The following is a 115343-nucleotide window of genomic DNA, read 5'->3' as shown; positions in this document are numbered from 1 at the left end:
AGATGAGATGGGCGAGTTTAGCCTGCTAAAACTGAACAGTCGTTGAGATTGCCCCGAATGAGTCCATATTCCTAAAACGTACACAGCTGTAATCATGAAATCAAATCGAATTTTCAATGCATTGCTTATGCTACTGGTATTCAGCCAGGCTGGTATGGTAAAGGCGCAATCGATGAATCGACTGCCGATCAAGACGGTTCAGGATCTTCACGCCTTTTTCAGCTGGACGGGAAAAAAAGCGCCTATCATCAGTGGGCACCGGGGCGGAATGGTCAAGGGGTTTCCTGAAAACTCCATCGCTACGTTCGAGAATACGCTCAAACACACACCCGCTTTTTTTGAAATTGACCCGCGCCTGACCAAAGACAGTGTCATTGTACTCCTGCATGATGCTACATTGGACCGGACGACAACGGGTAGGGGCAAACTGTCGGATTATACTTGGGAAGAAATAAAAAAGCTTCGTCTAAAAGATGCAGACGGAAACGTTACGGAACACCGGATTCCTACCCTGGCAGAAGCTATTGACTGGGCCCGCGGGAAAACCGTTTTGAATCTGGACCGAAAAGATGTACCGTTTGCCATGACGACAGCAATTCTCCGAAAACACAAAGCCGATGCGTTTATGATGCTCACTGTTCATACCCCCGAACAAGCCCGGTATTATTACGATGACAACAAAAACCGGATGTTTTCCGTGTTTATAAAAAACAAGCAGGAACTGGACGCTTACGAAAAAGCGGGTATTCCGGCTGCCAACATGATTGCTTACATCGGTCCAACGGTTAAACCGGAAAACCAGGAACTGTATCGATTGCTCAATGCAAAAGGCATCATGTGCATGATTTCAGCCGCATCATCATACGATAAATTGTCGAGTCCAGAAGAACGAGCTGCCGCGTATCGGGCCATCATAAAAGACGGAGCCAGTATTCTGGAGTCTGACCGGCCCATTGACGTAGCGGAAGCGATTAACGACTTATTACCAGGCCAATCAGTACTATCGGGTTCGCCTAAGTAAAAACGAGTTCCGCACGGTGCGATAATTTCCATTACCTACTCAAATCATAGGAAGGTTAATTGAACGGTTTTTTGAATAGGGGTGGGGCTGTATGTCATCTGCACGGCAAAGCGACTACGTCCGTTTCACCGCATTAAAGCATATGTTACGGATTAGCGTTGACAGATATAAAAGAATTGTCAACGCCACTTTAATTCGAATCGGACGTTTTTCTGACCGGTGGCAAGGTAGGAGAAGAGTGTAAATAAGTAAAATCCGTTTTAATGTCTGGCAAACTCAGGGAAGGATATACTTTTTTTGACTAAGGCCTTTTTGTAGTTTTTAATCCTTCTTAGTTGAATGGGGACGCTAAGTGAATCGGCAGACGCCGGATGCGTTTGCCGGTGGCGGCAAAAAGGGCATTACACACAGCTGCTGCAACCGGTGGTAAACCCATCTCCCCTAATCCTTTAGGCGCTCGATGACTTTCGATGAAATGCACCTCGACCAGTGGTGCTTCGTTGATGCGTAACAATCGATACTGATGAAAATTCGTCTGATCGACAACCCCGTTCGTCAACGTTATCTGACCGAATAGTGCTGTGCTTAGCCCATCCAGTATGGCCCCTGTTACCTGTTGATTCGCTCCATTCAGATTGATAAGCTGACCACAATCAACTGCGGCTGTGATTTTATGCACCACTACCTGACCTGAAGCATTTACGGATACTTCGGCTACCTCCGCTACGGGTACACCGAAGGTAACATGAGCCGCCAGCCCCTGAAAATGCCCCCCTGCCAGTGACTTTCCCCAATTGGCTTTTTCGGTGGCCAGTTGTAGGACGGCTTTCAACTGCTGCGCATCGTAATCACCCCCATGATCGCGGTACTTCATAATCGCATGCTGACCGATTAGATCTAATCGGAACCTGAGCGGGTCTTTGCCAGCAGTGAAGGCCAGTTCATCCAGCATCGATTCAATGACGAAAGCCGTAGCGTTATGGCCCGGTGCCCGCCACGCACCTACTGGTATGGGTGACACTGGATTTTGATACTCCAGCCGAAAATGGGGCGTAAAACCGGCCGGTAATTCATCCGCAAAAACCTCTGTTATATGGGAGGGACGGGTTGACTTTCGAAACGCATACCGGGAGGTGGTCGACGCTTTCATATGCCAGGCCGTTAAATTGCCTCCTGCATCAAGGCCCGCTTTGACACGAAACATACCCGCTGGACGATAAAAATCATAACGCAGATCATCTTCACGGGTCCAAACCACCTGCACCGGGGCACCAACCTGTTTTGACAGAAGCACTGCGTCGACGACATAATCCGCATTTAACCGGCGACCAAATCCCCCGCCAGACCGGCTTAGATGAACGTTGATAGCACTCATGGGTAAACCTGTCAGCCGGGCGGCAAGGTTCTGGGCATCCGTAGGCACCTGAGTAGAGCCCCAGAGGTCGCAACGGTCGGGCTGGACATGAGCTGTATAATTCTGGGGTTCCATGGTTACATGGGCCAGTAAGGGCAACTCATAGTCGGCTTCTACCTGATAAGTCGCTGCCTGAAAAGCTGCCTCTGCATCGCCATCCTGTCGAATAACGGGTAGATCAGAGCGGTCTAACAGGGTCTGAAACTGTTGCCTAAGGTTGACCGTACTAATCAATTTATTGTCTCCCTCCTTCCAGATCACCTCCAGCGCCTTACACCCTTTCATAGCTGCCCATGTCGAGTTGGCCACGACGGCCACGCCCCCCACGCCCATTCCCGAGTCAGCTTGTGAGGGTAATTGAACAACGTGTTTTACGCCAGAGATTGCTTTAGCCCGACGATCATCAACGGAAAGCAATTGAGCCCCCCAATGAGGTGGTTTGAGCAAGCAGGCAAAGAGCATGCCGGGTATCCGTACATCCAGGCCGAATAGAGGTTTGCCTCGTACAATAGAAGTCGTGTCCGTTTCCCGAACGGAAGTACCGATCAGGGTAAATTCCTCGGATGGTTTAAGGACTGGGTTCTGTGGAATAGGTAATTGTGCTGCGGCAGCCGCCAGCTGGCCATAACTAATCTGTCGACCACTGGGCCGATGATGCACCTTGCCCCTGTCGGCAAAACAATCTTTTTTGTCCACATGCCATTGCCCGGCAGCGGCTATAACGAGCATATCCCGTACGGTGGCTCCTACTAGTCTAAACTCCAGGTAACAGGAGCGGATGGCATCACTACCGCCGGTAAACTGATCGCCATACTGCCTGGCTACAGGGGACTGTTGAATGCGTACCCTATCCCATTCGATGTTTAATTCTTCGGCCATCAGCATGGGTAATGACGTTTTGATACCCTGCCCAATTTCGGGTCGGGTCGCCATTATTGTCACCTGGTTATCTGGGCTAATTTTAATAAAGCCATGGAGTTCAATCGCTTCATTCTTTGTCGGGTTGGGGTGATCAGCCTGAATACGAAAGTCAAGTACAAGCACTCCTCCCGCCTTAAGGGAGACTTGAAGAAACGAGCGTCGGTTCATGGTCTGTGGTAAATGATCCAATTTTAGATAAGCCCAAAACAAAACTTACTCAATAAGTCAATCGTGCCTGTTCATCAAGACTGTCATGTTTTCTTCATCCTGGATGAATCTAAAGTCTGTAAAGTCCTTCCAGGAAATAGGTTCAGTATTTACTGAAAGCCTATTATGTGCTTGTTCATTAAAGACACACCAGTGAGTAGGTTCGTTGCTTTCCCCATTCAGGAATTATTCTTGTAATGCATGGGAAACGGATGCCAGTTGAAGGCGGTTAAAATTTGTTCCTATGATACGGTCATTTAACTGGACGAAAGTAGGGGAGGGAGTAAGAGGTTAATGACTAGAATAGTTTAATATCTGCCCAACACAATCTGTAAAATACAGACGACAACCTGAATATTATTCCATAAACCTGAGTACGAATGAATACCTTCAGGTATACAGCAAATAAAATTTTAGTAAGCTCAAGTAAGTGAAATCACAATTCCGCTGGTTGCTCTCACAACAACTAAACGATTTAATCTGCTGGGGAAGGCTGCGGTTAGATAGATAATCATCTGTATGTTTCGGCGAAAAACACTTATCGGGCTCCTGTGTAGTTGCCTCGCTCACTCATTTTTTGAATCAAGCCCACGCCAAATCGGTTGTTATGACCTTGACAATGGGTGGTGCGCCACCGCGAACTATTCGTCGATGCCAGGCTATCAAGGATCGGCAAGCCAAATGAGAAGTAGTCCTCCCACCTGCTTAAAGCACACCATCTGATCCCGATTGAGCTACCCGTGCGTTCGATTCATCAAATATCGCTGGCGGCAAAAAGTACATTACTTATCCTGGAGCCATTTAAAAAGGCCTTTTTTGCCATTATCAAGCCTTCGGTAAGAATATCAGAACGATTTCACTGAAATACAGACCAAAAATAGGATTCAGGTTAATGCTGCTCGATCACTTAGTGAATATAAATCTGCTTTGAAAAAATATTATTATATTATATGTGGGGTAAATTAAAAAAACTTTGTCTTAGAATTAGAACATTTTAAACTATAGCTTATTCACCTAACGACCAAATGGCTCTTGAGCTGACTTTCCAATAGGACAATTCCAGCCAACTCCGGGCAGGACTACCTATTAATTAACGCTTGAGCGGATGACGCAATCGTTGGTAAGTGATATAAATAAGACCTTTATGAATGAAGCAGTTCTGGCACTGCTTCATTACTGAGTTCGCTCAGGATCAAAGACGATCACGTTATTTTGATTTGCTTTTAGATATAAAAGCTTTAGCATCCGTAACAATGGTACATGAAGAGGAAGAAAGAGAAGAGTTTTCTTTTGAAAGAGAATCAATTCGTAACTCAAAGAATCTGCCAGAAACCAGGGTTTTTTCTGATGAATATTTCATTAAAACCTGTTTTGTTAACTCGCCAAAAGAGGGATTTGAGTTACTATTTCGAAAATACTATACAAACCTATGCAACCATGCAATTCGCTATGTTTATTCGAAAGAAATTGCAGAAGATATTGTTGCAGAAGTGTTTACAAATTTCTGGAATAACAAAATACATGAAAATATTGAGTCTTCCTTTAGAGCATATTTATACATTTCGGTAAAAAACAGAGCTAATAATTATATAAAGCTTGAATTAAATCGTAATACAAACTTTGACAATTGCACTATCGATAGTCAAACTAATAATACAGTCCCTGTATTGCAACCGGATGAAATTACCCATTTTCACGAACTAAGCCAAAAGTTAGACATAGCTATCCAGCATCTTCCCCAGCAAGCGAGACGTGCCTTTCAATTAAACAGGCTGGAGGGAAAAAAATATAGTGAAGTTGCTTCTGAAATGCAATTGACGGTGAGTGCCGTTGAGCGACTTATAAGTAGAGCATTAGCGAAAATAAGGGAGGAATTAAATTCTCAGTATATATTAACTATATATTTGTTTTGCATTTTTTATTAGTGCATCAACCTGAATTTAAAAATACACTTGTCATGAAACCAATCTTAACAAAAAAAATAATATTCGATTATTTTGACGGGAAAACGACATCAATACAACGAAAATTTATTGAAGAATGGCTTAGGGATTCGGAGAATAAAGAATTATTTTTTCAATATTTAGATGAGTGGGAACATGGCCACCCTCAGTACATTTTTAACCTCGACAGTGGATTGAAAAAAGTATACCAGAATATAGCCAATCCAGTAAACGAAATCGAAGAGCTTGAATCATCAGGAAAAAATATTAGTTTCTACTCTTATTTTCAATGGGTGGCAGTTGCATCTATTGTTCTAACCTTCGTTTGGTTAGGATGGTTACGGTTAAGCAGACCATCTTTTGTTTCATATGGCCAACTTGTAAAAAATACCAAAGCACAAACAGGTGAAATTTATGAAAAAGAAAATTTTACTTCTAAGCCTATACTAATAAATCTGCCGGATAAAAGTTCTGTAATTTTACAGCCCAGAAGTAAAATCTGTTTTTCTCCCAGGCAATACAATAAAACAAAACGAGAAGTTATCTTATCGGGGGAGGCTTTTTTTGAAGTCCAGAAAAATTCTAAAAGACCATTCTTTGTATATGCTAATGAGTTAATAACTAAGGTATTAGGTACTAGTTTTTCAGTTAAAACTCAGCCCAAAACTTCTGAAATAGAAGTCATTGTCAAGACCGGGAAAGTTGCTGTCTTCTTGCAATATGATCAAGATAAAAATCAAAAATTAGAAAGTAATACCTTGAATGGGTTCGTCTTGAACCCAAATGAAAAAGTAAAAATAAATCGAAATAAATATAAAATCGATAACCCCGTTATTGTCGACCAAAAGCTGCTAGATCTTCCTATTCAACGATTTACATTTAACTTTGATGATACCCCGGCTATTGATGTACTTAAAAAATTAGAGGAAGCATATAGCATCAACATTGTTTATAATAAAGAAAAACTTGCTCATTGTAAGCTAACAGCGCACCTGTCAGATGAGCCACTTTCACAGAAGCTAGAATTAATCTGTACCGCTTTGGAAGCAAGTTATCAGGAAATTGACAATCAAATAATCTTAAAATCGAATGGTTGCAAGTGAGCAATCGAATACCGCGTTAGTTGTTCTATTTTCTTAAGCTCCTACTTTTTTTTGACCGACTTAATTTATTCCTACTCTCTAATCGAAAACTAAATAAATCCATGAAAAACCTGCTACGAATTTTTAGGGCAGAAAGTAAATTCCTGCAAATAGTATTCTTGCAGCTTGTTCTATCGGTAGTTTTTTGGGGCATATCCAGCGCTAATGGTGGATATGCTCAGGAATTACTCAATAAGCGAATTAGCCTGAAGGTCGAAAATCGATCCATCAAACAGGTTTTAAATGAGATTGAGAAATCAGCCGAGATTCGATTTATCTACAGTTCAAGCCTTATTCGATCAGAACGAAAAATAACGCTTACACTCGATAATTCAACATTAGGTGAAGTTCTCGAAAACATCCTTAAACCACTACAATTAGAGTATAAAGTATTAGGCAGACAGATCGTGTTAAATCGCGCTGAATTAAAAACAAGCTCTATTCAGAATGCAGGCCCAAGTTTGGTAATAGAAAATCCGGTCGATATGCCCATTAAAGGCACTGTGAAAGATGAAAAAGGCGAACCGATCATTGGGGCCAGTATCATTATTAAAGGCTTGAACAAAGGTACGACTACTGATGTTGACGGGAAATTTTTACTTTCTGTCCCGAACCAAAATGCTGAGCTGATTTTTAGTTTTATTGGATATGAATCGCAGAGTATTTCGGTTAGGAATAGGACAACTTTTGATGTTGTTTTAAAAACAGACTTAAAGCAATTAGACGAAATTGTCGTAGTAGGCTATGGCGAGATAAAAAAAACAGATTTAACGGGGGCTGTTGCGTCGATTCAATCAAAAGATATTACCCGAGCCAATCCAGTTGTTGCAGCTAGGGCTATTCAGGGGCAAGTAGCGGGGGCCACTGTAACCAAATCGAGTAATAAACCCGGTGCTGGCTATAGTATTACGATTCGTGGTGAAAACACGATCAATAACTCAACTGAGCCATTAATCGTCATTGATGGCTTGATTGGTGGAGACCTGAACAACCTGAACCCGAATGATATTCAATCGATGGACGTATTGAAAGATGCCTCCTCAACTGCCATTTACGGGGCACGGGGCGCCAATGGCGTAGTCATTGTCACAACGAAAAAAGGACTTTCGGGCAAGCCCAGAGTGAGCTATGATAGCTACGTTGGTCTGAAAACACCAGCACATATCCCCCGATTAATGAACGCTCAGGAGTTCTATAAGGCAACGTATACTGACCGCGTTCTGGAGGGTGCTACAGGAGCTACGTTTACAGTTGCCGAATTAGATAATATAAAAAACGGAAAATCAACCGATTGGGTAGGTTTGATTACCCACCAGGCACTTCAAATGAGTCATAATTTAAGTGTATCGGGAGGCAGCGATAAAACGACCTACCGTTTCTCGGGTGGGTATTTAAACGAAAATGGTAACGTGCTCTCTACAGGGTTTAAGCGCTACAACTTAAATGCAGGTTTAGATAGTAAGCTAGGAAATCGGTTCAAGGTAGGTTTCACCTCCTATTTGACGTACAGCAACCAGGATGTGGGCTCTCAGGAATCGTTACGGGGCGCTTACCGGGCTCGGCCAACGGGCGTAGCCTATTATAATGACATCGCCAATCCATCTGAAAACGGAGATATCAACGTTGATGGTCTTGCCTTTTGGATGGGGATAAACGATAAACAGGTACCAAATCCATTAGCCGATGTTGATCCAAACAACTCCAAGCTTCAAACGACTGTGATGACCGCTCTGGGCAATGCCTATGCCGAAGTTTCACTACTCAAAGGCTTAACCTTTCGCACATCATTATCAGCGTCCTATAGTGCGACAAAAATAGGTGATTTCAGAGGCCAATGGACAAAATCGCAGATTGGAGCCAAGCCAAGAGCCCAATATGATAATAAAACAATGGGCAATTATACGATTGATAATATACTGAACTATAATCTCGATTTAGGGAAGCATAAAATCTTAGTTACGGGCTTACAAAGTGCCTTTTATCAACGCAACGAAACCTATACGATAGCGGCTAAAGACCTGCCTTATGGGTCAGATTGGTATGCGCTGTCGACAGGAACAATTACTTCGTATGGCAGTACCCTTACCGAACGTTCGCTTCTTTCCTTTATGGGGCGGGTTAATTATGCATATAATGACAAATATTTATTGACCGTAACGGGACGTTCAGATGCGGCCTCGCAACTGGCAGAAGGTAATAAATGGGCATTTTTCCCGTCGGTAGCCCTAGCCTGGCGAATGGGCGATGAGCCATTTATCAGTAAGCTGAATGTGTTCTCCAACCTCAAAATGCGACTCAGCTATGGCCAGGTGGGTAATTCAACCGTCAACCCATACAGCACACAAGCGACATTACTCAACACAGGCTATGATTTTGATGGCACCGCTGCGTATGGATTTGCGCCTGCTACGTTGGCAAACAAAGATCTGCGCTGGGAACGAAGTAAGGAATTTAACCTGGGTATCGACTTTGGCTTCTTTAAAAACCGGATTGCAGCTTCGCTCGAATTATACAATCGGAAAACGGTTGACTTGATTCTCAACCAGAAAATTCCAACTGTAACCGGGTTTAGTCAGGTGGTAGCCAATGTGGGCACTATAGAGAATAAAGGTATTGAGCTTACCCTCAATACAGTCAACATTGCTAAAGATGATTTTAGCTGGAACACTACGTTTGCTTTCACGCTAAACAGGAACAAACTCCTGTCGTTGTATGGCGATGGTCAAACCGTTGATAAAGGAAACAAACTCTTTGTTGGCTCCCCTATCCGATCAAACTTTGATTATCAGTTTGCCGGTATCTGGCAAACTGCCGACAAAGATTTAGCCGCTAAATACAAACAGGAGCCAGGTTCAGTGCGGGTAACCGATCAGAACAACGATGGCCAGATTTCGTCGACCGATGCCATCGACGACCGGGTAGTACTTGGTACGCAACTGCCCAACTGGATTTTGGGAGTTACCAACCGCTTCAAATACAAAAACCTGGATTTCTCTTTCTTTACGTATTATCGAAATGGCGTTCAATACAACAACAGCACCCTGTCGGGAACTTTTGGTGAAATGAACAGCACGCGGTATAACAAACTGGCGTCGCTGGATTACTGGCGGAGTGATAATCCATCCAATACCTATTTTGGCGTCGTAGCGGCCAATCCTTACCGGAGCGCCATCAATTATCAGGATGCCAGCTTTCTACGAATTTCTGACATTACGCTGGGCTACACCTTACCCAGAAAAGCACTCGATGGCCTGAAAATTTCAAATGCTCGTTTTTATACGCAGATCCTGAATCCATTTGTGTTCACCAAGTTCACTGGATTTGACCCTGAATTTAATTCAGCAATCTATCAGGATGATGTCCCATCTGCCGTCTACTCGTTGGGCGTAAATGTCAGCTTCTAACCTCGAACCCACTAACAGAACCACAATGAAATCAATACGATATATACGGTTCAACATGTTCACCATCACACTGATGTGTATGGTTGTAACTGGTTGTAAAGAGGACTTTTTGGTTGAAAAACCAGTGACTACCCTCACAACCGACGTTTATTATTCAACAGAAGCTGGCTTCGAAGATTTAGTCAGATCGTGCTATCCGTTGTTGCGAAATATTCACCAGGCTCGCACCCTTGTTTTAAATGGTACGGATATTTTTTCACAGACTGGTTTTAGCGATCCAAAGTTTGCAACTCTAACGACTAGTGCTCTGGAACACTACGATGTTCGACTGAATGCTACATTAACCGATTTGCAAACCCTCTGGACGTTACTTTATGCCGAAATCGCCCGCACCAATACCGTCGTTAGTCGCGCTGATGGTATTTCAACCATGACGGCTGATGCCAAAGCCGTGCGGGTTTCGGAAGCTAAGTTTTTACGAGCGTTATCTTATTTCTATCTGGTTCAACAATGGGGTGATGTGCCCATGCCACTTACCGAAACACTCAGCCCGAGTAAAGACGCAAAGCGGGTAGCTTCAGCAGATGTATACAAACAAATCCTTACTGACTTAGTTGACGCAGAAACGAAACTCCCGGTTACGGCCGGTAATTACGGTCGGGTCACAAAGGGGGCTGCTCAGTTTTTACTTTCCCGCGTCTATCTAACGCGAGGCTGGAACTTCAACAATTCGCTGGGTGGTTCGGCTGCCGATTTTGATCTGGCTCTCCAATATGCCGATAAAATCATCGATGCTTATCCGTTGGCAACCACCTACAGCTCATTGTTTCCGACGCGTTCAGAAAATCCGCTGAAACAATACACGGGTGCTCAAAATGATAAAAACCCTGAAATCGTTTTTGCCGTACAGTATAACCCCGATGTGTTGACCAATAAAACTGACCCGGCTTTTACGCAGGATGTTGCTGGTGGCAACAATTTACATTCTGTTTTTGGAGGTAGTGGTGATAGCTATCCGGGTACAAAAGGCAGAACAACGGATTACAACCGGTATCAACCCTATCATGTGACCAATCCGGCAATGTATCGACTCTTTGACCCGGAGAATGACTCCCGCTACGATCTTAATTTTGTGGAAGTGGGTTATGCCTTATTACCTGTCGCCGGGTTTAAACCGCTGCCTGTCGTTAATCCTAACCTTAAAATTGACATAAAAGCAGGCGACACCGTTGTGTATTTCCGACCCTGGAATAAACCTGCCGTTTCATTAGCCGATCGGGGAGTTGATCTGGGTGGTAAAAAGAATTATTCAGTTGTGAATGTCGATGAATACAGCGGTGGGTACGGATTCGTGAACGGAAGTGCCGTAAACGTGAGTGGGTTTCCAGGCGACCAGCCTTTGATGTGGAAATTCTGGCAGCCGGGCATAGCCTACGGCGATGCATTTGGCACCTTCAACGAAGCCATTTTCCGGTCGGCAGAAGCGTATTTAATGGCTGCTGAAGCCATTGTAAAAGGAGCGAAAGGTGGTAAGCTAGGCGGTGCAGAGGTCTATTATAACAAAGTGCTGGACCGGGCATTGGTCAAAAAAGGAATTGATCCGCAATGCGCGAAGAGTCCGGAGAATGTTAAATCACTGGAAGCGGTGTCGTATCGTGCCACATCAGCGAATATAACGATAGACCTGATTCTAGACGAACGGGCCCGCGAATTGATGGGTGAGTATTCAAGATGGTTCGACTTGAAACGGACCGGCAAACTGGTTGAACGGGTAAAAAAATATAACCCTTGGGCTGCTAAAAGTGCCTCGATAGCAGATAAACACAATCTGCGGCCAATTCCACAAGGTGAGATCGACTTGTCGTATCCTGCCATGCCGCAGAATCCCGGTTATTAAGATTAGCTAAGAGACAATCGATAGCGCGAACGTCCGCTCGGCGGCCCGGCTCGTTCGTGCTATCGCAGACACAACCCCATATATAGAATGAAATTTACTCTCTCACTAGCCTTATTTTCACTTCTTGCAATCAATTCCTTTGCCCAGGCAAAATGGATAGACCTCTTTAATGGAACCGATCTAAAAGGCTGGGTAAAGCGCAATGGCAATGCTGACTACAAGATTGTTAATAAAGCGATTGTCGGCGTTTCGCAGATGAACACGCCCAATACATTCCTGTGTACAGAGGCAACCTACGGCGATTTCGTACTGGAGTTGGATGTTAAAGTGGATCCGGGTTTAAATTCTGGCATTCAAATCAGAAGCCTGAGTGACCCTTCAATTATGAATGGGCGTGTACACGGTTATCAGGTTGAAATCGATCCGGGCGACCGGGCCTGGAGTGGCGGCATTTTCGACGAATCCCGGACGGGCTGGCTCTATCCGTTGTCGATCAACCCTCAGGGGCAAAAAGCGTTCCAGGTTGGGCAATGGAACAAGTACCATATAGAAGCCATTGGTCCCCGACTAAGAACCTGGATCAACGGAATCCCCTGCGCGAATCTGCTTGACTCACAAACAGCCCGTGGAATAATTGCCCTACAGGTTCATCAAATCAAAAAAGAAGAACAAAAAGGACTTACCGTTCAGTGGCGAAATATCCGAATTGCAACCGAAAACCTGAAGGATGCCGTTTGGCAAGGTGGCGATGCCATTGACGAAGTAAACTACCTGCCCAATCAACTGTCAGACAACGAGAAGCGAAAAGGCTGGCGTTTGCTTTGGGATGGCAAAACATCCGCAGGCTGGCGAGTAGCCAACGGCGATGCATTTCCTAAAGAAGGTTGGTCTATTCGGGATGGCGAATTGATCGTCCTGGGGTCTAAAAAAGATAGTCTACGTAAGGGTGGAGATCTTATCTCCGATCAGGCATTTGTAAACTTTGAATTAGAACTCGATTTTAAGGTATCAACAAAGGGTAATAGTGGCGTAAAATATTTCGTGGTTGAAGACCGGACCAAAAAGCCGGGCACCGGCTTAGGCCCTGAATTCCAGATTCTGGATGATAAAGAGCACCCCGATGCCAAAGAAGGTGTAAACGGCAACCGTACAACCGGCTCGCTCTATGACCTCATTACCGCTGAAAACCTCTCGGAAGGCACGACAGCAAGACGAATGAACCCGCCGGGAAAATGGAACAAACTACGAATTAAAGTCAGTGGTGGTCATGTTGAACATTGGCTTAACAACCTCAAAGCGGTAGAATACGACCGATATTCTCAGATATTCCGTAATCTGGTAGCCAAAAGCAAATATAAAACGTATCCCAATTTTGCCCAGGCAACATCCGGACATATCCTGTTCCAGGATCATGGCGATGAAGTACATTTCAGGAGTATAAAGATTCGAGAGTTTTAGTGAGGTATTGAGTCTGTTTTTTTGCCTTTGTCATTCCGACGAAAGGAGGAATCTCAACTTACAGAATAGTCGAGCTTAACCAGGCCGCCGAAGCGCATTCCTCCTTTCATCGGAATGGGCAGAAACTGCTCTCAATCAACGCTTTTCAATAATGAATAGACGGAATTTTGTAACACTCAGCGCAACGTCTCTTTGCTTGCTTCCGGCACTGGGATTTAAGAGGTTTGCCAACCGGGTTCCCGCCAAACCCGAGTGGCTGCTTGAGTGGATAAAAATCAACGACCAGCAACTGGCCAATTATAAACCCATCAAGGTAACGGACCCGGCTAATAAGTTTGTGGGTGGCTACATGAACGATATGGATATGCCGAATCCACATTCGACGAGCGGGTTTATTATGCGGGCCAGCACGCTAGTTGCCTGCCCGGAATCCACTCACTACCAATCGAAAGAGTTACTGAAAGAAGTGGAGGCTGCGGCTCGGGCTTTGCTTAAGATGCAGCACGAAGATGGCACGATTGATTTATTGGACACCAATTTCCATTCAACGCCCGACACGGCTTTCCTGTTAGAAAATATTGTTCCGGCCTATAAGTTCCTGAAGCAGGCTACTATCAACGGTTCGGAAACAATCCTCGATTTACTAAAGGCGTTTTTGAAGAAGGCGGGCGACGCTTTGAGCGTAGGTGGAATTCATACGCCAAACCACCGCTGGGTCGTATCGGCTGCTTTAACCAAATTAAACGAGGTATTTCCCGATCCCCGGTATACCAAACGCATCGATCAATGGCTCGCCGAGCATATTGACCTGGACCCCGACGGGCAATTCAATGAAAAGAGTACTAACACGTATTCGCCCATCGTCGATCGGTCGTTGATCATCATGGCCCGAGGCCTGAAAAAGCCAGAACTGTTTGAGCCGGTTCGCAAAAACTTGATGATGACGCTTTACTACGTTCACCCGAATGGCGAGGTTGTGACGGAGGCATCGAACCGGCAGGACAAGGGTACCATAGGCAACATGGCCAACTATTATTACTGCTATCGTTTTATGGCCCTGCTCGACAAAAACGGCGAAATGGGTGCTATGTGTCGGTTAATCGAGAAGACTTGTGCTAAAGAGCAACTGGCGGGCTACCTCAATTACTTTCTGGAAGACCCAACGCTCTGGAACGAACTCCCCGCCAGCAAACCCTTACCGACCAACTACGCCAAAGCCTTTCCCTATTCAGGTGTAGTTCGTATTCGGCGCGAAAATTGGGATAGCACCCTATTGTCGAACAATGCCAGTTGGCTCACCTTTCATAAGGGGAATGCCGTTTTGCAGGGTATGCGGGTGGCGGCTTCATTCTTCGGAAAAGGGCAGTTTGATTCAGCCAAGATAGCACAGCAGGGCGATACCTGGGTTATGCAGAAATCACTCGATGGCCCTTATTATCAGCCGTTTTCCAGCGACAAGATTGACCCGAACGGTGAGTGGGACAAAATGCCAAAGGCCAATCGCAGGCAGAGCGAAGTCCAAAAGCTTGACACGACGGTGAAAATAAAGGAAACAGCGAATGGATTGCAAATTGCTATCGATATAGTGGGTACAGAAGGGGTTCCGGTAGCACTTGAACTCATTTTTAGGGCGGGCGGTACGCTGGCTGGCGTAACAAAACACGCAAAGAAAGACAATGCCTATCTCTTATCGGGCCAATCGGGCTCGTATACGGTTGGTCCTGATAGTATCAAATTCGGACCGGGGACAGTCGAACACAAAGGCGTGCAGCTACGGGGAGCCCTTCCGGCTATGGATACGCCAACCGTTTATCTAACTGGGTTTACGCCGTTTCACCATACATTTTCCCTTTCGTGATAGTAAACTCAACATGCATAAATTTTCAACGTTTTTCCTCTTCTTATTGGCTAGTATTGGCGGTAGAAACAGCCATTTATTGGCTCAAAAAAACACCAGGCAACCCGTAGATTGGGTGAACCCGCTGGTTGATGCCGCCAATTCGCGCTGGTTCTTTTTTAATTCAGCCACCCGGCCATTCGGTATGGTCAACTTAAGTCCTGATAATGCCATTGATGCAGACTGGAATGCGGGCTATCGGTATGAAAAAGACAGCATTAAATGCTTTAGTCATATTCACTGCTGGCAGTTATCAGGTATTCCGGTACTGCCCACAACCGGTGAGTTTAAGGGCCATTTAGGATCAAATCAATACGGTTCCCGCTATTCGCATGCTATGGAAGTTATAAGAGCCGGATACCATAAAGTTGTTTTAGATGCATACGGCATTACGGCCGAACTGACCTCAACCACACGCGTTGGCTTTCACAAATACACCTTCCCCAAGTCAGACCTGAGTCATATCCTTTTCGATTTTTCGACCTTTTTGGGACCTTCGGATACGCAGAAAGGTCACGTAAAAAAGGTAAGTGACCAGGAACTTGAAGGGTACGCCATTATGGCTCCAACGGTTCGTCGACCCAAAACACTGACGGTTTTCTTCGCTGCTACATTCGATAAACCGTTCGAGTCATTCAGAGGTTGGCGTAACGGGAAACTGGAAGAGATAAGCAATGAGATTGATGGCGAACGGACGGGTGTATACGTTAGCTTTAAAACTCAGGCGGGCGAAGTCCGAAAAATGAAAGTCGCCATTTCGTACGTGAGTACAGAACAGGCAAGGCTCAATCTCAATACCGAATTGCCGCACTGGGATTTTGACCACACGGTCCAGGAAAGCAGAACGGATTGGAACAACTGGCTGAGCCGAATCGAAATAGAAGGGGGCACTGAAACCGAATGCAGTCGCTTCTACACCGACTTATGGCACGCTTTGCAGGGTCGACGTATAGTGTCGGACGTTAACGGGAAGTATTCCGATATGACAGGCCCGCAACAACGCATTGGCCAGATACCGCTAGATGCACAGGGCAAGCCTAAATACACGCACCATAATTCGGATTCTTTCTGGGGTGCGCAGTGGACGATCAATACCCTTTGGCATCTGGTATACCCCGAAGTAACTGAATCCTTTGTCAATTCGATAGTGATGATGTATCAGGATGGCGGGCTTATTCCACGGGGCCCTGCGGGTGGCAACTATACCTATGTGATGACCGGGGCCGCTACAACCCCTTTCATAGTCAGTGCCTATCTAAAGGGGATTAAAGGGTTCGACATTGCCAAAGCCTATGAAGGTCTGCGCAAAAATCATTTTCCCGGTGGCATGATGAGCAAAGCGGGGTATGAACACAACACGTTCAAGGGTGGTGGCATCGAATATTATATAGAGCGAGGTTACGTGCCGCACCCGTTGAGTAAAACCCGCTATGGATTCCATCAGGACGGCTCCACCCAAACGCTGGAGTATGCCTATCAGGATTATACGCTGGCACAGATGGCTAAAAAATTAGGAAAGAATGATGACTATGCCCTGTTTATGAAACGGGCAGAAAACTATAAAAAGATCTGGAATCCCGAAATAGGCTGGATGTGGAACCGAACGCTGGACGGGAAATGGGCCGAACCCGTCGATATTTTACGGTACGATAATGGCTGGGAAGAAGGAAACGCAGCCCAGTTTACATGGTTTGTGCCGCATGATGTGCAGGGTTTAATCAAGTTGATGGGCGGTCGGGAAGCTTTTACGAATAAGCTAAACAGTTCGTTTGAGACAGCAAAAAAACATGATTTCGTTTCGGGGAAATCGCACGATAAAGAAACACTGGAGGAATTACGACGGGTGTTCCTCAATTACGGCAATCAGCCGAGTATTCAAACAGCCTTTTTGTTCAACTATTCGGGTGCGCCCTGGCTCACCCAATACTGGTCGCGGCAAGTGGTTGAGAAAGTGTACAGCGGTATATCGCCCAAATACGGCTATAGTGGAGATGAAGATCAGGGGTTGATGGGTAGCTTATCTGTCCTGATGAAAACAGGAATCTTCTCAACAAATGGCGGCACATCAGCGAAGCCCTTTTATGAAATCAGCAGTCCAATTTTCAACAAAATCACCATTCATCTCAACCCAGCCTATTACAAAGGGAAGCAGTTTGTGATCGATGCCAAAAACAACTCGACCCAGAACCTCTACATTCAATCTGCCCAATTGAACGGCAAGACCCTTAACCAACCGTGGATGACACATGAAACCGTCGTAAATGGTGGAACTCTAACCCTGCAAATGGGAGCGGAACCAAATAAATCCTGGGGAAGCCAGGCGAAAGATGCCCCCGAATCCATGTCGTCGAAGTAGCATTTGTAGCGCGGCCGGGCTGGCGCACCAGCCGAAAGTAGCGCTACTAAATAAGAAATCCTTATTTTCGTAATTCTAGCTAGATGGCAAAACTTCATTTACTATTGCTTGCATTCATAGGCACGACGGTTGCTTATGCTCAGAAAACCACCACCATCTGGCTGGACGGTCTATCCATTAAATCGTTCTCGGAAGGTATACCCGCCGTGCTGCCAAAAACAAATGCGGCTGGCGATTCGATGCGCATTAATCGCCGGTATTTCAACCACGGTGTTGGCGTGAATGCGACAAGTATACTTGCGTTTTATCTGGATGGGAAAGCCACCGAATTTTCGGCGCTGGCGGGTGTAGACGACAAAGGCAACAGGGATTTGCCTCATACGTTTTACGTCGTTGCCGACCGTAAAATTTTGTTCGACAGTGGAGAAATGCGTCTGGGTGACGCACCTAAACCTGTAAACGTGAAACTAACCGGAGTTAAGCGGCTGGGATTATTAGTGAAAGTCGATGATGATGGTCGTACCAAAGTGTATTCCAACTGGGCCAATGCACAGCTGGTCATGCTGGGCAATCATCTTCCTGAAAACATACCCAATTCAGATGAAAAATACATTCTGACACCGGCTTCTCCTAAAACACCAAGAATTAATTCGGCCACCGTTTTCGGCGCTACGCCTGCCAATCCGTTTCTGTACACCATAGCCGTAACTGGCGATCGGCCCATGCAATTTTCGGCCAGAGACCTTCCCAAAGGCCTTTCTATAGACGAAAACACGGGAATCATCACAGGCAAGGTAGCAGAGCGAGGCAGGTACAAAGCGACCGTGATAGCAAAAAATGCACTCGGTGAAGCCACCCAAAAGTTGACTATAAAGATTGGCGATACCATCGCACTCACGCCCCCAATTGGCTGGAATGGCTGGAACTCCTGGGCCAGAACTATCGACCGGGAGAAGGTAATTGCCTCGGCCGACGCGATGGTGAAAATGGGATTACGTGACCACGGCTGGACCTATATCAACATCGATGATGCCTGGCAGGGAAAGCGGGGAGGGAAATTCGGAGCGATTCTCCCAAATGAAAAATTCCCCAGGTTCAGGGAAATGGTAGAGTATGTTCACAGTTTGGGTCTGAAAGTGGGGGTATACTCCACCCCGATGATCACTAGTTACGCGGGCTACATCGGTGGGTCTTCTGATGTTGAAACGGGTCAGGTAACGGATTCAATTGTTGCTAATAAACGCGCCTTTCGCTACGTAGGAAAGTACCAGTTTGACGCCAATGACGCCCAGCAAATGGCCGATTGGGGCATCGACTACCTCAAATACGATTGGCGTATCGAAGTTCCGTCAGCTGAGCGCATGTCGGTGGCCTTAAAGAAATCGGGCCGCGATATTTTATACAGCATTTCTAATTCAGCCCCTTTTGCCAATGTGAACGACTGGGCTCGTTTGACCAATTCCTACCGCACTGGCCCTGATATTCGCGACAGTTGGAACAGCCTGTTCGTGTCGGCCTTTACACTCGATAAATGGGCACCTTATGGTGGCCCAGGTCATTGGAACGACCCCGATATGATGATTGTCGGCAACGTCACTACTGGTACACAGCTCCACCCCAGCCGACTAACGCCCGATGAACAATATAGCCACGTCAGCCTATTCAGCCTGTTAGCAGCCCCATTACTGATCGGCTGCCCCATCGAACAACTCGACGCCTTTACCCTGAATCTGCTTACCAACGACGAAGTCATTGCCATTGATCAGGACCCGCTGGGTAAATCGGCCAGGTTGGTGATTAATGAAAATGGCCTGCAGATTTGGCTCAAGCCGCTGGAAGACGGCTCGTATGCCGCTGGCCTGTTCAACGTCGGGGATTTCGGTAAAACGCCGGAATCGTATTTCAGGTGGGGCGATGAAAAAACAAAATCATTCATAGTTGACTTTGCCAAAGTAGGTCTGAAAGGTAAATACAGGCTTCGCGACGTGTGGCGACAAAAAGACCTTGGCCCCTTTACAGACTCATTTAAAACGGATATACGGCATCACGGCGTTGTACTACTGCGGATGTTTCCGGAAAAACAACCTTAAATCAGTTAGAAAAATGACGAGGAAAAGACCACTTAAACAAGCATTTGCCTTATTAGTCGTGCTTTCGATTTTTATGGTAGGTTTCAGGCTCATCCCGTTTGACGAACCCAGAATTTCACTGGGAAACTATACAATAGAAGACGGTTTTCAGTTGCGTGTGATTGCTTCCGAATCGCTCCTGAAAGCTCCCGTCAGTATGGATTTTGATGATAAAGGTCGAATGTGGGTGGTCGAAATGATTGGTTATATGCCCAACCTCGAAGGGATCGGTGAGGAAGAACCGACCGGCAAGATTTCTATTTTAGAAGATGCTGATAAAGATGGCGTGGCTGACCATGCCAAGGTATTTTTAGATAAGCTCGTTCTGCCAAGGGGGGTGGCACATGTATATGGTGGACTATTGTATATAGATGGCCCCAAACTCTGGTTTGTCGAAATAAAAAACGACAGGCCCGGTAAAAAAACGTTGGTTGACCCGGTTTATGCCGAAGGTGGAAATGTAGAGCATTCGTCCAACGGGTTGATGATGAACATTGACAATTGGATTTATAACGCCAATTATAATTTCAGGTACCAGTTGAAAAATGGCAAATGGCTGAAAGAACCTACCTCAGCACGTGGCCAATGGGGAATTACAAAAGACAATTTCGGGAGGCTTTATTACAATAATAACTCCACCAATTTACAAGGGGATTATGTGCTGCCCAACAAAATAATCAGGAACAAATATTTTAAACCGTCAATCGCTGAAAATAAACGATTAGGTGCCAATAGGGTCTATCCGATTCATCAAACATCCGTAAATCGGGGCTATCAGTCTGGCGTTCTAGATGAAAAAGGTTTTCTAAAAGACGTCACTGCCGCCTGTGGGCCATTAGTGTATAGAGGTGGTATTTTTCCGGAATCCTACAATCAAAATGCGTTTGTCTGTGTTCCCGAAGCCAATCTGATCAAGCGAAATGTTCTACATTACAAGGGCCTTCAAATAACTGCTAGCCAGGCAATCGAGGGGAAAGAATTTATAGCCTCAACAGACGAAGGTTTCCGTCCGGTAAATTTGTTTAATGGTCCCGATGGCGCCATGTATGTGGTCGATATGCACAGGGGCATTATCCAGCACAAGGCTTATATTTCCCAATACCTCACCGAACAACTAGCGGGTAAAAAACTGGATACATTACAAAATGCAGGACGCATTTTAAAAGTAACCAGCAAAACAATAAAGCCCAATCCAATACCAGACTTGTCGAAGGCTTCCAGCAGCCAATTGGTGGCCTTGCTTAGCCATTCAAATGGCTGGTTGAGAGACCGTGCCCAGCAACTGTTAATCCAGAAAAAAGACCGTTCGGTTATCCATCAATTAATCAAATTGACCAGCCTAACGAATTCATTTTCAACGGCTATTCATGCACTTTATGTGTTAGATGGCCTAAACGCCCTTTCGTTTGAAAGTCTGAGTGCTCTTGTCAACCAATCAAAAAATCCCGAAACGATTGCCCATGCTGTAGGTCTTTTAGAGCGATTTTCCGCTAGGCAACACGTTGCTAAAATGAAAGCAATAAGCACGCAGTTACTAGCTCAAAATAATGAAACAATAGATCTTTATCTGTCTATGTCGCTGAGTCCCTGGCTCAACTTATCGGAAGCTACTTTTTTGCCAGTCCTCTCAGAAATAGAAAAAAAACACGCAAGTCAGGGCATTTTTCAGGAAGCGATAACGAGCGGGCTTGGTGGTAAAGAAGAGGTGTATCTAACGTCGATGAATCCAACCGATCTGCTGAAAAAGGATTTAACAACAGCGATAACGAACCGGCAGAAAAAAGAGTTAAACCCCATTTTCGTACTAGAAAAAAATAGTGTCGATAATCGAACGAAAGGCTTAAAACTGTTCAGAAGTATTTGTGCCACTTGCCACGGTGCCGATGGTAAAGGTATTCAGGATTTGGCACCGCCACTCAAAGGCTCCGAATACATTGATGGTTCGATGAAACGACTGGCTTCCATCATTTTACATGGAGTAAGTGGTCCTATTCACGTAAATGGCAAGTTGTACCAATTAAACAACGAAATGCCAGCGCTGATCAATAACAAGGAAATTAGTGATCAGGATATTGCCGACATAATTCGATTTACTCAAAACGCATTTGCGAAAGCAGGCAAAGGCATTTCTGCTGATGATGTCAAAAAAATGAGAGATAAGAAACCTTCAGGAAGCGGCATTTTCACCGAAAAACAATTGCTTGAAAGTGATTTTGAGAAATAATAAATCATGCTATCGATCTGAGAGTCAGGTGGTTAGCCGGAGTTCTTCTATTGAAAAGTGATAACCACAATAAAATTGCAACCTTTTTAAGAGCAGTACACGACAGGCAGTAAAAACTGACTAACCCAAGATGCCCAAATTCTTTACTATTCTTGGTCTGTTTATCTCAATTGGCGTCTATGCCCAAAAGACAACCATTGTCTGGCTGGACGACCTGCCTATCCAAACTTACTCGGAAGGCATTCGACCGGTACAGGCAAAGAGCAATTATAGCCATGATACGCTAGGTATAAATGGCGTGAAGTATTCAAGAGGACTGGGTGCCCAGTCTCCTTGTGTACTGGCATTTGCCCTTGATAAACAGGCTAAACGGTTTTCGGCGTTGATTGCTGCGGATGATTTAGGCAATAAAGATATTCCGCTTACTTTCTATGTACTGGGTGATGGAATAGTGCTGTTTGAAAGCAAAGCGATGAACATTGGTGATGAGCCCATTCCGGTGGAAGTTGATCTGACAGGGATAAAGCAATTAGGGCTTTTGGTAACCGATAAGATAGGCGGCATTGCAAACAAAAAAACGTACTGTAATTGGGTGAATGCACAAGTGGAAATGATAGGAAATGCATTGCCCGAGCATGTAAAAAGATCGGACAAACAATATCTGTTAACACCTCCATCATCTCAAAAACCAAGAATCAACTCGGCGAATCTGTTTGGTGCAACCTCCGGTAACCCTTTCCTATATACCATTGCTGCAACGGGCGACCGACCCATGCAATTTTCGGCCAGCGGGCTTCCTAAAGGGCTTTCGTTGGATGAAAAAACAGGAATTATTACGGGAAAAGTAGCGCAGCGAGGTACGTATGTAGCGACGCTCAACGCAAGAAATGCTTTGGGCAAAGCCACCAAACAATTAACCATCAAGATTGGCGATACCATTGCCCTCACCCCCCCAATTGGCTGGAATGGCTGGAATGCCTGGGAAACTCAGATCGACCGAGAAAAGGTCATTGCCTCCGCCGACGCGATGGTAAAAACTGGTTTACGTGACCACGGCTGGACCTATATTAACATCGATGATGCCTGGCAAGGCGTGAGAACAGGGCCGCTAACTGCTCTTCAACCGAATGAAAAGTTTCCAAAGTTAAAGGAGATGGTGGATTACATCCACTCGCTTGGATTGAAATCGGGACTTTATTCTACGCCCTATATTTCAAGTTATGCGGGGTACGTCGGCGCCGGATCTGACTTTGAAACCGGCGGTGAAACACATGAGTCAATTATCGCCAACCGACGGGCATTCAATCATATACCCAAGTACCGTTTTGAAGCCAACGACGCCCGGCAAATGGCTGAATGGGGGATTGATTTCCTGAAATATGACTGGCGCATTGACGTCAATTCGACCGAGCGAATGTCTACTGCCCTGAAGCAATCAGGACGGGATATCGTGTTTAGTATATCCAATAATGCCCCATTTGAAAAAGTAACGGATTGGGCCCATCTATCAACTATGTATCGTACTGGCCCCGATATAAAAGATAGCTGGACAAGCCTTTTTCTGACGTCATTTTCACTTGACAGATGGAGCGAGTTTTCAGGCCCTGGTCATTGGGCCGACCCTGATATGATGATTGTAGGCAAGGTGTCTATCGGGCCTGTCCTGCACGATACCCGCCTAACTCCCGACGAACAGTACAGCCATGTCAGTTTGTTCAGCTTGTTGGCGGCTCCGCTGCTGATCGGTTGCCCCATTGAGCAATTGGACGCCTTTACCCTGAATTTGTTGGCAAACGATGAAGTCATTGAGATCAATCAAGACCCAATGGGTAAAGCCGCAAGGCTAGTCAAGGATGAAAATGGCGTCCAAATTTGGATTAAACCGTTAAAAGATAGCTCGTATGCCGTCGGCGTGTTTAACACAGCAGACTTTGGCAAAACACCCCAATCGTACTTCCATTGGGGCAACGAAACAGCGAAATCATTCACGTTTGATTTCGCTAAAGTTGGCCTGAAAGGTAATTACAGGCTGCGTGACGTATGGCGGCAGAAAGATCTGGGCACTTTTACCAAATCGTATCAAATCGACATTCGACATCATGGTGTGGTCATGTTGAAGCTGGTTTCAAGTAAGTAATATCAAAAGGTTAAGTGTCAAGGCCATGAAAAACGTACTCATCCTCATTGCCATTTATTTTCTCCATGTTGATTTCGTATGTGGGCAATCGAACACGACTAGTGATGCTATTTTTGTCAGAAAATACACCTACGAAACGTTGTCATCGTATCAGAAACAGTTGTTCGAAGACTTTCTGACGGATGAAATCCCAATAGGCAAAAAAGTTACTGATGTCTTAACCAACCACACCAGTCTGAGGAACAAAACGCGCCTGGCAGAGGCTCTTTTATTTCGCAACAAACCGGGCGATAAGGAGAATGCAGCCGAGATTCTGACCTGGGTTCTGAAAAATCAGTATCGCGACGAGAAGACGAAAATCTATGGAATCTGGAAAACGACTATCGAGGACAACAAGTTTGACCAGAACTGGCGGGAATTCATCGGCTGCGACCTAATCATCATTCATCAAAAATACCGCTCGCTTTTACCAGCCGCTATTTTGAAAGAAATTGAAATGGGGCTGATTCATGCCGCCCGTGGTGCCCTGAAACGGAATGTCGCTCCCGATTACACCAACATCTCCATTATGAGCTCATTCCTGATGCATTACGTGGGTACAGCGTTTAAGATAGAAGAGCTAAAAGCGGCAGGATTACAAAAAGCCAGTACCATTTTTAAGCTCTACCAATTACACAAAACGTTTAGTGAATACAACTCCCCAACCTATTACGGCGTCACGCTGATTGCCATTGCGTTCTGGCGGGAACTGGCATTTTCGCCCGAAATAAAGCAAATGGGGCAGACACTTGAACAGGAGTTTTGGCATGAAGCTGCGACCTTCTATAACCCCAATCTTAAAAACATGCCCGGTCCTTATTTTCGGGGCTACGGCATGGACATGCAGAAGTACTTTTCGATCATGGGTATCTGGATTGCCATTGCCGTTGATAATGCAAGGCAAGCACCAATGCCAGCGACAACAAATTGGCCGAAATATGGCGAAATGAGCAATCTTGCTCCAATTTTCAATCTTGGTCTGGCCATTCCGAAAACTGATCTGGCGAAACTTAAAGGGTTCGCTATCCCGCAATTTATCAGTCGAACGGTTCCTAACACGTACGTAGGTGACAGCCTCAAGCAGGTCACGGCCACGATTTATAAAGACTGGATGATGGGCGGCCTGTGGGGGAATCGACGAGTGTGGAATCAAATCAAAACGGGCACTATTCACTGGAAAACAGCCGATGGTCACGTATCATGGCTGCTGGTACCCGGTAATGGAAAAACAAATATCAAAGTCGGCAAAACGGCTATGAACCTTTATTTGGCAGACGCCAAAGCGACGACTATTGAACTGTTTGTATGCGCCCAAAATGCCGTAATCGACTCATTTGCAGACAAGGTTTGGACGTTGCCATCCATGACAATGAACGTCATCACTACATTGAAACGTCCATATACTGAGAAGGTCGATTCGGCACTTTTTGAGAAAGACTGGGCCGTTTCGGACTCCTGCTCCAACGTCATTAAAGTTGTTTACGAAATACCTGCTTCGTGGGACAGGGCAACGCCATTACTGGAAATCATCCCTAAACAATAAGACATGCTTTAAATCCTTCATAAAGCATGTCCTGGTGATCACGCTATTTCAATCAGTAATTCTCTTCGAAATCATGTTCAAAAGCTATCTTATCGTACTAGTTATAAGTATGGCTCATTTGGCACAAAGTCAACAGGTAACTGCTCCCCAGAACCTGCGGTGCGATTTATTGCTACATACTAATACTATGTATGCGAATGGGACAGCCATAGACAAGAGCCTCGAATCAATCCGTAACCAATCAAAAAAATATCAGTTTGCTGCGATTACCAGCAAACAACCGACGTTTAGCTGGGAGGTTGATACAACCATAAAGGTGATTTCTGCTTACCGCATTTTAGTGGCCTCATCGTCTCAATTGCTGGAGAACCAGATAGCCGATTATTGGAATTCCGGCAAAGTAAAATCAACGCAGAGCAGGGCCATCTACACAGGTAAGCCATTAGAAACCGGTAAAATCTATTACTGGAAAGTTGCGGTATGGAATGAGAAAGGCGCAATGACACCCTTTTCTCAAGCTGCCTCTTTTTATTACGGTGAACAGAATCCAGCGGAGTTTTTTGCCCACTATCCGCTTACTACTGAACTTCAGCTGCCCATTGTGGTTAAAAAGACCGGAACAGATACGTACTTTCTGGATTTCGGAAAGGATGCGCTCGCCCAGCCGCAACTTCATTTGACCAGCGAAGTCAGCGACTCTATTTGGATTGAGGTGGGTGAGGCTATTGAGAAACCCTATACGATTCATACCAATCCTGGTCGAAATATTCGCTACCGGAAACTATCGCTCTTTGTTGAAAAAGGCACTCACGATTACTCAATTCAGTGGCCCGCCGATGCCAAACGGAATAGCCGTAACCCGATTTTGATGCCTGATTATATCGGTGAAGTCTATCCATTTCGCTATATGTCCATTTCAAACGTCAAGGGGGAACTAGACCCTAAATCCATACAGCGACGAATGGTGTATTACCCATTTGATGAGCAGGCATCAAGCTTTACTTCGAGCGACACCATTCTAAATCAAGTCTGGGATTTGTGTAAGTATTCGATCAAGGCAACCAGTTTCACGGGTTATTATGTGGATGGCGACCGTGAGCGTATTCCGTATGAGGCTGATGCTCTTATCAATCAGTTGTCGCATTATGCCGTAGATGCCGAATACAGCATGGCCCGTCGCACAATGACGTATTTACTCTATCATCCAACCTGGCCAACTGAATGGAGTTTGCAAAATGTACTGATTGCCTGGAATGATTACCTATACACTGGTGATGACCGGTTGCTCATGACTTATTATTCCGAATTGCAGAAGAAAATACTCATGCCATTAGCGGGCAACAATGGCCTAATCAGCACCCAAACTAACAAACAGACCGATGCTTTTTTAACGTCGATCCACATTACCAAACCGTTTGATGGGCGTCGCGGTCTACACGATAACGTCGACTGGCCGCAGACCGGCAACTATGTTGGTTCCGAAAAAGAGTACGGCGGTGAAACTGATGGCTTCGTCTATCGACCTTACAACGCCGTGGTCAACGCCTATTATTACCGCAATATGGTGTTGATGCATCAGATTGCGCTGACCTTACATAAAACGGTCGATGCGGCCTTTTATGAACGAAATGCCAGGCGAGTTTACGACTCATTTAGAACAGCATTTCGCGACCTTAAAACCGGCCTGATACACGACGGCGACAGTACGAGCCATACGTCGCTCCACGCTAACATGTTTGCGCTGGCATTTGGGCTTGTTCCCGCTGAGGATCTAAACGTCGTGAAACAGTTTATCAAAAGTCGTGGGATGGCATGCAGCGTATACGGCTCCCAGTTTTTGCTCGATGCGCTCTATGATTCGGGCATGGGCGATTACGCACTGGAACTAATGACGGCTACTACCCAACGAAGCTGGTATAATATGATTCGGACGGGATCGACCATTACGCTGGAAGCATGGGACAAAGTGTATAAACCAAATCTCGATCTGAACCACGCCTGGGGTGCAGCCCCCGGCAATATCATCGTCAGGAAGTTGATGGGTGTTGAACCGCTTAGCCCTGGGTTTGAGCAAATCCGGATCAAGCCACAACTGGGAAAGCTGACGTTTGCGAGTTTAAAAACCCCGACAGTAAAAGGTGAGATAGCAGTAACGTATTCAATAAACGAAGGCATTTCCACACTGGACGTTGTGATTCCCGGCGGCACCACGGCTACTCTTTACATGCCCAACCCATTGGGAAAAACCAGTTTATCGGTAGATGGAACACCCATTAGGAATGAGTCCAAGCTTGGCTTTCTGCTTATACGGAATATACGTTCAGGAAAACATACTGTAGTACTAAAGTGAAAACGCAAAACACCCATAAAACTAGGACATAATAGAAGCTGAACAATATATACCCGCGCCGTTCAATTTGGAATTAGCGCCACCTATTTCGACAGTCTTATTGATGAAGTGAGGGAAACAGATGGTTAACGTAGCTTCCAACTAGCCTCACGGGAAGAATTATTGGCCAATGCCGCAGAACTTAGTAACCCTTTCTAAAAATGATCAACCATATCAAATTAGTTGCCGTCACATTTGTGGTCGCTTGTGGAATTCTTTGCTTTAGTATGGCCGCTCAAAAGCAGAATGCACCTAACATTGTCTATATCCTGGCCGATGATTTAGGCTATGGCGATGTATCGGTCTATAATCCTACAGGCCAGATTTCGACGCCCAATATTGACAAACTTGCCGCGCAGGGTATGCGTTTTACGGATGCCCACTCACCGTCGTCGGTTTGTACACCCACCCGATACTCGCTCCTGACAGGCCGTTACCCCTGGCGTAGCCGTTTACCGGTAGGGGTATTGCGTGGCTATAGCCGAACCCTCATTGAAGCCGATCGAACGACTGTTGCTTCGTTCTTAAAAAGCAGTGGCTACCAGACTGGTGTCGTTGGTAAGTGGCATTTGGGGTTAGACTGGGAGATGCAAAAGGGAAATGAAGCACTACTGGCAACAACGGATTACGGGATTAAAACCGAGATGGATACAGCGCTGATTGACTTTACGCGAAAACCCACGCAGGGACCGAATACCGTTGGATTTGACTATTCCTACATTTTGCCGGCTTCGCTGGATATGCCGCCTTACTGCTACCTTGAGAACCAGACACTAACAGAATTACCCACGTCTTATACCGACGGAAATAAGTTACAAACGGGGTATACAGGCCCTTTCTGGCGTGCCGGAAAAATGGCGCCATCCTTTGACTTTTACGGCGTCCTGCCAACCTTTATTACCAAGGCCACTAATTTCCTGAAAAAGCAAAGCAATAAGAAGCCCTTCTTTCTTTATCTGCCTTTATCGGCCCCGCATACGCCCTGGGTACCATCCCCAAATTATAAGGGTAAATCGAAAGCGGGTGAGTATGGCGATTTTGTACAACAGGTAGATGCGGCTGTTGGTGAAGTACTTCGAACCCTGGAGCAATCGGGGTTGGCCGACAATACCATTGTCCTGTTTGCAAGTGATAATGGTCCTTATTGGCGCGAAAATTTTGTCAGCCAATTCAATCATAAAGCCGCCGGAGAGTTTCGGGGTATGAAAGGCGATGCCTTTGAAGGTGGCCATCGAATACCGTTTATCGTTCGCTGGCCAGGTAAGGTAAAAGCTGGATCGGTGAGTAACGCGACCACTACCTTAGCTAACCTGACGGCTACGTGTAAAGAAATTCTTGGCAACAAAACGCCAAACCCCGAAGATAGCTACAGTATTCTGCCCGTACTGTTGGGTAGAGCCAAACAGGTTCCCGATCAACCGGCCGTCGTACATAGTTCATCCATTGGTTATTTTGCCATCCGTAAAGGCGATTGGAAGCTTATTGAAGGCCTGGGCTCGGGTGGTTTTACGGAGCCACGAGATGTTAAACCAAAGCCAGGCGAACCCGTCGGACAATTGTATAATCTGGCGACAGATCAGCTCGAAACAACCAATCAATACCAGAAAAATCCAGAGAAGGTAAAGGAGTTAACGATACTGTTAAACCAAATCAGGCAAGGTAAAACGAGGTAGTCCAGGTTATTGCGTATCCTACGAATTGCGTTTGACACAAATTAAAAAGCTGACGAAGCAAATTCAGGCCGAATCGGACGTATTTCTGAATGGTGATTGGGTAGGAGGGAAGATAACGAAACGGCAATCCTAAGTGGGTAAATGCCAAAGCCGTTGGTCAAGCGGCTGAATTTCCTGACTGACAACCTGAATCGTATCGAGTAAACGATGGGCGGGATGCAACAGCACATTATAATAGAGAGGCACTAATACGTTCGGTACCGCAATTCCAAATTGGTTAGGGCGGCTAACCAGTCGTTCAACCAGGTTTGGGTTCGCTCGTAGGTTTTGTCTTGCCAGTAATCGGGTAATCCATCCTGTTTATCACAGCGGATGTTATCGGGCACTTTTAAAGAAAACACCCAATAAGTGGGTAAGTCCTCATGCCGAGCTGCGGGAGCGTAGGCTAAGGTTTCGACCAGGCCCAATACGGGCGTTGAGGTGGCATACAACACTCCAACACCTTTCGAATTCCAGCGGCCACCAGATAACCGGCTTTCCACAGGGGCTCACAAATGCCAGCCATTGAAACGTGGATCGGTACTATTACTGAGTATTTCGGCGATTAATCATAAGGAAATAAGCTTGCTTTGCCAAAGACAACAGAACCAACGAATACCGTAATAAAGTTGGCTACTGAATCCGGGTGAGCGCGTTTCGGCCACGCTTACAGATTATCTATGTTGTTGTGGGTGATTGTATTACCGCTTTCGTCCAGGGGAATGTAGGGATTATAGGCCACTTCCAGCACATTATCTTCTACGTCAGTAAAACAAAAGAAATAACCTCCAAACGGCGTGTTTTGAGGTTTACCTAAGGTGTTAACGCCCCTTTCCATAAGCTCGTCAAATAACGCATCAACGTCTTGTATCGACCTGACATTATAGGAAAAAGTGAATGATCGGAACCCCGCTCCATCAGCCGATATACCGGCACCGCTAGCCAAACTCGTCCGATCGAAAAGACTAAACAGAAATCCGTTCATCTTGTAAAAGACAATGTCTTTATTTTCTGCTACCGATTGCCAGCCTAGTTTTTCGGAGTAAAACCGCTTCATGGCCGCTAAGTCGTCAGTACCTATCGTTATGACACTAAACCGCTGATTCATGTGGTTATTAAGTTTATGATTATCGATTAATGCGAGTAGTGCGATTGTGCCCGACATTGTACTTTATTCAGCACCAGGTTCATTTGAATACAAACTCGTTTTTTAGTTGATCATTGATGTTGGTACCCACCATGCCAAACCGCTTTCACCCGGTTTATTGAATCTGAAACACAAGCTATCAGTCAGCCCACCTGCCCAAAAAACTGGCTGAACACATCAGTTGTTTTACGAGGAGATTCTTCCGGAAAGAAATGTCCACCCTGAATGACTTGACCAGAAACATTTACCACCTTTATCCGTAACCGCTTACCCCACTATGGCCAGCCGTAAGCCAGCTGGAAAACCTCTCGCCAGTGATTGTGGTGGACCAGAAGCGATTGGGGGCAATTCGCGCTCGACCGTCGGCACGATTACCGACTGTTTTATGGATACTACCTGTTAATAAAATTACCTCAATGCTATTTAGGCGCTAATCTATTTAGTTCAGTATACAAATGATTAATTACGCCTTGAGGTAAACTACTTAGTCGAATCCCCGATCAATCAATATGTTACCTCTAATGTTAATAAAACTTCTATCTTCTCCGACTAACAGTCAACCTCTTTTCCACAGGTATGATTTCAGCAACTCCCTCCACTCAACTATCTGGCCTTTACCATCAAAAAGTAGTCATTTTTCTGCTTTTATTTACGGGTATGTTCTCTGGGTGTGTGACTACCCGGGTTGTGACTGATCCTGACTGCGGTACACCAAACAATGTTAGTTATACGCATCAAACTGCAACCTCCTATTTTTGGGGACTAAAGCAGTCGACCGATATTACTCCTCCCTGTGATCCACGTTTTAATCACCTCAATGGTGTAACGGTGTATTCGACATTTGGCCAATTCTTACTCTCGACAGTGACGCTGGGTATAGTCAATAAAAGACGTGTGGAATGGTGCTGCTCGCCTTATACTCCAGCCTTGGCTTCAATTGGTGATGAGGAGGAAGAGAAGAGGTTCACCATCGTTCCTGTTTTTTACGGCACCGATCGCAATGTAACCGGCAATGGAGCAGATCTTGGCTATGGCAATTCCAGAGCTGAGCTAACCTATGGTATATGCCAGGTATCGGTTCCCATTACCCATAAGATTGGTCAGATAGAAACCCCTGCCTGGTGGAAGCTCGAATTTAGCCCGAACCCGGATAAGCACATTGTCCTCCGGGAAACAAAATCATTATCCAATTCCAGCTTTTACCTAGGGTTGAAGGAACGGTTGAGGACATCTACTACTAAAAGTGCCTTTATTTTCGTTCATGGATATAATGTCAATTTTGAAGCCGCTGCGAAAAGAACGGCACAGATTTACTACGATCTTCACTTCGATGGCCCTCCCGTTTTTTACAGCTGGCCCTCCCAAGGTAGTGTTGCAGGCTACCCGGTAGATGAGTCAAACATTGAATGGTCTACAACAAATATTAAGAATTTTATCTCAGACTTTCTGGCAAAAACGGACGCTCAATCCATTTACCTAATCGCTCACAGCATGGGTAACCGGGCATTGACCCGTGCAGTTGCTTCACTGATGAAGGAACAGCCGGCAAGCACAAGTCGAATTAAAGAAATAATTCTAGCCGCTCCTGATATCGATGCTGATGTGTTTATCCGTGATATTGCGCCCGCATTGACTACGTATAAAAAGCCAATCACGTTGTATGTTTCATCCGTAGATGAAGCACTATTAGCTTCCAAGCAGTTTCATGGTTACCCAAGAGCTGGCAACTCCGGGGATAAATTAGTAGTGCTTCCTGGCGTGGAAACCATCGACGCAACAAGAGCTAAAACGGACTTTTTGGGCCATTCCTACTTTGATTCGATGAGCCGAGACCTTTTCGAACTGATAAAAAATGGCCTTCGTCCCGAAAAGAGAAACCTTTTCAAAATCACCAGACAGAACAAGATATACTGGGAGCTAAGAGAGTAAAGAAAAATCGTTTAAGAATGTTCAAAGGCAAATACATTTTAGTTATTTATTTAAATCAGCAATTATATAGAATAATTACCCTTTCCTTCTGTTGCCAATTCCCCAATGCAGTACTCCAGTTACATTATATTCCTATGAAAAATTATCACCATTGCTCACCAGAAAGGCGGGTTTTAGGTCTACCTGGTTACTGCATGATCTTGCCGATTCGGCGGTTCGAAAGTTAAGTAAGTCCAGTGTGCCGATTAAATTGACCATCTCAATTCCCCGCAATCGCTGTCCACGGCTGGACAGTGAGTTGTCCGTTTCTGGACAAGGATACTCGTTCTTCACCTTGTTTTAAGCCTGTAAAGGCATTTTTTACTTTTGGCATCCGATTTGATCTAAGATATTGTATCTAATTCAGTAGGCTATCCTGTCCATGAAAAAGACCGTATTGGGCGAACTCGAAGAGTTAGTATTGCTAGTGGTGGCTGCCAGTACGGAGGACGTCTATGGAGTGCCCGTCCTGGAAGAACTCCAATGGCAAACCGGCCGCAACTTCACCATCAGTGCCGTGCATACCACTCTCTATCGACTCGAAGAAAAAGGCTTTCTGGTTTCCTCGGTAGGTGGAGCTACCGCTGAGCGTGGAGGGCGCAGCAAGCGATTATTCGCCCTCACAGCGGAAGGAGGACGAGTGTTGCGGGACATTCAGCAGATGCGTACTCGACTTTGGGAAGCGATCCCGGAGGGCAAATTTCAACTGTTAGGCCTTTAAGCGTTGCTACTGCCATGATCCGTAAGTATCGTTCTTCCCCACCTGATCGTCTCTCACCGCCCCGCTGGGCGGATCAGCTATTGGAGTGGTTTGTAGCCCCTCATCTCCTGGAGTATCTACAGGGGGACTTACATGAAACCTTTCAGAAGCGAGTACGTCAGGTAAGCCTGATCCGCGCCAGACAAGAGTATGTCTGGGCCGTGTTGCACTGCCTGACGCCCTTCTTTGCTAACCAACAAACCATCGGGCCACGAAAGGCCGGGCCACGAAAGGCTGACTCCTTAGTTCCTGCTAACAACCCGTATCCTAACCCCGCATTAACCGATATGATTGGCAACTATTTCAAAATCGCCTGGCGCAACCTTTGGAAAAACAAAGGGTATTCGTCCATTACTATACTTGGCCTTGCAGCAGGCATGGCTGTGGCTATGCTGATAGGCTTGTGGATTTGGGACGAGCTTACGTATGACCATTCCCACAAAAACCACAACAGACTTGCGCAGGTAATGACCACTTTGGTAAGAAATGGCAGTGAGTTAACCACAAATCGGTTTGTGGCTTCGCCCCTTGGCAATGAGCTGCGCGCCAACTATGGCAGCGACTTTGAAAACGTGAGCATGGCATCTGTGAACCAGAGCCGTGAACTTGCCGCAGGCGAAAAAAAAATTACTGCGAAAGGCATGTGGGTGGAAGCAAATTTTCCGTCCATGCTTACACTAAAAATGCTGCAAGGAAACATCAACGGTCTGCAAGACCCGTCATCTATTTTGTTGAGCGCATCTGTCGCAAAATCTTTATTTGGCGATGCAGATCCTATAAATAAAGTGCTGCGGATTGATAATCAGGCTAGCTATAAAGTTGCCGGTGTCTATGAAGACCTGCCGCATAATACCACGCTGAATGAAGCCAAACTATTTTTATCGTGGGATAAATATGTAAAAATGGTAGGCTGGGTGAATGAATCTATGAAGCATTGGGACAATAAGTCTTTTCAGTGTTACGTGCAGTTGAACGATCATATTGATATTACTAAGGAAACAGCTAAGATAAGGCTGGCTTCAATGGCGCATTTGAATGCAGCCAGCGATGGTCAAGAAGAGCTGGTGCTGCAGCCTATGAACAACTGGCGGCTATACGGCGAATTTAAGAATGGTAAAGTAGTTGGTGGTAGAATACAATTTGTCAATCTATTTGCCATCATTGGCATTTTTGTGTTGCTGCTGGCCTGCATAAACTTCATGAACCTTTCTACTGCACGTAGTGAAAAGCGTAGTAAAGAAGTGGGCATCCGCAAAGCCGTTGGCTCGGTACGTTCCCAACTCATCAGTCAGTTTTTAAGTGAAGCTCTGTTGATTGCAGGTATTGCCTTTTTATTTTCTCTCCTGTTTGCGCAGTTATTCTTGCCGCTGTTCAATACGCTTTCAGATAAGCAAATGACATTGCCTTTCAGCCATGTTTTCTTCTGGATAGTATGCATCGGCTTTACGATACTTACAGGATTGCTTGCGGGCAGTTACCCCGCATTTTATCTGTCCCATTTTGACCCGCTAAAAGTTTTAAAAGGCACATACCGCGTTGGCAGGTTTGCATCACTGCCCCGTAAAGTATTAGTGGTCGTGCAGTTCAGCGTTTCCATTACACTCGTTATCGGCACCATCATCGTCTATAAACAAATACAATTTGCCAAGAATCGACCGGTTGGTTATAACCGCGAAAGCTTACTAGCTGTGTATATGACAACACCTGACCTTTTCGGACATTACGATGCCATGCGCAGCGATTTACTGGCCACCCATGTTGTTGAAAACATGGCAGAATCATCCAGCCCTGTAACCAGTGTGTGGTCCAATCAAATCGGCTATAGCTGGGAAGGTAAAGACCCGGCAACGCAGCCCTCATTCGGCACCATCGGTGTAACCAAGGACTATGGTAAAACCATCAACTGGCAGCTAAAAGAAGGACGTGATTTTTCAAAAGATTTTTCTGACAGCAATTCCATCATTCTTAATGAAGCCGCCGTAAAGCTAACTGGCATGAAAAATATTGTGGGCAAAATCATTCGAAAAGATGAGAAGAATTTAATCGTAGTTGGTGTTATAAAAGATATGGTGATGGAATCGCCGTATGCCCCAGTAACGCCAACCATTTTTTTAGTGAACCCAGGCTGGGTTAATGTAATATATGTAGGCATGAAAGCAGGCATACCCTTGCAGGATGCGCTGGCTAAACTAGCGAAGGTGTTTGAAAAATATAATCCAGCTGCACCTTTTGATTATACATTTATTGACGAAGAATATGCCCAGAAATTTTCTGATGAGCAGCGTATTGGTAACCTTGCTGCCTTCTTCGCAGCGTTGGCTGTCTTCATCGCCTGTCTTGGCTTGTTTGGCTTAGCTTCGTTTGTTGCCGAGCAGCGCAAAAAAGAAATCGGCTTAAGAAAAGTATTAGGTGCCTCCATTTTTAATGTCTGGAATTTGTTATCAAAAGAGTTTATGTTACTGGTTGTTTTTTCTTTCCTTGTTTCTGTTCCGCTTTCTTACTACTTCATGCACAACTGGCTACAGAATTATGAATACAGAACAACATTGTCGTGGTGGGTTTTTGCGGCAGCAGGTATGGGTGCGTTGATGATAACATTGGCAACAGTAAGCTTTCAATCGATCAAAGCAGCCATAGCAAACCCGGTAAAGAGTTTGAGAACGGAGTAAAAGAATGAATGCGGGACTAGTATAGTGAAGTTGGATACTCAAAGGCATTAAGCAAAGTTAGTGCCTTTGGCTATTTTACGGCTTGTCGTTGATTCATAATACGCCCCATTTGAAAAGCATATACATGAAAATTCCTTCGTCTCAGGTGGGAGGGTATTTTGAGACTATTAAAATCTTGTTGTCACGAACAGTCTTAGCATGTAATTAAGTTTCTGGTGACGCCGTAACTACCACAGACATTTGTCATAGCTTACGCTACCGTTTTTTTAGGCGCCCTATCGTTGACACCAGAACGTATTTACTAATCGCCACTATCATGAAACTCACTTTATATTTACTTGGACTACTGATCATTAGTTCACCAATTTATGCCCAAATCGCGCAGTTGCAGACAAAAATTGAACAAGTCATTAAAAGTAAGAAAGCAATTGTGGGCGTGGGACTCTATGAATTTGGTAGCCAACAGACAATCACCATCAACGGTGATAAGCACATGCCTATGCAGAGCGTTTATAAGTTCCATGTCGCCTTAGCCGTATTGCGAGAAGTTGATAAGGGACGACTCAAACTCAATCAGAAGATGCACGTGAAAAAGAGCGATCTGGTACCCGGTTTGCATAGTCCGATGGGGGAGGCCTATCCCAACGGCGAGGTGGATTTACCCCTGGCCGATATTATCCGGTATATGGTTGCCGATAGCGACGGTAGCGCTTGCGATTACCTTTTTCGGCTATTGGGTGGGCCCAGGCAGGTGGAGGCCTTCATCCATCAGCTTGGTATTCAGGATGTGGCCATTCGAAATACCGAGGAAATGATGCAAGCCCAGGGGAATTGGAACGTTCAGTACACGAATTGGACTACGCCAACGGCGATGCTCAGTTTGCTCAAACTAGTTTACAAGCGCAAAATTCTATCTGCCAGTAGCCACGATTTTCTATGGAAAGTGATGGTTGGAACGACAACGGGAGAGAATCGACTCAAGAAACTGCTGCCCGCCGGTACGGTGGTAGCCCACAAAACGGGTACATCAGGAACCACTAAAGCTGGACTTATGGGAGCGGTCAACGATGCGGGTTTCATCGCATTGCCGAATGGTAAGTATATGGCCATTAGTGTATTCGTTATGAACTCAACCGAGCGTATAGAGATGAATGAGCGGATCATCGCTGAAATCGCCAAAGTAGCGTATGATCATTTCGTTAGAGGTCATTGATATTGGCAGTGGTATGCCATCTTAATAACCGGCTCAAGTGGCGACGACCCTATAACAGGTTAACGAATTACCTGATAGTCCAAAATCGAAAACTTTAGGCTATACCCCCCCTATATCTTATTTGTTTCCTGAAACGCCCATTTTAGGGGCATGTGTTTGGACTCCCCTTCGTCTCTAGTGGGAACATTTTTGAGAATAAGTATTTTGTAACTACAAACCTATTTCTGAAAATAATGAAGTGTCAGGTGAAGTCGTGTCTAGCACATAAGCAAGCCATGTACTACATTCGGGAATTCATCCATTGAGAAACATATGAAAAACAGGTTTTTGATCGTAAGTGCCTTACTCATCGCCCTTGTTTTCGGCAGCATAGCCACCATCCCCCACCAACCGGCAGGAAAGAGTGGCGTTTCTGAAAAAGCAATATTGACGGGGGCCGATCAGCCTGATCAGTATGTGCCCTATTTAAAGGGCAAACGGGTCGCCATGCTCGCCAACCAAACATCAATCATCGGAAAAAAGCACCTGGTGGATAGCCTGAGGGCGCTTGGTGTCAACCTGGTGAAGATATTTGGCCCTGAGCACGGATTTCGAGGCCAGGCCAGTGCCGGCACACCGGTGGTTGATCGAACGGACAGCGCCACCGGCATACCGGTCATCTCCCTGTACGGTCGGAAAAACAAACCTTCCCAGGAAGACCTCGCCGATGTAGACATTCTGTTGTATGACCTCCAGGATGTAGGTTGCCGCTTTTATACCAATATCAATGCCCTGGTCAGGCTGATGGAAGCTTGCCAGCAAAACGGCAAGGAACTGATCATCCTCGACCGCCCCAACCCCAATGGGTACCTTATCGACGGCCCTATCCTGGATATGCAGTTCAAATCGGGCATCGGAATGTTTCCCATCCCCATGTCGCACGGGTTGACGGTAGCGGAGTTTGCACAGATGGCCAATGGAGAAGGTTGGCTGACCAATAAAGTAACCTGTAAGCTTAAAATCATTAAGGTTGCCAACTATGAACACGATCAGCCTTATACCCTGCCGGTACCACCCTCTCCGAATCTCAATACCCAGCAAAGCGTGATGCTGTATCCATCAACGTGCCTGTTTGAAGGCACGTACCTGAATCACGGTCGGGGCACCCACTTTCCCTTTACTGTGATCGGGAGCCCTGAGCTGAAGGGCATTTATTCCTTCTCCTATACGCCTGCCAGCATCAAGGGCATGGCAGAAACGCCCCTGTTTATGAATCAGGTATGCTATGGTCTGGACCTGCGTAACTATGATGTCAACCAGCTACGCAAAACCAAACAGATCAACCTCCACTGGCTGATGGAACTCTATAAGGCTCATCCCCATAAAGAGAAGTTCTTTGATTCAACGCTGAGCCCAGAAATGGGTGTGATTGAACGACTGGTGGGCCATGCCCAGTTTCGGAAGCAGATCCTGGAAGGCCGATCGGAAAAAGAGATTCGGGCGAGCTGGGAGCCTGGCCTGACCGCCTACAAGAAAATACGGAAGAAGTATCTCCTATACCGCTAACAGGGCTTATAGAATGATTAGCCAGGTAGTTTGGTGTTGCACTAAACTGGACTTGCAACAGTATAGTGGAGGATTTTATGCGGCCCGTGAGAAGGCGTAAAATAAGATTCCTACTGAGTAGGCGTGCGATAAGCCAGTGTCGAATGTTTTCGTCGATGATGATACTGTAGCAGTAGCCGCCACCCCTCAATGTACCCGAATATAGCCAACTGAGCCGCAGCTCGTGTCGCAAAATGAGCATGATTCACCAACCGCCACGGCGGACCGTTCACTTTTGAGCGTCTTAAAGAAACTCTCCGTCACAGCGTTGTCACAACAATTGCCCTTGTGGCCGCCGGGCGGCCCCCTCATGCTCTGCGCTACCGGTAAGTGCTTCAACTCATCCCCCAACTCGCAGCAAGCATACTAAATACCTCGGTACGACCGGGTCGCCGATGCGATGGAAGACCAACCGGCCATCTATCGCTCTGTTTTTGAAGGCCATCCGCCAAGCGGATACACTGATCTCCAACGCTTTCAAGCCTTCACTCATGGTCCCGCCAACCACTTTTCGATCTGCCAGATCCAGAATCACCGTCAGATATAATCACCCCTCTTTGGTGGCAATGTAACCGGGCCGCCGGGCGGTGATATCAGAAACTCATCGCTTCGGCACTCCGATTTTGACCAGGCTTGTCGGTCGTAAGCTCCCTGTTTAGCAGAGTCTTAGCCATTGGATAATCCTGAGTCGAGTCGGTCTTCTGCACCCGATACTTTTTGTAGACAATGCTACGAATACCTGTTTTTCGTATGAGTCTGGCAATACGGTTGCGCGAGGCCTTCATGCCCTGCTCGCGAAGTACGTTGGCAATCCGAGCCATCGTGGCTCGGGACTACCGTAGCGGCCTTGGCTCTGGGTATGCACACGCCGGATATGGCTCACCAACTATTGCTGGTTTCGTTGGCGAGTGCCGACTGGATGCTTACGCCAATAATAGTAGTCACTACTACGCAGGTAGGGGATTTGTTAACGATTTGTCCTGACCGCCTACAGCAATCTGTAAGCCGGGCACCGTTTCGTTGGTAGTATTCTCGGTTAATAGAGACTATTTATCCCAATGAAGAACGTCTAAAAAGGGGCTGTTTGCCCGTTACTTTTCCGAATAGCTTCTTCGGTTCTGGGAAGAAAAACTGTTCTCAAATTTTGCTCGGCTTCTGCCTGCACACTTTCGATAAACGGACGATAGTTTTTGTTATAATCCTGAAAGGCTAATTCAACGTTTCCATGGTGTTTTTGCAACGCATCGGCTAAGGCTGCCGCTCCGCTCATCGCCAGTGAGCCTCCCATACCCGCAGCCGGAGACGCACAATAGGCGGCATCGCCCACTAAGGCCACTCGGCCTTTTGTCCAGGACGGCATTTTGATTTGATAGAATTCAACGAAGTAAAAATTATCCGACTGCTGCATTTCCTCCAACAACTCAGTAGTTCGCCAGCTTTGCCCGGTAAACTGATCCAGAATCAGCTGTCTTTGCTGCTCTTTGTTGCGGTAATCATAAGGAATTTCGATGTCTGAGACAAAACTGAAAATAATATCCGTCTTATTGTTATATGCATTTAGCGTAACCGACTTGCCCGGCACTTTGTACATCTGCATTGTGCTTTGTTTGATCAGTAGTTTGGGCAAAATGGTAAGTGAGCCATAGGCATTCAAAAAATGAGCGTATTTATCTTCGTCACCAAACCAAAGCTTTCTCACACCCGAGTGGACCCCATCGCAACCCAGCACTAAATGAAAAGAGAGTTGTGGGCTATTTTTAAAATTCACGGTCACACCCTTTTCGTTCTCGAAAAGTGCTGCAATGCTGTCGTTAAACCGAAAGGTAACGTCGTTTTTCAACTTCCTGTACAGAATACCAATAAAGGCATCCCGTTCGATCTCTATTTCGTCAGAGGCTCCTTCCTCCATCTGTATCGAGCCTTCCGTACCATCGGCAGCATTTTTAAACTCTAACCGATCAACGTGTAAGCGGTGTTTTGTCAATTGGTCAAACAGGCCCATGCGTTTCACTACGTCTATCGTATCACCCTTTAATTCGACGGCTGCCCCATTGACACGGGGTTCACTGGCTAGTTCAACAACCGTTACAGTATAACCGATATTATTCATCCACCAGGCGGTGCAAAGCCCAGCTATACTTGCCCCCGAAATGAGCACTTTTTTCCCTTTTATTAACTCCATTGTGTTTGCGATTTTTTGCTGGCACAAAGGAACTTGGCCTAATTGGGGCAGGAAATAGCCAGAAACGGTAAGTATTGGACTAATCGCGGTTTTTGGCTCGAAAAGCTAAAGCCGTCATGCCCGTGGCTTTAGTAAAGAGTCGCGAAAAATACGGGTAATCGTCATACCCTAATTCAGCGGCAATTTCTTTTACCGATTGATCAGAATGATAGAGCAACCGGCTGGCCTCCAGTATAATGCGTTGCTGAATGTGAAATGAAACGGAATGGCCGGTCGTGCCTTTTACGCACTCATTCAGATAAGCGGTCGATAAGTTAAGTTTCCGGGCATATTCTGCCGGGCGTTTGATCGTTGTATAATTATGTTCCAACAGGCCCCTGAATGCTTTGGTTACCAGCTCAAACCGTGAAAATTTTTCGGGCGATTTCGTTTGGTCTAAATAGGTTGATAGAATCAAGGCAACCAGGGTGTTGCAAGCATCTTTCAGTAATGAGTGGTAAAGTCTGTTGCTTCTCCGTTCAGACAATTTCAGGCAAAGTGATGTGGTTTCGGTTATGAGGGCGAATGTTTCTGGTGCTAATTCGACCGGTTTTGTGGGAACAAGGTCTTCCAATAATTTCAGATACTCAGGGTTCAGGTTTTCATCGGTAATCGCCAAACTGACGACGGTTACTTTGTCAAATGAGGTTGTCCGGTGTACCTGATCCGGATGAATGTAGATGACCGACGAGGAATTTATCGTGTACTGTTGAAAATCAATGTCAATGTGAACGGTTCCTGTTTCGAGCAGATGAAATGTATGACTGTTGTGCCGATGCGATTGTCGATCTCCTTCAACCGTGTTTACGTTATCCTGCGGAGGTAAATGCTGGAAGGCTATTTTTTCAATGGCAATGCCTGCATCCAGATTGTCAGTCATAGTATTGACAGGTATGGATTTTATTTTTTTAGCCACTGGTTTAAGTCTCTTTATGGAGCAATTTCATAAACTTTAACTTGATTCGGATTAAAGGCCTGGCTCTTTCTGGATAAGCCATCACTTTGACTGTTTCGATTGGCTATCGTCCCTGAATAATAATACCCATTGGCCAACCCTAGCCTCGAACGGTTGAAGTCATATAGCGCTTTACACCTTCAATCTACCCTTATGAATCCATCAAATTCTATTCGCTCCGTAAGGATTTCACTGGGTTCATCTGAGCCGCTTTCAGGCTCTGAAAACTTACCGTCAACAGCACAACGACTGCTGTTGCCAGCAAAGACAGCAGAAACATGAGTGGACTCAAGCTAATCTTATACGCAAAGTTGTTCAACCAGTCCGTCATCACCCACCACCCTACCGGAGCAGCCAGCAGAAAAGCAATACCGATCAGTCGCACAAACTCCCGGCTAAACAACCACAGAATACTGCCCACACTGGCCCCCAGAACTTTGCGCACCCCGATCTCCTTCTTTCGTTGCACCACCATAAACAAAACTAATCCGTATAAGCCCATACCACCGATGAATAAGGCAATCCCGGCAAAACAATTGATCAGCCTACCCATGGTCTGCTCTTGTTGATAAGCCGTCTGAAGCTGCTGTTCTACAAACTCCGGTTCGAAAAAACTATCGGGATAGACCTGGTTGTAGACCCGTTCTAGCTGACTCAGTGCCTGCGTGTAGTTGGTCGAACTTAGTTGAATATTGGCCGAGTAGAAGCCAGTGGCTAACGTAGTCATAAACAGCGGTTTGATCCCCTGTTTGAGGTCCAACTGGTTGTAATCGGTTAACACCCCGACAATTTCCAGGGGAGCAAACCCTTGTTTGTGCAAATACTTTCCCAACACCTCCGTCGGTCGGTTGAAACCCAGCCGATGCAGGAACGTCTCATTGATGAGTGCTTCACGGGCTGTGTCGGAAGCTTGCAGGTTGCGTCCTGCTACCAATTTCAGTCCATACATGCCCACATAAGTAGTATCAATCCAGGTCTGTTGGGGCGCATACGGCTCTATCTGGGGACGAGTGTTGAAACGGACCCTGGTTTGACTGGTGGAGCCTGACTGGGGAGGTCCTCCCATGGAGTAGCTCAACTGGCCGACATCAGGCAAGGCGGTAGCCAGATTACGGAACGTGCTCATTTTACGGATGTCCTGCATCGGCGTATTGGGCAGACCTACCGTCAGGATAGCCGTCTTTCGAAAGCCCAGATCTTTGTTCTGAACGTAGCTGAGTTGATTAGCCACCACGATCAATCCGATGAGCAGTAGCTGCGAAATAGCGAATTGGGTTGTCACGAGTCCACGCCTGAGGGAAAACCCGCCTACCTGCTGGGTAGTCAGCCGTCCGGCTAAGGCAACGACGGGTCGGAACCCCGCTACCACAAGGGCTGGATATAGGCCGGCTAGCAAGATAACGGTTAACACCAGCAGGATTACCCACCCGATAACCGAAGGTGAAAAGTAAAAAGTAAACCGGAACGGGCCATGCAGATAGGTTTGAACCAACGTTTGCCCATACTGAAATACGCCAGTCGCCAGGATCAGGGCCAGGAGGACAATGAGTGTCGTTTCGCCCATGAATTGCCAGAACAGCTGGGTTTTAGTACTGCCCAATACCTTCCGAACGCCTACTTCCCTAGCCCGATTGAGCGCCTGTGCCGTAGCCAGGTTCACAAAATTGATACTAGCCGTACCAATCAGTAATAGGCCGATCAACACCAGCGACAATAACAACCCACGGCTTACCCCACCATACTCGGCCGATAAGTGCATGGTGCTGAAGGGTATGACTGGGTAGGATGTTTCTTTGATTTGTTTGGGATTGTACTTTTTGACAAAAGACAGAAGCTGCCGATTCCAGTCCCGAACGGAGAAGTGGTCATTGAATAGGGCAAAACAGTGGGTGCTCCCATTGGTGTTGTCAAAGGGTTGGTCTTCCGGACGTGTGCCGAGCTGCTCTTTAAGCGATCCCCAGGAGACCATGATCGAGTAAGCCAGATCGGTATCATCCCGGTAGTCGGCGAACACCCCTACAATGCGGGCGGGAATGTGAGCATCCAGCCGGACGATCCGGCCCACAACTCCAGTTGTTGTACCAAAGCATTTGCGAGCCATCTCAGCGCTCATCACGACCGTACCTGGTTGGCTGAGGTCATCAGGCCCCCCGGCCAGCCAGCTATAATCGAAGATGCGGAAATACGCCGGCTCAACAAATGCGCCCTTATCGTTTTTATCCTTGATTTTCTTATCGGCTTCATTCGGGACAGGTACCGCTACCAGGGGTGCGTACCACTCATCCAGCATCGCCACCTGGGCAATACCAGGATAATCGGTACGAATCGCCTGCCCCAATGGGTAGGGAATACCCTGAATATTGAAATCACCGGTAGGCGACGAAAAGCGGGAGGTAAATTGATAGATTCGGTTAAAATGTTGATGGTGATGGTCCGTTTGGTAGTGATAACGAACCAAGGCAAAAATGAGTAGTGCACAGCCCATCCCCAGGGCTAGCCCCGTTACGTTAATGAACGCGTAAGCCTGGTTCTTGCGTAGATTACGCCAGGCAATGAGAAGATAGTTTCGGATCATTGTGGGTTGAAAAGATAAGGTAGTCTTTGAATCGTGTTGCGAATGGTAGTCTATTTTGCCAGTTTTGGCTAAGGTAAAGGGACGAATTAGCCGTATAACTCCCAACCCGTACAGCCAACGGGCCCTTGATATACCTTGAGTCTTCACCCAGTAGTCGTACATCTCCAGCAAATCGCCTTGTAGTTCGTCGTCTAATCCGGGCGGGCTGAAACGGCTCAGCAACCAGGTGGCCCAGCGTGGCGGCCCCGCGCCGTTAGTTAAACCCCCCATAGCTGTAAAATTGGAGATGAAATCTGCTCCCATAATTGAGCCCGTAGGTGCCGACACTCGATCAATGCCCGTTGTCCAGCCAGGGTGACGGTAAACAGCCGTTTTGGGCGTCCGCCCCGCTCGGCGGTGGCTCCGCCCATCTGAGAAACGACAAAGCCTTTTTCTTCCAAGCGTTGTAAGGTGGTGTGTACGGAGGGAAAGCTGATGCTACGGCCCATTTGCTGGTCAATGGTTTGGGTAACCGAAGCACAGTAAGCTGACTCCTGTAGGGCAGCTACTGTGAGCAAGACGACTTCTTCCAACTCACCTAAAAATACTCGTCTCATAAGGATCTGGTTGCGGATTTTATTAATATAGACTTTGTCGTACAAATACTTGACCAAACTGCCAAATAGGGCTTATCTGACTTGATAAAGCTATTTATAGTACGCGACGGATGATTATTTGTCCATTTTTGGACACTTCCCGTTCAGAAATGGACAGTCGATAAGTGTCTTGCCAAACGCTCTATTTAAGAAATATATGCATGAACTCGCCCTCGCCCTCGTCTCAGGTAGTAGGGTCTGGTGCGATTATTCAGCTAATTGTTTGGAATGATGCGACGAAGCTACTTAAATGGGCAATGCTTTATTTACCCATTAGCCGCTTCCAATCGTATTGGCCTTTCGAGTCAAGATTACGTTTCGCCAGCTCAGCTAGCATCGCCTTTAGTTTAGCCCCAGTCAACCACTGTCCATTGACAAATACACCCGAAATTTTTCGTGTATTCGTTATGGCGTCGAGCGGATTGGCATCCAGTAAAACCAGGTCAGCCAATTTCCCCACTTCGATTGTGCCCACTTCGTTATCTATCCCCAGCCAACTAGCCGGTAAACGGGTAGCGGAAGCTAAAACTTCTTCGGGTGCCAATCCGGCCTTTTCCAGCAATTCCAACTCATCATGCAGCGAAAATCCGCCCACTACACCCGAAACGCCAGCGTCTGTACCGGCCACTATCGGCACACCGGCTTCCTTAAACGCACGCACCAGGTGAAATTGAAAGTTGATCAGTTTTTCGAAATAGGCGACTCGTTCTAGACTCGTATTCTTATTGTAATTGTTGGCTGTCAACCATTTGCTCCGTAACAGGGGATGCACATAGCGCAGAGTAGGTAACGATTTTAGTCCATCAAGAGAACGGGCTTGATCGGCAATCTGAACGATTGCCGTTAACGTCGGGCATAACCAGGTTCCGTTTTCTTTGGCCAGCTGAGCAAATCGCCTGGCTTCCTGATCCGTAAAGTCTTTGGCGTGTTTGGAAAATTCCTCAGCATGGGCAACCATGCCGAAATGGGGTACAAAAGCTTGTTCTAATTTCCCCTGAAAGGCATCCGGGATATGCCCAATCGTCTTTAATCCCAGTTTAGTGGCTTCATCGATAATGGCTATATACGTTTCGGCACTGAGTTGGGAATAGAGTTTAATAAATTCATAGCCTTCCTGTTTGGCATCACGAACGGCCTGACGGCCCTGCTCTGACGTATTGGTTAAACGTCCAGTCCCGGTACCTCCATTCAGGAGCGCTGCTAATGCCATCCGTGGGCCTAAGGCATAGCCCTTCTGAATTTCCCTTCGTTGGCAAAACGATTCCATGCTAGCATTCAGGTTAAGTAAGGTGGTTACCCCATTGGCCAGATAGGGTGTCATGATATCCTGCGTACTGAAGGTAATGCTAGCTGGCCCAGTGGGCATTCCAGGCTTGAGGGAAAAATCAGTGGGCGGATGAACGTGCATATCGATTAGTCCGGGAATAAGCCATTTGTTTTTTCCGTCAATGACGGTCGCATCGTTGGGAACGGCCCCGTTGATCGATTCAATGTGCCCATTTTTGATGACAACTGTTGCCTGATAGACCCCGTTATTAGGTGAGGTCATAGCAATGACATTCACGTCTTTAATGATGAAGGCTTTTTTTGAGCTGGTCTGAGCCTGCATCCTGGGCGAGGCTAAAACAAACAGGAGGAAGGAAATCAGTTGTTTCATAATGAGCTCCATGATTAAACAAGATCGCTGCTAGACTGAATCAGCTAAATTCAGCCCTGTCATCGATGGGGTAGACCCACTGGCTGTAAAGGTAGAGACTACTAAACACGGGAATCTTTTTAATTGGTAAACGAACGAGTACTTATGTAGAAAGTGGGAGTTACGGTACTCCTCTGATTTAGCGTCTCTCGAAACGTTCACCACAAGAAGCGGACACATATAACCTTATCCATCTCATAATTGAGCGTTTTTATAAGACGAAGACGATGTAACCAAAATTACATCGTCATGCTGAGGCATAACTAATTTCAGCTGAGATCATGACTACTCCATTCGTTAATCCTTTAAGATCCTTTTTGATTGTACTGCTGTACGAGTTCTTTAACGGAAGCCGCAGAGGGAGAAGCAAATTCATTGATCCCTTCCAGGGCTTCTGCCAACAGAATAACAGCCCTAGCCCGCATTTGGCCTTCATAAGCAGCAATAGCCGTTTGTAAATCCGTGAATTTCCTACTGGTCAGGCACTCACTTAAATCCAACGCATCCAGCATGGCCGTATTGACGCCCTCACCGGATGGGGGCATTAAATGAGCCGCATCGCCTATCAGTGTGATAATTGATTGAGTAGCCCAGGGTTGATCTAACGGAAAATAGGTTAAAGGCCGAGGCACGAAGTAGTTACAAGCTTTAAACAGAGTATAAAATACCGGATTCCAGCCTTCGTAAAAATTAACTAAATACCCATACACGTCGTCTGGGCTCGTAAAATCAATGCCACTGGTTTTAATCCAGTCTTCGGCGTATAGTGATGACGCATAAAACGTAAGTCCCCCGTCACCTCTGGGTTGTGCCGCAATCGATTTCCCGACGCCAATTGCCATCAGATTGCCTCTGTCAATTAACTCATCCATCTCAGGGCAATCCTTTTCAGGATGATCGATTTCACCCTGGATGATCGTGACACCCGAATACAGGGCTTTACTGTCGGTTACATAAGGACGGATCTTTGACCGATAGCCATCGGCCCCAATGACAAGATCGGCCACTGCGGTTGTGCCATTTTTAAATGTGAGGTGCCACTCAGTAGCCATCTCCTCCAGGCTCGTCAATTGACGATCCCAAATCACAGTACCCGGTAAAAGAACGTTTAATAGCACATTCCGAAGTGTCCCCCGGTCAATCTCTGGCCTGAAGTGTATATTATCAAAATCGGCAGCGGTACCTTGACTCGGTTCATCCACACAAATGTTGGCCTGCTGATCAAGCGTACGGTACTTATCAGCCCCTGACATATAATTGGCTTTAAAAGCATCCAGCAAACCGGCCGCTTTAATTACTTTCAAGCCTGAGTCAACGTGCAGATCAACGATAGCACCTTGTATGCGTGTTTCTTGGCTATAATCCCGTTCATATACGGTTACATCAGCCCCTTTACGTTGTAAAAGTAGGGCGAGTGTTAATCCACCGGGGCCACCACCAACAATGGCTATCCGTTTGTTTTCTAGTAAATTTAATCCTTTCTGCGTGTCCATTTGTATATCCGTTTAGTGGATACAAAGGAACAGACTTTCGTACCGGTACACCAGATCGATACAGGGTAAGTATAGGACTAATCGAGGTTTTTACTCCGAAATGTAAGGGGTGTCACGCCCGCACTTTTGCTAAAGAGCCTGACAAAATAAGAATAATCCTCATAGCCCAGATCAGCGGCTATCTCTTTTACCGATTTGTCAGAATGATGAAGCAGCCGCTTTGCCTCTAATACGATACGCTGCTGGATGTGATACGAAACCGAATGACCCGTAGTCGTTTTGACACATTCATTCAAATACGGAGTCGATATATTAAGGCGTTCAGCGTAGCTGGCCGGACTTTTGGTTGTTGTAAACTGCCGTTCCAGCTCGGATTTGAACGCTTTGGTAATCAGGTCAAATCGGGTGTAGTTGTAGGCTGGTTTTGCTTGGGCCAGATACTGCGAGGCCACTAAGGCGACTAACAAATTGCAGCTTTCTTTCAATAGCTGGTAGTAAAGTTTCTCGTGCTTTCGTTCAGAAAGTTGGATACAAAGCGAAGCGGTTTGGGAAAGAATGGCTAGCGCTTCTGTTTGCAGCGGCAAGGGATTGACGGGTGAGAGCTCTTCTAATATGTGCAGGTATTCCGGTAGGAGATTTTCGTTGGAGATAATCCAACTGCTAATCGTAGCCTTGTTAAACTCGACCACCCGATGTACTTGATTGGGATGCATGTAGAAAACCGCTGGAGCTTCTACTTGATAGAGTTGAAAGTCAATTTCGATATGTGTAACTCCTTTTTCCTGAAGGAAAAAGGAATGGCCACCGTCGCGGTGCGCTCGGGCTACTTCCTTAAAATCGGATGAATCATCAAACGATGCTTTAGCAATGATTATTCCTTCGCCAATTCCATCAGGCAACTTGATAACCGGGATATCGTTGTTTTTTTTTGACATCGTTTTGAGCCACAAAGGTAACTCTAGTCGCCTTATTGGCTCGTCTGTTCGTTTATAAGTTCATTTGACTTTGCCATCACTCCTTACGACCCGCTCGTTAAACACCCGTGGTGGCAAGGTTGGGTTGCCGCACCACCGCTGTTGCGGTACCGTTCGAATTACTTGGTACGCCATAGTTGCCAGTTAAGAAGTAATATATGCTTTCTCGTCTCACATATCTTTGGTTTCTTACCAACATTAAACCCTAAAGGGCGGCCTGGCACTTGGGTGGATGTATTAGCAAACAATTGCTACTTGGAGTTGGGCTTAAAGGCTGGCAAGCTTAGGTGTCCGGTCTGGATCTTTCGGAAAAAGGCACCTTTATATAATCGGCCCAGCGGAAGTGTTTGGTTAACTAGATGAACCTGCTCAGCGTTGTAACTGATTAGTTTATCCCACGCAATAATAAACGATTTGTGCACCCGAATGAACTTATCGCCAGGGAGTTTCTGCTCCATATACCCTAATTTTTCTGACGCTACGTACGACTTTCCGTTCGTGTGCACCTTTATGTAGTCAGCCAACCCCTCAATAAAAATGATGTCCTTAAGGAAAATTTTTGTTTGATCCCGTCCAACCTTAAAAAACATATACATCTCCTCAAAGCGGCTGGGAATTTGGGCATGTACCTCAGGAATGTTTTGATACTGCATGTACTTTGAAACGGCTCTCATGAATCGCTCCTGGGTAATCGGTTTAACTAAATAATCTAAAGCATCCAGGTCAAAGGCAGTGGCTGCGTACTCCCTGTAGGCAGTCGTTAAAATGATCTTGGGGCTGGTCTTTAACGATCGTATCAACTCAAGACCTGATAGTTTGGGCATCTGAATATCCAGGAAGGCCAGGTCAACCGGGTTGGTCTGCAGAAACGTGAACGCATCGACTGCATTGTCTAAAGAGGCTAAGACGGTAAACCCATTCAGGGTTGACAGATGCTGAATGAGTAGTGCCCTGGCTGGTGCTTCATCATCAACGATTAAGCAGTTCGTCATTTTTCTAAGTTTTAATCGTCAAACTAATCAGGTACGAATGAAGCTCGTCAATAATCGTTAGATCATGAGCATCCGGATAGAGTAATAACAATCTTTTTTTTACGTTTGACAGGCCAATCCCTCCAGTAGCGGATACAGGGATTGGACCTTGTTCGTCCTTACTGTTGGCAATCTTAACCGAAAATTTGCCCTCCAGCCTGGAGATATCAATACGAATCCAGCTAAATCCTGGCGAGCTAGCCACGCCATGTTTAAAGCTGTTCTCCACCAAAGGCAATAAGAGCAAAGGAGCGATCTGGAGATCATGGATGGAGGTATACCTATTAATCGAGACATCCAGTTTGGGGCCAAATCTGTTTTTTTGAAGTTCGATATAATGTTCGATATAAGAAATCTCAGTTGCTAAGGGCACCATCGCTTGAGTTGATGCATATAAATTATACTCCAGAAAACCCGACAGATGAGCAATCAGCGATGCCGTTTCCGGACTGCTTTTCAAGGCCGTAGCATACATATTATTTAACGTATTGAACATAAAATGTGGCTGGACCTGTGCTTTCAGAAGGTCCAGTTCTGCCGTTGTTTTCTGCTGCACCAACTGGTGTACCCGAAAGCGTTCCTCATACCAGGATCGTATAAAATAATACAAAGCATATAAGCCGGTTATCGTGTATAGGTTAACAAGCTCGACCAGCATTTTTCCAGCCGAAAGAAAAGGCATATGCTGGGCTTGCGGAAAGTACCTTGGATAAAGATGATAATAATTGATGTACCGCCTGACTAGAAGCAAAAAAAGCGAGCAGAGAATCAGATACACCCAGACTGTTACCTTGCTGGTTTCCGCCAGTCGCTTCTTGATCAAGTAATGAACGGCCAGCCAGGAAAAGAGGAAAGCGACCGGCAAGGCCATGCACGCATTGATAAAGTAGCTGTGATAATCCCCATACAGAGATGCCAGACCTAGCCACTGATAGAAGAAATACAGCATCCAGAAAACGGCATTAAACGCAACTTCTCTCGTTAGTTTCATGATCCGGCCATTCCAGGCTAAGGTAAGCGTTTTGACTGTCGGTGAGTTACTCTGGTAACCGATTTTCGATCAACAACCATTTTTTTCGGTAAACGGTGAATACCGATAAATTGGGTTGTGTACAGACAATTAGTCTGGGCTTAACTACTTGTCTCTACTTTTGAGCTTCCATCCATTAGCACCCCGAACACCATGAAACTGCTGGTACGGATTGGCCGGGCTTTCTATGCGGTCGCTCTTTTTGTGTATGGTTGTCAACAGGTTTATTTTGGGACCTTCCGAGATGTATTTTTTTCGGTCTATCAGCAGCACCTCCCTTTCCTGAATGTGTTCGCTTCCATCTTCGGACTCTATCTGATCATCACCGGCGCTTTACTAGTTGTATCCGGTGCGGGGAAAAAAGCAGCTCTACTGCTGGGTGCGATCTGGCTGTCGCTGTTCCTGGGAACCCATATGACCTACGAACTCATCTCAGAACCCAATAAATTGTATCACTTAGGCTTGTGGACGACTCCCCTGAAGGAGCTGGCCCTGGCTGGAGGGGCCTTTGTGGTGGCCTACTCGTTTGAGACGCCATTAACCGGTAAGCTGGCGGTTTTAGAAAAAATCATGCCCTATGGCAATTTGTTTTTCCTCTATACCATGACCAGTTATGGGATCTCCCACATTATTTATGCAGAGTTTCTGGTCAATACAGTGCCCAAATGGATCGCAAATCACCTTTTTTGGGTAAATCTGACGGGAATAGCCTTAACCGCTTCCGGCATAACCATTATACTGGGAATCCGGATCCGGATCATCGCGCTGTTACTCTCGCTGATGATCTTTTTGTGGTTTTGGCTGGTCCATGTCCCCAGCGCACTGTCGAACCCTGCCACAGATCGAGGAAATCTGTTGGCCAGTGCGTTTGATGCGCTGGCGTACAGCGGGGTGGCATTACTGATCGGTCTCACCATGAAGCAGCAGAAATGGGTAGAAGATATCGAATGTTGGCGATGATTCTCCAAAGCGGAACGATTAGAGAAATACCAGGAAGCATGAAAAGAAACAACGGTATTGATGTTATGCGCGGTCTGGTCATGATCATTATGGCCTTGGACCACGTTCGGGATCTGTTGCATATAACCTCGTTATCACAATCTCCCACGAACCTGACCACCACCACACCGGTGTTATTTTTTACCCGATGGGTCACATATTTATGTGCACCAACTTTTGTATTTCTTGCTGGTACATCCGCTTTTCTGTCCATGAGCGCTAAAAATGATCTGCCCGCTACCAGGCGTTTCCTGCTGTCAAGGGGCATCTGGTTGGTAGGGTTAGAGTTCAGTCTGGTCAATTTCGGTATGTGGTTCGACCCACATTTCGATGTCCTGATCGTTGAGGTGATTGCCGCTATTGGGGTTGGATTTCTGATCCTCAGCGCGTTGCTAAAATTACCTCCCCGAACAATCGGGTTTATCGGCGGTATGATCGTCGCGCTTCATGAGTTGGTCAGCTTGCTTCCTGTTCCAGACAACTTGCTGTTAAAAGTACTGCTGTCACTTTTCTCACCCATGGCTTTCCCGTATGCTACCAGGAAACTATTTTTTGTCGCCTATCCGCCTATCCCCTGGCTCGGCATTATGCTGATCGGCTATGGTGCGGGCCATTTTTTTGCGTCAACCGAAAAAAACCAACGACGGATCTTTCTGAGGATAGGATTAGTATCGCTAGGCTTATTTATTGCGTTAAGAGTAGCTAACCTATATGGTGATCCGGTTAACTGGTCTCCACAAAAGAATCTGCTTTACACGTTTCTCTCATTTATCAACGTGACCAAATATCCCCCATCGCTGCAGTTCTGTCTACTTTTTCTGGGGATCATGTTTCTGATTCTTTCGCTGGTACAAGGCCTGAAAAACAACTGGACGGATCGGGTGGGTGTATATGGAAAAACCCCACTGTTCTATTTCCTGGTGCACTGGTATTTGATCCACCCGCTTGTTTTTGTGATGGTCTTCCTGCAAGGATTCAACTGGTCTGATCTGGTATTCGGTACTAATTTCGGCCGACCAAAGACGGGCAGCGGAGTGGAGTTATGGGCTATTTATTTGATTTGGGTCTTCATCGTCATGGTGATGTACCCGCTTTGCAGATGGTATGGAATCTATAAGGAACGTCATAAAGAGCAGAAGTGGCTTCGCTATATCTGAGCAAAAACGCAATCGTTTATAAATAATCAACGTATTAACAATCCTAAACAGACCCTGATCCATTGCACCCCTTTTCTCTTATTTGATGGCAATTGTGTCCAGGCGATGACCTTTTATCAGCAGTGTCTGGGTGGGGTGGAACACCAGAATTATTCACAAAAAGGGTAATTAACTCTAACAAACTATGTCCAAACTTATTGCAGTCATGTCCATGTCGCTGGACGGCTATGTCGCCGACAAGCAGGATGGCGTAGCCGAAGTGTTTGATTGGTATACCTCGGGCGAGGTGGAAATTGCGGCTGGCGGAGCAGATGCCATGACATTTCACCTATCTCCTCCCAGTGCCCAGCATTACAAAAGTCTTGTTCATGAACTTGGCGCTGTACTAACCGGTAGACGAACCTTCGAGGTTGCCCAGGGATGGGGTGGCAATCATGGGTGGGGTCCAGCCTTCGTACTGACGCATTCGATTCCTGCTGGCTGGCCACAGCCTAACTCGAATGTACACTTCGTTACCGATGGTCTGGAATCGGCCGTCAAGCAAGCGAAAGCTGCGGCTGCTGGCAAGGCCGTTGGCGTTCATGGTGCGGATACCATTCAACAGTGCCTAAACGCGGGTTTACTGGATGAACTACAGATCGACATTGCTGCCGTTCTTCTGGGTTCTGGCATACGGCTCTTCGACCAGCTGGCTAACACCCCGTCTGTGCTTGGCAATCCAACAGTCATCGCTGGCATAGGCGTCACTCACCTGCGTTATCCTGTATTAAAGGGGAATCCAGTATAGGGGTTTCGCTTTACTACTGGCGTACTGTTTTGATCCCATAAAAGTGAGCCAGTGAAAAGTAAGGTAAAAAACATAAATTTCACTGGCTCACTTTTATGGGATCAAAACAGACGACCAGGTTACTTTAACTAAATCCAGGTTTATCTAAAGGAACTCCCCTCATTTTCCCTACTTGTTTGGAGTTGCTGGTCCATACAATTAACTCATATTGTCTTGACAAATAGAGCTTTACTTAGCATCTTAGTGGAGAACTTCAATCCGCACAAACCAGGTGAACTCTCAAAGCTTTATTCCTTCGCTGCCTTTACGGCCATATGTGGAAGAGTATACCTTCCTACAATCATCTATAAATTTTCCATTCATACAGAGCCTGCCCCCTGGAGGACGCTCCGGCATCCTATTTAACTTAGGCTCTGAATGTCAGATAGGGTTTTCCAAGTCGACACAAATAGTGCCTACTATTGCCCTTGGTGGACAATTAACTCAAACATTGCATATAACGCATCAAGCTGGCTGCCAACTCCTGTTGATCACGTTCCGTACAAACGGGCTATACCAATTATTTGGTGCACCAATGAGTGAATTTGTCAACCAATTGCTTGATGTTGAATTAATTTTCCCACCATTACTTCGTCAACAATGGCGGGAAATGCTGGATCAGCTTAGGGAAATCGATTCGATTCAGGAACGCATTCGCCTGATCGAAAAGCAATTACTGGTATATGTGAATCGGGCACCGATCATTCACAACAATTGGGTAAAGGAAGCGAGCACTTGGCTAGCCCAGCCTGGTAATGGACGCATCCAGAAACTATCGACGGAAATTCGAATTAGTCCACGGCAACTCAGTCGGGAATTCAGTCGGCAAGTAGGTATTACCCCCAAAAGTTTTGTACAGGTTATGCGATTTCGAAATATATTTAGAGCGGTCCATAGCCAGAAAACTTGCTCCTGGTCAGATTTGGTCCACCTGGGTGGCTGGTATGATCAGGCGCATTTTTGCAACGATATCTATGAGATTACGGGCTTAACTCCTTCTGCTTTTTTTGCCCAACACTCGGCAACGGCAGGTTTATTAATGAATAATCACGACATCATTAGGTAAAGAGCCGTTTATACTGCTCTGCCTAGAAAGCGATCTCATCCTGAACGGTGCGAACCTTGACCAGGACTACTTGCTCTTTGTCGAGTTCAAGTAGGTGCACTATTACCCTCTTACTATAGGTGATCATGTGCTGGCGACTTTGCTCGATCTAGTGAAGTTTGCTCATTAGCTCCTATTTCACCCACGAAGTCGTCAATATCAACACCTGTTGTTAGAATTAGCCAGGGCCTACAAAACAGAAGGGGTATCTCAACAAACGCCCCCATTTTATCTACCGACCAGTACAGACTGACTGACTGACTGGGTTACGTTGACAAGGAATAGTATTGAGCATCATTGACACTCTCCCTAAAGGAGTGTTTCCAGGTCTAGGCCCGTCACGGGCTGAATGTACGACCGATTCCTCGCTGGAATGACATGCTGACAAGGCCAGGGGCACGATCAGGCCAATGCTTGCGGGTAATTCGCCATGGTATCCAGGGCATACAACCAACCTACCGGGTCTTTATGTAGTAACGTATGGGATTCAAGTGAGCGAGCGGTCGTTAAATGGCCGATTTTTCCAATACTCGTTCGTTGGCAGTCGGTAAGTTTGTCTACTGAATCACAACAATCCACACTGATTCATCTAACGAAACTGCTTCCAGTAAAATCATCTGGATTCGGCTGTAAAATTGACGCAAGAAAGCACTGTTTCGAAAAGCAGTGACAAGAGCAACAAGTAAAAAAAAGTCATTTGGTGAGTAGTAAGCTGAAAATAGCCAAAACACGCAATCACTCACTTATTCCAAGCTTGTAGAACTAGTTTGTCTATGTCTCCGCAAACCTAGTATTTCAAAGAACCATGAAACATCTGTTCGCTCTACCACTTTTTATGCTTAGCAGCCTGGTCATGGCTCAGAATAACTATGTTGCTAAGTCAGCGAATGCCAGTTTGCTTGGAACAGACTATCAATTAGTAGCCACGGGTGCTACTATAAGTGGCCCACTAACGGCGGGAGGCAATTCCTATATAGACCCCACCTCTACCCGTACTTCGACTGAAATCAAGCGGATGGTGTATCAATACGAAACCGAAAAGAGAGAAGTCCCACTAAAACTGCTTCAGCAACAAGTAAAATTTACTCAGCAGGAAGCCGAACGCTCACCATTTCGCACCAATGTACTGCTCATTGGTGCTGCTCTATTGCTGTTGCTGGGCGGGTCTCTTAGCGCCTGGCTGTTGAATCAATCCAAACTGCATCGAGTAGGGGAAGCTCAAAAACTGCGCAAACAGATCGCTCATGATTTACACGATGACGTGGGCAGTACGTTGAGCAGTATCTCCATGCTCAGCGGCTACACCAACATCTTACTGAGCCAGAACCAGCCCGAATCCGCTCAGAAGATGGTCCAGAAGATCTATACCGATGCCCGTCAGATTCTTGAATCCATTGATGAGATCATCTGGACGATTAATCCCGATAACGATACGTTACACCGCATCGCCCTACGCTTGCAGGAGTACGCCCAGCCCTTGATGGAGTCAAAAAACATTACGTTTTCGTTTCAGATGGATGCTGGCTTGGAAGAGGCTCCAATCTCCATGGAAGTACGTCGAAATCTTTATCTAATCAGCAAAGAAGCGATTAACAACCTGATCAAATACTCCCAGGCGACACAGGCAACCATTTGTTTTGAGAAGAAAGACGGGCAGCTTCAGGTCCTAATTGAAGATAATGGTCGAGGATTTGTAGTTGATGGCCCCAGTCAGCGTAATGGGCAGGCCAACATGAGACAGCGAGCTGTGTCCCTAGGTGGAACATTAGCCATAGAGTCAATAACAGGACAAGGAACCCGTTTACAGTTGATTATGAACCCATGAAGGTATAATCGATAGCGCTGAGTATGGGATTGGCTTGTACATTAACAGACTTAATCGCCTTGTGCTAGCTGGCTATTAAAAAAAGCCTGATCGCTTATATACCCTATCTTCATATACTGAGATCGTTAAGATTTCACCTGACGCTTTGCCACCTGGATTATATCTAATTCACTCTCTCTTTAATCGCCAGCGACGGCTGCCCGGCCATTTGAGAAGCATACTTATGAAAATTCCTTCGTCTCGCTAAGTAGCGTTTTCGTGAGATAGCTGTTGACATTGACAGCCCCATCGATTCTCACCAAACCCTTTTACTGATAATATCAGAAGATAGCCTGAGCTCATGAGCTTTTCTAGCTTATCATCGTGCCGTGTAATGCAAAGTCACTACCCCCGACCCGAGCGTTTTTGATTCCAGTAATTTCAATGTACGCATTTGTGTATTGCTGTCGAAAAGACTGATACCTTCCCCGAGTATGACCGGATGCAGCGTTAATTTATAGTCATCGATCAGTCCCAGATTCATCAGACTCTTAGCCAGGCCAGGGCTGCCAAATATCACAAGATCTTTGCCTGGTTGCTGTTTAAGTTTGTTTACCTTTTCCACTACATTGCCGTTGATCAGCGTCGTATTATTCCAATCTGCACTAGGTAGTGTTGTCGAAAAAACGACTTTTGGAATCTGTTGCACCCATCGTGCATGGTCAAGAGAATGTTTATCAGCATTTGGATCGTCCAAAACGGTGGGCCAGTAACTTGCCATTAATCGATACGTATTCTTACCGTAGACAGGAGCGCCTACCGTTTTTACTAGATCTTGTGCGAATTGTTGAAGCTCCTCATTGTAGGACAAAAAACCGAGGTCGCCGTTAATGTCTCCGGCAAAACCATCCAGGGAAATATGAGCAAACAAAACTAACTTTCTCATGTAGCTTACAGTTTGTGCAAAATTAAATCAGGCCAGGTACGTTCATGAAGGCCAATCGCGACAATACGAGGGCGTTTTGCGACCATCTTCACCTGACCCAAACGAAGGTTAGACTGTTGAGTAGGAGGGAAGAGATGACATTTTTTGACCATACTCATTTAGCAAAGACCATGTACACAACTTCACAAACTTATTCAAGGTCAAAAAATACCCGTGGCTGTTGCACAACGCAACTTGTTAGTCTTGAGTCAGTTGCCTATATTTAGCTATGGTCGGCAAACGGCAACTCTCCCCGGCATCAGGTACACTTTCCCTGCTCGGTAAGGTTGTACCAACCACTAATTTTTACCGCCAGTTGAAGCAAAGTCTTGATCTGACGTTTCTCTATGAGCTGGTTGCTCCCTGTTCCGGCAAGTGCGGCCACCAGTCGATTGACCCCGTGCTGTTTTTTAAGCTGATGTTGGTCGCGCATCTGGAAAATCTTTCCTCGGATCGAGCCCTGATTCGCCATTACCAACTGCGGCCGTCGCGGTTGGGAGTTTATTGAACTACTTTGGGATGCGTCGCTCTAATGCCCGTGGTCAATCGGCGGCCCACAAACGGATGTTGCTGGCGGCTATGGCCTACACTCTAAAGAAATGGTTCGTGAAAAAAGATTGGCCCAAAGCCGTTACCCAGGTACTGGTTCTGCATCCAGAGATCCTTTTTATGTCTTTTAAGCTGGGAATATCACAGTGGGTTGTGCAACAGCCACGGACGTTTTACAATACGGTAAATTAAAGCGATTCATCCAGAAACTAATAGGGTAAAGTGCCAGATCAAGGGTGACTAGCACAAGAAGCCGGGCATTTTCTTGCTCCTCACGCGCACTCCCTCCATTAATTAAAAATAGCAAATACCCTCTATAGGGTATTGATTCTTCATTGGCCAGCTTGCCATTTTTGCCTTAACCAATCCCGGCAAATTGATCCTCAAACAAGCTGTGACACTTCTCCATTTACCTTTCCTGCTGCTGATTGCAGTGGCCACCCCTCTGGCTAGTCTGGCCCAACCGCCTATCTCACGAGGTGAACAACTCTTAGCCATCAGCTATGACGAAGCCTATCGCCGGGCTAGATCAGCTCTTCAGGCTGAAGGCTATGTCAACCTACGGGAAGGCGGAGCCCATATCATTGCCTTTAAGCAAGAGCATAGCGCTGTGATTATGTGCAATGTAGCGCCAGAAGGGAAAGTGTGGATTAACGTGGTAGTCGCTAGCTATAGTAATGATGCAGGCATACCAGGAGGTGAGCGGGTGAGATTGCTGGATCGGATGGGGCGGGCCGCTTCGGTTACATCTCAGTCAGAGGGGTGTGGTTTGGGTAGCGTATGGGCGGGCACCGAATCCGGTTACGATTTAACCTGGACCAGGCGAGGCAATAGTGCTATTTTTGATGTCAGTGGCTTTATTAATGGCAACAATTTTTCAGCGGAACAAACCATTGAAATCGTTGGAAATAAAGTCAATATCAATCGATACAAGGCAATTGATGGAAACACCTGTCGGTTTGAAGGACTTATTCAAAGCAACGGAAAGAACGTGCGGGGTACCTATACCTGTGACAAGTATAAACCAACAGGCGATTGGAAAGCTGTAATCAACTGTAACTGAGTGGCAATCGTAGTGCCTCTTCCAACGGGTCGGACATTATCGCTAGGCACAATAAGTTGTCATCTGCCCTGAAAATTTGTCAGTTGGGTGTACTTATATTAGCCAAAGTATGAAAGCTTTAGGCTTAATACGTATGTATTCTTTATCTTGACAAACCCTCCCAAATGAGACGAAGGAGCTTTTATGTGATGCATCAGTATTCGGGCGGTTTATGAATCATACATAAACCCGTAAAACACAAAAGGCACGTACTCCATGTTAATGCCTTTTGTGTTTGAACTACACTACATGGGCCTTTATTCGTTGCGTAAACTTTTCACTAGGTTGACCAACGCAGCTTTGATACTTTGGACGCTGATCGTCAGCAGGGCAATTACAACCACCAATACACCCGTTTAGGTAATCCTTTACGAAAAGGCCTGTTTTAAGAAACAGTTGGAAATTCACAAGACAGCCTTTCTTATCTAAACGATTTATGTACAATCTCACAAAATGCTCCTACCTGAGACGAATGAACATTCATGTATCTGCTTTTCAAATGAGGCATTTACTGAAACGGTGTTTAGCCTGAAGGTTCGTACGTTGACTAACATTGAAGGCAAATACACGACTCCGACTGGCTTTATTCGTGCCATAGGCAGATAGGCAAACTTCAGCCAGTAACCACTTTTGCTCTCATTTCCGCCGACTTTAAAGTTAAACCCTCCGCCCATATAGTGGGCCTTAGGACACCCTTAGGCTGGTTGTAGCTTTGAGTCATCAATCGAAACAAAAACCAAAAACAACTTTATCTCAGTCATGAAAACGGCTTACCTGGTTATCCTACTCACGGTTTCTGCTACCCTTTGCCTTTGCTCATGCAGCAAAAAGTCCGACGACGTGATGCCGGCTCAAACCACAAACACATCCCCAACTCCACCTGTAACCGCTCAGACAACACCGGCTCAATCAACTACACAAGCCCTGGGTGGGTTTCAGGTCAAAGTAGATGGGTATCTCTATACGCCTGACTTGACTTATGCGCTGACGACTTCCCCCGCCGATAATGACTACTTCGGCATCTATGGGCTCGACAGTAAAACGGGGAATTTGGTGGCGCTGCTCTTACCCAAAACGGTGGGTGAAGGAACTTTCCCCATTAACAAGGTCAATATGGGTATCATAACGGTGAACAAATATGATTACTCGACCCGCAATGATGGCACGGGCACGGTAACGATTACCAAAAAGACGGCCACCAACGTGATTGGCACGTTTAGCTTTACGGCTTATGATGCAACGGGTCTGTACAAGGGCACTTTAACGGAAGGGAGTTTCAACGTGGCCTTTAAGTAACCGACTGGTGGTCATCGGTAAGATTTTTATCCAGATTACTCCAGCGAAAGGCGGTCGAAGTGAGTCGGCTCTTTCTCTGGGGTAATTTGCTAATAGGGCAGAACTACTTTTCATTATCTTTTTGTGGATGTTATCCGTATGGCCTGGTAAGGTGCCACAGTTTGCCTGTAAAAAGGGGTGCATCTCAAAAGGACCCTACCTGTGCCGAATGAGCCTTCATGTGTCTGCTTCAATTATGGGGCGTTTCGTGAGATGAATTTGACTATTGATTTCCTAAACACTGGAGCTAAAAAAAAGCCAAATTTTGCAAACAGGACTTTTTAATGATGTATGACAATGTCAGTATAGAGGTATTTGAGATATGGATAGTGGACATAAAAACAGATATTGGCTGGAAGCCTAAAGGCAAACAGATCTTTGGCCCCAGAATAGCCCGGAAAATTATTGAGCAAGGGGGTCCAATAAGTCTTAACGTTCTCAATCAGTAAGAATTTACGTTTACAATAAAAAAACGGTGGCTCAATCAGCCACCGTTTTTTGTATAATTAGAGATGGAGCATTATAAATCCAACGACTGTTACATAACAAGTTTACCTGCTTTTGCAAAAGTCAAATCAACTATGGACGGGAATGCTGATTGTGACAGGTTTCGTTATTTGATCTTCACCACCCAGTAATCATCTTGTCCTCGGGTACGAGAAGTCTTATTGCCATCCCCACCGGAGAGCGAACTCCCTCCCAACAGAAAACCGCCATCCAAGGTAGTTATCAGAGAAAATAGAAGGTCAGAATTCTGACCACCAAAGGTTTTATCCCACACTTTGGTCCCATCCCCATCCACCTTCATCACCCAGTAGTCACTATCCCCTATATTGGGATCGGACTTACTGCCAGTTTGACCGGAGACAGAATCGCCCCCCAGCAGAAAACCGCCATCCGAGGTGGCTACTATAGAGCGTAGATAATCCTCCTTGGTGCCGCCAAAGGTTTTATCCCAGACTTTGTTGCCACTCCCATCGATCTTCACCACCCAGTAATCATAAAGTCCTAGGCTGGGAACGGACTTATTGCCACTCTGACCGGAGTTTGAATAGCCACCTAGCAGAAAACCGCCATCTGAGGTGGCCGCCATTGAGTATATTTGGTCAAGATCAGTGCCGCCAAAGGTTTTATCCCACACTTTACCACCACTCCCATTGATCTTTACCACCCAGTAATCATAACCTCCTCGGTTGGGATCGGACTTATTGCCAGTCTGACCGGAGCCAGAATAGCCACCCAGCAGAAAACCGCCGTCCGAGGTGGCTACCATAGAGCGTAGATAATCAGAACCACTACCACCAAAGGTTTTATCCCACACTTTGGTCCCATTCCCATCCACCTTCACCACCCAGGAATCAAAATTTCCTCGGTTGGGGTCGGATTTATTGCCCCCCTGATCGGAACCGGAAGCACCCCCCAGCAGAAAACCGCCATCTGAGGTGGCCACCATAGAGTATAGATAATCAGTATTACTACCACCAAAGGTTTTATCCCACACTTTGGTCCCATTCCTATCGATCTTCATCACCCAGTAGTCACTATCCCCTATATTGGGATCGGACTTACTGCCAGTTTGACCGGAGACAGAATCGCCCCCCAGCAGAAAACCGCCATCCGAGGTGGCTACTATAGAGCGTAGATAATCCTCCTTGGTGCCGCCAAAGGTTTTATCCCAGACTTTGTTGCCACTCCCATCGATCTTCACCACCCAGTAATCATAAAGTCCTCTATTGGGCTCGGATTTATCCTCTTCCTGACCGGAGAGAGAACTCCCACCTAGCAGAAAACCGCCGTCCGATGTGGCAAGCATTGAGTATAGTACTTCAGATCTATCACCGCCAAAGGCTTTATCCCACACTTTGGTAGACATACCTGCTGTCGTACCCGTTTTGATGGTTACTGACTGAGTTTTAGGCTGGCTACCACCACCGGGGCCACTCACCGTCAAGGTAACGGTGAACGTACCCCCCTGCTGATAGGTGTGTTTGGGGTTTGCTTCGGTTGAGGTAGGGGTTTTATCACCAAAGTCCCACAGATAGCTGGTGATAGTACCCGTGGCTTTTTGGGTAAAACTGACCTCGCAGGGGGCCATACACTCGCCCCCGGTAAACCCAAAATCGGCCACCGGAGCCCCCGGCTTATTGATTGCTATGGTCTTCTGGCTACTGTTGCTGCCAGCACTGTTGGTTGCTGTGAGTTTGACAGCATAGGTGCCTGCCGTCGTAAACTGCCGGGAAAAACTGGCATCGGTCGATACCTGGCTGCCGTCGATCTCCCAAACAAAGGAGGTGGCGTTCTGAGAGGTACTGGTGAAAATGGGTGTGCAGGGGGCAGTGCAGCCATCGTTGGTTACGGTAAAGGAAGCCGTAGGGGGTTGGATCGTGTCTACCGGTGATCCATTCTTGCAATACACGAGCAGCCCCATTAAGCAGACCAGTAGGGTAAATCGCTTCAGACAGTTGAGCAGGTAAACAGATTTCATCGAGTGTTTATGGGTTGATTCACCTGCATAGATACCCGTCAAAATTTATAGGTAACAGATTTACTCATTCATGTTAGTTAACGTAGGCGTTTTGACAAAAAAGCAACCCCAAAAACCAGGGTTGCTTTCCGCTTGTATCCACACCCTACGTGTATTGCTATTTGGGTTTGACAGCTCTTAAATTTATCGGCAATCGAGCCGCTACAACGAATTCTCAATAAAGGCTCCTGCGTGAGACGTAGAGAGTTTTTAGGGATCTAATACGTCAATAATCGAGCATTTTGTGCGATGGTAATCTAATCGGATGGGTTAACCAAAGAGCCAGGTGAGCCGAGCCGCCTTTTATAACAGGTGCGATTATGAGTGAGAACACCGGTGTTAAAAGTCAAGCTACATGTTGTAAAGATGATTTGTTGACGAGGTATGACGGTGTTTCTATAGAGGTATTTGAAGCATGGACTGAGGATATAAAAGCAGAACTAGGCTGGAAACCGAAAGGTAAACAAGTGTTTCCGCTATGAGTTGCCCAGCGTATCATCGAACATATCGGCCACCCCATCAGCCTAAAGCTTCTCAATCAGTAAGAATTTAGCTACTACTACAAAAAACGGTGGCTGAATAAGTCACCGTTTTTTGTAGTAGTAGGATGGAGTAATTTAAACCCAATGGCTGTTAGGTAACGAATTCCCTGCTTTTGCAAAAGCCACAGCGACTATGAACGGGAATGTTGATGGTGACAGTAGTCGTTATCTGATCCTCACCACCCACATATCATTATTGCCCCGGCTGGGATCGGACTTGTCGCCCGCCTTACCGGAGATAGTATCCCCTCCCAACAGAAAACCCCCATCCGAAGTGACGACCACAGAGCGTAGATAATCATTATTCGTGCTGCCAAAGGTTTTATCCCACACTTTACCACCATTCCCATCCACCTTCACCACCCAGTAGTCACCACCTCCTTTACTGGGCTCGGACTTATTGCCACTCTGATAGGATGTGGACATTCCCCCCAGCAGAAAACCCCCATCCGAAGTGCCCACCACAGCATATAGATATTCAGAATCACTGCCACCAAAGGTTTTATCCCACACCTTGGTCCCATTCTTATCTACTTTCACCACCCAGTAATCCAAACCTCCTCGATTGGGGTCGGACTTATTGCCATCCTGACCGGAGTTAGAATAGCCCCCCAGCAGAAAGCCGCCATCCGAGGTAGTTACCACAGAGGTTAGATGATCATAATCACGGCCGCCAAAGGTTTTATCCCAGACTTTATTACCACTCCCATCCACTTTCACCGCCCAGTAATCACGACTTCCCCTATAGAGATCGGACTTATTGCCATCCTGATCAGAGAGAGAAGAACCTCCCAGCAGAAAGCCGCCGTCTGAGGTGGCTGCCACAGAGTAGAGTTGGTCAGTATTCGTGCCGCCAAAGGTTTTATCCCACACTTTGTTGCCACTCCCATTGATCTTCACCACCCAATAATCATAATCGCCACCTCGGCTGGGATCCGACTTATTGCCAGTCTGACCGGAGCCAGAATAGCCCCCCAGTAGAAAACCGCCATCCGAGGTAGCTGCCACAGAGGTTAGATAATCACCAAAACTGCCGCCAAAGGTTTTATCCCAGACTTTGTTGCCACTCCCATCAATCTTCACCACCCAGAAATCCCCTTCTCCCCGGTTGGGATCGGACTTGTTGCCATCCTGACCGGAGTCAGAAGATCCCCCCAGCAGAAAGCCTCCATCCGAAGTGCCCACCATCGTGTAGAGTAGGTCAGAACGACTGCCACCAAAAGTTTTATCCCACACTTTGTTGCCACTCCCATCGATCTTCACCACCCAGAAATCCTCTCTTCCTCGGTTAGGATCGGACTTATTGCCATCCTGACCGGAGTTAGAATAGCCACCTAGCAGAAAACCGCCATCCGAGGTGGCTACCATAGCGTATAGATAATTAGTACTAGTACCACCAAAGGTTTTATCCCATACTTTGGTTGGTGTGGCTGAAGAGGAACCCGTAGGGGGTTGGATCGTGTCTACCGGTGATCCATTCTTGCAATACACGAGCAGCCCCATTAAGCAGACCAGTAGGGTAAATTGCTTCAGACAGTTGAGCAGGTAAACAGATTTCATCGAGTGTTTATGGGTTGATTCACCTGCATAGATACCCGTCAAAATTTATAGGTAACAGATTTACTCATTCATGTTAGTTAACGTAGGCGTTTTGACAAAAAAGCAACCCCAAAAACCAGGGTTGCTTTCCGCTTGTATCCACACCCTACGTGTATTGCTATTTGGGTTTGACAGCTCTTAAATTTATCGGCAATCGAGCCGCTACAACGAATTCTCAATAAAGGCTCCGACTTGAGACGAAGGAGTGCTCATGTGTCTGCTGCTTTAATAGGGCATTTCTTGAGACGCGCTGCTACTATAGTTGCGCATGAATGAAACAAATCCCTGGAATACTATTCCATTAGCTGACTATGAGCTACATATGCAACATAAAGATGTTGGTCAGGCTAAGTTGCTCAACGACCTGACTGGCAAATATTTACAAAATAATAAGCCAGAAAATATCTTGTTTTTGGGTATAAGTGGTGGCAATGGATTGGAGCACATCGATCCCGATTTGGTGAAAAGGGTCTGTGCCGTAGATATAAGTAGTGCCTATCTGGAGGAAACTCGGAAACGGTTTGGCAATAAAATCAAGCAGTTAGATCTTGTAAACGCAGATATTGGTTCATCAACAGTATCGTTTATTCAGGCAGATTTTGTTTGGGCAGCTTTAATTTTCGACTATGTCGATAGTAAAAGATGCTTTGAATTTATCAACGACAATACGGATCCGTTTGCCAAATTGATAATTACCATCCAGTCCAATAACGGTGTTCAGTCTGTCAGTAAAACAGGCGTTGAATCCATTAAATCGGTTGGAAGTATTTTTAAGACTATTGGACAGGAAGATTTGAAAACAGAGGCAGTCACCTTTGGATTTGACTGTGTTGGTTCAGAAGAGAATTTTTTACCCAACGGAAAATCTTTATGTACCTATGAATTTTCTAAGAGGGGCTAATACAGTTTTACTTTTTCAATCGCTTCAGGACACTATTCGATAACAGCCCGTTCTCAATTCATTTGTCCCGAAAAACGCTCCTATGTGATCCGAAGGGGCTTTCATGTATCTGCTACGTAAATGGGGCGTTATAAAAGCCGGACGAAACACACCCGCATTTTACTCTCGCTGAAATTTTGTTGCGGTGGGTTAAACCCAAATCCTTCATGGCGTAGATGATGGGTCTTAACGTGTCGGCATAGGCTTCTGCTGTATACGAAATCTTAACGGGGTAATCTCCGACCAAGGCTCGCTTGATGAGCTGTTGGAGCATGACCATTTTTTTTAAAAGCCATATGAAACATGAGACAGGTTCTCAAAACCTGTTTCGTAATAAACATCTACTGTTTCCCCTTTTTTCAGATAACTGGTAATGGACCAGTTCCAGTCTTTTTAGGGTATGTCAACTTTGGGGAGTTTACTCCATTTGTAATCAGTCTCTTTGAGCATTGGAGCTACTTCATATTTTAAATTCCATTCTTTTATGTTTTCTAAAATTGGCAAAAAAGCTAAGCCTTTTTCAGACAACTTATAGTCTACCCTTGGCGGTATTTCCTTATAGGCCAATCGTTCCAATAAGCCATCTTCTTCCAACTCTTTTAACTGTTCGGTCAGTACTTTCCTTGAAATGTGGGGTACGATGGCATCTAACTGACCAAAACGCATGGTACGGGTGCCAAGTACATTGATAATTATTGGCTTCCATTTATTACCAATAGTGCCAATAGCTCTCGTAAATGGGCAATTCGAGTTGCAAAATCTGTCGTCTTTCATCGTTAAAATTTGTAGTTACCTACTAGTAACCAGAATAAACTATTATAGTTTCAAAAATAAACTATTGATGGTTCCTTTGCGAAACAAATATAAAAGTAGCTAAAAAATGAGTAAGCTAGCAAGCAAAGTTGCCGTGATTACAGGTGGTAATAGTGGTATTGGATTGGGTATTGCCCAGGAATTTAAACATGAAGGTGCTGTAGGCGCTATTGTCGGCAGAAATCAGGAAACATTAGCGAGTGCTGCGGCTCAGCTTGGCGATAAGTTTATAGCCATAAATGCCGATGTAACCAGCCTTACCGACCTGGAAAGGGTGTTTAAAGAAACGGCTGAAAAATTTGGCAAAATAGACGTGATTGTAGCCAATGCGGGTGGTGGAACTATTGGAACTGTGGCAGATATTGGCGAAGCCGACTATGATAAAACAATGGATTTAAACCTGAAGAGTGTCTACTTCACGGTTCAAAAAGCACTGCCCTATATGAATGATGGTGGCTCGATTATTCTTATCGGGTCAAATGCCGCGCATCGGGCCTATTCGTCTTTTACGCTTTATGGTGCTGCCAAAGCGGCTGTAATCTATTTAGCAAAAGGATTTTCAAACGACCTTTTAGCTAGAAAAATTAGAGCAAATGTAATAACACCAGGTACAACAGATACACCAGCATTTGACAAGTTTGTTCCCGCAGAACAAATTCAAGCAGTAAAAAAACACTATGCAGGGGTAATGCCGGTAGGCAGAATTGGGCAACCCGCTGACATTGGTAAAACAGCGGTTTTCCTGGCCTCTGATGATTCTTCGTTTATGCTTGGTGCTGAACTCCTTGTTGATGGTGGTATGACCTATTTGGCTAAATAATTGACCCCACGCTGGCACGAGTTCAAATTCGTACCATTAAATAGTTTTCAAAATGAGTAAATCAGAAAACAAAGAAGGGAGCTACGCAATTATTGGCTTCGGCAAGATCGGCCAGGCCCTGGCCAAGGCGTTTGCCCGCAACGGCATCGAAGTATCCGTTGCAACCACACGCGAACCGGAAAGCTTTGCATCCGCTGCGGCCGCGATCGGCCCCACGATCATTCCCACAACGCTAGCGGAAGCGGTCAAGGCGGACATCGTCTTTTTGGCTGTCCGTTTCGAGTCGCACCCGGATGTTGCAAAGGCGCTGCCCACCTGGCAGGGGAAGACCATCGTCGATGTGACCAATGCCTACGGCGTGTCCCCTGAGGAGTTGGGAGGACAGCCTTCTGCCAGGGTCGTCGCGCAGGCCTTCACGGGTGGAAAACTGGTTAAGGGCTTCAACCATTTGGGCGCAGCCGTCCTTGCACAAGATCCTGCCGTACATGGTGGCAGAAGAGTCGTGTTCCTGGCGAGCGACGATGACGACGCAGCAGCGGAGATTGGTACGCTTGCGGAAAATCTCGGTTTTTCACCAATCAAACTTGGCGGGCTTTCGGAAGGCGGACTGCTTGTGCAGGCGCGCGGAAATAGCTGGGGTCAACTGATCTTTAAGGACTTGGTCAAGTTCGACTGATGAATCGTTATCGCAAAATTCAATGCGATCCTGCCTCGTGGACAAAGGGAACCACAGTTTGATTGAAGCGGGTAAACTGAGTTTGCCGCTCAACCATTAATTAATAAACGTAATGAGTAAATTAAAAAACAAAGTAGCGGTAGTCACCGGTGCTTCAAAAGGTATAGGTGCATCTATCGCAAAATACTTTGCTGAGGAAGGCGCAAAGGTAGTTGTGAATTATGCCTCAAGTAAAGAAAGTGCAGATAGCGTGGTAAAGGAGATCACGGACAAGGGAGGAATAGCCATTGCGGTACAGGGCGATATATCGAAAGAAGCCGATGTAATCAGGCTGTTTGACGAAACAAAGAAGGCGTTCGGAACGTTGGATATTTTAGTAAACAACGCGGCCTTTCAAGGATACACACCGATTGAACAGGTATCAGCAGAATCTTTTCATCAGCATTTCAACGTCAATGTTTTGGGGGCTATACTGGCTATCCAGGCATCGTTGAAACTGTTTAGCGATACGGGTGGCAATATCATCAATATCAGTTCGGGTGCCAGCAAAATGCCTCTACCGGCAGCTTCTTTGTACTCTGCCACTAAAGCGGCATTAGATGCCATAACGATTTCGTTGTCGAAAGAACTGGGTGCAAAAAACATTCGTATCAATTCTATTTTGCCGGGTGCTACGGAAACCGAAGGTGCCACTAGTGCTGGCGTCACTACTGGCAGTGAGTATGAAACCATGTTTATAGCCAATACACCGCTTGGTCGTAGAGGTCAGCCCGAAGATATTGCGAAAGCTGCTGTATTTCTTGCTTCCGATGATGCAGCCTGGATTACGGGCGAGCAAATTTCCGTTTCGGGTGGTATGTATGGTTTTTAAATCCATCAACCCAAAAAATGAAAGACAATGGGTCGGAATTATTGGTTGACAGTGGTTCTACCAACTGCGCACTAAAATAAATCAGCAATTACCCCTACTTAGCCAAAAAGCCACAGATACACAAGTTATCCGTGGCTTTTTTCTTTTCGGACAACACGTTTAACTGACAAACAAAACGGACCACAAAAGCCCGTGATGGTAACGTCGGTTTTGCGTTATGGCAGCTGAAGCGTATACTACTAACTGAACCGTGGTGGCGACGGTCAGCCGCTGCTGGCCACTTGACAATCATTAAAAAATAATCGTCACTCAAAACGCTCCCACCTGAGATGAGTAAGAATTACTTATTGATAAATAGGGTGTTTTGCCGCTACGTCTGATGATATTTCTAAGGCGGTGAATTTCGTTGATTGGCATGCAAAAGAGGGGGTAGGTCGTCTTTGTTGCGGCTGCGTTTGTGGCCTGGAACTGCTTCAACCAGCTAGCATCGTAACTAGTGTTGCTGAGGTTGATTATTGACAGTCGACCGGATTCACTACTGACATACTGCTGTCACTCCCCTGCCTTTTCTTTGTGTGGTCAATCAATCGACAACTTCAACCAATAGAAGGTCATGGAAAACACAGCGCAGCTTAGCCAAACGATGGATCAGATCGTCCTCTCACCCGAGCAACTTCTTGCCCATTGGCAGGGACACCGGGGACTCACCCGCCGGTTGATCGAAGCCTACCCCGACGAACACTTCTTTTCGTATACCCTGGGCGGCATGCGACCTTGCTCGGCGCTGATTGATGAAGTACTGCAAATGGCCGACCAGAGTATGGAGGGTGTTGTTTCGGGCCAGTGGCCTTCATTTGGCGAGGGTTCGGAGACACCCCCCAAAGCAACGACGAAGCAGGAGGTACTGGCGCAGTGGGATCGGGTGACCGAGACGATTAATGCCCATTGGCCACAGATTCCACCCGCTCGCTTCCAGGAAGTCGACAAGGCGTTTGGTCTGTATGAAGGACCTATCTACTGGTTTCTTTTCTACCTGATCGATAATGAAATTCATCACCGGGGTCAGGCTTATGTCTACCTACGCACTCTGGGCGTAGAACCGCCCGCTTTCTGGGATCGCCCCCAGGTATAGTCCGGCGGTAAGCCCCCAAGGAGTAAGCCGTTTTACAAAAGCCTTTGCCGTTATAAAGATTGGCAAAGGCTTTTATGTATTATACTGGCGGCTATTCATCCCGTGATACCTATTCTTCCAGAATTAGCTATTTTTAGTACTTGGTGCATGTAAAGGCCTGGGCTGGCTCGGCTTCCCAGGTTGTGCCATCCTTAGAAAAGCTCCCTGAATCCAACTAAACGAGGGTTTCATGAAACCCTGCTTTTCCTACAACGTCTATGCAACTCAACCTCCTCTGGACTGGACGCGAATACCACTCGCTGGAAAACTGTTTGCTCGAAACAAACCAAACCGGAGTGGAAGTTACTGCCAAGATTATCGGCCACTATGAGACCAAAATCTATCAGGTGGAGTACCGCATTCAAACGAATCGGCGCTGGCAAACTCTGCTCCTTGACATCAGTAGTCGGCATAGCAATCAAACCCAGCATATTCGGTTGGTAGGCGACGGAAACGGAAACTGGGAGCTGAACGGCCAACCAGCCAATGAATTTGCCGGGTGCATCGATGTGGATATCCCCTTAACGCCCCTGACCAATACCTTGCCCATCCGCCGACTTGGGTTGACGCAAAACCAGGTACAAGAAATTAGGGTTATTTATTGCGATTTGCTGGCAAGACAAATTAAACCGGTTTGCCAACGATATAATCGGTTGTCGGCCAGCCACTATCAGTATGAAAATGTGCCAAATGATTTTGAAGCCACCATCCAGGTTGACGAATACGGGTTGGTAGTGGATTACCCAGACTTGTTTATTCGAACTGCGGCCTTGAAGACTAAGTACCGATAACGGCTCCCTGAGTCGCCCAAAAATACTTATCTCTCCTCGAGCCGAGCAGTAGGCCAACGGCGGCCAGGCTAAGGACGTTTGTATTAAGTCAAGGTTCTCACAGTTGAGCACAAGCCGAACTATCTAAAGTATCACCAAACGCTCCTCAAAGTGAGAAGAAGAGATTTTTATCTAGTTAAGGTAGTTTTGCCGTTGTGCTACGAAACGGGCCGGTACGCTGGAGCAGGGCCGTAAAATCCATCACTTGGGCATTCGCTCTCTTATGTGTGGGATTATGACCGAAAAATCGATCAACGCTTTCAAACAACCGCTGTGTTCGGGCAGATCGAAATTAGGACGAAAAGTATGCGCATTCACTTGTTTAGGTCATAGAAATCGGTCCGAAAGTTAAGCAAGTTCACTATGCCGATTTATTGGCCCATACCATATGGGCCGTATTGGTTAAGATTGGATTACGGCCTTGACCTGAGCTATCAACGAATTAGTAAAACCTGCCCCGCTTTTTTGAATGCCTCTTTTACAAGTGGGGTTTTATGCATTAATAAGTCTACTGTCCAGGTATATAAACCTTCTTCACAAGGTTCACCTTGATAGTTACCATCCCATACAAGCTTATCCGTTTTAAGTAGTAATTCGCCCCATCTATTGTAGATTGATAAAATAGACCCATTGATAAGCCTACCCTTTAATTCAAAATTATCATTCTGATTATCTCCATTAGGCGAAAATGCATCAGGAGCAAATAGAGTAGGTTGGCAAAATTCTTCTACCAATACAGTATCCGTATTGGTACATCGTTGTGAGTCGGTTACACTAATTATGTATAATCCCTCCTTTTTAACGCTTATAGTTTGAGTGGAACTTAATAACAAGCCATCCCTGGTTAACCAACGATAAGTAGCATCCGTATTTTCTCCGGCATCGAGTGTAATTGTGTCGATTGGGAAATCAGAAAAGCAGCCTGTATACTGGTTTGCCATTAATTTGATTCCTGGTAACTTCTTGACTTCATATTGAACTTTAGCTGCTGGACTCACGCACGAACCCGATACGGTCTGTGTCAGATAATAGAAATATAAACCATCCAGACTGGACGAAATCGGTGGCTTGAAGCTAGGGCCTGTTCCAATACGAGCGCCTAATGTTGAATCACTAAACCACTCAATCATTGTGCCCGTAGCGTTTAATGAGGCAACCGGTTCACCAACGCATATACTTTTATTCTGTATAGTTGGGGCTGACGGACTTACGCCAAGATTGACAGAGACTGTATCTCGGCTTTCGCACCCAGTAGATGAACTGCTGGCCAATACAACGTACTTTCCGCTGGTTTGAGCTGTAATTGATGGTGTGTTCACAATGGTCTCGTTTGGGAGTTGCCATCGGAATTTGTCCCATACGCCTTCGGTAGATGCCTGTAGGGTCAATTTGGTGTCGCATCCACTTCTCGTTTTTTCGGACAGACGATAATCCACTGGTGGAGTAAAGTTTAGGCTTAGTTCTTTCTCAATGAAGCAACCTCCATTAACGAGAACTGATGCCCGGACCTTGTAGGTAGCCGGACCATTGACTTTTACGGTAATCGTATCTTGTTTTGATTGGGCTTTCGTAATGCCCGGCCCCGACCACTCAACGAAGCCAGTTGAATTGGCCGAGAGCGAAAACGTGCCGCATACTTTCGGTACACTGGATGGCATCAAGGTTGCGGGCGGAGTTACCGTAATGCGAACAGAGTCTTTTTTTGAACAGGCCCCATTCGTAGCCGTAACTATATAAAGTGTATTACTGGTTGGAGTTGCCAGTGGATCTTTACTAGTCGAGTTATCCAGCCCTATTGATGGTATCCACGAAAAGCTTGTTGCACTACTCGTCGTCATGAGCTTTATAGACTGCCCCTGACAAATAGCGGTGTCTTTAATTGTTCGTATTGCAATCTCACTCCCTGATTCAACCCTGACAGGCTTACTCACAATGCAATTATTGGCATCTTTCACGTAAACTGTGTAAGCACGAGGCACAACAGTAAATGTATTGGCAGGTTGATAATTAATGGAATCAATTGAATACTGATAGGGCGGCAATCCATTTGTTGCACTAACTGAAATCACTTCATTGCTATTCCCAGAGCAATTTTCTTTTGTAGAAGTTGTCAGATCTAAATTACCAATCGAAATCTGTTTAGTTTTAAGAAGGGGTTTACCACATGCAGTATTCTTGACCGATAGGCTAATATTTTTCGTACCATTTGTGGGCCAACTTACTACGTACGGCCCTATCCCGTTTCCTGATACAACACGTCCTCCATCCCAATCCCAGTCGAAAATGTAGTCTGGTTCAGGAATCAATTTATCCCCGCTATAGGTAATTGTTAGATTTTGACTAGAGCTACAAACAGGATTGGGTGTAATGGAAAAATCTGCGATTGGCAGTGTATTCGCGACCGAGCAAATACTTTTGTATACATTATCAACATCTGCTTGCGAAGCGTATTGATTGGAGAAAGAAAGATAAGCGAAATTAGCTTCACCTGATTCGCAATAAGCAAACCCTTTGTCCCTAAATATATAAATTGGCCTGCCTGTCTGCGATGCATATCGACCGGCTATGTCATTGTAGGATTTAAACAACGTATTATTAACATATACATCAATAATACCCGTTGTGCCATTTCTGGTGAAAGTAAGGAGATAATAGTCCGTATCAGTAAAAAATGGGCATGCACCAACAATACCATTGGGCCAGAAATCAAGACAAAAGTGATGATTATCACCAGAGCGAATAAAGTAGATTCCGCCATCTGAGCTATTCGAATCATCTAAAAAATCAATAATTCTTACCCAGCCTGCAGGCCCCCATTTAGTTACTTTTACATACATCTGGATTGTATATGTGGTCGTAATGCTGTTGGTTGTATTAGCATATTTCAATCCCCAATGCATATTATTATGATACACGATTCTATCAACACCACATATAGGTAATTTATCAGTAATAAAATTACCCGACGTTGAGGCTGGTGTGCAGGCTCCCCCAGTAATAGCCTGAGCTGGTGTGATGTCTGGGCCGCATTCAGGTGCGGCAACTGACAAATTATTATAGAACCGATAGGAATGCTTGACAACCTGGCCATTAGCAATGGTTGTCAAAATGAGAAGGAGTAGATAAATTAACTTCATGTGTGGATATCAGTATTTCTCGCAAAGAAGAATAAAGATTTAGAATCTCACTTTTTAGGCTAACTAGCCTGTTAAAAGCATTTCTTCATACCTCAAGATACATACAGTCACGAATCCATAAAAGCGAGCCAGTGAAAAGTAGCGTAAAAAACTTAACTTTCAACGCACTCTGTATTGGTGTGAGTTGAATCAGATTGGGGACTTGACGAAGATCATTTGATCGTCCCGGAAATGTTTTGATCGATTTTTCTTCCTAGCCCCCGTTGGCGAATACATCACTCGTAGAGCCTGCCCTTAATTTCCAGGTATGGTGCTAATGCCCCAAAGCCCAGAATGGGAATAAGGCCCCCTGGTTTTTCCAGCACCGTTTTTCCAACGGGTAGTTTTCAGAAGAGATTGGCCCATTTAGCTGCCCGAATTCGGAAAATTACCCTTAAACGGATCAACTTTACTCGGTACGGTTGCTATCTTTGGAAAGGCATTTTCTCGCCTGCTATGTTCATTCCACACCTGTATCGTTCGTTAACTTAACAATGAAAATAAATCTACTGATCAGTAGTCTAGTACTACTAGTGAGTTTCTGGCACGTAAACGCCCAATCAAATACAACCGTTTATATTGGCAGTGGCGATGGTAAATTATATGCCCTTGACGCCCAGAATGGGACAAAAAAATGGGACTATACCATAGCTTCAGGCCAGAAAGTTAATGCCAGCCCTACCGTTTCCAATGGATTGGTTTATGCGGGTGGCACCGGGGGAAACTCGTTGCGCTCGATGCCGAGATCGGCACCAAAAAGTGGGATGCCAGTGTAACAGGCGGCTTCTTTGTGTCGTCCAGCCCCGCTGTTGTCGATGGAACTCTATACATCGGCGATGGTACAGAAGATGTACTTTCCTTTAATGCAATAACGGGTGCCAAAACCAGAACGCTTTTTTACCCAAACTTCGGTTGAGTCGAGTCCGGCTGTCCTAAATGGAATACTCTACATTGGCAGCGGAAATGCGGTCTATGCATTTTTGACCCAAACGGGTGTTCAGAAGTGGCGCTTTACCTTAAGCAATCCGACTGGTTACGCCAACTCAACTCTGGCAATCGCCAATGGAATGGTATATGCCTGCAGTTTCGATAAAATGGTGTATGCGCTGGATGTACAGGCAGGCGTAAAGACATGGGAATTCGCGACGGCAAGTATCATTAACTCGAGCCCAGCGGTGGCCGATGGAATCGTTTATGTGAAAAGTAACGATGGTAAATTAAAGGCATTGGATGCCGTTACCGGCCTAAAGAAATGGGAGTTTGCTTTAGCCGCAACAACGGTTAATTCAAGCCCTACCGTAGCAAATGGCATCGTTTATAGGCTCCAGCTTAGACACGTTTTAGAAAAGTGGGTAATGTGTCGATACGTCCAGAAAATTACGGGGCGGATTTACGGCAACGGCCTGCTCGGGCGGACCCGGATTGTCGCAGTAGTCAGTACGGGACTGTCCCAAACGTGTTAGCAACCCCTGGCAATTGCTAAGTCCATATTCACGTTAAGGGTTATAGCTCCTTCGGATTAGCCTCTATCAGTTAATCGGTAATGCCTCTTAGCCATTGCTACTTGAGCGCATCTGCCACAGATTAGCATTGAGCAGTATGGGAAATAGATTTATTCCAACGATACCCGTTTCCTGGCTAACTTGTCCTGGGTATTCAATAATACCCGCACAATCATTCGATTTCAGGACGGGTCAGGCTGCACCGTTCTTTTAATCGTCCGATTCGAATCTGAACCTGATGCGCAATAAAGAAATAACTGTAAACGACAATCAGTCGCATACGCTTAATAAAAACGAGCGTCTATTGGGAAAGCGGACGTCCGGGCTACGGTTATTTGTCCAAATGATGCGTGTGCCGGGTGAAGCAAATAGTTAAATGAGTCTGGTACTACCGCAGAAGGCACGCCAATCGCTAACACATCAGGCTTGGCCAACCAGGTTGCTATGGCCTGATGATTCACACTAAAATCCGCTTCGTTCCGCCAATCAGTTGGCAAATCTGAATCCTTAAGCAGACGTGGTTGTTCGGGCAGTACCAGCGTCAGGAGTACTAGTCGGGGTAAGTCGCTATAGGGTAAGGATCGTAAGTGGACGATCTGTTCCAGCAAGGCCAATTCAGGGCTAGCTGAGGTGTAAAGAATACCCACACCAGGCGGATTCCAGCGACCACCTAATCGTCGCGCTCCTTCTGCCGAAAGTGGTGTACTTAGAGAACGTTCTTTAATAAGCCGGTACACACGAACCGTCGATTCAATTGAGGTCATGCCAAATTTTAGGAGTAGACGCCATGTTCAATGCGCCCCAACACGGTATGCACCATGCTAAAGCCAATGGTGGTATCTAAGAGCGTAACGGGTGCCTGGTGTCGGAGTTCCGGTAAAGGCCCATGTAGCCAGCGACTCAGTACGTCGGTGCGACCATCAAAAACATCCAGTCCGTGCTTTATCAATATCTCCAGTAAAAGGAGTCGCTCTGATGCATTACTATCTAATCGAGCATCTGGCCGAAGCCGATGTAATAAGGAACGCTATAAGCATCCAGTAACACTTGTAATATCCAACGCTCGACAAAGGAAGTAAAAGGCTGACCTATACCTTAATCAGCTATAGATTAAGAAAAGATGAACTAGTCCAGCCCGGTAACAAGCCTCGGAAGCTACTTCATTATCCTGCTGTCAGGACTCCTGTTCAAAAACCTGGTAGCACTCTACATCATCTCCGTTTAAATGCCTAAAATCTGTATTGTAAAATTTATAGATTTTATAAAACTGGTTTATTTTCAATGATAAATTCCAGTTTTTATGTAAAAACCTCCAGAAATATCTTTAAAATCAAATCTTTTTAGGGATTAATTTTGAGAAAATAAATAAAAACAGTTTAAAATCAAACTTAATCGCTTTGCTATGCCTAATGTTGATATTGCCCAACACAAGACAGGAGATTTCTTTGTCGACTATGAAGAAAAGGTGTTTGAGGATGTGAAAGCCGAGCCCGGTCAAAAGGCGCTGGTAACCTTCCACACCGTCGCTTTTGAAGGATCTATTGGTCTGGTTAACATCCTGACCGCAACTCGTCTGCTCCGTAAAGGCTTCGAAACGTCTATTCTTTTGTATGGTCCTGGCGTGTTGCTCGGTGTACAACGGGGGTTTCCGAAAATTGGCGATGAAGCGTTTCCCGGTCATATGGCTTATTCCGACAGGCTACTAAAATTCATTGCTGAGGGTGGGAAAATATACGCCTGTCGTTTTGCCCTACAAGCACTATATGGCATGGGTGAGCCGAACTTACTGCCAGGAATTATCCCCATTAGCCCGCTTGACGTGCTTGACATTCAACTTCTGCACCGCAAAGAAAGCGCATTCATTTTCGACACCTGGACATTATAAGTCTGGCTAAACAGCTCTCCTATGGCCTCTAAGTCTGTTATCAAAGCTGCGGCTGCTCAATTGAAACCGGTATTGAATGATAGCCTTGCCACCACTGAAAAAATTTGTGACATGATTCGCGCAAGCGCTTCTCAGGGGGCTAATATCATCGTATTTCCTGAAACATGCGTACCGAATTACCCGTACTTTTCATTCGTCCTCCCGCCTGTTCTACAGGGGCCCGAGCATCTGGCCTTATATAACGAAGCAGTTGTCATACCTGGGCCCATTACGGCACTTGTTGCCTCTGCAGCAAAAGAATGTGGAATCGTCGTCGTATTAGGCGTCAATGAGCGGGACTATGGTACGTTGTACAATACCCAGCTTGTTTTTGATACGGATGGCCAGATTGTGCTCAAACGACGAAAGATTACACCCACCTATCATGAACGAATGATTTGGGGGCAAGGCGATGGCAGTGGGCTAAAAGCAGTTGATACGACGATTGCCCGGATCGGGGTGCTGGCCTGCTGGGAGCATTACAATCCGCTGGCCCGGTATGCCCTGATGGCCGACCATGAAGAGATTCACTGTAGTCAGTTTCCGGGCTCGCTCGTGGGGCCAATCTTTGCCGACCAAATGGAAGTTACCATGCGTCATCATGCCCTGGAGAGTGGCTGTTTTGTCATCAATGCAACGGGCTGGCTGGACGACGAGCAGATTAAATCAATTACATCGGATGATAAGCTGCAAAAAGCACTAAGAGGGGGCTGCAATACCATGATTATTTCACCGGAGGGGAAGCATCTGGCAACTCCGCTAACCGAGGGTGAAGGTATTCTGTATGCAGACCTCGATATGAAGCTGATTGATAAACGCAAGCGGATGATGGACTCGGTTGGTCATTATTCCCGACCCGAGTTGCTGTCTTTGGTAGTCGACAAAACGGCTTACAGACATATTGACGTCAGTGATAAGCGCATTGCCATCAAGGAAAACATTGACCAGCTATGAACACTCCAGAGTTATTGACTGAACTACAGGCGTATGGGTTACGGTTGGATGGATTCTCTGACAAGGGTGGTCGGAAAGGTGGAGCGGGCCCAACCGATCATAAAGCGGTTCGGCTGGGAGACGCCACGATTATGGTACCCGTCCATAATGCAGCCTCCTTACGATCGCCTTATTCAGCCGAAGAACCAAATTTACTGGGCGTTTCGAAGCTATTCAAAAACGAAACGTTCGTTGGGATGATCGTATTCCCAAAACAGCCTAAGTTCTATTCGTACACGACGTCCGACGGTGTTCCGTTCTGGAAAATAGCGCAACTTCATAGCCATAACGTACTGGCTACAACGGTTCTCCAGAATTGTGTGCGCTACGGCGACAAAAGCACCTCCTGTCAGTTTTGCGCTATTGGCGAGTCGTTAAAACAGAAACGGACTATTTCGTATAAGCGTCCGTTTCAGCTGGCCGAAGTGGCCAGGGCGGCTGTCGAGTTCGATGGTGTTGAGCAATTTGTTTTAACCACAGGTACACCCTCAACGCCCGACCGGGGGGCTAAAGTGCTTTGTGAAAGCGTTCGAGCTATTAAGGCAAGCGTTGATATTCCGGTTCAGGTACAATGTGAACCGCCCGCCGATTTCATCTGGTTCGAACGGCTGAAAGAGGCCGGTGCCGACGCACTGGGGATGCACCTGGAAGCAGTGGAAGAAGATGTTCGTCAACGGATCATGCCGGGTAAAGCTGAGGTTTCTATCAGCTACTACATGGATGCCTTCAAAGCAGCGGTAGCTGTGTTTGGCAGAGGTCAGGTTTCGACCTATCTGCTGGCAGGACTGGGCGATTCCGAAGAAGCGCTCATCAGGATCAGTCGTGAGCTGGTCGATATTGGGGTTTATCCGTTTGTGGTGCCGTTTGTTCCCGTAAGTGGAACGCCATTGGAAAACCACCCAACCCCAAACCACGCTTTCATGCAACGAGTCCTCTCCGAGGTAGGCAGCCTCATTGCCGAAGGGGGGATTACCTCGACAAAAATGAAAGCAGGTTGTGCTAAATGTGGGGCGTGTTCGACCCTGAAATCGTTTGAGAAAATGGCCAAAACGATGGCTCTGGCATAAGTATAGACGTTCAACCTCAAATCTGCCGTTCCCATGATTATTGAGAAACCGATCGCGTACAGAGCAAGTCATATAACGTTTGATTTTGCCCAAGATGCCTGGCAAATCAACCAATACTGGGACTTGCGCCGACAGATTTTTTGCGACGAGCAACGCATTTTTGACGAATCAGACCGCGATTCAATCGACGAAAGGGCGTTGCCAATCATTGCCGAAAGCAGTTATTCGGGTCAGTTGGATGAGGTCGTTGGTATTGTTCGCATCGATGAACGTAGCCCAGGTGTGTGGTGGGGCGGCCGACTGGGGGTGGCAAAACCGTATCGAAAACTATCCCAGTTTCAGACCTCGGGCCTATTCAACGATCAGCACCCGATTTATCCGTTTACCCAGACCATAGGCGGGTCGCTGATTTTTAAGGCTGTATCGACAGCGCTTTCGCTAGGTTGCCGGGAATTTTATGCCTACGTGCAGGAGCAGAATGTAACCTTCTTTAATCGAATGCACTGGCAAACCGGTGAGCCAAAGTACGTTTTCGGAAAACTGCATTACCACATGAAATGCAATCTCGAATTCTATACCCCTTCGCAGAAATCATTGCATCAATTGCAATTGGGTTGAGATTTCTTACGCGTTGAATCACCTGAAAATACGTACCAGTATGAAAAACCAATATGAGGTAATCGTCATTGGCGCAGGACAGGCTGGCCTCTCCATTAGCTACTTACTCAAACAGAAAGGGATTGACCATGTCGTGTTCGAGAAGAAACGAATCTCCGATTCCTGGCGAAGTTATCGCTGGGACACGTTCTGTTTAGTTACGCCTAACTGGCAATGTAATCTACCCGGCTATTCCTATACGGGCAATGATCCTTATGGATTCATGGTTAAAGATGAAATTGTGGACTTCCTGGAAGGTTATGCTGCCAGCTTTGATCCGCCGGTAAAAGAGGGTGTTGAGGTGCTGGCCGTTTCCAGGGAACCACTGACCGATTCATTTACCGTTCTAACCAATGAAGGCATCTACACGGCCAGTCAGGTGGTTGTCTGCATTGGTAATTTTCACTCGGCTCCCTTGCCAAAATTAGCCGAAAAATTTCCGACGTATATAGCGCACGTTCACTCGGCCCATTACAAAAATCCAGAAAGCTTGCCAGCAGGTGACGTACTGGTTGTGGGCACCGGGCAGTCGGGAGCGCAAATCGCCGAAGATCTTCATCTGGCAGGGCGTAATGTACACTTGTGCGTGGGTAAAGCGCCCCGGTGTGCACGGCTGTATCGGGGAAAAGATGTTGTCGAATGGCTTGATATGATGCAGTACTACGATATCCCCGTCGACAAACATCCGGAAGGTGAGAACGTACGCGATAAAACCAATCACTACGTAACCGGGCGCGATGGCGGACGCGAAATTGACCTGCGCAAGTTCGCCCTCGAAGGCATGAAACTGTATGGGGTGCTCAATGACGTAAGCGATTCAGAACTGGTTTTTGCCCCCAATCTAAAAGAGCACCTTGACTATGCCGACAAGGTATCGGAAAACATCAAAAAAAGAATTGACCAGTATATTCTCGACAACCAGATCGAAGCGCCTACCGTACCGACCTATGTTCCGGTTTGGGAGCCCGCCAGCGAAGTGACCTCTGTACTACTTGAAAATACCAATATCACCTCCATAGTCTGGTGCATTGGATTTGGAATGGATTATTCATGGCTCAAACTACCGGTACTCAACGAACGGGGACATCCTGTTCATCAACGGGGAGTTACGGCAGTAGATGGGTTGTATTTCCTGGGCCTTACCTGGCAAAACACCTGGGGCTCGGCGCGTTTCTCGGGTGTGGGCAAAGACGCCGAGTATTTACTGGAAAGTATCGAGAAAAACCTGCCAGCTACCGTTTCGGCTCTGGATTCAACTGATGCGTAATCTATGCTGCAAAACATATTGGCGTATGTGCTTGCTCAACGTTCGGTAAGCGATAAACTTACAATTGATCAGACGTATTCAACCCTTGGCGATTATGTTACTTACCAGGACCCGTTTGATCAACAGTCGCACCAGATTTTCCTCGGCGACGATTGCGCTGTAATTCCCGATGGCCACGGCGATCATCTTCTGTTTTCCTCCGAAGGAATCATTACAAGTTTTCTGGAGGCAGCACCCTGGTTTGCGGGTTATTCATCCATTATGGTCAATATCAGCGACATCTGCTCGATGGGTGGTTTGCCCATGGCGGTAACGGATGTTATATGGATGAAAGACCAGGAACAGGGCACCCTAATCTGGGAGGGTATGATGGCGGCTTCGGCGGCTTATGGAGTACCGATCGTCGGCGGGCATACCTGTTACCATACCGAGAGCCGTCATCTGGCGGTTTCTATTCTTGGTAAAGCCAAAAAATTGTTGGAAAGTAAAGGCGCCCGGCAATCCGAAACGTTACTGATGGCCGTTGATATGGATGGCAGTTATTACCAGAATTACCCCTTCTGGAATGCGTCGACCACGGCTAATCCCATTCACCTCCGGGCTAACCTGTCGCTCATGTACGAACTGGCCAACCGGGGACTTTCGGCCGCGGCCAAAGACATTAGTATGGGCGGGATCATTGGTACGCTTGCTATGTTCGTGAAAGCCTCTGGCGTTGGCGCAGAATTGTATCTGGAACAGATTCCCAGACCCGATGGTGTTGATTGGGAAAAATGGCTGATCAGTTTTCCCAGCTTTGGCTACCTGTTTACGTGTAAACCAGGTACTGAAAATGCCTGCATTGATTTGTTCACCTCACACCATATTCAATGCAAAGCAATTGGAACTATCACTGGAAATCAGAACATAGTTGTATATTTAGACAAGGAGAAATCACTCATAAACTTAATTCAGTAAATCATGCCTGAAGTGAACGTAACCATTGAATGGCCAGATAAACAGAAGGATAGTATTTATTCCCCATCGACTGTGCTGCTTCAATATATAAAATCAGGGGATTCTTTATCGATCCAGGATTTCGACGAACGAATCTCACAGGCCTTACAACTGGCTAGCCAGCGCGTTTATGAACGTTATGGCTTTGAATGTACATCGGCAATGGGCGAGTTAGCCCGATTAAAAGCACGAATGGCGTCGATCAATGATAAAAATCAGCTGATAAAAATTCTTTAATTCCTGCCTAACCGGAAGCTATTGATGACAAATAAGGACATCCCAGTATACACTATCGACACGCTATCTCTTTCTAATCAAAAGGATATACAGATCAGTCGGTTTGCTCCTTATCTGGCTGTTCATAAAAACCTGCATTTAGCTCACAAGCACGACTTTTATCACCTGATCCTGTTTTTGGAAGGTGGCGGCACTCACGATATTGATTTTCATACGTTTCCGGTACGTCCTTACCAGATTTACTTTATGATTCCAGGGCAGGTTCATAGCTGGAGTTTTGAAGGTCATGTAGATGGGTATGTCATCAATTTCTCCGGCTCCTTCTTCCATTCCTTTATGGCCCGGTCTGATTTCCTAAGCCAGTTCGCGTTTTTTAATGGCATTGTCAACGATTCGGTTGTTGATATTCCGGAGGCAATCCAATCAAAAGTAAAGCAGTATTTCGATGATCTCTTAAACGAAAGCACTGCCGATTCTACGTTCGGACTGGACATGGTTCGGGCTATTTTGATCCAATTATTCATCACGATAAACCGGCTCAATGACGCCGAAAAAAGCGAAAAGACATCCCTTCACAATTATACTATTTTCAAAAATTTCCAAAGGCTTATTGAGCTTAATTACAATACGTTACGATTGCCGAAAGAGTATGCCGGAAAACTCTTTATAACGCCGAACTACCTCAATGCCATTTGCCGTCAATTTATGGGTGTCTCATCTGGCGAGGTCATCCGAATCCGAATCGTCATGGAAGCCAAACGGCAACTGGTAAATCTGGATTTGACCGTTGCTGAAATCGCTTACAAACTTAATTTTGAAGACACATCCTACTTCACTAAATTCTTCAAAAAGCAAGCGGGTGTCACGCCGAAAGAATTTCGTGAAGCGGAAATTAAGCGGGTCAAACGAGTCAACAGCAGGCTTGGGTCAATCACCTGAATGGATTTGTGGGAATACAGTTGTGGGTTTTAACTGCCCTCCATTGGCTATGATTAACCATTGACAACCAGTTAGAATTGAACCCGATTCCCATTTCAAACAAGTTTTTAATAATTTTTGCGAAGGAGATCGGGATAACCCGCTAATTGATTTTTCGGTGCGCCTTTGCCCAATAAAAGGAAGCAAGCGCTCTCAGAAATTTAAAATATATGTATGACCAATGCGTTAATCGCTAGCTGGAATTATAGATAAGGGGATGCCTTTCGATACCCTGATTTACTTTAGTCGTTTTAGCTGATCGTAATAATAATTTTTTGTTTGACGCACAGATGGCAGATTACTCGGCTTATCTTCGGCGTCGCGCTCGACATAAATGGGACCCCGGAAGTGCTGCCGTTTCAACTCCTGAAAAATGGCCGGAAAATCCAGCACCCCTGTGCCAACCGGTACATCTTTTAAGCCAGGATCATTATAGGCCGCGATGTCTTTTAGATGGACTCCAAGAATATGGCCTTGGAGTTTTTTTAAGGCATCCACGGGATTGATCCCGCTCTTTGGCCAGTGGCCTAGGTCGGCACAGGCCCCAAAGTTTGGATGATTTTTGAGCGCAGCTAATACCGAATCAGGATGCCAATAGTGACTTACCCCTTTCCAATGTTCATGAATGGCTACTTTCATCCGATAGAGGCCGGCCAGACTGTCGATTTGATCCCACAGGTTTAAGGGCGGCTCAGCCGTGACAAATTTGGCGCCCAGTTGTTTCGCAATCTGGAATTGTTTCTGCCAGGAACTAACCGTTTTATCACCCACAATATAGACTGATTCAGCCTGCAGGCGTCGCTGATCAATCAGTTGTCTAAGTTTGGCTATACCACCTATTGAGAGCTGATTCATCGATGAATCGTTTAAGGCAGGCCCCGCTTTCTGAAATGTATTGGGCTCAATGTAGGTTATTCCGGCACTGTCCACTTTGGCCAAGGCCTCGGGGAAGTTAACCGTATGGAAGGTCCAGAGGGCAACGCCAAATTTCCATTCGTTGGCAACCGGGCCTGGCCCAGAGGTTGAGCTACCCTGTCCGAAAGCCGCGAAAGCCACTAGGATCATAAAAATGATGGGTAGATGAATTTTCATCATTAAGTTGACTGGTCATGTTCCAAAAGGGAAGGAAGAATAATGCGAACTTTTACTCACTGGATACCAAATTAAGCATGATCCTACTGTCCCCTTTAACCAGGTCAGTTCAGTATGGCAACGTTTACCCGTACCAATGATTCCATCAGTGGGGGCTGCCCACATTTGTACAAAATATTCGATCAGGTAGTAATCATATGCCAGAACCATTTCGGCCTTTAGGTCAATGTGGGTCAACCTGAAAATTGATTCGTTACGCATTCGATTGCTCTAAAACCGAACCATTCTCAATGGCGCCTAATTGCTGCACGCTTTTATATAGGGTGGTTCTGCGGAAAAGTACGCTACGGAGCACCCCGATAATTCGTCATTTGTGAGACTGGAAAAAATGCTGCTGAAGTGCCTATGGATTGATTGTACGAGCTCAGGCTTGAGCAAAAAACGTACAGCCAACTCCTGACGATTTATGTACTATATTTTAATTACACCCAATATAGGTGCTGCCTTCATGCGTTAATTTCCCACAAACGATCAGCTAGTGGCCGCTTTCTGGCACACGTGTTAGAGCCTGAAAGTGAAGAGATTATCTTTTTTGACTGTGCCGATGAGTTAGCGATTCTCCCCAACGGCTATGCATGGCGATGTGGGTAATTCAAGGCACTTCTGCTTAAGTTTAGCGCAAAATTTTCATCGAATTACTAGTGGAGGTGTATCATGAGACTTTCAACTATTGACGTACGAACTGATCGTCGCTGGCGGTTGAATACGCCATAGGCGGGCTAAACCGGTATCGTTATTTGAGTGATTGTCGGCGGTAGAACCAGGCCGCTGGAGCGGTTGTGCGTTGGGATGCGGCAGGACAGCTGAAAACTAGTGATGCACTTTTCGGTATAAGCTTTTCGGCCTTTCATACCTTAAGTTAACGTGAACTCGGGATTAGAAATGAACAGGTTTGACATAAACTCGAGGCTTAATATCGTAGAAATGATAGCCCACCAAGCCCGCTAGTGTATGCACTAAGGCGTTGATCGGCGAGCGATGGCGCGTATGGTCGATGTCCTGTACACTCATTAAAATATCATTCACTGACTCAATCAAGGCGCGTTTCTTTAACCGCAGTTTGTCATCGAGTTCAATCAACTGATTTTTCATGTTGTGGCGCACTTTGGTCACCAATCGAAGACCACGTTGATAGAACTCCTCAAAAAGTTTAGTGAGGTAACCCTTGTCCGCATAGCAACGCCCCAGCAAGCCTTTTAGCAGTCGCCGTAAGACCGTATCGTTATTGTCAGCTACGTTAGTCGGGGTCAGCATGAAGTTCATCACTTGACCTAACTCGTTGATAATCAAATGCAATTTTAGCCCATAGAACCATCCCGTTGAGGACTTGCCCCGCCCGGCCAGGTGCGCAAAAACTCGATGATTGTGGATGCGCTTGTTATCACAGACAGGTAGCTTTTTCGAGTCCGCAAAGTAGCAGCCAGTTCGCTCACTTTGCAAACACAGCCATTGAGCCAGCCCATACAAGCGGATAAGGTGGCGGGGTAGCAAGTCCAGAAAGCGGGTGTAGCTGAGCAGGTTTGGGAAGTAGCTGTGCATCTGAGATAGCACTAATCGCTCATAATAATACTGAAAGTTTTTATAGCCTGAATGGTGCCGGGTGGCCGGTGCCATAATAGACCAGTAGGGTGATGACTTCACTTGAACAAAGCTCAGGCTGACGAGTGGGTAGTCCCAGCCCATCGGCTAAAGCTCGCTGAGTTAGATACTGCTCAAAGGGTTTGAGAAAATCATCTACCGTCACAAAGATTTCAATCAGTTTTTGTTCGCAGATTTGCAGGGGCATAGGCGTTTTGTAGAGTAGAGAGTTGATTCGACACCACAAATCTACATCTACGGCTCCTATGCCTATTTCTGAGTCAGAACTAATCCCGAGTTCACGTTAAGTTAAAGAAAAGACCATTTATATCCCTAAGCGGAGTTCCTCCTTTTTTGAGACACTTGCTAGCGTTTTAGAACCATACTACCATCATTATACGCCAGTAAGTCTCCCTATAAAGCTGTACATGATAGAGTGGGCGATACATATTTTTATAGAACGGGCTTCAGTAAACCTTAAATACCCTGTACAGGGTATTTAAGGTTTACTGAAGCCCAAAGTATGTTTGTCGAAACTTTAAAAAATGGTAGTCCCATGAACCTCTCGTCCTTTAACTACCTGGCAGCGCTATTTTATTGGGTGTATTTATGCCCAACAGGGCAAGCCCAATCGCCGGGTCTGCGCTTCAATCAGGCCTGGTTGGCTACCTCTCAGTCCAATTGCATGGCCAGAGCCCGGCAGGGCCTTGCTAACGGGCAATGTCAACTCACCGGACAGGGTAGTTGGTGGCTGAGTTCGATTAACTTAACCACGCGGACGGTTGTTTGCGTCTCGTGTATCCCGGCCGGTTCCCAAACCCAGGCCTACGTATCAGCAGCAGGAACTTCCGACCCAGCGTCTGCCCAATGGGTGGACTATCTCCTAAAGTATATAGTAAATCCGAGTACCCCTTTTCCAGCCATGAGTGGCGTTGGTGGGCAGGTTCCGACGACAACGCTGCGCTTCAATCAGGCCTGGCTGGCTACCTCTCAATCCGATTGCCTGGCCAAAGCTAAACAGGGCGTTGCCAATGGTCAATTTCAAATCACAGGCCAGGGCGATTGGTGGATGGCTTCCTCCAACCAAACGGCTCGCACGGCCGTTTGCGTTTCGTGTATCACGGTTGGCGCCCAAACCCAGGCCTATGTAACGGCGGCCAGTGTCTCCGATCCCTTAGCCACGCAATGGGTGGAGTATTTGCTGAAATATATGGCAAGCGGGCAAGGTTCCACCACAACCACAACAACTACCACCGGAACCGCCATTGATTGGAACACTAGAGCTAATTTTCAAGGAGCCGAAATTGGTAAGCGAGTCACGTATAGCTGCCCGGCAGGGGGAACAGCACAAAGTGTATGGGGTACGGATATTTATACCCACGATTCCTCTATTTGTACTGCTGCTGTTCATTCAGGACTCATTACCATCCAGTACGGGGGGGGAGTAACCATCGAATTCATAGCGGGGCAATCTGCCTACACGGGCAGTACCCGGAATGGAATCACTACGAATGGTTATCAAAATTGGGGTCTAAGTTTTCGGTTTGTTCGATAAATTCATTGGCTGAGATTCAAGCCCAAGCAGCCAGAACGTAAGTGTAGTCGTTAGGGTAGTACCTTGCCCGACAAGCATCTAAGTACCTAATCCGTCACTATGCTAACTTCCCCTGAAGTAATAGCCATTCTTGAGAAAGCGAAAGCCAAGCAATCAACCTTTATTGACTTAGGTAATTGCGGCCTTACCGAATTACCAGATGAACTATTCAGTTTAACTCATCCCGTAGAAGGCATCAATTTAGGGACAGGTTATTTTGTTGGGCGAAAATGGGAACCATCCTTTCATAAAGGCAATCGAAATCAACTGGATAGCAGCCACTTACATCGATTAGTTTTTTTTGGCACTACCCTCAAAACCATTTTATTAGAAGACAATTGCATCAGCGATATTGAATTTCTGGAGCAGTTGTCTGGATTGCAGACGGTAGACCTGTGCTCCAATCAGATCACTAGCTATCAGGCGCTGGCGAAGCTAACCCACTTACGAAGCTTATACCTGAGAAACAATCAGATCCGAGATATTGGATTTTTGGCGATGCTTCCCCAATTGCGAACCTTATTCCTGAGTTCCAATCAGATCCGCGATATTGGTGTGCTGGCGATGTTGACCCAGTTACAGACCTTAGACCTAATCGCCAATCAGATTAATGAGATTGGTGCGTTGGTGATGCTGCCCGGATTGCATGCCTTGGGCCTGAGTTACAATCAGATCCGCGACATTGGTTCCCTGGAGAGACTGACCCAATTACTGACCTTAGATCTAAGCGCCAATCAAATCAGCGACTATAGTGCCCTGGAGAAACTGACCGGATTACAATCTTTAGATCTGAGTGCCAATCAAATCAGCAATATTGGATTTCTGGCCAAGCTGCCCCATTTACAGACCTTAGACCTGGGTTCCAATCAGATCAACAACATTGATGTACTAGAGCAACTGCCCCACTTACAGACCTTAAACCTAGCCTCCAATCAGATCAACAACATTGATGTGCTGGCGAAGCTGCCCCACTTACAGACCTTAAACCTAATCGGCAATCAGATCAGCGAGATTGAATTTCTGGAACAGCTGCCCGAATTGCAGACCTTGTACCTGAGTTACAATCAGATCAGTGAGCTTGAATTTCTGGCGAAACTGCCCCATTTACAGACCTTAAATCTGAACGCCAATCCCATCGGAGATATTGATGTGCTGGCGATGCTTCCCCAATTGCGAACCTTAGACCTGAGCACCAATCCGATCAGCGACTATAGTGCCCTGGAGAAACTGACCGGATTACAGAGCTTAGACCTGAGTTTCAATCAGATTCGCGATATTGGATTTCTGGCGAAACTGCCCCAATTACGGACCCTGGACCTGAGTTCCAATCAAATTAGTGACTATTGTGTGCTGGCAACGCTAACCCAATTACAAACTTTATACCTGAGTTTCAATCAGATCCGCGACATTGGATTTCTGGCAAAGCTGACCCAATTACGGATCTTATATTTGAGATCCAATCAAATCAGTGACATGGGTGTGCTGATGAAGCTGACCCACTTATTGACCTTAAACCTTGACTCAAATCAGATCCGAGATATTGGTGTGCTGTCAGAGCTAACCCAGTTACAAAACTTAAACCTGAGTTCCAATCCGATCCATGACTATCGTTTTTTGGAACAACTGACCCGCTTACAGAGCTTAAACTTGAGTTCCAATCAGATTAGTGATATTGGATTTCTGGCGAAGCTGACCCAATTGCGAGCCTTATTCCTAAGCTCCAATCAGATCGGTGATATTAGTGTGCTGGAGAAACTGACCCAATTGCATTCCTTATACCTGAATTTTAATCAACTTAGCGACATTAGTGTACTGGCCAAGCTGACCCAATTACAAAACTTAAACCTCAGCAACAATCCGATCAGTGACTATAGTGCGCTGGCAAACCTGACCCAATTGCGTTTCTTAGCTAGGCTTTAACATCAACTAGAAGTCCGCTGGGACTGAACTTGCGTGTCCTCCTTGTTTATAGCGACTAACCCAGTCATAGATTGTATTTTCGCTCCGATGGGCCAATAGGCCGCTGTAAGCGATTTGTTTGGCTGATTTGCCCAGGTAGATTTTGTCTCTGCCCCCAATTAGTTGGACAGATTTTCTGAAAAGGCGGCCGCTGCAGCGGTTGAGACAAGAACATCGGTTTCTTCCCATTTCTGTTGGGGTACGGGCGGTCTCCTTCTTAGAAGTGGATGATCGACAAATTCTGAGCTATGTTTGTCTGGATTCAGTTATTGAGCAGGTTTATGAATTGGTGAAGGATTTTGCTGTTATGGTTCGAACTCGTCAGTCGGAGTTACTCGACAACTGGTTGGCTCGTTGTCAAACTTGCTCAGCCGTATTGCTACAGCAGTTTGGGGTTCGCCTTCATCAGAACGCCGACGCGGCAGGATTATGAAGCTGTACGAGCGGCCTTAGTCACGGCCTGGAGCAACGGCCACCGTGGCGCGGCCAAACGGAAGGACAAGTCACCCGAGTGAAGCTCATTAAACGACAGATGTATGGGAGCCAAATTAGATTTATTACGGCAACGAGTACTCTATCGATGCTCAACCACACAAAGTGCGTAAGAGCCAGGTTTTGGGGAGTATTATATAGTTCGGAACCTAACGGCTAATTCATGTAACTTTTGGGCTAATGGACAGTTCGTAAAGAATTGATCCATGAAGGCTCGATCAGCGGCTTTCGATAAGGACTCAAGGGGCAAACTTAGCCATCGACTAAGTTGACGAATCGAATAAGGAACAGGCTTGGCAGCTAAGGGAAGAACTATCCCGGCTTGCCGAGGGTAGCCTTTGACTAATCGAAAGACGCTGGACACGCTGCCCAAAAAACCTTGTTGCTTCACCTCTGCGTATAGATAAGCACTTCGTTGTTCCCCTTCCTGCCAGCGCTGTCGAATATAATCTTCAAAAGCTAAGATACCGGATGAACGACGTGGTACGCTAACTCTGGCCCTAGCTGGGTAAGTTGACCAGGTGAGGTATTTTTTTTACCGTATTGCGCGATATCTTCAATTGGGTAGCAATGCCCAGCAGTGTAGACAAATTGGAACAGATGATGCGAAAAATAATCAGCTACTGGGAGGAATGTACGTCACCTAACTATGTGTGGTAGTGCTCCTTATACCATAGATTACGGTTAATTCTTGTGACCACTTCCCTAAAAATACCCCACTCAAAAGTCATTCAGAAAATCCACCTAAGCAAGCCAGGATCCGCACCTCCAAAGAAACCTCGTTACGGATGGTGATAAATGACTAGCTTTACCGCTATGGCTCTACCCTGTTTAGACATTCAGTTCCTGAAGACTACCTCCCGAAACACGTCTTCCGGTTTAATCACCCGCTTTTGGTTTCAGTGGATTAATCGGCGCCAGCTGGGTCCGGTTACGCTTCGGCTGGATCTGCTGGATGCCGGGGGCAAAATAGTGCTTACCAGCCGCACCAAGCTGCCTAAGGTGACGGTGACCGGGTATGTGCCGGCTACGGCCAGGGAGCCTGCTTTACCCCTCTATGATTGCCCTACCGCTTTAAGCCTGGAGCGGCTTGTGGGCGATGAGCAACACCAGCCGACCGCTTTCCGGTATACAACCGAATCGGGTGCTTATAAAAAGTCGGATGTCGTCGTCGGTCTATTCCATAGCGACGGCGATGCTTTGCCTGGGCTTGGAGGCCGGTAAACGGAAGCTGCCCCATTTAGCCGTAGTCCATATAGCGGCTAAAGCGGTGTATCATCAACACATACTCCAAAAGCTATAAGCTGGCCTCTACTTGTCATTGATCGCACGCCAACGACTCGGTCTACGGTTCACTGGCTCAGGTTTAGGGGACTGGTGTTAATCAGAGAAGATGATTTTCCCTCTCCAGGGCATGAGGAGACCAAAGAGGACGAAAAATAAACATAGCTGTTGATAATTAAACAGTTACTAATTGAGAATGTGCGGTACAGCTTTAGTTGATAAGTCACCCTATAAGCGCTATGCAAATGACACCCTTTGAAGAATTTGAGGCTTTAGACCGAATATTCAATGTCATCAGAAAGTATTGGAAGCAGCGGGAAGACCAGTTCCATCCGAGGAGCCAAAAACGGCTTGAGGCTTACTTCGCCCAACATTTAGTCCGTCAGGATTTACAACTCTGGCTCCGCCTAGAGGCCCAGGATAGTTTATCTGAGTTTTTACAGAACCAGAAAACGAATGGGGAGTTCAAGTCGCTTTTAAACCAATTTAAACAAGCCGCTCATGGCCTTAGTAAATCCTGGCATCAATCACATAACCTCAATTAACTGACCCTTTTACGAACGATTCTGTTTTTATAATCAAAAAGGAAAACCTGTTGACCCACCGGAATGTCCTTTTATCGTCGGTTTATTCGATTTGAATCAAGTCGGATTCGTCTCCAATTCGTAGGAATACTACACCTTCAACTCATTTACCCTATTCACGCGTAAAAGGAGTAGCGAAGTCATTGGTTTTTATCCCCGGCTACCTCACTACTTGGCGAAGATTGGTTTTCGTTTGTCTAAAGAAGTGCTTCGAGTTCAATTGATTCCTGCTGGTGACGAGCGAACAGTTTTTCCCGCTCGCTGGATTGCTTGATTGATAGAAGCGTAACCATTCGCATTGCTGGGTGAGTAGTCCGAGTTCAGCGATTCACTCATTCGCACTGCTCAGCACCGGGGGGTAAGCGTTCAGCGCCTAATCGACGGGCTTCCCGCTGGGTCGTTAGCAACGTCTGCCACGCAACCAAATGCCGTTTGTATACCTTAATTCGGGCTTCTAGTTGGGTTATGTAGGGCATCATATTAATCGGATGTCCGGATTGTACCTACTCATCCGCACCATTGTTGAGCTACTTGTTTGCGTAGGGGCCAGGAAGTGAGGATAGGTTATTGGGTCCGTTTTTTCGAGGAAAAATTGGTTCCTGTCCGTCCCGTTTTTCAGGCATCAGTCAACCTTATTCATTAAAAAAATAGCTTACATCACGTTTTGGTGATGTAGCCGACGAGAAAAGAAGATAAGTACGGAAAACGCCGGCTTATGAATGATACCAACTACGTTTATTGTCATGGGTACAAGTTGAAAGAGAAGCTTGTAGCAGCCAATCACCCAACTGTTGGACCTCCCGGCGGCAGAATGTCGCCGGGTAGCCTGTGCCAACATTGCCTCGGTCAAACCTGGTCGGTAATCCAGCGCGGCTCAACCCCGATCGGTACGGAATTGCCATTTTTGAGTTGTAGCTGGACAATTCTAAACGGTTTCTTACCGATTTGTCTCCAGGACCAAATCCCGTTCTATATAGGTAGGAACCGCGTCCCGAATCTTGTTGCCAGTTCATCCTGACTTCACTTGCCCGATATAGACAAAAGAAGTATCGAGCCATTCCTCACCGCTCGTTTAGTACTTTCCTTTTCGGTTTTTCTTCGAGAGGGAAGCCTGAATAATTGCCCATGCTTTCACGCGTAACTGTTGATGAAGTTCCTTATCCCGGGGAACAAAGGTTGTACTTCGTAAATTATTCTTTATTGACTTTGACTCCCAGTAATTACTATCCGAGGTGTCGGGTATGGCCGTGTAAGGTGGTTTGTTCATGGTTGTTTGTTCTTGGAAATGCAAGCCTTTAGTTGCTCAACGACTGCTGAGGGCTAAATCCGCTTTAGCAATCGTCGACCCGGATGATGAAAGAAAATCAAGTCTGTTTAATAGGATGCGATTTCTCCGTTTGTGCGGATGGTTAATTCATCCTCAAACGAAACCACGACCACGGTGACATCCCGAACGCCGGGATAATCCCGCAAGAAGCGTTGGGTCGCCATTTCTTCAGAGCTGTTTAAATACGCTTTGCGGAATGGCTTGGGCGAAATGGATCCGTAGCCGGTGACAATGGTTAACGTGTTCGTGGCCATAATGAATGGATTCTGGGGCAGCCGGATGCGTAGGGCCAGCTCAATCGCCCATGTGTTTTGACTGTTGACTACTTTGTACAACTCAGGCGCGTTCAAAACGCTTTATTTATTTACCTCAGCCGGTCACAAGGGCTAAAAATTTACACCCGCTCGTCCAACTAGTAAAGTCAGAAATGAGCGCTTATCGGTTAGCCACTGAATTTAATGAAGGGGCTGACTACGGCATGAGCAGTGCCGGTTAATCGACGTCCACCGATCAAGCAACCAGGTGATGATACAGTAAGGATAAATAGGCATTCTTTCGATTCAGCTGATAAAAATAAGCAACCTATATTCCGTCCCGTTAGGTGGGATTGCCAACGAATTAGCCTACCTTCAAGCCAATTCAAAAGACCTTAACGAAACGTCAGCTATGGCCCACGAGGAAAAGAAGAACAAGAACAGCAAGAAAGTAGCCACCAAGGCAGCCAAAGTACATGGCGCACCCAAAATTCCCAAATACGAACTGAATGAAACCAGCAGTATGCCTGCCGACCTGGCGCCTAAAGCCAAGAAAAAATGACTTCGCAGGAGTATACCAGCGATCTTTGCGTAAAAAGTAAACGCGAAAAGCAGGCTGAACAGGGTATACGCTGGCTCCTTGTGTTTGGAATCCCGTGAGCCCAACCCCATAGTTAATTTGATTTGTTGTTCGGGGGCGCCGAAGATAAAGCTGAACCGGTTGGTTTCTGCCAGAGCCTTGATCCGATAATCTTTATTTAAGCAAATGTGTGGAGGGCCCTATTAAATAGACTACCTTTAAGCTGGCTCGTTCGTGCCAAGTCATTTTTCTGCCCCGCATTGGCTTCCCCATTCAGGTCGTACGTTGTTACCAGCGGCATCGCACTTTGGGTTGTTTAACCCCTAACCAATACCAGTATGCTTTCAGATAACGGGTCGGATATACCCCTTTCAAGCAACCAAAAACCTAGGCAAGTATTAAACGGCATCTGGACCGTAAATGCATTCAGGAACCGGTTGTCTCTTTACCGGGCCCGGGTGTACGAAAGTTATTACGAGTTGATTCTGCCAAACGATGGGGATGAAATTCGGCAAAACTTAGATTACAACCAAAGTGCCATGTTGGTGATCGAACGCGGTAAGCCAACCCGCATCATGACCCCTGAATCGTTTGGGAAAGGGCTATTGTTAGCAACCCTCAAAAGAGACCGGATCGTCTGCTCTCTCTTAAGCAACGTAAATGACAAGCGAGAATTTGCATTAACCGATTTAGCCATTTATCGGCGCTAATCATGGCCAGGTGACCCGACTTGCCGACGGTTTACTCCGCCCAAGTTAGTCACCAGCCGCCACCTTCTTTACCTTTATAGTTGGTGGAACAGTGCACATTTATTTCAGCTCTTCCGACCAACTCACGTAGAGAGTTAAGTTGTTGATGCTTCTTCAGCAAAGTCGACATGCCAACGTCAGGACCGGTGTTGCCGGCGTGCTGCTTTACGTGCGGGGAAGTATCGTTCAGGTGCTGGAAGGGGAAAAAGTAGCCGTTGACGCGCATTAGCAACGAATACAACAGAACCCTGGTCATACGGAAGTCACTCAGGTACCTGATCGGCTGATTCCGCAACGACTCTTCGCAGACTAATTAATGGGGTATGAGACCATTACCGGTTATCAATTGACGGATATTAAGTCGTTGGTGAATCTGGAAGGTGAGATCGCCAGCGAGCCGGGGATTTCACCTATCTTGAAAATGTTCAAAGCCTTTTATCAGAGCAATCACTATAATTAAGCAGGTTAAATTAACAGAATTGTTCCCCTTTATGCTTCTCTTCTACTTTAAAGGCGTTCATAAAACGTCCAATTCAGACTGGAAATCGCTGGCATATTTTAGAATCTGTCTGTCACATTGGGTCGATAGCGTCTTACATATAGCAGAGAGTTGAGCCTAAAAACACGTGGCCATGGATAACTGTACCGTTGGGTTTGCAACGAATGGTCGGCGAGTGTCGTTACACAAGCAGCCGATCGGTACACACAAAATTTATGTCACCCACCGCTTATGAATAAGAAGGGACCCATCATTGTCATTGAAGATGATGAGGACGACCAGCTCCTGTTAACTCAGGTAGATTAAAAAGCTAACAACTCCAAACGAAATTATCTTTTTCCAGGATCCTGGGCTACCAAAACCAGTCGAGCAAACAGCTCAGGGTGCCCACTCCTGAGCTAGTGGAGCCCTTTCAGGCTGAAGCTAACCCACGGGTAGTTGACGATTGGAATCGTCATGTCAGTACGAAGCCAGCTCAGGATACGGACTGGATGCTCAACCGGATTTGTGGATGCTCTTAAAGGCTCATTTAAAAACAGCCTACCAACTCTTCCACTGGTTCACTTTAGTGAGCCATCCAGGGCGCTTACTTATCTGCAACAGTGTGCCAGAGACCAACAACGCTTACCCCAGATGGTCCTGAATAACTTGTATCTACCCAATCTGGACGACGGCCTTCATCTATTGACTAGTTTGAAAGAACCAGCCTCCTTTTTTCGGCACCTACCCATCGTGTTGATGAGTGCCTCGATTCAAGTCCAGGATCGGCAGGAGGTTAACCGGAGAGGGGTAGGCACTTAACAAAACCGGTTCATCAGGACCATCCAGTATTACTGGCATAAAAGTGCAGCCTCTAGCCCCATACGATGACTCATAGGGGTAAAGTAGTGAAAAATCGCATCATTCGTTCTAGAAGTCAGATTGTCTTCCAGGGCGTCACTTTGGTTCAGAACTGCACGAATCACCTACCATCAACAGTCAAACGCAAATCGCTCATTAGTCTCAACCCAGGTACCAGTCAAAAAACGTCCCCCTTTTTCCGGACAAGACGCAATTGAAACAGGCTTTTTTTTCGTTAAGTCAATTAGCTTAAAAGCTTTCTGGTTACAGTATGGCTTCTGTCCGATTAAGCTTTACCCTTATATGGGACTATTTAGTTTTTTAACCAGTGACATTGCCATTGACCTGGGTACGGCCAATACATTGATTATGCACAACGGCCGAATCTTGGTGGATGAACCTTCCATTATTGCCATCGACAAACGAACCGGTAAGATCCTGGCCATCGGCCATCAAGCCATGCAAATGCATGGGAAGACCAACGAGCACATCAAAACCATTCGCCCCCTGAAAGATGGGGTGATCGCCGACTTTACAGCCGCCGAACAGATGATTCGCGGGCTGGTCAAAATGCTGCCTACCACCAACAAACTCTTTGCCGCTGCCCATCGCATAGTGGTCTCGATTCCATCGGGCATTACAGAGGTGGAAAAACGAGCCGTCAAGGATTCGTGCGAGCATGCCGGAGCCAAAGAAGTGTATATGGTCTACGAACCCCTGGCTGCCGCCGTGGGCATCGGCATTGACATCACTCAGCCTACGGGCATCATGATCATTGACATCGGTGGGGGCACCACCGAAATTGCCGTCATTGCCTTATCGGGCATCGTCTGTGAACAATCCATCCGCATTGCGGGGGACGTCTTTACCCGTGACATCGTCGATTATATGCGTCGGGAACACAATCTGCTGATTGGTGAGCGGTCGGGGGAAGAAATAAAAAAGCACATCGGTTCGGCTTTGTCTGAGCTGGTTAGTCCCCCGGCGGATTATGAGATTCGGGGTCGTGATTTAATGACGGGCATCCCCAAAGAAATTAAGGTAACGTATAGGGAAATCGCCTACTGCCTCGACCGATCGATTGCCAAGATTGAGGAAGCCACCCTGAAAGTGCTGGAAATGGCGCCCCCCGAATTATCGGCCGATATTTACACCAATGGTATCCACCTGACGGGTGGTGGAGCGCTGTTACATGGGCTGGGTGAGCGCTTAGCCGCCAAAACCCACTTGCCGGTTCAAGTGGCCGATGACCCCCTTCGCGCCGTGGTTAAAGGTACGGGGGAGTTTATCAAGGATCTGGCCAAGTACGAGTCAGTCCTGATTCGCTAAGCGGGAGCTGAAGAGGTTGATGAACCTGGGAAGTGGTGGCATCTTTATCCACCCGCTTTGGCAGTCCGATGTCTCTGGGTACGTTTAGATAAAGTAATGCTTACCAAGGTTAATCCATTGGGGAAGCGCCAAGGCTGCCAAAGGCTATCGTTCGCGGCCACCGTTCATTTAAACGTCCGTGGCTGTTGCACAACTCGAACTGGACTTTTATCCAAAGGGGATTCATGGTGATTTACCTACTTTGATTGGCCGAATTACCAGTCAAAGGACATAGAAATCGGTCCGATTATAATTTATTGGCTGTTCCCGTAACCGAGCAGGAAATGTTTATCAGTAAGTCTCGGCAAAAGACCCTTAAAAGCAAGGTCAGAAAGTCTTTAACGACTCTCCAGGAAGAGCAAAAAGCGGTCGAGCAACAGATCAGCGCACTTATTCAGGCTGACGCTCACTTGAAAGAATTGTTTGACCTAATGGTATCGGTGCCGGGTATTGGGCCCGTGATCGCTACCGAACTGCTCATCACTACGAATGAAATGCAGACGATCAATGACCCCAAAAGGCTGGCCTGCCACGCGGGTGTGGCCCCTTTTGACCGGGCCGCCGGAGCGGTACCACTCAGGAACGAGTGTACGTGGCAAAAGCAGAGTGAGTCATCAAGCGGCTGGTACTGTCGTGAAAAGCAAATTTTGAGATAGGATTTTTTTCATATCTTTGGACTACAAGTAGGACAACTCGGCTTCGGCTAATTGATCCTGTGTAGTCCCGCCGGTCGGGACTATTTTTTTATCCTTCTCGGCTCGGTTCGCCAAATACTCAGGGTCATAGTCGACTCCGTGACGCCACAAGGCGTAGGTCATTAGCAGTAATCGCTTCTGAACGGCCACGTAAGCTTTCATCTTGATGCCGCTCCGTTCGTAGACCCGCTCGTAAAGCGCTTTGCAGGTGGGTTCATTAAAACGAACGGCGTTGAATGCTGGCATATGTAGGATACGACGCAGACGGCTGTTGCCTTTCTTGGAGATGCGCGTTTTACCCAAGTGGTTACCAGACTGGTTCTCCACGACATCGTAGCCCGCGTAACTCACTAAATGGCGCTGATTGGTAAAGCCTGGCTCCGGCCACCCGGTCGAAACCGTTGGTTTCAGCCACCAGCACAGCTACTGAAAGTAGGGCCAGCCCCTTGACCTTGACTAAGGCATCCACTTTGGGTGTAAGGATGGGGTCAGCTTGGATGAGTTCTTCGATAGCCTTTTCCAGAGCGGCTAGCTGGGTGTCATAGACCGCAATAAGTTTGGCTAACTGTTTGTCAATGAAAGTACTATCGAATGCACTATGCTCCAGAGCGTGCTGCTGATTAGTAGATTGGGTCTTCAATTCCTGCAATCGTTGACGGTGCGCCGCTGCGATGTTGGCGGGTTAAGAGCCGAAGGGCGTACAGATTTTTAGAGAGTGGTTTCCAGACCGGCACTTGCTGTTCCAGACCCATCCGAGACAAGCCTTGGGCATCAATTTTGTCATTTTTGGACAGCGCCGGCTGCCCGGTTGTAGCCCAAGCTCTTGAAATAATATTTGGCTTTGTTTGGCAGCAAGATACTGACGGCTTGATCTTGCTGATGAAGATACCAGGCCACCGCTTCGTGGTAGACACCGCAGGGCCGCCTGTGCGGTCGATTCCATCAGGTAAGTTAGGGGTAAGTCTAGCTTACGATGACGAGCGACCCAGTTCAGTAAAGCGGAGAAGCCAGTTGGTTTATTGACCACTTTAGTGGTGGCTTTCACCGTCACCCGACCGGTTTGATCAATAACCGATAGGCAAACTTGAAGCGTGTCTTTGCCGCGCGACGTCCGCTGATGTCCAGCCCCACGCAGTAACGAAGAAAGGATTGCATAAACAAGCATGATAAAAGTGGATAATGAAGTCACCTGACGACTTTCCTGGCCCTGGCACATCGATAGCAGATCACAAGACTGGCTTGCGTCTATGGGTACTGTCGGAGCTTATTGGAAAGGGACAAGAGTGCCAGCACAACCAGCCTGTTCAAGATCACCGGAAGGTGTCTCAGCGGCCGACCCGAGGTACTGGCAACCCGTGTCAGGTCTTACTCAAAAATTGCACTTTTTCTGACAACCTCAAATCAAAACAAAGATATGAGCGGCCGACCGTCCGCAAACGGTTGAAATCCTTGCTTCATATGGGCACCATGTCGGCCATCCAGGTTAAAGCCGGGCTGCCGGTGCCGGGAACTCCAGGACTACTACCTGCGTAAACTTGGCGAGGGTAAGCATACAATGCTGCCGGGCCGCTCTAAACACAGTACGTAACAAACTGATTCACCGCATTTATGCTGTGGTTCGTCGGGGTGGAAAATATGACAAAAATTATGTCTCTCTCCTTGCTTGAACTATAGAAATCGGCCCGGCGTATAGGTTTGTCATCAACCCCATTCATGACTAGTACGTATAAACTATAAATTGGAAGACCACTAGCTTTTAACTACTTCTGAGTTGATAAATCTATTTCATGGAGTGATTTTGGTCTTTAGTTTCATTCAAACAGCACGTGACGGATAGTAGACAGGGTCGTCTGAGCGGGCCAATTCGGCAAAACTACCCAATAGAGGGCGTTGGCACTTATTTAACCTAATCTCGGATCAGCCTGTATGGCGCATTTTTCCAATCGTTTCACCTCCAGACTGGGAAAGCCAAATTCCAGCACCACTTTGCCTTCCAGTTGATACAGACCATAGCCTCGTAAAGGGAACAAGGCTAGTGTATGCGGAAAATGGGTGGTATCAAAATATGAACCCTGCTCATCGACAAAATAGCCAAATACCATTGGTTTGCCGTTGCGGGCTGTGATCCGTTTGTAGGTGACCAGATAACCCGTGATACGGATCCACTCGCCGACATGGCTGGCCAGCTCGGAGGCTTGTATGCCACTCACCGGTTCAGCAAGCAGCCGGAAGGGGGAAGAGAGCGAAAAACCCAGCAGCTCCATCTCATCGTAGATGTCTTCCAGCGGGTCCTGCCACAAGGTTGGTAGGGCCCAGTAGAGTTCTGGCCAGTCGAACAGATCGGCCACGCCCTGATGGTGCACATAGTTGTTCACCAGGGCGTGGGCCTGCCAGAGCAATTCTTTCTTAGTCACGCCCAAGCTGCGAAACACGCCCACTCGGATCAACAGGATCAATTGCTCCAGGCCAATAGGTACCTGGCGTGTAAATTCATCCAGGCTAAGAAAAGCCTGCTCGCTACGCTGCGCCAGCATAGCCGTGACGACCGCTTTTTCCAGTCCCTTGATGTGGATAAAACCCAGCCAGATCGTCTTTCCCTCCAGTCGAGTCAGGTAGTGGCTTTGGTGTACATCCGGCGCTTCAATCCGCGCACCGTAGCGACGGGCTTCGTGTACATAAAACTCCGTACTGTAAAAGCCCCCAAAATTGTTAATAACGGCAGTCATGAACTCCAGCGGATAGTGGGCTTTCAGGTACAGACTCTGGTAGCTCTCCACGGCAAAGGAAGCCGAATGGGCTTTGGAAAAGGAATAACCCGAAAAACTCTGGATCTGTCGCCACACCTCCCTGGTGACTGCTTCGCTATAGCCTTTTGCCTGGCAGTTGGCGAAAAATGTTTCCTCAATGCGGGCCAATTCGGTCTTCCCCCGCTGTTTACCCGACATGGCCCGCCGTAAGACATCGGCGTCCGCCAGACTCAGCCCCCCAAAATGGTGGGCCACCTTCAGCACATCCTCCTGATAGATCATTACCCCATAGGTTTCGGCAAGCAACTCTTGCATCCGGGGATGAATTGGCGTATAACTGGTGGGGTTATGATGGCGCCGGATGTATTCAGCCATCATCCCCGAAGACGCTACGCCCGGCCGAATGATACTGCTGGCCGCTACCAGCGTGCGGTAATCCAAACAACCCAGTTTCCAAATCAGTTGTCGCATAGCAGGGGATTCGATATAAAAACAACCCATCGTCTCATGGGCCAGCAGTTGCTGGCGAACTGTCTCATCCCGCTTGAAATCCTGAATCCGATGAATATCGACCGATACCTGCCGGTTGACCCGTACCCACTCAACTGCTTCCTTGATGTGGCCTAACCCTCGCTGGGAGAGCACATCCCATTTGGCAAAGCCGATAGCCTCGGCTACGTACATATCGAATTGACACAGAGGGAACCCCTTGGGCGGCATCTCCAGAGCGGTGTACTGATAAAGGGGTTGCTGGGCGATCAGAATACCCCCCGCATGAATGCCCAGGTAATTGGGGAAATCTTCCAGTAGAGGGGCATACCGCAGAATATACCGCATGTATTCCCCTTTGAGATCGGGTTCCTGGCTGGCCGTTCCCGGACTGGCGTGCCCCGGACCGTTGATCAGGCTGTCCAGTTCCGCTTTGGGTAATCCAAAAACCTTACCCAGTTCCCGATAGGCTGCCCGATCCCGGAAAGTGACGTACGTGGCCATCAAACAGACGTGCTCCTGCCCATACGTCTTGAAAATATAATCCGTGAGCTCATCCCGATCGGACCAGCTAAAGTCCAGGTCAAAATCGGGGGGAGAGCTCCGGTTGGGGTTGATAAAGCGTTCGAAATACAGATCCAGTTCAATGGGGTCAACATCGGTAATGCCCAGGCAATAGGCTACAATGGAGTTGGCACCGGAGCCCCGGCCGACATGATAATAGCCCCGACTATGGGCGTAGGTGATGATGTTCCAGGTGATCAGAAAATAGGCCGTAAAATTTAGCTGGTCGATGATGGCTAATTCTGACTCGACTCGCTGGAGGGCCTCACCAGGTTCCGGGCCATAGCGATCCCGTAGCCCATCTTCGGCCAGTTTGCGCAGGAGAGCGATATCATCCGCCCGGCTGGGTGTATACAGCTGACGATTCTTGGATGAGTCAAAATCAAAGGCAAATGAACAGCTATCCAGCAGGGCCTGGGTGTTGGCGAGTACCATCGGCCAGTCCCGAAAACTGGTTTGTAGCTGATCGGGGGTTGGCCAGTATTCATCCGTACGGATCGTTTCCCGCTCCGCCAGATGCGCCAGTAAACAGTTGTGGTCGATTGCCCGCAGCAGCTTATGCAGGTTGTAGTCCGTCTTGTCCAGGTAAGTAATCGGCTGAAGCACTACGACCTGGTCGGCCCGCAGCGTCTGCCGGTAGCGCCACAGCCGACTCACCTCGGATGGGCGAACGCCAATCCGTTCATGGGCGGCCAGCCCGCCCAGCCGATCCAGCTGATCCAGCGGATAGATGACGTAAGCGTGCTGAAACGAGGGCGCTTTGGCCGGAAAGTCCTGATGGGTAAGCAGATACTGGGATACAAATCGATTGATCTCGGCAAAGCCCTCGGTATTGCGAGCCAGACAGATATAGCGGAGTTGCTGGTGCGATCGGATTTCGATGCCCACCACGGGTTGAATACCCAATCGAAGGCAGTGCTGCACAAAATCAAACACCCCCGAGATTGTATTAATATCGGTCAGCGCCAAATGGGTCACGCCAAGTCGCTGCGCGTGCTGTACCAGCGCTTCGGGGGAAAGTGTACCATAGCGCAACGAATAATAGGAGTGTGCATTAAGATACATCCGTTAAGTCAGCGAAAATACCCCCTCCTGGAGGATGAGGTGGGAATCTTCCAGGCAATTCCCCACAATACGGACCGTTTTAGCCAGCAGACGATCCAGCGACAGTGAGAAACCCGGCGAATGGGCCAGCACCAGCTGGTATCCGCAGCGTTCCAGGTCAGGCTGTACAACCCACAATTGCTGATTGACCTGAACGATATCCTGCTCATAGAGCAGGGTTCCCTGCCGGTCAGGCTGGCCGACCGACAGCATCAGCTCCCAGGGGGAGGTAGGCTCGTACCGGCGTTGATCCAATGGGTTTACCCGGTTGATCAGCACCAGCGCATCCTCCAGCCAGACGGTCGCGAACTGTGGCTGAAGGGCTAAATGGGGGAAATAATACATGGATTCCCCATCCCAGATACGGCAGTGTTTAGTCATGAGAACGTTCGGTTAAAAAGGGTTGGTTCGCCCGGTGGACAATGGGTTCACCGTGTTTGCTCTTGAGCTGATCCAGATGGGGGTAGAGATTGCTCTGTTTGGTACTCGACACTGCTCCTGATTCATCAAAGAGGCTCAACTGCTGGGCTCCCCGAATGAGTTTGGAAAAACTCACCCCAATGAGTCGGAGCAATACCCGGCGTTTATAGAGTGCCTGGAATGCCTTTACGGCTGCCGGGATCAGCAGGTGATCGGCTGATGTCGGCGACAGGGTAATCTGGCGGGTAAAAGTCTGAAAATCGGAATACCGAATTTTGATGGTTATCCGCGCCGTACACCAGCCCCCTTGCCGCAGCTGGAATCCCAGGCTTTCAACCAACCGACTCAGCGTGGCCTGTAGTAACTGGGAGTCGGCGGTATCGGACTGGAAGGTCATTTCTTTACTCATGGCTTTCTGGCGGTCAAAGGCCAGCACCGGGGAGGGGTCGATGCCATTCGCCCGCTCCCAGAGCATGACCCCTGGTTTACCGAACGTACGCTCCAGCAGCCGGCGGGGAATCTGAGCCAGGGTGCCCAGCCTGGTCACGCCCATGCAACGCAGGGTGTGGGCCAGTTGAGGACCAATGCCCGGCAGTTTCGCCACCGGCAGTATTGCCAGATAGGGCTGAACGTCTGACCCCGCTAACTGGTAGCCGCCATCGGGTTTGACTTCATTGGCGACGACCTTTGCGACTGTTTTATTTACGGACAGGCCCCAGCTGACCGACAGCCCGGTTTCGGCGACGAGCGTCTGCTTGAGCTCCTGCGACCATTTCCGACAACCCACATAGCAATCCATCCCGGTCATATCGACATAAAATTCGTCAATCGACGCCTTTTCAAACACAGGGGCCCGCTCCCGTATGATGGCTGTGAGCATCGTGGAATACTGATTGTAGGCCTGAAAATCGCCTTTGACAACGACTGCCTCGGGGCATAGCCGACGCGCCATTCGCATGGACATGCCGGATTGAACGCCGAAACGACGGGTTTCGTAACTGCAGGCGCTGACTACGCCCCGGTCGCCTACGCCCCCAATCAGGAGCGGGCGTCCAGCCAACTGGGATTGCCGAAGTCGCTCCACCGACACAAAGAAGGAATCCATGTCCAGATGCAGAATATGCCGGGAATCAGTTGAACCAGCGATCATATCATACCAGGGTAACGAGAGTTAAATTTTTCTCCATCAGGATGCAGATTCGGTGATGTCGAAAATCAGACAAATATATGTCGAAATATAATACATTAATAATGTCGATTATTCGACATTATTAAAAAAAGATGATTTTGGCATTATATGGCCTATTTACATCCATCGATAAAGTGGATCAACTGTTTACAGATGTAAATTTTTTCGACAGTTTGCTAGGCAAATTGACTCGAAATGTCTAGTTTTGTCTAGACTAATGAACCCATGTATATAGCTGACAATCTGGTAGTTCTACGCAATTACCACAAACTTACCCAGGTCGAAGTAGCACAATTGATCGGTATCGGTCGAACGACACTAACGGGCTACGAAAAGGGAGAACACTATCCCACCATCGATGTAGCCATTCAGATTGCCACACTCTATAAAGTGACGGTGGAAGCCCTGTTGTATAAACCCATGCGTGCCATGAGCCCCCGTCAACTGGAGAAATTTATTGCGACGCCCGACCCGGTACTGAGCGGTCAGCTGCTTCAGGTGCGGGAAGTGGTGACCTCGGTCGGGCCGGACAATGAAGAAAACATTGAACTGGTGCCCCTTCGGGCAACTATGGGCTATGTGAGTGGTGGTTACCAGGATGAGCAGTTTATTGCCTCATTGAGTACGTTTCGGTTGCCCTTACCGGATATATCCCGAAACCGGAAATACCGGTTGTTTCCAACGGAAGGCGAGTCGATGTTGCCTATCCCATCGGGGGCCTATGTACTGGGAGAATACATCGAAGACTGGTATAGTATTAAAGATGGTACCGGCTGTGTCGTTGTATCGACCGATGGAATCGTCATCAAAAAGATCACTAATGAGCTGGCCGCGAAAAGCCAGTTGCGGCTCCATTCCCTGAATCCAGCCTTCACCCCTTACGAGCTGAACGTGAGCCATATCCTGGAATTGTGGAAGTTTAAGCTATTCATCAGCCTGGATTTTCCGGATGCCGAACCGAGTCTGAGCACCATTTTGGGCGAGATTCGGCAGATCAAAGAGTTGGTACAGCCTGCTCGGTAATTCTTGATTGGCCAACATTTCTATAAAAACCCAGGATTAATCAGGCCATGTCAGTAACTGCTGCGTTGCAAAGCAGTTACTGACATGGCCGATAGGAGTAAACTGTTATGATCCAGTACAATCCCTGGCATGCGTCGCTGAATAGGTACTAACAGGATACTACTGCCCAAGATGTAAGTCGGAGGTGACGGGGGACGTAAGAACCGTTAAAAGGAGCTATTGAATCGTGCCAAATAGAGTAAAAAAAGGCTACTTCTGACTCCTACAGGCGAGTCATTGGTTAGATCTGAATCAATTTGATGCTTCAACCGCCTTACCGAGTTCATTTGTCATTATGAAAGTTAATATGACCCTTCTGGTTCTTTTGGTAAGCTTAGCCCAAACCGTACAGGGACAGGTTAACACGAACCAGAAATACCTAACCACCTACCTGCCGAGTCGGGCACCGTTGCGGCAAAATCCGTATATGGAACTACCCTTAGGCGCCATTAAGCCCCAAGGTTGGCTAAAGGAAATGCTGATGCGCCAGAAACAGGGGGCTACCGGCCAGCTTGATGCGCTTTATCCACTAGTGATGAACCAGCGCAATGGTTGGTTAGGTGGCAATGGTGACCAGTGGGAGCGAGGCCCCTACTGGATTGATGGACTTTTGCCGCTCGCGTATATCCTGAATGATCCCGAGTTGATTGCCAAAATCAAACCCTGGATCGAATGGGCCATCCATAGCCAGCAGCCGGACGGTTATTTCGGACCACTTCGGGACTACGGGCCCGAGCCGGGTCTTCAACGCGATAACAGCCGCGACTGGTGGCCTAAAATGGTTATGCTTAAAGTCTTAAAGCAATATTATTCGGCCACCGGCGATCAACGAGTCATTACCCTAATGACTAATTACTTTAAGTACCAACTACAGGAATTGCCACAGAAACCGCTTGATCATTGGACTTTTTGGGCCAAATATCGGGGAGGAGACAATTTGATGATGGTCTATTGGCTGTATAGGGTTACCGGAGACGCGTTCCTTCTTGAATTAGGAGAACTGATCCATAAACAAACGTTTGATTATACCCACGCGTTTTTGACCACTCCCTTACTCTCGACGCTCAACAGCATTCACTGTGTCAACCTCGCCCAGGGCATAAAAACACCGGCTATTTATTATCAACACCATCCCGAGCAAAAATATCTGGACGCCCTAAACAAGGGTTATGACGACTTACGAGCCTATAATGGTATGGCTAACGGTATGTTCGGGGGCGACGAGGGGCTACACGGTAATAATCCCACGCAAGGCTCGGAATTATGCTCGGCTGTCGAAATGATGTTTTCCCTGGAAAGTACGCTGGAAATAACGGGTGAGGTAAAATACGCCGATAAGCTGGAAAAAATTGCCTTCAATGCCTTGCCGGCACAGACGATGGAGGATTACCTGACCCGCCAGTATTTCCAACAAGCCAATCAGGTGATGGTCACCCGGCATGCCCGTAATTTTATTGAGGATGGCAACCACCAGGGCACCGATCTGGTATACGGCCTGCTGACTGGTTATCCTTGCTGCACGTCCAACATGCACCAGGGTTGGCCCAAGTTTACCCAGAATCTTTGGTACGCAACACCCGATCAGGGCCTGGCCGCCCTGGTGTATTCCCCCAGCGAAGTAAACGCAGTTGTGGCCGGGGGTAAGAAAGTAGCCATCAAAGAAGAGACCACTTATCCCTTTGGCGAAACCATTCGATTTACGCTTAAGACAGATCAGAGCCAATCCATTTCCTTTCCGTTCCATCTGCGTATTCCTGGCTGGTGCCGCAAAGGATCGGTTAAAATTAATGGCAAAGTAGTACTGGAGGCCGAAGGCAATCAGCTGGTGAAAGTAAATCGGCCCTGGAAAAACGGAGATGTGGTCGAATTGGCTTTACCGATGCACCTGTTTACAAATCACTGGTATGAAAACTCCATGTCCGTCGAACGCGGTCCATTAACGTATGCTCTTAAAATAGGAGAAGTGGTAAAGAAAGTTGATAATCTGCTCGACCCGGCTAAATTTGGCAAGACCTATTACGAAATACAACCTGGTACTCCCTGGAATTATGGTTTATTTGAGACGTCTGCACCTAAAATAGAGCAGCATTACCAGGTAGACCAGAAGGGAGACGTTTCCGCCTATCCCTGGAATCTGACCAACGCGCCAATACAGATAAGGACCAAAGCCAGGCGAATTCCTTCCTGGCGAGTCTATAATGACATGACAGGCCCTATCCCTTTTAGTGCCATACCCGGTATAGCGTTAGCGGATGAGGAAGAAGTCGTCCTGGTTCCTTACGGATGTACCAAGCTTCGAATTTGTCAATTTCCCGTTGTTGGTTCAAAGTAGATAATATATTTAATACTCGATAGCAGACGACGGATGGCATGGGATAGGAATTTAGTGAGTTTGTTCGCCTGTGTTGTCTGATTAACAACTTGTTAGTTGCTAAAAGCTCAAAAAAGCATCACGGCCCAGCTTTACTTTCCTTGTCAGGAATTCGTCATGCAACAGCCTGTTCCGGGTTGATCCTGACGAATTACCCTGACCTGCTGCAGGATATCTGTGTCATGGTTCACCTGTTCAGCTTGCCAATGCCAATAATGATAGTATAGTGACCTTGTCTGCTAAAACCAATCCGACCGCCGAAGCGTCGCACCCTCTAACTTCCGAATAGACATGTTTGGGGTGCATTTGCAGTAAAGCTTCGGAAGTGTGCGCTCTAATTGTGTCGTTTGATTCGAAAGCAGACAGAGAGAAAGAAGAATAAGGACGATCGAAGCGATAGAGACCTTTCTAACTTCATCACGGCCCTGGGCTAAGAGAAAAAAGTAAGGATTGACCACAATCCCTCTCGGACGCTCTCAGGCAGTGGATGCCACAAGGGCCTGCCCGATCAAGTGGGCAGCGGTGCGGACCCCAACGGTAAAACCAAAAAAGGGGCCAAAGCTTTGACCGGCAGCAAAGCTGCTGAAGTACAAGCCTGGAACGCTGCTTTGAAACTGGTGATCCAGTAAGGGAAATCCATTTAAGGTGTTCAATGCTGCCTGAATTGATCCCGAGAGGAAGGGTAAGCGAGATACATCGACCTGGTAACCTGTTGCCAGGATGACCGCATCTATAGCCAGCTGCTGAGTAGAACTTAAGCCTATCCGAAGCGAATGATCCGTTTGTTGGCTTACCCATACGACCTCCGTGCGCGGGTAGAGGCTAATCTCAGGCTGATAAATACGCTTTTCAAGCCAAGGTTCTACCTTCAGTCGTCCCTCTGCCCATAGCTTATAGCGATACTGCTGCTGTTGCTGGGCTGATAAGCGGCTAAACCAGTCCGGTTGGCCAGCCATTTGCTCGACAATCGTTTCGACCCAGGACCAATTTGCTTCCTCAAAGCGGGGCGTTTCGTGACGGTAACTGATGTGAACCTGCTGGGCACCGGCTTCCCGCAGTAAAGCGGCCGACTCGAAGGCACTCTGTCGGCCACCAATCAGTAAAACCCGCTTACCCCGATAGTCGCTCATAGTAACCGCATCGCAGCTATGTTGAAAACAGCCCGCTGGTAATAGGGCTACCAGCTCAGGGGGATAACAGGCAAAATGCTCGAAGCCTGTAGCCAGCACGACATTTTGGGCCTGAATGGTATGGCCATTAGCTAACTCGGCGGTAAATGAGCCATCCTTCTGATGTAAATGCTGGACATAGGCTGGTATGACGGGGATGCCGGCCTGTTTGCGGAACCAGTCCACATAGGCAATATAGTGCTCCCTTGAAATGGGTGTCGTCGGCAGCCGGCATGGATCATGCAAAGTCAGGAAAGCGTCGATGGTCCATCTATGATCAGGATCGATGTACCAGTTAGCATTTGAGCGGAGTAACATTCCCTGAGGCATATGTTGTTTCCAGAACTCCATGGGTTTGCCAACGACTTGGTAAGCATAGCCACGTCGCTGTAAATAAGCGGCCAGGCCAAGGCCAAAGGGGCCCGCGCCGACAATGAGAGTACTGGTTGAGTGATTCATAAGGCGGGGTTTTGGGCTTATTCAAAGGGTTTAAACTTACAAAACAATGAATAGCTCAGCAAGGGCCAAACCGTACTTCCCTCAATACGGATGCGTTGTGGTCTGGTCGGGTTTATTAACCGATCTGCATGTTAACTGTTGCTATGAGGATGGTGGTCGTTTTTAAATCAGAAGCTCAATCAGGTTTAGAGCGCGTCATCAACCAGGTTTGTGCATATTGGTCAGAAGCCGTACGATTCCCTTTTTTACCCAAAGCAGTCAACTTGTTATTCGGAGGTTTAAACGAACGGTTTTTTGGGTAGACAATTCTGGAATAAAGCTTTCATTGAAAGCAAATTATGATCTTGACACCTAATTTTATAAGATTATCAAACAGTGCAATATACCAGACACAGTCTCTAACATTAGTTGATCTGTTGCACTCAGATCAAGGATGTCGGCAGGCACAATACTATAGTTAGGTTTATAACTCTTCATACTTTAATGTAAGGTATTGTACCTCCTCGCCAGCAATTTGTTAGGGATATACCAATTTACCGTAGCGATTCTTTGCCAGTCTATAGTATAACTATTTATCTTACGATTAATCACGTATTCACACCATGCCAATCGTAGAAACGGCCCTCGCTTTCGTAGGCGTCTATTATGCTGATGCTATCATTGGTTTTACCCAGGATAGACTAAAGGGCGCTGCCCAAAAACGACTCGATAAACTTCAGTCCGTACTGAGTCAGCGCAGTATTCCCATTAATCATGACATTCAGAAAGCAGTACGTCAGAGTCACCTTGAAGCCGGGTTGCAGGCCGCCCGGTGGGGAAGATCTCAGTGGAAATTCGAACCGGGCGACCAGGAAGGCGCTTATTGGGAAGCTGATGCAGCCTATCGGCTAATTATCGATTACCTGGATGCAGAATTGTATCGTTTCAAAGACGATAGCTACATTCCAAATTCGATCGCAGTGAGCGAGGTAATTCATCTAAATTTTAGCCAATCTGCAACTGAAATTCATCGAAATGCCGCTGAATCCATTCGACAGCACGTACTGGATGAACTACTACGGGAATTAGAGGCTCATTTGCGGAGTCGAAAATACGCGCGCGTTCTCCCTAAAGACTTTCGCCGAGCTGTGCTGGAAGGATGGGCAGATAATGGTAAAAATTTGACAGTCTTTGACGTAATGTGCGACTATTTTCATGAGTATGTTAAAACCAACGAACGGCTGCGAACCATCATTCAGTTGGAATGGCTGGCGGACGTAAAGACGGATGTTAATCAATTGACCAACCTGGTGCATGAACTTAATGATGATTTTATAGAAACCTATGGCAAAATTCCGGCCTATTTTGAAGAGATTCAGAAAACGATTTTAACAGAAATAAAAACCCTGAAAAATGAGCAGCCAATTAGTACCGCTCAGGAAGGTATTTGGCAACAACTGACGTCCGCAGATTTTCGACCTATTGAAATCGATTATGTTAAAAAATATTATGAAGGTCATGATCCAGTCTGGCCACTAATAAAAAAATTTACATTTAAACGTGATCGCCAGGACCATATCATTGACCACTTGGAAGGCGAAAGTGCCTGCATTATTACGAGTGCAGGAGGTGAAGGTAAATCAACATTACTCCATCAACTTGGCATTTATTATTTTGAGAAAAACGTTCAGGTTTTTTATAATTTCCACCCTGTCGGCGATGTTGACACTGCTATTGCCGAGAAAGCTATTCGTCAGGACACCGTATTAATTATAGATCACGCCGAGCAGGTGCTGAACTTGCCTGCACTACTTATTAAGGCAGCCTATAATCGACGCCTTAAAGTAATTCTGGCATCCCGTAAGAATGAATGATTTCACTATTTAAATCAGGAGAAAAACCGCCCCCACAAACTGGATATAATAAAATATACAGGTAATCAGGAATTTACACTTGGGAAGCTATCGCCAGCTGAAATTAATGCATTATCAAACACGCTTATTAAAAGCAAAATCGGATTCGGTTTGAGTAAAGCAGACCTGGTACAACTTCTGAACGATAAGAGCAATGAGTTTCTGCTCTCAAAAATGCTACCCATTTCTAAGGGTAAAAATTTAGAGGCTATTTTAACAGATGTAGTACAGAAGATTTATAGCTGGGACAAGGATCACGGAATTGAAGCTCTGAAAGCATTGGCAATAATCATTATGATTGAGTTGCGAGCTTCTCCGAAAGCTAGTCCTCTCTACTGCTCTGAAACCTTTCTCAAGGTTTGTCTTAAAGAAATACCCGTGGAAAATTTAGATAAAGTTTATCCAAAAATTAAAGGGTATCTTTTGGAAGAAGCACCTATCCAGAGTAGCAGTTTAAAAGTGGTAACGCGCAACCCAATTATATCTAAGTTTTTTTTTAAAATCCTCTTCGACGCAGAAGACAGCCTGTTGGATGAGACTGACATCGTATTGTCAATCATGCATGCAGCCCTAAAAGAAGGAACGAGTTTTGGGCCGCTAAGATCATTTGGACAATATCTGCTGATTAACCTTCCTTATAACTATATAGATATTAACCCAGAGGTAGGCAGAATACTTTTTAGTTTTGCTTTTCAAAACAATTTTATTTCCAGCAGATGCCTTGTTTGGCTGAAAGCAGAGCTTAAAGCGGGTAACATTGGGGATTACCACATCGAAAACTCCGCCAAATGGATTTGTAAATTAGCTGCTGAGAAAACTTCCGACGAACAGATCTATATAGCGTGGATCGCTTTGGAGCGCGAAGTAGGTAACATTGGAGATTACCACATCGAAAACTCCGCCAAATGGATTTGTAAATTAGCTGCTGAGAAAACTTCCGACGAACAGATCTATATAGCGTGGATCGCTTTGGAGCGCGAAGTAGGTAACATTGGAGATTACCACATCGAAAATTCCGCCCGATGGATTTGTAAACTAGCTGCCGAGAAAACTTCCAGCCCACACATTTATTATGCCTGGATAGCCCTGGAACGCGAAGCAGATAACATTGGAGATTACCATATCGAAAATTCCGCCCGATGGATTTGTAAACTAGCTGCCGAGAAAGCTTCCTATGAACAGATTTATTATGCCTGGATAGCCTTGGAGCGTGAAGCAGGTAACATTGGGGATTACCATATCAAAAACTCCGCCCGCTGGATATGCAAAACCTCATATGAAAAGTATAAATCAAGTAACATTTTGTATCAGTGGACTTTAACGGAGTTGAGACAGAAAAACTATGGAAACTACAAAACTGTAAACTCTGCTCGGTGGCTTTGTAAAGAAGCATTTGACAAAAGAACAGTCAAAGCCGAATTCAACATTAAGATACTATCGATTTGGATACTTTTAGAATATCAGGCTGACAATATTGGTGATAAACATACTCCATATTCAGGCCAATGGCTACTATTCTATTTTTACGAAAAAATGAAAGTATCAGATTATAAAGATTATATTAATAACTGATGTTACGCCAACTCCATTTGTGGATGTTGGCTGAGTTGATTTTTGAGGACGGCCAGTTCCGCAAAAGCCGCTTGCAGGGCTTTGAGGTATAACCGCCCTTTCAAGGCAAAATGATTGGTAT

General features: G+C 46.6%; 91 protein-coding genes and 4 pseudogenes (1 of these 95 only partly in view). 60 read left to right on the top strand and 35 right to left on the bottom strand.

All coding sequences use genetic code 11. The features are described from left to right. Together GJR95_RS23900 and GJR95_RS23895 are read left to right on the top strand one after the other, a co-directional pair. Positions 1–46: the end of a histidine phosphatase family protein gene (locus GJR95_RS23900; protein WP_162388254.1), read on the top strand. Its footprint begins 557 nt before the window's first position; only the last 46 of its 603 coding nucleotides appear in the window; its start codon lies off the left edge, out of view; the stop codon is at positions 44–46. A 48-nt stretch (positions 47–94) separates the two neighbouring features. Next, positions 95–1021: a glycerophosphodiester phosphodiesterase family protein gene (locus tag GJR95_RS23895; protein ID WP_162388253.1), complete on the top strand. Its 927-nt coding sequence runs from the start codon at positions 95–97 to the stop codon at positions 1019–1021. Positions 1022–1352: 331 nt separating this feature from the next. On the opposite strand, the gene GJR95_RS23890 is transcribed toward GJR95_RS23895, so the two are convergent. Continuing rightward, positions 1353–3524: a xanthine dehydrogenase family protein molybdopterin-binding subunit gene (locus GJR95_RS23890; RefSeq protein ID WP_162388252.1), complete on the bottom strand. Its 2172-nt coding sequence runs from the start codon at positions 3522–3524 to the stop codon at positions 1353–1355. Positions 3525–4711: 1187 nt separating this feature from the next. Between GJR95_RS23890 and GJR95_RS23885 the strand changes: the two genes are divergently transcribed. The 13 genes from GJR95_RS23885 to GJR95_RS23825 all read left to right on the top strand — a co-directional run bounded on the left by GJR95_RS23885 (position 4712) and on the right by GJR95_RS23825 (position 29794). Continuing rightward, positions 4712–5488, top strand: a complete 777-nt coding sequence (locus GJR95_RS23885) for an RNA polymerase sigma-70 factor (protein WP_162388251.1) — start codon at positions 4712–4714, stop codon at positions 5486–5488. A gap of 32 nt (positions 5489–5520) precedes the next feature. Then, complete coding sequence (locus tag GJR95_RS23880; RefSeq protein WP_162388250.1) at positions 5521–6609, top strand: FecR family protein; 1089 nt, start codon at positions 5521–5523, stop codon at positions 6607–6609. 101 nt (positions 6610–6710) lie between these two features. After that, a complete protein-coding gene (locus GJR95_RS23875) occupies positions 6711–10052 on the top strand; it encodes a TonB-dependent receptor (RefSeq protein WP_162388249.1) in 3342 nt (1113 codons plus the stop codon). Between the two features lie 25 nt (positions 10053–10077). Continuing rightward, entirely contained in the window at positions 10078–11949 is a 1872-nt protein-coding gene (locus tag GJR95_RS23870) for a RagB/SusD family nutrient uptake outer membrane protein (protein WP_162388248.1), read from the top strand. A gap of 87 nt (positions 11950–12036) precedes the next feature. Continuing rightward, positions 12037–13407: a 3-keto-disaccharide hydrolase gene (locus GJR95_RS23865; RefSeq protein ID WP_162388247.1), complete on the top strand. Its 1371-nt coding sequence runs from the start codon at positions 12037–12039 to the stop codon at positions 13405–13407. A gap of 151 nt (positions 13408–13558) precedes the next feature. Next, the gene (locus tag GJR95_RS23860; RefSeq protein WP_162388246.1) at positions 13559–15265 is read left to right on the top strand and encodes a hypothetical protein; all 1707 of its coding nucleotides are present in this window, start codon (positions 13559–13561) and stop codon (positions 15263–15265) included. A gap of 13 nt (positions 15266–15278) precedes the next feature. Continuing rightward, complete coding sequence (locus GJR95_RS23855; protein WP_162388245.1) at positions 15279–17660, top strand: GH92 family glycosyl hydrolase; 2382 nt, start codon at positions 15279–15281, stop codon at positions 17658–17660. A gap of 83 nt (positions 17661–17743) precedes the next feature. Beyond that, the gene (locus GJR95_RS23850; protein ID WP_162388244.1) at positions 17744–19750 is read left to right on the top strand and encodes an NPCBM/NEW2 domain-containing protein; all 2007 of its coding nucleotides are present in this window, start codon (positions 17744–17746) and stop codon (positions 19748–19750) included. 13 nt (positions 19751–19763) lie between these two features. After that, on the top strand, positions 19764–22013 hold the full coding sequence (locus GJR95_RS23845) for a DUF7133 domain-containing protein (protein WP_162388243.1): 2250 nt from the start codon (positions 19764–19766) through the stop codon (positions 22011–22013). 130 nt (positions 22014–22143) lie between these two features. Next, on the top strand, positions 22144–24150 hold the full coding sequence (locus GJR95_RS23840) for an NPCBM/NEW2 domain-containing protein (RefSeq protein ID WP_162388242.1): 2007 nt from the start codon (positions 22144–22146) through the stop codon (positions 24148–24150). A 25-nt stretch (positions 24151–24175) separates the two neighbouring features. Continuing rightward, positions 24176–25732 carry a hypothetical protein gene (locus GJR95_RS23835; RefSeq protein ID WP_162388241.1) on the top strand — a complete coding sequence of 519 codons (1557 nt, stop codon included), beginning with the start codon at positions 24176–24178 and terminating at the stop codon, positions 25730–25732. A gap of 109 nt (positions 25733–25841) precedes the next feature. Continuing rightward, complete coding sequence (locus GJR95_RS23830; protein WP_232540848.1) at positions 25842–28082, top strand: alpha-L-rhamnosidase-related protein; 2241 nt, start codon at positions 25842–25844, stop codon at positions 28080–28082. Between the two features lie 200 nt (positions 28083–28282). Continuing rightward, complete coding sequence (locus GJR95_RS23825; RefSeq protein WP_162388239.1) at positions 28283–29794, top strand: sulfatase family protein; 1512 nt, start codon at positions 28283–28285, stop codon at positions 29792–29794. 245 nt (positions 29795–30039) lie between these two features. Here GJR95_RS23825 and GJR95_RS23820 read toward each other — a convergent pair whose 3' ends face one another. Next, positions 30040–30336 carry an RES family NAD+ phosphorylase gene (locus GJR95_RS23820; RefSeq protein ID WP_232540847.1) on the bottom strand — a complete coding sequence of 99 codons (297 nt, stop codon included), beginning with the start codon at positions 30334–30336 and terminating at the stop codon, positions 30040–30042. Between the two features lie 164 nt (positions 30337–30500). Continuing rightward, a complete protein-coding gene (locus GJR95_RS23815; protein WP_162388238.1) occupies positions 30501–30941 on the bottom strand; it encodes a VOC family protein in 441 nt (146 codons plus the stop codon). Between the two features lie 615 nt (positions 30942–31556). Here GJR95_RS23815 and GJR95_RS23810 point away from each other — a divergent pair. The 5 genes from GJR95_RS23810 (at position 31557) to GJR95_RS23790 (ending at position 39135) form a co-directional block, all read left to right on the top strand. After that, positions 31557–32909, top strand: a complete 1353-nt coding sequence (locus tag GJR95_RS23810; RefSeq protein ID WP_198424735.1) for an alpha/beta hydrolase — start codon at positions 31557–31559, stop codon at positions 32907–32909. A gap of 421 nt (positions 32910–33330) precedes the next feature. Beyond that, positions 33331–33669 carry a PadR family transcriptional regulator gene (locus GJR95_RS23805; RefSeq protein ID WP_162388237.1) on the top strand — a complete coding sequence of 113 codons (339 nt, stop codon included), beginning with the start codon at positions 33331–33333 and terminating at the stop codon, positions 33667–33669. Positions 33670–33683: 14 nt separating this feature from the next. Then, a complete protein-coding gene (locus GJR95_RS23800) occupies positions 33684–36377 on the top strand; it encodes an ABC transporter permease (protein ID WP_162388236.1) in 2694 nt (897 codons plus the stop codon). A 316-nt stretch (positions 36378–36693) separates the two neighbouring features. After that, on the top strand, positions 36694–37590 hold the full coding sequence (gene bla / locus GJR95_RS23795; RefSeq protein WP_162388235.1) for a class A beta-lactamase, subclass A2: 897 nt from the start codon (positions 36694–36696) through the stop codon (positions 37588–37590). A 312-nt stretch (positions 37591–37902) separates the two neighbouring features. After that, a complete protein-coding gene (locus GJR95_RS23790; protein WP_162388234.1) occupies positions 37903–39135 on the top strand; it encodes an exo-beta-N-acetylmuramidase NamZ family protein in 1233 nt (410 codons plus the stop codon). Positions 39136–39767: 632 nt separating this feature from the next. Here the strand turns inward: GJR95_RS23790 and GJR95_RS23785 are convergent. The 11 genes and pseudogenes from GJR95_RS23785 to GJR95_RS23740 form a co-directional block, all read right to left on the bottom strand. Beyond that, on the bottom strand, positions 39768–39995 hold the full coding sequence (locus tag GJR95_RS23785) for a transposase (RefSeq protein WP_162388233.1): 228 nt from the start codon (positions 39993–39995) through the stop codon (positions 39768–39770). Positions 39996–40243: 248 nt separating this feature from the next. Beyond that, positions 40244–41356, bottom strand: coding sequence for an FAD-dependent monooxygenase (locus GJR95_RS23780; protein WP_162388232.1), 1113 nt, complete (start codon positions 41354–41356; stop codon positions 40244–40246). A 79-nt stretch (positions 41357–41435) separates the two neighbouring features. Beyond that, the gene (locus GJR95_RS23775; RefSeq protein ID WP_162388231.1) at positions 41436–42275 is read right to left on the bottom strand and encodes a helix-turn-helix domain-containing protein; all 840 of its coding nucleotides are present in this window, start codon (positions 42273–42275) and stop codon (positions 41436–41438) included. 244 nt (positions 42276–42519) lie between these two features. Further along, positions 42520–44925: an ABC transporter permease gene (locus GJR95_RS23770; protein WP_162388230.1), complete on the bottom strand. Its 2406-nt coding sequence runs from the start codon at positions 44923–44925 to the stop codon at positions 42520–42522. A 75-nt stretch (positions 44926–45000) separates the two neighbouring features. Further along, a pseudogene (locus tag GJR95_RS42870) lies at positions 45001–45195 on the bottom strand (permease prefix domain 2-containing transporter); the annotation flags it as partial. Further along, positions 45183–45521, bottom strand: coding sequence for a PadR family transcriptional regulator (locus GJR95_RS23765; protein WP_162388229.1), 339 nt, complete (start codon positions 45519–45521; stop codon positions 45183–45185). The pseudogene GJR95_RS42870 and the gene GJR95_RS23765, both read right to left, overlap by 13 nt. Before the next feature lie 301 nt (positions 45522–45822). After that, positions 45823–47217, bottom strand: a complete 1395-nt coding sequence (locus GJR95_RS23760) for an amidohydrolase family protein (RefSeq protein WP_162388228.1) — start codon at positions 47215–47217, stop codon at positions 45823–45825. Positions 47218–47561: 344 nt separating this feature from the next. Then, complete coding sequence (locus GJR95_RS23755; protein WP_162388227.1) at positions 47562–48749, bottom strand: FAD-dependent oxidoreductase; 1188 nt, start codon at positions 48747–48749, stop codon at positions 47562–47564. 77 nt (positions 48750–48826) lie between these two features. After that, a complete protein-coding gene (locus tag GJR95_RS23750) occupies positions 48827–49684 on the bottom strand; it encodes an AraC family transcriptional regulator (protein WP_162388226.1) in 858 nt (285 codons plus the stop codon). A 290-nt stretch (positions 49685–49974) separates the two neighbouring features. Next, the gene (locus tag GJR95_RS23745; RefSeq protein WP_162388225.1) at positions 49975–50715 is read right to left on the bottom strand and encodes a LytR/AlgR family response regulator transcription factor; all 741 of its coding nucleotides are present in this window, start codon (positions 50713–50715) and stop codon (positions 49975–49977) included. A 4-nt stretch (positions 50716–50719) separates the two neighbouring features. Next, on the bottom strand, positions 50720–51745 hold the full coding sequence (locus tag GJR95_RS23740) for a sensor histidine kinase (RefSeq protein WP_162388224.1): 1026 nt from the start codon (positions 51743–51745) through the stop codon (positions 50720–50722). A gap of 192 nt (positions 51746–51937) precedes the next feature. On the opposite strand from GJR95_RS23740, the gene GJR95_RS23735 reads away from it, so the two are divergent. The 5 genes from GJR95_RS23735 (at position 51938) to GJR95_RS23715 (ending at position 57696) form a co-directional block, all read left to right on the top strand. Continuing rightward, on the top strand, positions 51938–52744 hold the full coding sequence (locus GJR95_RS23735; protein WP_162388223.1) for a hypothetical protein: 807 nt from the start codon (positions 51938–51940) through the stop codon (positions 52742–52744). A 38-nt stretch (positions 52745–52782) separates the two neighbouring features. Next, on the top strand, positions 52783–53940 hold the full coding sequence (locus GJR95_RS23730) for a DUF1624 domain-containing protein (RefSeq protein ID WP_162388222.1): 1158 nt from the start codon (positions 52783–52785) through the stop codon (positions 53938–53940). A gap of 184 nt (positions 53941–54124) precedes the next feature. Further along, positions 54125–54727 carry a dihydrofolate reductase family protein gene (locus GJR95_RS23725; RefSeq protein ID WP_162388221.1) on the top strand — a complete coding sequence of 201 codons (603 nt, stop codon included), beginning with the start codon at positions 54125–54127 and terminating at the stop codon, positions 54725–54727. Positions 54728–54998: 271 nt separating this feature from the next. Further along, the gene (locus GJR95_RS42700) at positions 54999–55832 is read left to right on the top strand and encodes a helix-turn-helix domain-containing protein (protein ID WP_317167014.1); all 834 of its coding nucleotides are present in this window, start codon (positions 54999–55001) and stop codon (positions 55830–55832) included. A gap of 844 nt (positions 55833–56676) precedes the next feature. Next, entirely contained in the window at positions 56677–57696 is a 1020-nt protein-coding gene (locus tag GJR95_RS23715; RefSeq protein ID WP_162388219.1) for a sensor histidine kinase, read from the top strand. A gap of 358 nt (positions 57697–58054) precedes the next feature. On the opposite strand, the gene GJR95_RS23710 is transcribed toward GJR95_RS23715, so the two are convergent. Further along, the gene (locus GJR95_RS23710; RefSeq protein WP_162388218.1) at positions 58055–58621 is read right to left on the bottom strand and encodes a dihydrofolate reductase family protein; all 567 of its coding nucleotides are present in this window, start codon (positions 58619–58621) and stop codon (positions 58055–58057) included. A 268-nt stretch (positions 58622–58889) separates the two neighbouring features. Here GJR95_RS23710 and GJR95_RS23705 point away from each other — a divergent pair, with 268 nt between their 5' ends. The 4 genes from GJR95_RS23705 to GJR95_RS23690 all read left to right on the top strand — a co-directional run bounded on the left by GJR95_RS23705 (position 58890) and on the right by GJR95_RS23690 (position 61607). Beyond that, on the top strand, positions 58890–59168 hold the full coding sequence (locus tag GJR95_RS23705; RefSeq protein WP_162388217.1) for a transposase: 279 nt from the start codon (positions 58890–58892) through the stop codon (positions 59166–59168). Positions 59169–59179: 11 nt separating this feature from the next. Continuing rightward, positions 59180–59401, top strand: coding sequence for a hypothetical protein (locus GJR95_RS23700; RefSeq protein WP_162388216.1), 222 nt, complete (start codon positions 59180–59182; stop codon positions 59399–59401). Between the two features lie 202 nt (positions 59402–59603). Next, entirely contained in the window at positions 59604–60272 is a 669-nt protein-coding gene (locus tag GJR95_RS23695; RefSeq protein ID WP_162388215.1) for a hypothetical protein, read from the top strand. A gap of 798 nt (positions 60273–61070) precedes the next feature. Further along, positions 61071–61607: a DUF6252 family protein gene (locus tag GJR95_RS23690; protein WP_162388214.1), complete on the top strand. Its 537-nt coding sequence runs from the start codon at positions 61071–61073 to the stop codon at positions 61605–61607. Positions 61608–62259: 652 nt separating this feature from the next. Here GJR95_RS23690 and GJR95_RS42570 read toward each other — a convergent pair. Together GJR95_RS42570 and GJR95_RS23680 are read right to left on the bottom strand one after the other, a co-directional pair. After that, positions 62260–64131: a PKD domain-containing protein gene (locus GJR95_RS42570; protein WP_162388213.1), complete on the bottom strand. Its 1872-nt coding sequence runs from the start codon at positions 64129–64131 to the stop codon at positions 62260–62262. Positions 64132–64877: 746 nt separating this feature from the next. Beyond that, positions 64878–66272 carry a T9SS C-terminal target domain-containing protein gene (locus GJR95_RS23680; RefSeq protein ID WP_162388212.1) on the bottom strand — a complete coding sequence of 465 codons (1395 nt, stop codon included), beginning with the start codon at positions 66270–66272 and terminating at the stop codon, positions 64878–64880. 307 nt (positions 66273–66579) lie between these two features. Between GJR95_RS23680 and GJR95_RS23675 the strand changes: the two genes are divergently transcribed. Continuing rightward, positions 66580–67212 (top strand): class I SAM-dependent methyltransferase, encoded by a 633-nt coding sequence (locus tag GJR95_RS23675; protein WP_162388211.1) that lies wholly within the window; start codon positions 66580–66582, stop codon positions 67210–67212. A 112-nt stretch (positions 67213–67324) separates the two neighbouring features. Here the strand turns inward: GJR95_RS23675 and GJR95_RS42230 are convergent, their stop codons facing one another. Together GJR95_RS42230 and GJR95_RS23670 are read right to left on the bottom strand one after the other, a co-directional pair. Beyond that, a complete protein-coding gene (locus GJR95_RS42230) occupies positions 67325–67525 on the bottom strand; it encodes a DNA gyrase subunit A family protein (protein ID WP_232540846.1) in 201 nt (66 codons plus the stop codon). A 119-nt stretch (positions 67526–67644) separates the two neighbouring features. After that, entirely contained in the window at positions 67645–68025 is a 381-nt protein-coding gene (locus GJR95_RS23670) for a winged helix-turn-helix transcriptional regulator (RefSeq protein ID WP_162388210.1), read from the bottom strand. A gap of 106 nt (positions 68026–68131) precedes the next feature. Here GJR95_RS23670 and GJR95_RS23665 point away from each other — a divergent pair, with 106 nt between their 5' ends. From GJR95_RS23665 to GJR95_RS23645, 5 genes are all read left to right on the top strand, one after another. Then, the gene (locus GJR95_RS23665) at positions 68132–68884 is read left to right on the top strand and encodes an SDR family NAD(P)-dependent oxidoreductase (protein ID WP_162388209.1); all 753 of its coding nucleotides are present in this window, start codon (positions 68132–68134) and stop codon (positions 68882–68884) included. 52 nt (positions 68885–68936) lie between these two features. Next, entirely contained in the window at positions 68937–69560 is a 624-nt protein-coding gene (locus tag GJR95_RS23660) for an NADPH-dependent F420 reductase (RefSeq protein ID WP_162388208.1), read from the top strand. A 112-nt stretch (positions 69561–69672) separates the two neighbouring features. After that, positions 69673–70431, top strand: a complete 759-nt coding sequence (locus GJR95_RS23655) for an SDR family NAD(P)-dependent oxidoreductase (protein WP_162388207.1) — start codon at positions 69673–69675, stop codon at positions 70429–70431. Between the two features lie 613 nt (positions 70432–71044). After that, positions 71045–71563: a DinB family protein gene (locus GJR95_RS23650; protein WP_162388206.1), complete on the top strand. Its 519-nt coding sequence runs from the start codon at positions 71045–71047 to the stop codon at positions 71561–71563. 257 nt (positions 71564–71820) lie between these two features. Continuing rightward, a complete protein-coding gene (locus GJR95_RS23645; protein WP_162388205.1) occupies positions 71821–72393 on the top strand; it encodes a putative glycolipid-binding domain-containing protein in 573 nt (190 codons plus the stop codon). Positions 72394–72866: 473 nt separating this feature from the next. On the opposite strand, the gene GJR95_RS23640 is transcribed toward GJR95_RS23645, so the two are convergent. Beyond that, complete coding sequence (locus tag GJR95_RS23640) at positions 72867–75539, bottom strand: Ig-like domain-containing protein (protein WP_232540845.1); 2673 nt, start codon at positions 75537–75539, stop codon at positions 72867–72869. Between the two features lie 563 nt (positions 75540–76102). Here GJR95_RS23640 and GJR95_RS23635 point away from each other — a divergent pair. Next, positions 76103–76384, top strand: a complete 282-nt coding sequence (locus GJR95_RS23635; RefSeq protein ID WP_162388203.1) for an outer membrane protein assembly factor BamB family protein — start codon at positions 76103–76105, stop codon at positions 76382–76384. A 99-nt stretch (positions 76385–76483) separates the two neighbouring features. Next, positions 76484–77071 carry an outer membrane protein assembly factor BamB family protein gene (locus GJR95_RS23625; RefSeq protein ID WP_162388202.1) on the top strand — a complete coding sequence of 196 codons (588 nt, stop codon included), beginning with the start codon at positions 76484–76486 and terminating at the stop codon, positions 77069–77071. A 323-nt stretch (positions 77072–77394) separates the two neighbouring features. On the opposite strand, the gene GJR95_RS23620 is transcribed toward GJR95_RS23625, so the two are convergent. Together GJR95_RS23620 and GJR95_RS42225 are read right to left on the bottom strand one after the other, a co-directional pair. Next, on the bottom strand, positions 77395–77874 hold the full coding sequence (locus tag GJR95_RS23620) for an RES family NAD+ phosphorylase (RefSeq protein WP_162388201.1): 480 nt from the start codon (positions 77872–77874) through the stop codon (positions 77395–77397). Between the two features lie 8 nt (positions 77875–77882). Beyond that, on the bottom strand, positions 77883–78059 hold the full coding sequence (locus tag GJR95_RS42225) for an MbcA/ParS/Xre antitoxin family protein (protein WP_232540844.1): 177 nt from the start codon (positions 78057–78059) through the stop codon (positions 77883–77885). 453 nt (positions 78060–78512) lie between these two features. On the opposite strand from GJR95_RS42225, the gene GJR95_RS23610 reads away from it, so the two are divergent. The 8 genes from GJR95_RS23610 to GJR95_RS23575 are packed head-to-tail and all read left to right on the top strand — an operon-like array spanning position 78513 to position 85190. Continuing rightward, complete coding sequence (locus GJR95_RS23610) at positions 78513–78995, top strand: MSMEG_0572/Sll0783 family nitrogen starvation response protein (RefSeq protein ID WP_162388200.1); 483 nt, start codon at positions 78513–78515, stop codon at positions 78993–78995. Positions 78996–79016: 21 nt separating this feature from the next. Next, complete coding sequence (locus GJR95_RS23605) at positions 79017–79988, top strand: Nit6803 family nitrilase (RefSeq protein WP_162388199.1); 972 nt, start codon at positions 79017–79019, stop codon at positions 79986–79988. Beyond that, the gene (locus tag GJR95_RS23600) at positions 79985–81094 is read left to right on the top strand and encodes an MSMEG_0568 family radical SAM protein (protein WP_162388198.1); all 1110 of its coding nucleotides are present in this window, start codon (positions 79985–79987) and stop codon (positions 81092–81094) included. Before GJR95_RS23605 ends, GJR95_RS23600 begins: the two co-directional genes overlap by 4 nt. Before the next feature lie 33 nt (positions 81095–81127). Next, the gene (locus tag GJR95_RS23595; RefSeq protein ID WP_162388197.1) at positions 81128–81712 is read left to right on the top strand and encodes an MSMEG_0567/Sll0786 family nitrogen starvation N-acetyltransferase; all 585 of its coding nucleotides are present in this window, start codon (positions 81128–81130) and stop codon (positions 81710–81712) included. A 40-nt stretch (positions 81713–81752) separates the two neighbouring features. Further along, positions 81753–83018 (top strand): MSMEG_0569 family flavin-dependent oxidoreductase, encoded by a 1266-nt coding sequence (locus GJR95_RS23590; protein WP_162388196.1) that lies wholly within the window; start codon positions 81753–81755, stop codon positions 83016–83018. A 3-nt stretch (positions 83019–83021) separates the two neighbouring features. Beyond that, the gene (locus GJR95_RS23585) at positions 83022–83975 is read left to right on the top strand and encodes a sll0787 family AIR synthase-like protein (RefSeq protein ID WP_162388195.1); all 954 of its coding nucleotides are present in this window, start codon (positions 83022–83024) and stop codon (positions 83973–83975) included. Between the two features lie 3 nt (positions 83976–83978). Then, positions 83979–84251, top strand: coding sequence for an MSMEG_0570 family nitrogen starvation response protein (locus GJR95_RS23580; RefSeq protein ID WP_162388194.1), 273 nt, complete (start codon positions 83979–83981; stop codon positions 84249–84251). Between the two features lie 24 nt (positions 84252–84275). Beyond that, a complete protein-coding gene (locus tag GJR95_RS23575) occupies positions 84276–85190 on the top strand; it encodes a helix-turn-helix domain-containing protein (protein WP_162388193.1) in 915 nt (304 codons plus the stop codon). Between the two features lie 276 nt (positions 85191–85466). Here the strand turns inward: GJR95_RS23575 and GJR95_RS23570 are convergent, their stop codons facing one another. Both GJR95_RS23570 and GJR95_RS23565 read right to left on the bottom strand, forming a co-directional pair. Beyond that, positions 85467–86294 carry a sugar phosphate isomerase/epimerase family protein gene (locus GJR95_RS23570; RefSeq protein WP_232540843.1) on the bottom strand — a complete coding sequence of 276 codons (828 nt, stop codon included), beginning with the start codon at positions 86292–86294 and terminating at the stop codon, positions 85467–85469. Between the two features lie 963 nt (positions 86295–87257). Beyond that, positions 87258–88167 (bottom strand): annotated as a pseudogene (locus tag GJR95_RS23565) (IS982 family transposase). Between the two features lie 348 nt (positions 88168–88515). Between GJR95_RS23565 and GJR95_RS23560 the strand changes: the two are divergent. The 5 genes from GJR95_RS23560 (at position 88516) to GJR95_RS23540 (ending at position 93833) form a co-directional block, all read left to right on the top strand. Next, complete coding sequence (locus GJR95_RS23560) at positions 88516–89514, top strand: LCCL domain-containing protein (RefSeq protein WP_198424734.1); 999 nt, start codon at positions 88516–88518, stop codon at positions 89512–89514. Positions 89515–89613: 99 nt separating this feature from the next. Beyond that, positions 89614–91473: a leucine-rich repeat domain-containing protein gene (locus GJR95_RS23555; RefSeq protein WP_162388190.1), complete on the top strand. Its 1860-nt coding sequence runs from the start codon at positions 89614–89616 to the stop codon at positions 91471–91473. A gap of 262 nt (positions 91474–91735) precedes the next feature. Beyond that, positions 91736–91945, top strand: a complete 210-nt coding sequence (locus GJR95_RS23550; protein ID WP_162388189.1) for a hypothetical protein — start codon at positions 91736–91738, stop codon at positions 91943–91945. 875 nt (positions 91946–92820) lie between these two features. Further along, a complete protein-coding gene (locus tag GJR95_RS23545) occupies positions 92821–93228 on the top strand; it encodes a hypothetical protein (protein WP_162388188.1) in 408 nt (135 codons plus the stop codon). A 299-nt stretch (positions 93229–93527) separates the two neighbouring features. Further along, positions 93528–93833: a hypothetical protein gene (locus GJR95_RS23540; protein WP_162388187.1), complete on the top strand. Its 306-nt coding sequence runs from the start codon at positions 93528–93530 to the stop codon at positions 93831–93833. Positions 93834–94204: 371 nt separating this feature from the next. On the opposite strand, the gene GJR95_RS23535 is transcribed toward GJR95_RS23540, so the two are convergent. From GJR95_RS23535 to GJR95_RS23525, 3 genes are all read right to left on the bottom strand, one after another. Next, positions 94205–94351 carry a hypothetical protein gene (locus tag GJR95_RS23535; RefSeq protein ID WP_162388186.1) on the bottom strand — a complete coding sequence of 49 codons (147 nt, stop codon included), beginning with the start codon at positions 94349–94351 and terminating at the stop codon, positions 94205–94207. A gap of 593 nt (positions 94352–94944) precedes the next feature. Further along, the gene (locus GJR95_RS23530) at positions 94945–95139 is read right to left on the bottom strand and encodes a hypothetical protein (RefSeq protein WP_162388185.1); all 195 of its coding nucleotides are present in this window, start codon (positions 95137–95139) and stop codon (positions 94945–94947) included. A gap of 107 nt (positions 95140–95246) precedes the next feature. Continuing rightward, on the bottom strand, positions 95247–95549 hold the full coding sequence (locus GJR95_RS23525) for a hypothetical protein (protein ID WP_232540840.1): 303 nt from the start codon (positions 95547–95549) through the stop codon (positions 95247–95249). Positions 95550–95865: 316 nt separating this feature from the next. Between GJR95_RS23525 and GJR95_RS41715 the strand changes: the two genes are divergently transcribed. From GJR95_RS41715 to GJR95_RS23500, 6 genes are all read left to right on the top strand, one after another. Further along, positions 95866–96015 carry a hypothetical protein gene (locus GJR95_RS41715; protein ID WP_174260221.1) on the top strand — a complete coding sequence of 50 codons (150 nt, stop codon included), beginning with the start codon at positions 95866–95868 and terminating at the stop codon, positions 96013–96015. A 356-nt stretch (positions 96016–96371) separates the two neighbouring features. Next, a complete protein-coding gene (locus GJR95_RS23520; RefSeq protein WP_162388184.1) occupies positions 96372–96743 on the top strand; it encodes a hypothetical protein in 372 nt (123 codons plus the stop codon). Positions 96744–96888: 145 nt separating this feature from the next. Further along, positions 96889–97011, top strand: a complete 123-nt coding sequence (locus GJR95_RS23515; protein ID WP_162388183.1) for a BLUF domain-containing protein — start codon at positions 96889–96891, stop codon at positions 97009–97011. Positions 97012–97788: 777 nt separating this feature from the next. Next, positions 97789–98082 (top strand): response regulator, encoded by a 294-nt coding sequence (locus GJR95_RS23510; RefSeq protein WP_162388182.1) that lies wholly within the window; start codon positions 97789–97791, stop codon positions 98080–98082. A gap of 342 nt (positions 98083–98424) precedes the next feature. After that, a complete protein-coding gene (locus tag GJR95_RS23505; RefSeq protein WP_162388181.1) occupies positions 98425–99450 on the top strand; it encodes a rod shape-determining protein in 1026 nt (341 codons plus the stop codon). Positions 99451–99773: 323 nt separating this feature from the next. Further along, entirely contained in the window at positions 99774–100145 is a 372-nt protein-coding gene (locus GJR95_RS23500) for a transposase (protein ID WP_232540839.1), read from the top strand. Between the two features lie 21 nt (positions 100146–100166). Here GJR95_RS23500 and GJR95_RS42215 read toward each other — a convergent pair whose 3' ends face one another. From GJR95_RS42215 to dinB, 6 genes and pseudogenes are all read right to left on the bottom strand, one after another. Further along, positions 100167–100430, bottom strand: a complete 264-nt coding sequence (locus GJR95_RS42215; protein ID WP_232541321.1) for a hypothetical protein — start codon at positions 100428–100430, stop codon at positions 100167–100169. 3 nt (positions 100431–100433) lie between these two features. After that, positions 100434–100511 (bottom strand): annotated as a pseudogene (locus tag GJR95_RS42210) (transposase); the annotation flags it as partial. Continuing rightward, positions 100492–100824: a hypothetical protein gene (locus GJR95_RS42205; RefSeq protein ID WP_232540838.1), complete on the bottom strand. Its 333-nt coding sequence runs from the start codon at positions 100822–100824 to the stop codon at positions 100492–100494. The pseudogene GJR95_RS42210 and the gene GJR95_RS42205, both read right to left, overlap by 20 nt. 1261 nt (positions 100825–102085) lie before the next feature. Beyond that, positions 102086–105049, bottom strand: a complete 2964-nt coding sequence (locus GJR95_RS23490) for a DNA polymerase III subunit alpha (RefSeq protein ID WP_162388180.1) — start codon at positions 105047–105049, stop codon at positions 102086–102088. A 3-nt stretch (positions 105050–105052) separates the two neighbouring features. Next, positions 105053–105469 (bottom strand): YopX family protein, encoded by a 417-nt coding sequence (locus tag GJR95_RS23485; protein ID WP_162388179.1) that lies wholly within the window; start codon positions 105467–105469, stop codon positions 105053–105055. Then, positions 105462–106658: a DNA polymerase IV gene (dinB, locus tag GJR95_RS23480; protein ID WP_162388178.1), complete on the bottom strand. Its 1197-nt coding sequence runs from the start codon at positions 106656–106658 to the stop codon at positions 105462–105464. The genes GJR95_RS23485 and dinB overlap by 8 nt, the downstream gene beginning before the upstream one ends. 264 nt (positions 106659–106922) lie before the next feature. On the opposite strand from dinB, the gene GJR95_RS23475 reads away from it, so the two are divergent. Both GJR95_RS23475 and GJR95_RS23470 read left to right on the top strand, forming a co-directional pair. Beyond that, the gene (locus tag GJR95_RS23475; protein WP_162388177.1) at positions 106923–107720 is read left to right on the top strand and encodes a helix-turn-helix domain-containing protein; all 798 of its coding nucleotides are present in this window, start codon (positions 106923–106925) and stop codon (positions 107718–107720) included. Between the two features lie 334 nt (positions 107721–108054). Then, on the top strand, positions 108055–110091 hold the full coding sequence (locus GJR95_RS23470; protein ID WP_162388176.1) for a beta-L-arabinofuranosidase domain-containing protein: 2037 nt from the start codon (positions 108055–108057) through the stop codon (positions 110089–110091). 515 nt (positions 110092–110606) lie between these two features. Here the strand turns inward: GJR95_RS23470 and GJR95_RS23465 are convergent. Then, positions 110607–111758, bottom strand: coding sequence for an NAD(P)-binding domain-containing protein (locus tag GJR95_RS23465; RefSeq protein WP_162388175.1), 1152 nt, complete (start codon positions 111756–111758; stop codon positions 110607–110609). A gap of 602 nt (positions 111759–112360) precedes the next feature. Here GJR95_RS23465 and GJR95_RS23460 point away from each other — a divergent pair. Both GJR95_RS23460 and GJR95_RS23455 read left to right on the top strand, forming a co-directional pair. Further along, a complete protein-coding gene (locus tag GJR95_RS23460; RefSeq protein WP_162388174.1) occupies positions 112361–113611 on the top strand; it encodes a P-loop NTPase in 1251 nt (416 codons plus the stop codon). A gap of 150 nt (positions 113612–113761) precedes the next feature. Continuing rightward, positions 113762–115222: a hypothetical protein gene (locus GJR95_RS23455; RefSeq protein ID WP_162388173.1), complete on the top strand. Its 1461-nt coding sequence runs from the start codon at positions 113762–113764 to the stop codon at positions 115220–115222. Positions 115223–115224: 2 nt separating this feature from the next. Here the strand turns inward: GJR95_RS23455 and GJR95_RS42970 are convergent. After that, positions 115225–115343, bottom strand: a pseudogene (locus GJR95_RS42970) (IS701 family transposase); the annotation flags it as partial.

This window comes from Spirosoma endbachense (assembly GCF_010233585.1).
GTDB lineage: Bacteria > Bacteroidota > Bacteroidia > Cytophagales > Spirosomataceae > Spirosoma > Spirosoma endbachense.
The sequence above is the reverse complement of the archived record's forward strand: the minus strand, read 5'-3'. Positions and strand labels throughout refer to the sequence as shown.

What these genes read in the sequence shown, in the direction of transcription:
- GJR95_RS23895 (WP_162388253.1), top strand. Translation starts at nt 95, where the DNA reads ATGAAATCAAATCGAATTTTCAATGCATTGCTTATGCTACTGGTATTC.
- GJR95_RS23890 (WP_162388252.1), bottom strand. Translation starts at nt 3,524, where the DNA reads ATGAACCGACGCTCGTTTCTTCAAGTCTCCCTTAAGGCGGGAGGAGTG.
- GJR95_RS23885 (WP_162388251.1), top strand. Translation starts at nt 4,712, where the DNA reads ATGAAGCAGTTCTGGCACTGCTTCATTACTGAGTTCGCTCAGGATCAA.
- GJR95_RS23880 (WP_162388250.1), top strand. Translation starts at nt 5,521, where the DNA reads ATGAAACCAATCTTAACAAAAAAAATAATATTCGATTATTTTGACGGG.
- GJR95_RS23875 (WP_162388249.1), top strand. Translation starts at nt 6,711, where the DNA reads ATGAAAAACCTGCTACGAATTTTTAGGGCAGAAAGTAAATTCCTGCAA.
- GJR95_RS23870 (WP_162388248.1), top strand. Translation starts at nt 10,078, where the DNA reads ATGAAATCAATACGATATATACGGTTCAACATGTTCACCATCACACTG.
- GJR95_RS23865 (WP_162388247.1), top strand. Translation starts at nt 12,037, where the DNA reads ATGAAATTTACTCTCTCACTAGCCTTATTTTCACTTCTTGCAATCAAT.
- GJR95_RS23860 (WP_162388246.1), top strand. Translation starts at nt 13,559, where the DNA reads ATGAATAGACGGAATTTTGTAACACTCAGCGCAACGTCTCTTTGCTTG.
- GJR95_RS23855 (WP_162388245.1), top strand. Translation starts at nt 15,279, where the DNA reads ATGCATAAATTTTCAACGTTTTTCCTCTTCTTATTGGCTAGTATTGGC.
- GJR95_RS23850 (WP_162388244.1), top strand. Translation starts at nt 17,744, where the DNA reads ATGGCAAAACTTCATTTACTATTGCTTGCATTCATAGGCACGACGGTT.
- GJR95_RS23845 (WP_162388243.1), top strand. Translation starts at nt 19,764, where the DNA reads ATGACGAGGAAAAGACCACTTAAACAAGCATTTGCCTTATTAGTCGTG.
- GJR95_RS23840 (WP_162388242.1), top strand. Translation starts at nt 22,144, where the DNA reads ATGCCCAAATTCTTTACTATTCTTGGTCTGTTTATCTCAATTGGCGTC.
- GJR95_RS23835 (WP_162388241.1), top strand. Translation starts at nt 24,176, where the DNA reads ATGAAAAACGTACTCATCCTCATTGCCATTTATTTTCTCCATGTTGAT.
- GJR95_RS23830 (WP_232540848.1), top strand. Translation starts at nt 25,842, where the DNA reads ATGGCTCATTTGGCACAAAGTCAACAGGTAACTGCTCCCCAGAACCTG.
- GJR95_RS23825 (WP_162388239.1), top strand. Translation starts at nt 28,283, where the DNA reads ATGATCAACCATATCAAATTAGTTGCCGTCACATTTGTGGTCGCTTGT.
- GJR95_RS23815 (WP_162388238.1), bottom strand. Translation starts at nt 30,941, where the DNA reads ATGAATCAGCGGTTTAGTGTCATAACGATAGGTACTGACGACTTAGCG.
- GJR95_RS23810 (WP_198424735.1), top strand. Translation starts at nt 31,557, where the DNA reads ATGATTTCAGCAACTCCCTCCACTCAACTATCTGGCCTTTACCATCAA.
- GJR95_RS23805 (WP_162388237.1), top strand. Translation starts at nt 33,331, where the DNA reads ATGAAAAAGACCGTATTGGGCGAACTCGAAGAGTTAGTATTGCTAGTG.
- GJR95_RS23800 (WP_162388236.1), top strand. Translation starts at nt 33,684, where the DNA reads ATGATCCGTAAGTATCGTTCTTCCCCACCTGATCGTCTCTCACCGCCC.
- bla (WP_162388235.1), top strand. Translation starts at nt 36,694, where the DNA reads ATGAAACTCACTTTATATTTACTTGGACTACTGATCATTAGTTCACCA.
- GJR95_RS23790 (WP_162388234.1), top strand. Translation starts at nt 37,903, where the DNA reads ATGAAAAACAGGTTTTTGATCGTAAGTGCCTTACTCATCGCCCTTGTT.
- GJR95_RS23785 (WP_162388233.1), bottom strand. Translation starts at nt 39,995, where the DNA reads ATGGCTCGGATTGCCAACGTACTTCGCGAGCAGGGCATGAAGGCCTCG.
- GJR95_RS23780 (WP_162388232.1), bottom strand. Translation starts at nt 41,356, where the DNA reads ATGGAGTTAATAAAAGGGAAAAAAGTGCTCATTTCGGGGGCAAGTATA.
- GJR95_RS23775 (WP_162388231.1), bottom strand. Translation starts at nt 42,275, where the DNA reads ATGACTGACAATCTGGATGCAGGCATTGCCATTGAAAAAATAGCCTTC.
- GJR95_RS23770 (WP_162388230.1), bottom strand. Translation starts at nt 44,925, where the DNA reads ATGATCCGAAACTATCTTCTCATTGCCTGGCGTAATCTACGCAAGAAC.
- GJR95_RS23765 (WP_162388229.1), bottom strand. Translation starts at nt 45,521, where the DNA reads ATGAGACGAGTATTTTTAGGTGAGTTGGAAGAAGTCGTCTTGCTCACA.
- GJR95_RS23760 (WP_162388228.1), bottom strand. Translation starts at nt 47,217, where the DNA reads ATGAAACAACTGATTTCCTTCCTCCTGTTTGTTTTAGCCTCGCCCAGG.
- GJR95_RS23755 (WP_162388227.1), bottom strand. Translation starts at nt 48,749, where the DNA reads ATGGACACGCAGAAAGGATTAAATTTACTAGAAAACAAACGGATAGCC.
- GJR95_RS23750 (WP_162388226.1), bottom strand. Translation starts at nt 49,684, where the DNA reads ATGTCAAAAAAAAACAACGATATCCCGGTTATCAAGTTGCCTGATGGA.
- GJR95_RS23745 (WP_162388225.1), bottom strand. Translation starts at nt 50,715, where the DNA reads ATGACGAACTGCTTAATCGTTGATGATGAAGCACCAGCCAGGGCACTA.
- GJR95_RS23740 (WP_162388224.1), bottom strand. Translation starts at nt 51,745, where the DNA reads ATGAAACTAACGAGAGAAGTTGCGTTTAATGCCGTTTTCTGGATGCTG.
- GJR95_RS23735 (WP_162388223.1), top strand. Translation starts at nt 51,938, where the DNA reads ATGAAACTGCTGGTACGGATTGGCCGGGCTTTCTATGCGGTCGCTCTT.
- GJR95_RS23730 (WP_162388222.1), top strand. Translation starts at nt 52,783, where the DNA reads ATGAAAAGAAACAACGGTATTGATGTTATGCGCGGTCTGGTCATGATC.
- GJR95_RS23725 (WP_162388221.1), top strand. Translation starts at nt 54,125, where the DNA reads ATGTCCAAACTTATTGCAGTCATGTCCATGTCGCTGGACGGCTATGTC.
- GJR95_RS23715 (WP_162388219.1), top strand. Translation starts at nt 56,677, where the DNA reads ATGAAACATCTGTTCGCTCTACCACTTTTTATGCTTAGCAGCCTGGTC.
- GJR95_RS23710 (WP_162388218.1), bottom strand. Translation starts at nt 58,621, where the DNA reads ATGAGAAAGTTAGTTTTGTTTGCTCATATTTCCCTGGATGGTTTTGCC.
- GJR95_RS23705 (WP_162388217.1), top strand. Translation starts at nt 58,890, where the DNA reads ATGGTCGGCAAACGGCAACTCTCCCCGGCATCAGGTACACTTTCCCTG.
- GJR95_RS23700 (WP_162388216.1), top strand. Translation starts at nt 59,180, where the DNA reads ATGCGTCGCTCTAATGCCCGTGGTCAATCGGCGGCCCACAAACGGATG.
- GJR95_RS23690 (WP_162388214.1), top strand. Translation starts at nt 61,071, where the DNA reads ATGAAAACGGCTTACCTGGTTATCCTACTCACGGTTTCTGCTACCCTT.
- GJR95_RS42570 (WP_162388213.1), bottom strand. Translation starts at nt 64,131, where the DNA reads ATGAAATCTGTTTACCTGCTCAACTGTCTGAAGCGATTTACCCTACTG.
- GJR95_RS23680 (WP_162388212.1), bottom strand. Translation starts at nt 66,272, where the DNA reads ATGAAATCTGTTTACCTGCTCAACTGTCTGAAGCAATTTACCCTACTG.
- GJR95_RS23675 (WP_162388211.1), top strand. Translation starts at nt 66,580, where the DNA reads ATGAATGAAACAAATCCCTGGAATACTATTCCATTAGCTGACTATGAG.
- GJR95_RS42230 (WP_232540846.1), bottom strand. Translation starts at nt 67,525, where the DNA reads ATGCTCCAACAGCTCATCAAGCGAGCCTTGGTCGGAGATTACCCCGTT.
- GJR95_RS23670 (WP_162388210.1), bottom strand. Translation starts at nt 68,025, where the DNA reads ATGAAAGACGACAGATTTTGCAACTCGAATTGCCCATTTACGAGAGCT.
- GJR95_RS23665 (WP_162388209.1), top strand. Translation starts at nt 68,132, where the DNA reads ATGAGTAAGCTAGCAAGCAAAGTTGCCGTGATTACAGGTGGTAATAGT.
- GJR95_RS23660 (WP_162388208.1), top strand. Translation starts at nt 68,937, where the DNA reads ATGAGTAAATCAGAAAACAAAGAAGGGAGCTACGCAATTATTGGCTTC.
- GJR95_RS23655 (WP_162388207.1), top strand. Translation starts at nt 69,673, where the DNA reads ATGAGTAAATTAAAAAACAAAGTAGCGGTAGTCACCGGTGCTTCAAAA.
- GJR95_RS23650 (WP_162388206.1), top strand. Translation starts at nt 71,045, where the DNA reads ATGGAAAACACAGCGCAGCTTAGCCAAACGATGGATCAGATCGTCCTC.
- GJR95_RS23645 (WP_162388205.1), top strand. Translation starts at nt 71,821, where the DNA reads ATGCAACTCAACCTCCTCTGGACTGGACGCGAATACCACTCGCTGGAA.
- GJR95_RS23635 (WP_162388203.1), top strand. Translation starts at nt 76,103, where the DNA reads ATGAAAATAAATCTACTGATCAGTAGTCTAGTACTACTAGTGAGTTTC.
- GJR95_RS23620 (WP_162388201.1), bottom strand. Translation starts at nt 77,874, where the DNA reads ATGACCTCAATTGAATCGACGGTTCGTGTGTACCGGCTTATTAAAGAA.
- GJR95_RS23610 (WP_162388200.1), top strand. Translation starts at nt 78,513, where the DNA reads ATGCCTAATGTTGATATTGCCCAACACAAGACAGGAGATTTCTTTGTC.
- GJR95_RS23605 (WP_162388199.1), top strand. Translation starts at nt 79,017, where the DNA reads ATGGCCTCTAAGTCTGTTATCAAAGCTGCGGCTGCTCAATTGAAACCG.
- GJR95_RS23600 (WP_162388198.1), top strand. Translation starts at nt 79,985, where the DNA reads ATGAACACTCCAGAGTTATTGACTGAACTACAGGCGTATGGGTTACGG.
- GJR95_RS23595 (WP_162388197.1), top strand. Translation starts at nt 81,128, where the DNA reads ATGATTATTGAGAAACCGATCGCGTACAGAGCAAGTCATATAACGTTT.
- GJR95_RS23590 (WP_162388196.1), top strand. Translation starts at nt 81,753, where the DNA reads ATGAAAAACCAATATGAGGTAATCGTCATTGGCGCAGGACAGGCTGGC.
- GJR95_RS23585 (WP_162388195.1), top strand. Translation starts at nt 83,022, where the DNA reads ATGCTGCAAAACATATTGGCGTATGTGCTTGCTCAACGTTCGGTAAGC.
- GJR95_RS23580 (WP_162388194.1), top strand. Translation starts at nt 83,979, where the DNA reads ATGCCTGAAGTGAACGTAACCATTGAATGGCCAGATAAACAGAAGGAT.
- GJR95_RS23575 (WP_162388193.1), top strand. Translation starts at nt 84,276, where the DNA reads ATGACAAATAAGGACATCCCAGTATACACTATCGACACGCTATCTCTT.
- GJR95_RS23570 (WP_232540843.1), bottom strand. Translation starts at nt 86,294, where the DNA reads ATGATCCTAGTGGCTTTCGCGGCTTTCGGACAGGGTAGCTCAACCTCT.
- GJR95_RS23560 (WP_198424734.1), top strand. Translation starts at nt 88,516, where the DNA reads ATGAACCTCTCGTCCTTTAACTACCTGGCAGCGCTATTTTATTGGGTG.
- GJR95_RS23555 (WP_162388190.1), top strand. Translation starts at nt 89,614, where the DNA reads ATGCTAACTTCCCCTGAAGTAATAGCCATTCTTGAGAAAGCGAAAGCC.
- GJR95_RS23545 (WP_162388188.1), top strand. Translation starts at nt 92,821, where the DNA reads ATGGCTCTACCCTGTTTAGACATTCAGTTCCTGAAGACTACCTCCCGA.
- GJR95_RS23540 (WP_162388187.1), top strand. Translation starts at nt 93,528, where the DNA reads ATGCAAATGACACCCTTTGAAGAATTTGAGGCTTTAGACCGAATATTC.
- GJR95_RS23535 (WP_162388186.1), bottom strand. Translation starts at nt 94,351, where the DNA reads ATGATGCCCTACATAACCCAACTAGAAGCCCGAATTAAGGTATACAAA.
- GJR95_RS23530 (WP_162388185.1), bottom strand. Translation starts at nt 95,139, where the DNA reads ATGAACAAACCACCTTACACGGCCATACCCGACACCTCGGATAGTAAT.
- GJR95_RS41715 (WP_174260221.1), top strand. Translation starts at nt 95,866, where the DNA reads ATGGCCCACGAGGAAAAGAAGAACAAGAACAGCAAGAAAGTAGCCACC.
- GJR95_RS23520 (WP_162388184.1), top strand. Translation starts at nt 96,372, where the DNA reads ATGCTTTCAGATAACGGGTCGGATATACCCCTTTCAAGCAACCAAAAA.
- GJR95_RS23515 (WP_162388183.1), top strand. Translation starts at nt 96,889, where the DNA reads ATGCTTCTTCAGCAAAGTCGACATGCCAACGTCAGGACCGGTGTTGCC.
- GJR95_RS23505 (WP_162388181.1), top strand. Translation starts at nt 98,425, where the DNA reads ATGGGACTATTTAGTTTTTTAACCAGTGACATTGCCATTGACCTGGGT.
- GJR95_RS23500 (WP_232540839.1), top strand. Translation starts at nt 99,774, where the DNA reads ATGTTTATCAGTAAGTCTCGGCAAAAGACCCTTAAAAGCAAGGTCAGA.
- GJR95_RS42215 (WP_232541321.1), bottom strand. Translation starts at nt 100,430, where the DNA reads ATGCCAGCATTCAACGCCGTTCGTTTTAATGAACCCACCTGCAAAGCG.
- GJR95_RS23490 (WP_162388180.1), bottom strand. Translation starts at nt 105,049, where the DNA reads ATGTATCTTAATGCACACTCCTATTATTCGTTGCGCTATGGTACACTT.
- GJR95_RS23485 (WP_162388179.1), bottom strand. Translation starts at nt 105,469, where the DNA reads ATGACTAAACACTGCCGTATCTGGGATGGGGAATCCATGTATTATTTC.
- dinB (WP_162388178.1), bottom strand. Translation starts at nt 106,658, where the DNA reads ATGATCGCTGGTTCAACTGATTCCCGGCATATTCTGCATCTGGACATG.
- GJR95_RS23475 (WP_162388177.1), top strand. Translation starts at nt 106,923, where the DNA reads ATGTATATAGCTGACAATCTGGTAGTTCTACGCAATTACCACAAACTT.
- GJR95_RS23470 (WP_162388176.1), top strand. Translation starts at nt 108,055, where the DNA reads ATGAAAGTTAATATGACCCTTCTGGTTCTTTTGGTAAGCTTAGCCCAA.
- GJR95_RS23465 (WP_162388175.1), bottom strand. Translation starts at nt 111,758, where the DNA reads ATGAATCACTCAACCAGTACTCTCATTGTCGGCGCGGGCCCCTTTGGC.
- GJR95_RS23460 (WP_162388174.1), top strand. Translation starts at nt 112,361, where the DNA reads ATGCCAATCGTAGAAACGGCCCTCGCTTTCGTAGGCGTCTATTATGCT.